114 protein-coding genes, 1 riboswitch and 2 other annotated features (2 of these 117 only partly in view) are annotated in these 115343 nt (G+C 45.9%); of the genes, 38 read left to right on the forward strand and 76 right to left on the reverse strand.

The window, feature by feature from the left end:
- Positions 1–768 carry the 3' portion of a metal ABC transporter solute-binding protein, Zn/Mn family gene (locus M1J35_RS20480; protein WP_254652169.1) on the forward strand. The gene continues 243 nt to the left of window position 1, outside the view, so 768 of the gene's 1011 nt are visible here — the last part of the coding sequence; the start codon falls outside the window, past its left edge; it ends in the stop codon at positions 766–768.
- Positions 769–849: 81 nt separating this feature from the next.
- On the opposite strand, the gene megL is transcribed toward M1J35_RS20480, so the two are convergent.
- The 3 genes from megL to M1J35_RS20495 all read right to left on the reverse strand — a co-directional run bounded on the left by megL (position 850) and on the right by M1J35_RS20495 (position 4670).
- Positions 850–2034, reverse strand: a complete 1185-nt coding sequence (gene megL / locus M1J35_RS20485; RefSeq protein ID WP_254652170.1) for a methionine gamma-lyase — start codon at positions 2032–2034, stop codon at positions 850–852.
- Positions 2035–2214: 180 nt separating this feature from the next.
- A complete protein-coding gene (locus M1J35_RS20490; protein WP_254652171.1) occupies positions 2215–4029 on the reverse strand; it encodes a sensor domain-containing diguanylate cyclase in 1815 nt (604 codons plus the stop codon).
- 41 nt (positions 4030–4070) lie between these two features.
- Entirely contained in the window at positions 4071–4670 is a 600-nt protein-coding gene (locus M1J35_RS20495; protein ID WP_254652172.1) for a hypothetical protein, read from the reverse strand.
- A 336-nt stretch (positions 4671–5006) separates the two neighbouring features.
- Between M1J35_RS20495 and rpsD the strand changes: the two genes are divergently transcribed.
- Positions 5007–5609 carry a 30S ribosomal protein S4 gene (rpsD, locus tag M1J35_RS20500; protein WP_034765742.1) on the forward strand — a complete coding sequence of 201 codons (603 nt, stop codon included), beginning with the start codon at positions 5007–5009 and terminating at the stop codon, positions 5607–5609.
- 138 nt (positions 5610–5747) lie between these two features.
- Here the strand turns inward: rpsD and tyrS are convergent, their stop codons facing one another.
- Complete coding sequence (gene tyrS, locus M1J35_RS20505) at positions 5748–7010, reverse strand: tyrosine--tRNA ligase (RefSeq protein ID WP_224522174.1); 1263 nt, start codon at positions 7008–7010, stop codon at positions 5748–5750.
- A 54-nt stretch (positions 7011–7064) separates the two neighbouring features.
- Positions 7065–7272: a binding site (T-box leader), on the reverse strand.
- A 177-nt stretch (positions 7273–7449) separates the two neighbouring features.
- On the opposite strand from tyrS, the gene M1J35_RS20510 reads away from it, so the two are divergent.
- Positions 7450–10410, forward strand: coding sequence for a transglycosylase domain-containing protein (locus M1J35_RS20510; RefSeq protein WP_254652173.1), 2961 nt, complete (start codon positions 7450–7452; stop codon positions 10408–10410).
- 276 nt (positions 10411–10686) lie between these two features.
- On the opposite strand, the gene acsA is transcribed toward M1J35_RS20510, so the two are convergent.
- On the reverse strand, positions 10687–12405 hold the full coding sequence (acsA, locus tag M1J35_RS20515) for an acetate--CoA ligase (RefSeq protein ID WP_224522172.1): 1719 nt from the start codon (positions 12403–12405) through the stop codon (positions 10687–10689).
- Positions 12406–12658: 253 nt separating this feature from the next.
- Between acsA and M1J35_RS20520 the strand changes: the two genes are divergently transcribed.
- The 4 genes from M1J35_RS20520 to M1J35_RS20535 all read left to right on the forward strand — a co-directional run bounded on the left by M1J35_RS20520 (position 12659) and on the right by M1J35_RS20535 (position 16437).
- The gene (locus M1J35_RS20520) at positions 12659–13291 is read left to right on the forward strand and encodes a GNAT family N-acetyltransferase (protein WP_254652174.1); all 633 of its coding nucleotides are present in this window, start codon (positions 12659–12661) and stop codon (positions 13289–13291) included.
- Positions 13292–13320: 29 nt separating this feature from the next.
- Positions 13321–13968: an acetoin utilization AcuB family protein gene (locus M1J35_RS20525; RefSeq protein WP_034765732.1), complete on the forward strand. Its 648-nt coding sequence runs from the start codon at positions 13321–13323 to the stop codon at positions 13966–13968.
- Entirely contained in the window at positions 13965–15140 is a 1176-nt protein-coding gene (locus tag M1J35_RS20530; RefSeq protein ID WP_254653818.1) for an acetoin utilization protein AcuC, read from the forward strand. Before M1J35_RS20525 ends, M1J35_RS20530 begins: the two co-directional genes overlap by 4 nt.
- A gap of 187 nt (positions 15141–15327) precedes the next feature.
- Complete coding sequence (locus tag M1J35_RS20535) at positions 15328–16437, forward strand: hypothetical protein (protein WP_224522169.1); 1110 nt, start codon at positions 15328–15330, stop codon at positions 16435–16437.
- 63 nt (positions 16438–16500) lie between these two features.
- On the opposite strand, the gene moaA is transcribed toward M1J35_RS20535, so the two are convergent.
- Genes moaA through mobB form a run of 3 tightly spaced genes read right to left on the reverse strand, consistent with a single transcriptional unit; the run spans position 16501 to position 18673 of the window.
- Positions 16501–17508, reverse strand: a complete 1008-nt coding sequence (gene moaA / locus M1J35_RS20540; RefSeq protein ID WP_224522168.1) for a GTP 3',8-cyclase MoaA — start codon at positions 17506–17508, stop codon at positions 16501–16503.
- A gap of 33 nt (positions 17509–17541) precedes the next feature.
- A complete protein-coding gene (locus M1J35_RS20545) occupies positions 17542–18132 on the reverse strand; it encodes a molybdenum cofactor guanylyltransferase (RefSeq protein WP_254652175.1) in 591 nt (196 codons plus the stop codon).
- On the reverse strand, positions 18125–18673 hold the full coding sequence (gene mobB / locus M1J35_RS20550) for a molybdopterin-guanine dinucleotide biosynthesis protein B (RefSeq protein ID WP_254652176.1): 549 nt from the start codon (positions 18671–18673) through the stop codon (positions 18125–18127). Before mobB ends, M1J35_RS20545 begins: the two co-directional genes overlap by 8 nt.
- Positions 18674–18765: 92 nt before the next feature.
- Between mobB and moaC the strand changes: the two genes are divergently transcribed.
- On the forward strand, positions 18766–19257 hold the full coding sequence (gene moaC, locus M1J35_RS20555) for a cyclic pyranopterin monophosphate synthase MoaC (RefSeq protein WP_224522165.1): 492 nt from the start codon (positions 18766–18768) through the stop codon (positions 19255–19257).
- 35 nt (positions 19258–19292) lie between these two features.
- Here the strand turns inward: moaC and modB are convergent, their stop codons facing one another.
- From modB to M1J35_RS20590, 7 genes are read right to left on the reverse strand one after another with little or no spacing between them, the layout of a single operon-like run.
- Positions 19293–19952 (reverse strand): molybdate ABC transporter permease subunit, encoded by a 660-nt coding sequence (modB, locus tag M1J35_RS20560; protein WP_061811124.1) that lies wholly within the window; start codon positions 19950–19952, stop codon positions 19293–19295.
- Between the two features lie 29 nt (positions 19953–19981).
- The gene (gene modA, locus M1J35_RS20565; RefSeq protein WP_224522164.1) at positions 19982–20740 is read right to left on the reverse strand and encodes a molybdate ABC transporter substrate-binding protein; all 759 of its coding nucleotides are present in this window, start codon (positions 20738–20740) and stop codon (positions 19982–19984) included.
- Positions 20741–20749: 9 nt separating this feature from the next.
- Positions 20750–21280, reverse strand: a complete 531-nt coding sequence (locus M1J35_RS20570; protein WP_224522163.1) for a MogA/MoaB family molybdenum cofactor biosynthesis protein — start codon at positions 21278–21280, stop codon at positions 20750–20752.
- Between the two features lie 21 nt (positions 21281–21301).
- Positions 21302–21532 carry a MoaD/ThiS family protein gene (locus M1J35_RS20575; protein WP_224522162.1) on the reverse strand — a complete coding sequence of 77 codons (231 nt, stop codon included), beginning with the start codon at positions 21530–21532 and terminating at the stop codon, positions 21302–21304.
- The gene (locus M1J35_RS20580; RefSeq protein WP_224522161.1) at positions 21525–22001 is read right to left on the reverse strand and encodes a molybdenum cofactor biosynthesis protein MoaE; all 477 of its coding nucleotides are present in this window, start codon (positions 21999–22001) and stop codon (positions 21525–21527) included. Before M1J35_RS20580 ends, M1J35_RS20575 begins: the two co-directional genes overlap by 8 nt.
- Positions 21994–23310, reverse strand: coding sequence for a molybdopterin molybdotransferase MoeA (gene glp / locus M1J35_RS20585; protein WP_254652177.1), 1317 nt, complete (start codon positions 23308–23310; stop codon positions 21994–21996). The genes M1J35_RS20580 and glp overlap by 8 nt, the downstream gene beginning before the upstream one ends.
- A gap of 10 nt (positions 23311–23320) precedes the next feature.
- A complete protein-coding gene (locus M1J35_RS20590; RefSeq protein ID WP_224522159.1) occupies positions 23321–24334 on the reverse strand; it encodes a MoeB/ThiF family adenylyltransferase in 1014 nt (337 codons plus the stop codon).
- A 312-nt stretch (positions 24335–24646) separates the two neighbouring features.
- Here M1J35_RS20590 and fdhD point away from each other — a divergent pair, with 312 nt between their 5' ends.
- The 3 genes from fdhD to M1J35_RS20605 are packed head-to-tail and all read left to right on the forward strand — an operon-like array spanning position 24647 to position 28915.
- Positions 24647–25450: a formate dehydrogenase accessory sulfurtransferase FdhD gene (gene fdhD / locus M1J35_RS20595; RefSeq protein WP_224522158.1), complete on the forward strand. Its 804-nt coding sequence runs from the start codon at positions 24647–24649 to the stop codon at positions 25448–25450.
- 38 nt (positions 25451–25488) lie between these two features.
- Positions 25489–28434 carry a formate dehydrogenase subunit alpha gene (fdhF, locus tag M1J35_RS20600; RefSeq protein ID WP_224522157.1) on the forward strand — a complete coding sequence of 982 codons (2946 nt, stop codon included), beginning with the start codon at positions 25489–25491 and terminating at the stop codon, positions 28432–28434.
- Positions 28427–28915: a helical membrane plugin domain-containing protein gene (locus M1J35_RS20605; RefSeq protein WP_034765705.1), complete on the forward strand. Its 489-nt coding sequence runs from the start codon at positions 28427–28429 to the stop codon at positions 28913–28915. The genes fdhF and M1J35_RS20605 overlap by 8 nt, the downstream gene beginning before the upstream one ends.
- Positions 28916–28981: 66 nt before the next feature.
- Here the strand turns inward: M1J35_RS20605 and motS are convergent, their stop codons facing one another.
- The 4 genes from motS to M1J35_RS20625 form a co-directional block, all read right to left on the reverse strand.
- Positions 28982–29704: a flagellar motor protein MotS gene (motS, locus tag M1J35_RS20610; RefSeq protein WP_224522156.1), complete on the reverse strand. Its 723-nt coding sequence runs from the start codon at positions 29702–29704 to the stop codon at positions 28982–28984.
- Positions 29694–30509 (reverse strand): flagellar motor protein MotP, encoded by an 816-nt coding sequence (motP, locus tag M1J35_RS20615; RefSeq protein ID WP_224522155.1) that lies wholly within the window; start codon positions 30507–30509, stop codon positions 29694–29696. Before motP ends, motS begins: the two co-directional genes overlap by 11 nt.
- A gap of 59 nt (positions 30510–30568) precedes the next feature.
- Positions 30569–31567 carry a catabolite control protein A gene (ccpA, locus tag M1J35_RS20620; RefSeq protein WP_224522154.1) on the reverse strand — a complete coding sequence of 333 codons (999 nt, stop codon included), beginning with the start codon at positions 31565–31567 and terminating at the stop codon, positions 30569–30571.
- 455 nt (positions 31568–32022) lie between these two features.
- Entirely contained in the window at positions 32023–33099 is a 1077-nt protein-coding gene (locus M1J35_RS20625; protein ID WP_034765697.1) for a bifunctional 3-deoxy-7-phosphoheptulonate synthase/chorismate mutase, read from the reverse strand.
- Between the two features lie 205 nt (positions 33100–33304).
- Between M1J35_RS20625 and M1J35_RS20630 the strand changes: the two genes are divergently transcribed.
- Positions 33305–35464 (forward strand): cell division FtsA domain-containing protein, encoded by a 2160-nt coding sequence (locus M1J35_RS20630; protein ID WP_224522153.1) that lies wholly within the window; start codon positions 33305–33307, stop codon positions 35462–35464.
- Positions 35465–35510: 46 nt separating this feature from the next.
- On the opposite strand, the gene M1J35_RS20635 is transcribed toward M1J35_RS20630, so the two are convergent.
- The 4 genes from M1J35_RS20635 to M1J35_RS20650 all read right to left on the reverse strand — a co-directional run bounded on the left by M1J35_RS20635 (position 35511) and on the right by M1J35_RS20650 (position 37982).
- Positions 35511–36065 carry a YtxH domain-containing protein gene (locus M1J35_RS20635; protein WP_079532882.1) on the reverse strand — a complete coding sequence of 185 codons (555 nt, stop codon included), beginning with the start codon at positions 36063–36065 and terminating at the stop codon, positions 35511–35513.
- A gap of 453 nt (positions 36066–36518) precedes the next feature.
- Positions 36519–36833, reverse strand: a complete 315-nt coding sequence (ytxJ, locus tag M1J35_RS20640; RefSeq protein ID WP_034765690.1) for a bacillithiol system redox-active protein YtxJ — start codon at positions 36831–36833, stop codon at positions 36519–36521.
- 122 nt (positions 36834–36955) lie between these two features.
- Positions 36956–37444, reverse strand: coding sequence for a YtxH domain-containing protein (locus M1J35_RS20645; RefSeq protein WP_224522152.1), 489 nt, complete (start codon positions 37442–37444; stop codon positions 36956–36958).
- A gap of 16 nt (positions 37445–37460) precedes the next feature.
- Positions 37461–37982, reverse strand: coding sequence for a DUF948 domain-containing protein (locus tag M1J35_RS20650; protein WP_034765684.1), 522 nt, complete (start codon positions 37980–37982; stop codon positions 37461–37463).
- A 200-nt stretch (positions 37983–38182) separates the two neighbouring features.
- On the opposite strand from M1J35_RS20650, the gene M1J35_RS20655 reads away from it, so the two are divergent.
- A complete protein-coding gene (locus M1J35_RS20655) occupies positions 38183–39298 on the forward strand; it encodes an aminopeptidase (protein ID WP_061811459.1) in 1116 nt (371 codons plus the stop codon).
- An 86-nt stretch (positions 39299–39384) separates the two neighbouring features.
- Here M1J35_RS20655 and murC read toward each other — a convergent pair whose 3' ends face one another.
- The 9 genes from murC to M1J35_RS20700 form a co-directional block, all read right to left on the reverse strand.
- Positions 39385–40704, reverse strand: coding sequence for a UDP-N-acetylmuramate--L-alanine ligase (murC, locus tag M1J35_RS20660; protein WP_224522150.1), 1320 nt, complete (start codon positions 40702–40704; stop codon positions 39385–39387).
- A 159-nt stretch (positions 40705–40863) separates the two neighbouring features.
- Positions 40864–41520: a hypothetical protein gene (locus tag M1J35_RS20665; protein WP_224522149.1), complete on the reverse strand. Its 657-nt coding sequence runs from the start codon at positions 41518–41520 to the stop codon at positions 40864–40866.
- 8 nt (positions 41521–41528) lie between these two features.
- Positions 41529–42632: a nicotinate phosphoribosyltransferase gene (locus M1J35_RS20670; RefSeq protein ID WP_079532871.1), complete on the reverse strand. Its 1104-nt coding sequence runs from the start codon at positions 42630–42632 to the stop codon at positions 41529–41531.
- A gap of 112 nt (positions 42633–42744) precedes the next feature.
- A complete protein-coding gene (locus M1J35_RS20675) occupies positions 42745–45558 on the reverse strand; it encodes a DNA translocase FtsK (protein WP_254653819.1) in 2814 nt (937 codons plus the stop codon).
- 426 nt (positions 45559–45984) lie between these two features.
- Entirely contained in the window at positions 45985–46590 is a 606-nt protein-coding gene (ytpR, locus tag M1J35_RS20680; RefSeq protein WP_224522328.1) for a YtpR family tRNA-binding protein, read from the reverse strand.
- Entirely contained in the window at positions 46590–47399 is an 810-nt protein-coding gene (locus tag M1J35_RS20685; protein WP_034765664.1) for a DUF1444 domain-containing protein, read from the reverse strand. The genes ytpR and M1J35_RS20685 overlap by 1 nt, the downstream gene beginning before the upstream one ends.
- Positions 47400–47572: 173 nt before the next feature.
- Positions 47573–47890 carry a thioredoxin family protein gene (locus M1J35_RS20690; RefSeq protein WP_034765661.1) on the reverse strand — a complete coding sequence of 106 codons (318 nt, stop codon included), beginning with the start codon at positions 47888–47890 and terminating at the stop codon, positions 47573–47575.
- 1 nt (position 47891) lies between these two features.
- A complete protein-coding gene (locus tag M1J35_RS20695) occupies positions 47892–48923 on the reverse strand; it encodes a PTS sugar transporter subunit IIC (protein WP_061811455.1) in 1032 nt (343 codons plus the stop codon).
- A 440-nt stretch (positions 48924–49363) separates the two neighbouring features.
- Entirely contained in the window at positions 49364–49867 is a 504-nt protein-coding gene (locus M1J35_RS20700) for a hypothetical protein (protein WP_224522146.1), read from the reverse strand.
- A 171-nt stretch (positions 49868–50038) separates the two neighbouring features.
- On the opposite strand from M1J35_RS20700, the gene M1J35_RS20705 reads away from it, so the two are divergent.
- Complete coding sequence (locus M1J35_RS20705; protein WP_224522145.1) at positions 50039–50485, forward strand: YtoQ family protein; 447 nt, start codon at positions 50039–50041, stop codon at positions 50483–50485.
- Positions 50486–50700: 215 nt separating this feature from the next.
- A complete protein-coding gene (locus tag M1J35_RS20710) occupies positions 50701–52194 on the forward strand; it encodes a peptide MFS transporter (RefSeq protein WP_159362620.1) in 1494 nt (497 codons plus the stop codon).
- A gap of 85 nt (positions 52195–52279) precedes the next feature.
- Here the strand turns inward: M1J35_RS20710 and M1J35_RS20715 are convergent, their stop codons facing one another.
- The 3 genes from M1J35_RS20715 to M1J35_RS20725 form a co-directional block, all read right to left on the reverse strand.
- Complete coding sequence (locus M1J35_RS20715; RefSeq protein WP_254652178.1) at positions 52280–52582, reverse strand: hypothetical protein; 303 nt, start codon at positions 52580–52582, stop codon at positions 52280–52282.
- Between the two features lie 115 nt (positions 52583–52697).
- Positions 52698–53228, reverse strand: coding sequence for a DUF84 family protein (locus tag M1J35_RS20720; protein WP_224522143.1), 531 nt, complete (start codon positions 53226–53228; stop codon positions 52698–52700).
- Between the two features lie 111 nt (positions 53229–53339).
- Positions 53340–54413, reverse strand: coding sequence for a M42 family metallopeptidase (locus M1J35_RS20725; protein ID WP_061811408.1), 1074 nt, complete (start codon positions 54411–54413; stop codon positions 53340–53342).
- 234 nt (positions 54414–54647) lie between these two features.
- Here M1J35_RS20725 and M1J35_RS20730 point away from each other — a divergent pair, with 234 nt between their 5' ends.
- Positions 54648–54962 carry a PepSY domain-containing protein gene (locus tag M1J35_RS20730; RefSeq protein WP_061811407.1) on the forward strand — a complete coding sequence of 105 codons (315 nt, stop codon included), beginning with the start codon at positions 54648–54650 and terminating at the stop codon, positions 54960–54962.
- Positions 54963–55004: 42 nt separating this feature from the next.
- On the opposite strand, the gene M1J35_RS20735 is transcribed toward M1J35_RS20730, so the two are convergent.
- Both M1J35_RS20735 and trmB read right to left on the reverse strand, forming a co-directional pair.
- Positions 55005–55847: a YtnP family quorum-quenching lactonase gene (locus M1J35_RS20735; protein ID WP_254652179.1), complete on the reverse strand. Its 843-nt coding sequence runs from the start codon at positions 55845–55847 to the stop codon at positions 55005–55007.
- A gap of 121 nt (positions 55848–55968) precedes the next feature.
- Positions 55969–56610, reverse strand: coding sequence for a tRNA (guanosine(46)-N7)-methyltransferase TrmB (gene trmB, locus M1J35_RS20740; RefSeq protein ID WP_254652180.1), 642 nt, complete (start codon positions 56608–56610; stop codon positions 55969–55971).
- Positions 56611–56844: 234 nt separating this feature from the next.
- Between trmB and M1J35_RS20745 the strand changes: the two genes are divergently transcribed.
- Complete coding sequence (locus M1J35_RS20745) at positions 56845–57123, forward strand: YtzH-like family protein (protein WP_034765629.1); 279 nt, start codon at positions 56845–56847, stop codon at positions 57121–57123.
- Between the two features lies 1 nt (position 57124).
- Here the strand turns inward: M1J35_RS20745 and M1J35_RS20750 are convergent, their stop codons facing one another.
- The 4 genes from M1J35_RS20750 to thpR all read right to left on the reverse strand — a co-directional run bounded on the left by M1J35_RS20750 (position 57125) and on the right by thpR (position 62021).
- Positions 57125–57898, reverse strand: a complete 774-nt coding sequence (locus M1J35_RS20750) for a phosphotransferase family protein (RefSeq protein ID WP_034765627.1) — start codon at positions 57896–57898, stop codon at positions 57125–57127.
- Positions 57899–58090: 192 nt separating this feature from the next.
- Complete coding sequence (gene pulA / locus M1J35_RS20755; RefSeq protein ID WP_254652181.1) at positions 58091–60238, reverse strand: type I pullulanase; 2148 nt, start codon at positions 60236–60238, stop codon at positions 58091–58093.
- 230 nt (positions 60239–60468) lie between these two features.
- On the reverse strand, positions 60469–61416 hold the full coding sequence (locus M1J35_RS20760; protein WP_224522138.1) for a nuclease-related domain-containing protein: 948 nt from the start codon (positions 61414–61416) through the stop codon (positions 60469–60471).
- Between the two features lie 23 nt (positions 61417–61439).
- Positions 61440–62021 (reverse strand): RNA 2',3'-cyclic phosphodiesterase, encoded by a 582-nt coding sequence (gene thpR / locus M1J35_RS20765; RefSeq protein ID WP_254652182.1) that lies wholly within the window; start codon positions 62019–62021, stop codon positions 61440–61442.
- 135 nt (positions 62022–62156) lie between these two features.
- Here thpR and cysK point away from each other — a divergent pair, with 135 nt between their 5' ends.
- Entirely contained in the window at positions 62157–63086 is a 930-nt protein-coding gene (gene cysK / locus M1J35_RS20770; RefSeq protein WP_224522136.1) for a cysteine synthase A, read from the forward strand.
- A 48-nt stretch (positions 63087–63134) separates the two neighbouring features.
- On the opposite strand, the gene M1J35_RS20775 is transcribed toward cysK, so the two are convergent.
- The 3 genes from M1J35_RS20775 to pepV are packed head-to-tail and all read right to left on the reverse strand — an operon-like array spanning position 63135 to position 65710.
- Entirely contained in the window at positions 63135–63410 is a 276-nt protein-coding gene (locus M1J35_RS20775; RefSeq protein ID WP_224522135.1) for a hypothetical protein, read from the reverse strand.
- A gap of 20 nt (positions 63411–63430) precedes the next feature.
- The gene (dat, locus tag M1J35_RS20780) at positions 63431–64279 is read right to left on the reverse strand and encodes a D-amino-acid transaminase (RefSeq protein WP_224522134.1); all 849 of its coding nucleotides are present in this window, start codon (positions 64277–64279) and stop codon (positions 63431–63433) included.
- Between the two features lie 24 nt (positions 64280–64303).
- Positions 64304–65710 (reverse strand): dipeptidase PepV, encoded by a 1407-nt coding sequence (gene pepV / locus M1J35_RS20785; protein WP_254652183.1) that lies wholly within the window; start codon positions 65708–65710, stop codon positions 64304–64306.
- 374 nt (positions 65711–66084) lie between these two features.
- Here pepV and M1J35_RS20790 point away from each other — a divergent pair, with 374 nt between their 5' ends.
- Positions 66085–66306, forward strand: a complete 222-nt coding sequence (locus M1J35_RS20790; protein ID WP_034765604.1) for a DeoR family transcriptional regulator — start codon at positions 66085–66087, stop codon at positions 66304–66306.
- Between the two features lie 103 nt (positions 66307–66409).
- Here the strand turns inward: M1J35_RS20790 and M1J35_RS20795 are convergent, their stop codons facing one another.
- Together M1J35_RS20795 and M1J35_RS20800 are read right to left on the reverse strand one after the other, a co-directional pair.
- Positions 66410–67135, reverse strand: a complete 726-nt coding sequence (locus M1J35_RS20795; RefSeq protein ID WP_305882346.1) for a pseudouridine synthase — start codon at positions 67133–67135, stop codon at positions 66410–66412.
- A gap of 142 nt (positions 67136–67277) precedes the next feature.
- Positions 67278–68897, reverse strand: coding sequence for a putative polysaccharide biosynthesis protein (locus M1J35_RS20800; RefSeq protein WP_224522131.1), 1620 nt, complete (start codon positions 68895–68897; stop codon positions 67278–67280).
- Between the two features lie 197 nt (positions 68898–69094).
- Here M1J35_RS20800 and M1J35_RS20805 point away from each other — a divergent pair, with 197 nt between their 5' ends.
- Positions 69095–70357 carry a BaiN/RdsA family NAD(P)/FAD-dependent oxidoreductase gene (locus M1J35_RS20805; protein ID WP_254652184.1) on the forward strand — a complete coding sequence of 421 codons (1263 nt, stop codon included), beginning with the start codon at positions 69095–69097 and terminating at the stop codon, positions 70355–70357.
- Between the two features lie 47 nt (positions 70358–70404).
- On the opposite strand, the gene M1J35_RS20810 is transcribed toward M1J35_RS20805, so the two are convergent.
- Entirely contained in the window at positions 70405–70587 is a 183-nt protein-coding gene (locus M1J35_RS20810) for a sporulation protein Cse60 (RefSeq protein WP_034765594.1), read from the reverse strand.
- 320 nt (positions 70588–70907) lie between these two features.
- Between M1J35_RS20810 and dacB the strand changes: the two genes are divergently transcribed.
- Positions 70908–72410 (forward strand): D-alanyl-D-alanine carboxypeptidase/D-alanyl-D-alanine endopeptidase, encoded by a 1503-nt coding sequence (gene dacB / locus M1J35_RS20815; RefSeq protein WP_254652185.1) that lies wholly within the window; start codon positions 70908–70910, stop codon positions 72408–72410.
- Between the two features lie 85 nt (positions 72411–72495).
- Here the strand turns inward: dacB and M1J35_RS20820 are convergent, their stop codons facing one another.
- The 5 genes from M1J35_RS20820 to M1J35_RS20840 all read right to left on the reverse strand — a co-directional run bounded on the left by M1J35_RS20820 (position 72496) and on the right by M1J35_RS20840 (position 79583).
- The gene (locus M1J35_RS20820; RefSeq protein ID WP_254652186.1) at positions 72496–72810 is read right to left on the reverse strand and encodes a rhodanese-like domain-containing protein; all 315 of its coding nucleotides are present in this window, start codon (positions 72808–72810) and stop codon (positions 72496–72498) included.
- Positions 72811–72992: 182 nt separating this feature from the next.
- The gene (leuS, locus tag M1J35_RS20825) at positions 72993–75407 is read right to left on the reverse strand and encodes a leucine--tRNA ligase (protein WP_061810761.1); all 2415 of its coding nucleotides are present in this window, start codon (positions 75405–75407) and stop codon (positions 72993–72995) included.
- 65 nt (positions 75408–75472) lie between these two features.
- Positions 75473–75695: a binding site (T-box leader), on the reverse strand.
- Between the two features lie 155 nt (positions 75696–75850).
- A complete protein-coding gene (locus M1J35_RS20830; RefSeq protein WP_254652187.1) occupies positions 75851–76627 on the reverse strand; it encodes a 3-hydroxybutyrate dehydrogenase in 777 nt (258 codons plus the stop codon).
- A 4-nt stretch (positions 76628–76631) separates the two neighbouring features.
- Complete coding sequence (locus tag M1J35_RS20835; RefSeq protein WP_224522126.1) at positions 76632–77954, reverse strand: GntP family permease; 1323 nt, start codon at positions 77952–77954, stop codon at positions 76632–76634.
- A gap of 270 nt (positions 77955–78224) precedes the next feature.
- Complete coding sequence (locus M1J35_RS20840; protein WP_254652188.1) at positions 78225–79583, reverse strand: sigma-54 interaction domain-containing protein; 1359 nt, start codon at positions 79581–79583, stop codon at positions 78225–78227.
- A 175-nt stretch (positions 79584–79758) separates the two neighbouring features.
- Here M1J35_RS20840 and M1J35_RS20845 point away from each other — a divergent pair, with 175 nt between their 5' ends.
- Positions 79759–80262 carry a cupin domain-containing protein gene (locus M1J35_RS20845; protein ID WP_254652189.1) on the forward strand — a complete coding sequence of 168 codons (504 nt, stop codon included), beginning with the start codon at positions 79759–79761 and terminating at the stop codon, positions 80260–80262.
- 324 nt (positions 80263–80586) lie between these two features.
- Here the strand turns inward: M1J35_RS20845 and M1J35_RS20850 are convergent, their stop codons facing one another.
- The 3 genes from M1J35_RS20850 to M1J35_RS20860 form a co-directional block, all read right to left on the reverse strand.
- Positions 80587–81774, reverse strand: a complete 1188-nt coding sequence (locus M1J35_RS20850; protein WP_224522123.1) for an MDR family MFS transporter — start codon at positions 81772–81774, stop codon at positions 80587–80589.
- Positions 81775–81910: 136 nt separating this feature from the next.
- Positions 81911–82075: a hypothetical protein gene (locus M1J35_RS20855; protein ID WP_060672924.1), complete on the reverse strand. Its 165-nt coding sequence runs from the start codon at positions 82073–82075 to the stop codon at positions 81911–81913.
- Positions 82072–82365, reverse strand: a complete 294-nt coding sequence (locus tag M1J35_RS20860; protein ID WP_034765559.1) for a YtzC family protein — start codon at positions 82363–82365, stop codon at positions 82072–82074. The genes M1J35_RS20855 and M1J35_RS20860 overlap by 4 nt, the downstream gene beginning before the upstream one ends.
- 200 nt (positions 82366–82565) lie before the next feature.
- Between M1J35_RS20860 and M1J35_RS20865 the strand changes: the two genes are divergently transcribed.
- Complete coding sequence (locus M1J35_RS20865; RefSeq protein WP_254652190.1) at positions 82566–83531, forward strand: tRNA modification radical SAM protein MnmL/YtqA; 966 nt, start codon at positions 82566–82568, stop codon at positions 83529–83531.
- Complete coding sequence (locus M1J35_RS20870) at positions 83528–84100, forward strand: tRNA 5-(aminomethyl)-2-thiouridylate-methyltransferase MnmM (RefSeq protein WP_254652191.1); 573 nt, start codon at positions 83528–83530, stop codon at positions 84098–84100. Before M1J35_RS20865 ends, M1J35_RS20870 begins: the two co-directional genes overlap by 4 nt.
- A 40-nt stretch (positions 84101–84140) precedes the next feature.
- Here the strand turns inward: M1J35_RS20870 and M1J35_RS20875 are convergent, their stop codons facing one another.
- The 4 genes from M1J35_RS20875 to M1J35_RS20890 form a co-directional block, all read right to left on the reverse strand.
- Positions 84141–85145, reverse strand: a complete 1005-nt coding sequence (locus tag M1J35_RS20875) for an LLM class flavin-dependent oxidoreductase (protein ID WP_224522120.1) — start codon at positions 85143–85145, stop codon at positions 84141–84143.
- A 102-nt stretch (positions 85146–85247) separates the two neighbouring features.
- Entirely contained in the window at positions 85248–87668 is a 2421-nt protein-coding gene (locus M1J35_RS20880; RefSeq protein ID WP_371928691.1) for an immune inhibitor A domain-containing protein, read from the reverse strand.
- 322 nt (positions 87669–87990) lie between these two features.
- Complete coding sequence (locus M1J35_RS20885) at positions 87991–89064, reverse strand: tetraprenyl-beta-curcumene synthase family protein (RefSeq protein ID WP_254652192.1); 1074 nt, start codon at positions 89062–89064, stop codon at positions 87991–87993.
- A 13-nt stretch (positions 89065–89077) separates the two neighbouring features.
- Positions 89078–89881 carry an alpha/beta hydrolase gene (locus M1J35_RS20890; RefSeq protein WP_224522118.1) on the reverse strand — a complete coding sequence of 268 codons (804 nt, stop codon included), beginning with the start codon at positions 89879–89881 and terminating at the stop codon, positions 89078–89080.
- An 84-nt stretch (positions 89882–89965) separates the two neighbouring features.
- Between M1J35_RS20890 and M1J35_RS20895 the strand changes: the two genes are divergently transcribed.
- Positions 89966–90481, forward strand: a complete 516-nt coding sequence (locus tag M1J35_RS20895; protein WP_254652193.1) for a gamma carbonic anhydrase — start codon at positions 89966–89968, stop codon at positions 90479–90481.
- 113 nt (positions 90482–90594) lie between these two features.
- Here M1J35_RS20895 and metK read toward each other — a convergent pair whose 3' ends face one another.
- A complete protein-coding gene (gene metK / locus M1J35_RS20900; protein ID WP_034765540.1) occupies positions 90595–91797 on the reverse strand; it encodes a methionine adenosyltransferase in 1203 nt (400 codons plus the stop codon).
- A 216-nt stretch (positions 91798–92013) separates the two neighbouring features.
- A riboswitch (SAM riboswitch) is annotated at positions 92014–92157 on the reverse strand.
- Between the two features lie 319 nt (positions 92158–92476).
- Here metK and pckA point away from each other — a divergent pair.
- Positions 92477–94066: a phosphoenolpyruvate carboxykinase (ATP) gene (gene pckA, locus M1J35_RS20905; RefSeq protein WP_224522116.1), complete on the forward strand. Its 1590-nt coding sequence runs from the start codon at positions 92477–92479 to the stop codon at positions 94064–94066.
- A gap of 61 nt (positions 94067–94127) precedes the next feature.
- Here pckA and M1J35_RS20910 read toward each other — a convergent pair whose 3' ends face one another.
- Positions 94128–94277 (reverse strand): lmo0937 family membrane protein, encoded by a 150-nt coding sequence (locus M1J35_RS20910; protein ID WP_106298475.1) that lies wholly within the window; start codon positions 94275–94277, stop codon positions 94128–94130.
- A gap of 182 nt (positions 94278–94459) precedes the next feature.
- On the opposite strand from M1J35_RS20910, the gene M1J35_RS20915 reads away from it, so the two are divergent.
- Positions 94460–95251: a GNAT family N-acetyltransferase gene (locus M1J35_RS20915; RefSeq protein WP_254652194.1), complete on the forward strand. Its 792-nt coding sequence runs from the start codon at positions 94460–94462 to the stop codon at positions 95249–95251.
- A gap of 38 nt (positions 95252–95289) precedes the next feature.
- Here M1J35_RS20915 and M1J35_RS20920 read toward each other — a convergent pair whose 3' ends face one another.
- Positions 95290–95850: a biotin transporter BioY gene (locus M1J35_RS20920; RefSeq protein WP_254652195.1), complete on the reverse strand. Its 561-nt coding sequence runs from the start codon at positions 95848–95850 to the stop codon at positions 95290–95292.
- 165 nt (positions 95851–96015) lie between these two features.
- Between M1J35_RS20920 and M1J35_RS20925 the strand changes: the two genes are divergently transcribed.
- Positions 96016–96348, forward strand: coding sequence for a hypothetical protein (locus M1J35_RS20925; RefSeq protein WP_224522113.1), 333 nt, complete (start codon positions 96016–96018; stop codon positions 96346–96348).
- 39 nt (positions 96349–96387) lie between these two features.
- Here the strand turns inward: M1J35_RS20925 and M1J35_RS20930 are convergent, their stop codons facing one another.
- Positions 96388–96630, reverse strand: a complete 243-nt coding sequence (locus M1J35_RS20930; protein ID WP_254653821.1) for a DUF2584 domain-containing protein — start codon at positions 96628–96630, stop codon at positions 96388–96390.
- A gap of 26 nt (positions 96631–96656) precedes the next feature.
- Positions 96657–97439 (reverse strand): alpha/beta hydrolase family protein, encoded by a 783-nt coding sequence (locus M1J35_RS20935; RefSeq protein ID WP_254652196.1) that lies wholly within the window; start codon positions 97437–97439, stop codon positions 96657–96659.
- Between the two features lie 231 nt (positions 97440–97670).
- On the opposite strand from M1J35_RS20935, the gene M1J35_RS20940 reads away from it, so the two are divergent.
- From M1J35_RS20940 to M1J35_RS20950, 3 genes are all read left to right on the forward strand, one after another.
- Positions 97671–98627 carry an ABC transporter substrate-binding protein gene (locus M1J35_RS20940; protein ID WP_229594649.1) on the forward strand — a complete coding sequence of 319 codons (957 nt, stop codon included), beginning with the start codon at positions 97671–97673 and terminating at the stop codon, positions 98625–98627.
- 69 nt (positions 98628–98696) lie between these two features.
- Positions 98697–99473, forward strand: a complete 777-nt coding sequence (locus M1J35_RS20945; protein ID WP_254652197.1) for an ABC transporter ATP-binding protein — start codon at positions 98697–98699, stop codon at positions 99471–99473.
- A complete protein-coding gene (locus tag M1J35_RS20950; RefSeq protein ID WP_371928692.1) occupies positions 99454–100254 on the forward strand; it encodes an ABC transporter permease in 801 nt (266 codons plus the stop codon). The genes M1J35_RS20945 and M1J35_RS20950 overlap by 20 nt, the downstream gene beginning before the upstream one ends.
- On the opposite strand, the gene ytkD is transcribed toward M1J35_RS20950, so the two are convergent.
- From ytkD to M1J35_RS20965, 3 genes are all read right to left on the reverse strand, one after another.
- Positions 100244–100717, reverse strand: a complete 474-nt coding sequence (ytkD, locus tag M1J35_RS20955) for an RNA deprotection pyrophosphohydrolase (protein WP_254652199.1) — start codon at positions 100715–100717, stop codon at positions 100244–100246. The genes M1J35_RS20950 and ytkD overlap by 11 nt on opposite strands.
- Positions 100718–100811: 94 nt before the next feature.
- Complete coding sequence (locus M1J35_RS20960) at positions 100812–101150, reverse strand: hypothetical protein (protein WP_034765509.1); 339 nt, start codon at positions 101148–101150, stop codon at positions 100812–100814.
- A gap of 56 nt (positions 101151–101206) precedes the next feature.
- Positions 101207–101596, reverse strand: a complete 390-nt coding sequence (locus tag M1J35_RS20965) for a phage holin family protein (RefSeq protein ID WP_079534064.1) — start codon at positions 101594–101596, stop codon at positions 101207–101209.
- A 205-nt stretch (positions 101597–101801) separates the two neighbouring features.
- Between M1J35_RS20965 and M1J35_RS20970 the strand changes: the two genes are divergently transcribed.
- Positions 101802–102047 (forward strand): DUF6154 family protein, encoded by a 246-nt coding sequence (locus tag M1J35_RS20970; RefSeq protein WP_060672906.1) that lies wholly within the window; start codon positions 101802–101804, stop codon positions 102045–102047.
- Between the two features lie 56 nt (positions 102048–102103).
- Here the strand turns inward: M1J35_RS20970 and M1J35_RS20975 are convergent, their stop codons facing one another.
- On the reverse strand, positions 102104–102271 hold the full coding sequence (locus M1J35_RS20975) for a hypothetical protein (RefSeq protein ID WP_254652200.1): 168 nt from the start codon (positions 102269–102271) through the stop codon (positions 102104–102106).
- A gap of 172 nt (positions 102272–102443) precedes the next feature.
- On the opposite strand from M1J35_RS20975, the gene ytzI reads away from it, so the two are divergent.
- Positions 102444–102617, forward strand: coding sequence for a YtzI protein (ytzI, locus tag M1J35_RS20980; protein ID WP_224522108.1), 174 nt, complete (start codon positions 102444–102446; stop codon positions 102615–102617).
- Between the two features lie 41 nt (positions 102618–102658).
- On the opposite strand, the gene M1J35_RS20985 is transcribed toward ytzI, so the two are convergent.
- A complete protein-coding gene (locus M1J35_RS20985) occupies positions 102659–103132 on the reverse strand; it encodes an S-ribosylhomocysteine lyase (RefSeq protein ID WP_034765503.1) in 474 nt (157 codons plus the stop codon).
- Between the two features lie 177 nt (positions 103133–103309).
- Between M1J35_RS20985 and yidD the strand changes: the two genes are divergently transcribed.
- The 5 genes from yidD to M1J35_RS21010 all read left to right on the forward strand — a co-directional run bounded on the left by yidD (position 103310) and on the right by M1J35_RS21010 (position 108000).
- Positions 103310–103546 carry a membrane protein insertion efficiency factor YidD gene (yidD, locus tag M1J35_RS20990; protein WP_061810775.1) on the forward strand — a complete coding sequence of 79 codons (237 nt, stop codon included), beginning with the start codon at positions 103310–103312 and terminating at the stop codon, positions 103544–103546.
- Positions 103547–103698: 152 nt separating this feature from the next.
- Entirely contained in the window at positions 103699–104625 is a 927-nt protein-coding gene (locus M1J35_RS20995) for a metal ABC transporter solute-binding protein, Zn/Mn family (RefSeq protein ID WP_347815195.1), read from the forward strand.
- A gap of 126 nt (positions 104626–104751) precedes the next feature.
- On the forward strand, positions 104752–106110 hold the full coding sequence (locus M1J35_RS21000; protein ID WP_224522107.1) for a cytochrome ubiquinol oxidase subunit I: 1359 nt from the start codon (positions 104752–104754) through the stop codon (positions 106108–106110).
- A gap of 18 nt (positions 106111–106128) precedes the next feature.
- Positions 106129–107160, forward strand: a complete 1032-nt coding sequence (locus M1J35_RS21005) for a cytochrome d ubiquinol oxidase subunit II (RefSeq protein WP_034765498.1) — start codon at positions 106129–106131, stop codon at positions 107158–107160.
- 117 nt (positions 107161–107277) lie between these two features.
- A complete protein-coding gene (locus tag M1J35_RS21010) occupies positions 107278–108000 on the forward strand; it encodes a 3-ketoacyl-ACP reductase (protein WP_254652201.1) in 723 nt (240 codons plus the stop codon).
- A gap of 37 nt (positions 108001–108037) precedes the next feature.
- On the opposite strand, the gene M1J35_RS21015 is transcribed toward M1J35_RS21010, so the two are convergent.
- From M1J35_RS21015 to M1J35_RS21045, 7 genes are all read right to left on the reverse strand, one after another.
- On the reverse strand, positions 108038–108409 hold the full coding sequence (locus M1J35_RS21015) for a VOC family protein (protein ID WP_254652202.1): 372 nt from the start codon (positions 108407–108409) through the stop codon (positions 108038–108040).
- Between the two features lie 80 nt (positions 108410–108489).
- Positions 108490–109599 (reverse strand): o-succinylbenzoate synthase, encoded by a 1110-nt coding sequence (gene menC, locus M1J35_RS21020; protein WP_254652203.1) that lies wholly within the window; start codon positions 109597–109599, stop codon positions 108490–108492.
- Positions 109589–111079 (reverse strand): o-succinylbenzoate--CoA ligase, encoded by a 1491-nt coding sequence (locus tag M1J35_RS21025; protein WP_254652204.1) that lies wholly within the window; start codon positions 111077–111079, stop codon positions 109589–109591. The genes menC and M1J35_RS21025 overlap by 11 nt, the downstream gene beginning before the upstream one ends.
- Before the next feature lie 89 nt (positions 111080–111168).
- Positions 111169–111987 carry a 1,4-dihydroxy-2-naphthoyl-CoA synthase gene (gene menB / locus M1J35_RS21030; protein WP_044340358.1) on the reverse strand — a complete coding sequence of 273 codons (819 nt, stop codon included), beginning with the start codon at positions 111985–111987 and terminating at the stop codon, positions 111169–111171.
- A gap of 15 nt (positions 111988–112002) precedes the next feature.
- A complete protein-coding gene (gene menH, locus M1J35_RS21035) occupies positions 112003–112821 on the reverse strand; it encodes a 2-succinyl-6-hydroxy-2,4-cyclohexadiene-1-carboxylate synthase (protein ID WP_371928693.1) in 819 nt (272 codons plus the stop codon).
- Complete coding sequence (gene menD, locus M1J35_RS21040) at positions 112793–114547, reverse strand: 2-succinyl-5-enolpyruvyl-6-hydroxy-3-cyclohexene-1-carboxylic-acid synthase (RefSeq protein WP_254652205.1); 1755 nt, start codon at positions 114545–114547, stop codon at positions 112793–112795. The genes menH and menD overlap by 29 nt, the downstream gene beginning before the upstream one ends.
- A protein-coding gene (locus tag M1J35_RS21045; RefSeq protein WP_254652206.1) for an isochorismate synthase crosses the window boundary here: on the reverse strand, positions 114540–115343 show its 3' portion. The gene runs 603 nt beyond the window's last position; only the last 804 of its 1407 coding nucleotides appear in the window; the start codon falls outside the window, past its right edge; the stop codon is at positions 114540–114542. The genes menD and M1J35_RS21045 overlap by 8 nt, the downstream gene beginning before the upstream one ends.

A 115343-nucleotide genomic window follows, 5' to 3' on the forward strand; every position in this document is an offset into this window, starting at 1 on the left:
AGCATTGCAGAATCAGATCTGTTTATTTATAACGGACTTGGGATGGAGTCTTATGCTGAAAAAATCACTAAATCCCTGGAAAACGAGGATACGATCATGGTTAAGGCTACAAAGGGAGTAGATGTCATCGCAAGCTCTCACGATCACTCTGAAGAAGGGCATCACGAAGAGGGAGAAGGTGCTCATGAAGAAGAACACCACGAAGAAAGTGATGCGGATCATGAAGAGGAGCACCATAACGGGGATTATGACCCTCACGTTTGGCTAGATCCAAACCGTGCCATTGGGTTGGCTGAAAATATCCGTGACTCTCTCATTGATCTTCAACCCCAACATAAAGATGCATTCAACCAGAACTTCGATGAATTGAAAAAAGATCTGGAAGAGATTGACGCTGCATTTACATCATTGGCTCAAGAAAGTGACCATCCAGAGATCCTTGTTTCCCATGCTGCCTATGGATATTGGGAGGATGCCTATGGAATTGAACAATTGGCTGTTGCGGGACTCTCTCCTACCGATGAGCCTTCCCAAAAAGAATTGAAGGAAATCATTGAAACGGCTAAAGAGCATTCTATTCATTATGTCATTTTCGAACAAAATGTTACGACCCGGATTGCTGAAATCATCCAGAAAGAAATCAATGCAAAGCCCTTGAAGGTTCATAACCTTTCTGTATTAACAGAATCAGACATTGAAAACAATGAAAACTATCTTACATTGATGAAGAAAAACATCAAGACTCTCGAACAAGCCATGAATGATTGATGAAGACAGCCTAACCAAACAAGCGCGTGCCACGATATATGGCACGCGCTTGTTTCCTTTTTTAAAAATATGAACTGGAGACTACTTTGCCTTATCCAGCGCCTGTGATAAATCACTCCAAATATCCTCCGGTGCCTCAAGTCCCACCGAAAGCCTCAGAAGCGAGTCATTGATTCCCATGCTCTTTCTCGACTCTTCCGGCACGACGGCATGAGTCATAGTAGCGGGATGCTGGATCAATGTTTCCGCATCCCCCAAGCTGACGGCAATCTTGATCATGTCTAGATCATCCATGAACTTCTGCGCTTCTTCCTTGAATCCTTTCAGCGTGAAGGAGATCATTCCGCCCGGTTTTTTCATTTGTTTCTTCATTACCCCGTGCTGAGGGTGATTCTCATGTCCGGGATAGATGACCGTTTCCACGGCAGGATGCCCGGCTAATAATTCGGCAATCTTTTCAGCACTGTCACAATGACGGTCCATCCGTACAGCCAGTGTCTTCAATCCCCTCAGTAATAACCATGCATCGAATGGGGAAATGATGCCGCCGATATCCTTTTGGGTCGTCATGCGGATCTCGGCCATTTTTTCCTGTGTACCGACAACAAGGCCGGCAACGACGTCTCCATGTCCGCCAATATATTTCGTTGCACTGTGGATGACAATGTCGCATCCTAGTTCAAGCGGACGCTGCAGATACGGTGAACAGAACGTATTATCCACCACGACCGGAATCCCCTTTTCCCTGGCAACCTTCACAACGAGTTCCAAGTCAATGAGCTGCATGGTCGGATTGATCGGGGTTTCTACATAAATACAGCTGGTGTTTTCCGTGATTTTCCCTCGGATTTCCTCTTCAGAGTCCATGGAAGAAAAATCATGTCCGATCGCAAATTTCTCCTGCAGGAGCTCGAGTAGTCCGAACGTACAGCCATACACCCCTTGGGAGCAAAGAATATGATCACCTGATTTTGTCAATGAAAACAGCACCGCGCTTACGGCTGCCATCCCTGAACCGAATGCAAGGGCCGCTTCCCCGCCTTCCAATGAAGCCATCCGTTCTTCCAATATGGATACCGTCGGATTTCCCAATCTTGAATATATATATCCTTCTTCTTCACCGGCAAATCGATTTTCACCTTGTTTCGCATTTGCGAAGGTATAAGTAGAAGTTTGGTATAAAGGGGGTGCTAAACTATCAAAATGCTGAGACGATTGATACCCCTCGTGAATCACCCTTGTTTCAAAACGCTTCTCATCTTTCATACAGTATTCCTCCCAGTATTCCCTTTAAGTCTAAGTAACTACTATTCTAGAATATGATACTCCGGGTGAAAAAGAAAGCGTTTACACTAAAGCGATAAAGGAAGTTGTGCCTATTTATGACGTTTTCCAACAAAAAACAGGAAGAACCACTATCGGCTCATCCTGTTGATTTTGTATTGTTTATTGACAATCTTTTACTACCTGGTTCTTTCCATTATTTTTGGCCAGGTAGAGTGCTTCGTCGGCTTTTTTGACTAGTTCTTTGACGGATTTAGGGCAGTGGTCATCATCTGCTCTCCAGATGGATAATCCGCATGATAGGGTGACGGATGGATCGGTTTTCAATGGGACGTCCTTGATGATGCGTTCCGCGATTTCCATTCCTTTTTCAAGGGAAAGGGAAGGCAGATAGGCTGCCAGTTCTTCCCCTCCCCACCTTGCGACGAATCCGTGGTGGTTGACGATTCCCTTGATGAGATTGGACACTTCTATGATGACTTCATCCCCGATTTGGTGACCATAGTTGTCGTTGATGGATTTGAAGTCATCGATATCGATCAAGAGCAGCGTTCCCAGTTCATCCTGATTCATGGAGGATTCCATTTCATCATCCAAATAATTCCGTGCGAACAATTTGGTCATGTGATCGGTGATGACCATATGCTCCAATTTTTCACGGAGGGTGGCATTGGTGATGGCCAGGGTGGAGTGATGGATGAACGACTGCAGCAGCTTGTACATATCAAACGAAAACATATACGGTTCCTTATGGAGCACCACACAGAATCCAATCAGTGCTTCATTTTGAACCATTGGAGCAGCCATGAGCGACGGAAAAGCAGTCGCTTCTTCAAATCGATCGCTGACATCCCCTAAGAAGATGGAGTCCCTCTCCTCTTCAATACGCTTCTTAACGTACGAAATATAACTCCTGCCGATCTCTTCAGAAAAGATCGGGGAGCTTTCGTCCAGAATGGTGTACTCCCCTTTTTGAAGGAGGACGAAGCCAATGGCGGATGCCTGGAAGGAACGCTTGATCTGCTTCTTCAAAAACAGGACCGTTTCAGATAAACGTAAATTCAAGTTTAGTTGATGGGACGTTTCATTGATAAGCTGAAGATCGGTGATAAGTCTCTTCGACTGTTCATAAAGCTTGGCGTTCTCCAGGGCACTCCCGGCTGTATAGGCTAGTAGGCGGATGAACTCGATCTTCTGATCTGTAAAATCACGGGAAACGGACTTCACCTCAAGGACCCCGTAGATCCCCTGCTTCCCTTTTAATGGGGCATAAAGGATATCTTCTTCACAGGACTCAATGCTTCCGTTGACAAATGCCTGCATGGCCGATTCATTGGCACGTTCAAAATCAAAATTCTTGATGGGCAGTTCGCCGAAGTCATACCGGTCATTGGACAATAACAAACGGAACTCATCAATCGGGAATACCTGTTTCAATGTCTCGATGACCTGTACGAGGAGGGTATGAACGTCCCTCGTTGAATGGAAGATCTCTGTCACTTTGAATAATTCCCTATATCTTCTCTCGTCTTCAAGGACGGTCTGGATGCTGCCTGTATGCTGTAAAAACTGATTGCTCGCCTTCCAAAAGGAATGAAGCCAGCTTTCATCGGCCCAGCCTTTCGAATCCTCCGTCTTCACTTGGAGGATCGCCAAAGGACTTCCATCACTCTTCGTAAAGTGAAACTTAATGGAAGAAAGATCTTCTTTTTCTATTAAGATCGGCCTGAGAATATACTCCTCTGTCGCTTCAGCAAGTGTGAGGGGAACACCACCATGATGATGGGGTTGATATAGGAAATAAGTAGAATCGGTATAAAAATATAAAAATGCCTGATCGATATCCAGGCAATCCTTCACAACCGTCAGCCATTTTTGCAATTGAACAGAATGATCTGCATCTGCTGACATTTCTTCATAGATTAAATCGAATAGCTTGGACTTGTATTCATGCAGAGCATGTTGAATAACGTACATTTTTCTCACCCACACCTGAAAGGTTTGTGAAACGAATTACATCACCGGCTCCTGGCCAGTACCATATCCTTTTGAAAGACAACCAGCCATACTGAATCGTCTCCTGATAAGGAATGGATTTCTTCCGGTTCCCCGCTTTTGTCTGTAAGATCCAGTCGGACATCACGGGATCCCCGGGGAATGCTGATCAATCCGGTGCCCTCCTGAATATGAAAGGGCTGCCGGCTTGAAGTGACGGAAGACGGTTCACTTTCCCGCTCCTGTAAAACCTCTAACGATTCGGAAAACAGTATCCACTTCTTCTCTTCCATTTGGACCCAGACCCCATTATGTTCCTTTGTAACACGAAGCGTTTTCACTGGATTGTGTAACGACACACTATGTAATACCTTAAAGTAATATTGGTTTTTTTGATCAATTTCATATATGACAAGGACCGGCTGCTCTTCTACCACCTTCGCCACTGCGATGACCGGGTTCCGACTTTCGTCCCCCCTGGACAATACTTGGGCATGTGTGGATGGTTTGATCTCCTCGACTTTATCGGATGAGGAGGAATAAAGGGAACCTCCCAATACGACCAGCAGACAGATACCGATCAATAGATATCGAAGAAATTTCTCTCTCTTTGATTCCTGCAAATCTGCTCACCTATTTAACATAATTTTCAACTTTTATTATATCACAACAAATGACTTATGAACTATATTGTTTGTGCAATCCAGATCGCTCTTTTCAGGAAACTATAAAATACTTCCTTGACTTCTAATCTCTCGCATCATATAATATTCTTTGTGTAAAATAATGCAGCTTCAGTGAAGTCCTTTATGCTCGTATTTTGTTCCTCTACGTTGAGGTGTATCTTGTAACCCTCTGCTGCTAGGGCGAAGGTACATGAAAACAAAATGCACATAATTGTTTATTCACAGGTGTTTTTATTTTACAACAAAATAAAAACAATAAAGGAGGAGTCTCTCATGGCTCGATATACTGGCCCAAGCTGGAAATTATCTCGTCGTCTTGGAATCTCTCTAAGCGGTACGGGTAAAGAATTAGAAAAGCGTCCTTACGCTCCAGGACAACACGGTCCTAACCAACGTAAAAAAATCTCTGAATACGGTTTACAACTTCAAGAGAAGCAAAAACTTCGTCACATGTACGGAGTAACTGAGCGTCAATTCCGTAACCTATTTGACCAAGCTGGCAAATTACAAGGTAAACACGGTGAAAACTTCATGGCGCTACTTGAGTGCCGCCTGGATAACGTTGTTTATCGTTTAGGTCTTGCTCGTACTCGTCGTCAAGCACGTCAACTTGTTAACCACGGTCACGTTACAGTGAACGGATCTCGCGTAGACATCCCTTCATTCCGCGTTCTTCCTGGTCAAACAATCTCAGTTCGTGAAAAATCACGTAACCTTGACATCATCAAAGAAGCGATGGAAGTGAACAGCTTTGTTCCTGAATTCCTAACTTTCGATGCTGACAAATTAGAAGGTACATTCACACGCGTTCCTGAACGTTCTGAATTACCAGCTGAAATTAACGAAGCTCTTATCGTTGAGTTCTACTCTCGTTAATCTTTGTGAAAGAGACACTGTCCATTCTATGGGCAGTGTTTTTTTTTGTGCTGAAAAACATGAAATTCCCATAATAAAAGCACGGTACCCGCTCCTAATGAGAGAAACGGATACCGCGCTGAAAGATTGTATTTTCTATTATACGTACTGAACTCTGAAATATTTCTTCTTTCCTCGGCGGATGATCGTAAATTGTCCTTCGATCTTGTCCCCTTCGCCCATCACATGCTGAAGATCCGTGATACGCTCACCGTTGATGTAAATCGCACCGTTTCCGACATCTTCTCGAGCCTGACGTTTGGATGGCGAGATTTTCGCATTAACGAGGAGATCGATCAATCCGATTTCTTCTCCTTTTGCCTGTTCGAAAGATGGGACATCTTTGAAGCCTTCCAGTATTTCAGAAGCTGATAATGATTTGATGTCACCACTGAATAACGCTTGAGTGATACGGATCGCCTGATCAAGGGCCTCTTCTCCGTGGATCAGCTTCGTCATTTCTTCCGCTAACGTCTTTTGTGCTTTGCGAAGATGAGGTTCTGTTTCAACGGAAGTAGCAAGTGCGTCGATTTCTTCATGAGAAAGGAAGGTAAAGTACTTCAAGTATTTCACCACATCCGCATCGGCTGCGTTGATCCAGAACTGGTAGAACTCGTAAGGAGACGTTTTCTTCGGATCGAGCCATACCGCCCCGCTTTCCGTTTTACCGAATTTCGTTCCGTCCGCTTTCGTTACAAGTGGAATCGTGAAGCCGAATGCCTTCGTTTCTTCTTCATGTGTGCGTCTGATCAGTTCAAGGCCCGTCGTAATGTTCCCCCACTGGTCACTTCCACCGATCTGCAGTTTACAATTGTAGTTGTCATATAAGTGATTGAAGTCCATCGCCTGAAGGATCGTATACGTAAATTCAGTGAATGAAATACCCGATTCCAGACGGGACGAGATCGTATCTTTAGCCAGCATGTAATTGACACCCACATGCTTTCCGAAATCACGAAGGAATGTGACGACATCCATCGCACCGATCCAGTCATAGTTATTCACCATCACGGCACCGTTTTCCCCTTCGAAGTCAAAAATGCTTTGGAGCTGTCCTTTAATGCTTGCTACATTTCCCTGGATCGCTTCAACCGTCTGGAGTTTACGCTCTTCGTTTTTACCGCTCGGGTCACCGATCAAACCTGTCGCCCCTCCAACCAGTACAAGTGGACGATGCCCTTGATTCTGGAAACGGCGAAGCGTCAAGAAAGGAAGCAGATGACCGATATGCATACTGTCCGCTGTCGGATCGATCCCGCAATAAATCGAAATGCTTTCTTTATTCAATAAGTCCTTCAAGCCTTCAGCATCCGTTTGCTGGTACGTGATCCCACGCCATTCCAAGTCTTTTAATAAATCCATCTCTCTTCCTCCTTTAATTTCAACGTGCAAACAACAAAAAAGTCCCTGCATATATGCAGGGACGCTGTCGCGCGGTACCACCCAAATTAAGGAATAACATCCTTCACTCATAGAGATAACGGCTCTCACCGTTTGCCGCTACTAAGGTTCACGACAAAAGCTCCAGGATGTAATTCATCGGCCATTTGTGTCAGTTCACAGCACCCACTGACTCTCTTCGTAACAGGGAAGGCAGACTACTTATTCCTCTCATTGCATGTATTATTTGTACAAAAATCCGATTGATGACGGATGATCATTACAATCACTATATTAGGTTTTTACCATATTCCAAAATAATAGTCAACTAAATGCATGATAAAAGACCATTTTATTTGACTTTTTACGACAGCCTTCCTGTAATTATGCTATAATGGGAATGTTCTGGGGGGAATGATATATGAAGGAAAAATGGAACATATTACGTGAAAAATTAGACCCTGCAATCAGGTTCTTTTCAAATACTAGACTACAAAAACGAGCAAGAATTACATACGGTGTATTCTGGAACCTGTCTTTGATCCTGATCGTCCTCTTTGTATTGGGATTCGCATTTGCAGGAGGAGTCGGAGCGGGTTATTTCGCTTCACTCGTCAAGGAAGAACCGATCCGTCCTTATGACCAAATGAAAAAGGACATCTACAACTACGAAGAAACCTCTCGACTTTACTTCTCGGACGATGTCTATCTCGGGAAACTTCGGACTGACCTGGAACGGGAAGAAGTGAAGCTTGAAGATATTTCGAAAGATCTGCAGCATGCCGTCATTGCAACAGAAGATGAGTACTTCAACGAACATAACGGTGTCGTGCCGAAAGCGATCATGCGCGCCGTCCTACAGGAATTCACGAATTCAGCCACCCAATCAGGCGGGAGTACACTCACTCAACAGCTGATCAAAAATCAGATCCTCACGAATGAAGTATCATTTGAAAGAAAAGCGAAAGAGATCCTTCTCGCTCTTCGCCTGGAAAGATTTTTTGATAAAGATGAAATACTGGAAGCGTATCTGAATGTAGCGACTCTTGGACGGAACTCATCCGGCCAAAATATCGCAGGTGTCCAATCGGCTGCCAAAGGGATTTTCGGAGTGGACGCCAAGGATTTGTCCCTGCCACAGTCAGCCTTCATTGCTGGACTTCCACAGGCTCCCTTCTCTTACACACCATTCAAGAATAATGGGGAGATCAAAGAGAATCTCGAAGCCGGGATGAGCCGGAAAAACACGGTCCTCTACCGGATGCACCGGGAAGGATACATCACGAAAAAGCAATATGACGATGCCGTTGCCTATGACATCTCAAATGATTTCGTGAAACCAAAGCCATCACCTCGAGAGCAATACCCATGGCTTACTGCCGAACTCGAAAGCAGGGCAGTGGAAATCATGAAAAATGTGCTTGCCAAGAAAGATGGATATTCTGAACAGGATCTTGAAAACAATGATGAACTTGAAGACAAATACCAGACGCTTGCTGACCGCAATGTCCGTCAAAGCGGGTATGAAATCCATTCAACCATCAACAAGAAGATCTATGACCAGATGCAAAAAACAAAGGATGCGTATGACATGTACGGTCCTACCAAAACCAGAACGGTAAAAGACCCTGACACAGGGAAAGAAGTAGAAATCGAGGAGCCGGTTCAGGTCGGCGCCGTGATGATCGAGAACAAAACGGGCCGCATCATCAGCTTCATCGGCGGCCGGGATTTTAAATTGGAACAAATCAACCATGCCACTCAATCACACAGATCAAACGGCTCTACCATGAAGCCTTTGCTCGCTTACGGACCAGCACTCGAATACGGCTACATCTCACCGGGATCACCGATTCCCGATGTGGGCGTCAACATCAATGGCTGGAAACCGGAAAACTATTCGTTCAGGGAGCGCGGACTCTTCCCTGCAAGATTCGCCCTGGCAGAATCATTGAATCTACCAGCGGTCAGAACATATGCGAATATTTACAACCGAAATCCATTTAAAGAGTTTCTATTGAAAATGGGCTTCGAATCCCTTTCAAGCAGATATGACAACAACCTGTCCCTTACTCTCGGGGCAACGACGACGGGTGTCACGGTCGAAGAAAACGTAAATGCCTACACCACCTTTGCCAATGGAGGAAAATTCATCGATGCCTTCATGATTGACAAGATCGTCGACAAGGACGGCAATGTCGTCTTTGAACACAAGACAGAACCTGTGGATGTCTTCAGTCCGCAAACCGCTTATTTAGCGATCGATATGATGAGGGATACCCTGGATCATAACCTTGGTACGGGACGTTATGCGAAAACCTTCCTGAACTTTAATTCAGACTGGGCCGGGAAATCCGGAACGAGTCAGGAATACAAAGATCACTGGTTTGTAGCAACGAATCCGAGCATCACATTTGGGACCTGGTTCGGCTACGACACACCTTCGTCACTGAACACTCCTGGATCCCGTGCCCGGTACGGACATTACGGCTTGCGTAACATCCGCTTATGGTCGTATCTACTGAATGATGTCAGGGACCTTGCGCCCGATCTGATCGATCCTGATGCATCGTTCCAACAGCCGGAAGGGGTCGTCAGAAGATCCTTCTGTTCCATCTCGGGACTGCTTCCATCTGAAGCATGCAGCCAGGCGGGACTTGTTAAAAGTGATTTATTCAATGCAAAATACGTTCCTACCAAAACGGATGACAGCTTACTTATGAGTCGTTACGTCATGGTGAACGGAAAGAAATACCTGGCATTGCCGAATACGCCGGCAGAATTTTCACAGCCGGGTGTCATCCTGAACCCTGACTTTGTGAAAAACATCTTCGGTGCAGTGCCTGGAAATCCGGACAAACTGATCCCGGATGGAGACGAACGATTTAAAAACGTCCTCATCGCGGAGAACAAGATTTCCGATGACGGGGCAGCTCCTGGAACCGTCAATGCGAGCGGAAACGGGAACAAAATCACATGGACACCATCCGCAAGCGGCGATGTGGTCGGATATAGAGTATACCGGACATCCGGCGGAAAAGTCGGAAGCGTCAAGTCCGGATCCAGTTTAGCAGTATCGGTTGGAAACGGTGATTTCTACGTAGTTGCCGTCGATGTCGCCGGTAAAGAATCGGCCCGTTCTAACACGGTCCAGATCGGACAACCGGCACCAAAACCGGATCCGAAACCTGAAAAACCAGGTACAGATCCGAAACCACCTGGTGATAAACCAGCCGATCCACCTCCAAAGCCCGATAAACCGGACAAGCCGGAGCCACCACCTCCTGCAGATGATGGCGGCAATGGAGGCGGAGACGGCGGTGGTGACGGTGGAGGAACCGAACCACCTACAGAACCGGATCCACCACCAGCGCAGAACTGATGATTGATTGAAAAGAGGGAAACGTCGATGTGACGTCTCCCTCTTTTTTTGTGTGATGATGGACAGATGTCTTGATTCGTGCCATTTTGAGAATATATCTGTCATTTTCGTCATTTGTCTGCCGGATTATATGGTTATCTGCCATTTTTTATTTTTATCTGCCTGTCTGCATAAAACGACAAATTTCGCCACACCTGATTACTTCGTCCCCCCAAAATACTCACCCCACAAAAAAACCCCCACTCACAAAGAGCAGGGGTCCATCCAACACATCTATCAGTCTTCCATCGTACTCAAATCACCTGTCGGCAGGTCTAACTCCCATGCCTTCAATACGCGGCGCATGATTTTTCCGCTTCGAGTTTTCGGAAGCTTGTCGCGGAATTCGATTTCCCTCGGTGCCGCGTGGGCAGCGAGTCCTTTTTTCACGAATTGGCGAATCTCTTCTTTCAACTCGTCCGTTACTTCGTATCCGTCACGAAGGGCGATGAATGCTTTGATGACTTCACCGCGGACAGGATCGGGCTTCCCGATGACACCAGCTTCTGCGACAGCCGGATGTTCAACGAGCTTGCTTTCCACCTCGAAAGGACCTACCCTTTCTCCAGATGTCATGATGACATCATCGATCCGGCCCTGGAACCAGAAGTATCCGTCTTCGTCCATGTAAGCGGAATCCCCTGATACATACCAATCGCCAGGCATGAAGTATGATTCATACTTCTGTGGGTTGTTCCAGATCTGATTCATCATCGATGGCCAGCCTTTTTTGATGGCCAGGTTCCCCATCCGGTAAGGTGGTACTTCATTTCCTTGGTCATCGACGATTGCGGCTTTGATGCCAGGGAATGGTTTCCCCATGGAGCCCGGTTTGATCTCCATGCTTGGATAATTACAGATCAGCTGTCCGCCCGTTTCCGTCATCCACCACGTATCATGGATGCGCAGGTTGAATACCTTCATCCCCCAACGGACGACCTCGGGATTTAAAGGTTCCCCAACGCTCAGGATATGACGCAGGGAGCTCAGGTCGAATTGCTTCACGACTTCATCCCCTGCACCCATCAGCATCCGGAAGGCAGTCGGTGCACTGTACCAGACCGTCACACCATAGTCTTCAATTGTTTTATACCAGTTCTCCGGCTTGAAACGTCCCCCGACAATGACATTGGAGGCGCCAGTCAGCCAAGGGCCGAAGATTCCATAAGAAGTACCTGTGACCCAGCCTGGATCCGCTGTGCACCAATACACGTCTTCTTCCTGTAGATCCAATACCCACTTAGACGTTTGGTAATGCTGGATCATCGCGTTATGGACGTGAAGGACCCCTTTAGGTTTTCCGGTGGAACCGGACGTATAGTGAAGGATGAGACCATCGTTCCGGTCCACCCATTCCACTTGGAGCTTATCGCTTGCTTCAGCAAATTTAGCCATAAAGTCCACATGAACATCATCCTCCTCCACCTCTTCCCCAACAAGGAAGACATGCTTCAGATTCGGCAGTTCACTTACAGGAACCCTCTTCAATAGCTCGGGAGTGGTGATGAGAACCTTTGCTTCGCTATCCTCCAGGCGATCCCGGACAGCTCCTTCCATGAATGCTTCAAATAGCGGTCCCACGATGGCTCCGAGTTTGATCGCACCCAGTACGGAGAAATATAACTCCGGTGATCTTGGCATGAAGATGAAGACACGGTCACCTTTTTCCACATCCCCAAACCGTTTCAATACATTTCCTGCTTTGTTCGACATCTTCTTCATATCAGAGTACGTATATTTTTCATCACGTTCTGCATCTCGGTAATAAAGAGCGACCTTATTCTTCCTGAAAGACACTGCATGCCGGTCAATCGCTTCGTGAGCAAGATTGACGCGACCTGTTTCCGCCCATGAAAATTCCTTCTCGACCTCTTTCCAATCGAATGAATCATACGTATTTTCATAGTTTTCAAGATTATAGTTTCCCTTTGTCACTGGTAGCGCTTCCACTTTCATATACCGTATCCCCCTTATGTAAGAAATTACAATCTTATTATAGTATAAAACGAATATTTTCTCAATTTTTTAAAAAATCTGCCATGGAGTATATCCACTGGATTCTGATTCAATAACCCCTCTAAACCTTGTCATTAATAGGTATTTCAGAATAACAATCCGAATCTAAACGTCTGAATTTTTTGTGAAAGCGCTCTCTCGTTTTTAATTTCATGTATAATGGAAGGGAGGAATATCTTTAGGTGGTGTCCAGATGAAATTGAAAAAAACCTATAATGCAACAGAGTTAAAGACAACAAAAGGAAATATCATTATTGAAGGTCCGATTTCTGCAGAAGAGTTATCACGCCTTGATTTCCATGAGGACCTGGTCGCTTTCAGACCCCCGGCCCAGCAGCACAAAGCCCTTGTCGAGATCGCCGGTTTACCGGAAGGGCGCATCTTGATTGCCAGGGACAATCATACAATCGTCGGGTACGTTACATATTTATACCCTGATCCCCTCGAACGGTGGTCACAGGGGAAGATGAAGAACCTGATCGAGCTTGGGGCCATCGAGGTCATCCCAAAATTCCGCGGGGCGGCCGTCGGGAAAAATCTATTGAAAGTATCCATGATGGATGATCATATGGAAGATTATATCGTCATTACGACAGAATACTATTGGCACTGGGACCTTAAAGGGACGGGCCTTAATGTATGGGAATACCGGAAAGTGATGGAGAAAATGATGAACGCCGGCGGATTGGAATACTACGCAACGGATGATCCTGAAATCAGTTCCCATCCGGCCAACTGCTTAATGGCGAGAATCGGCAAACGGGTGGATTCAGATTCCATTCAGCAATTTGACCAGCTTCGATTTATGAATCGTTTTATGTATTGACGTGACTGTTTCTAAAAGGGGTGGAGAGCGTGATTGTAGAAGAGATAATGAAAACGAAAATCGAAACATTGAAAGCCGACGATACGATCGAATCGGCCATCAATTTAATGAGGGAAAAGAAAATCAAACATATCCCGATCACGAATGACGAGATGGAAGTCGTCGGCATCGTAAGTGACCGGGACGTGAAGGATGGTACACCTTCCATCTTCCATGACGGATCCGTTACGTCCGAGCTGCAGAAGCCTCTTAAATACATCATGAAGACCGACGTGATTACGGGGCATCCACTGGATTTCGTGGAAGAAGTCGCTGCCCTCTTTTATGAGCATCATATCAGCTGCCTTCCCATACTGAAGGAAAAGAAGCTCGTCGGGATCATTACGGAAACCGATCTGCTGTATACCCTCATTCAATTGACCGGTGCACATCAGCCCGGATCCCAGATTGAAGTGAAGGTCCCTCATAAAGCAGGCATCCTCTATGAAGTGGCCGGCATCATCAGACGGCATAATTCCAATATCCAAAGTGTCCTCGTCTACCCGGACAAAAAAGACGAAGCCTTTAAAATCCTTGTATTCAGGGTACGGACGATGAACCCGATGAACGTGATCAGTGATCTTAAGAAAGAAGGATATGACGTGTTATGGCCAAACATGCCGGGAATCTCATCATGACAAAGGATGCTGTCTTCATTTATTCAGATGAACTGCTGGGGTACCGGTTCTCTGATGAGCATCCCTTCAATCAGACCCGGATCACCCTGACGATGGACCTCTTAAAGGAAGTGAAGGCTCTTCAACCGGATGACATCGTCCCTCCGCGGATGGCTACTGATGAAGAGTTGTTCCTTAATCATGATCCCAACTATGTAAACGCTGTCAGAAAAGCGAGTAATGGCCAGCTTTCTCAAGATCAGGCAGAAGGGTTCGGGATCGGTACAGAAGATACCCCTATGTTTCAAGGTATGCATGAAGCTAGTGCGTATTTAGTGGGCGGCACGCTGACGGCCGTCGACTGCGTCATGACCGGGAAAGCGAAGCATGCCCTTCACTTGGGGGGCGGATTGCATCACGGGTTCAAGGGGAAGGCTTCTGGATTCTGCATTTATAATGACAGTTCGGTGGCAATCCGTTATTTACAGGAAAAATACGGGGCAAGGGTATTGTACGTGGATACCGATGCCCATCATGGGGATGGGGTCCAGTGGTCATTTTACGATGATCCCGATGTTTGCACCCTGTCGATTCACGAAACAGGCCGGTATCTCTTCCCGGGAACGGGCAATATCAATGAGCGTGGTCACGGAAAAGGATATGGATATTCATTCAATATCCCCCTCGACGCCTTCACGGAGGATGAATCGTGGCTCGAGGCTTATGAGACGTCCTTCAGGGAAGTCATTGAATTTTTCAAACCGGACGTGATCCTCACCCAAAACGGGGCGGATGCCCATTACTATGATCCACTCACCCATCTTTCGGCAACCATGAACATCTACCGGGAAATCCCCCGCATCGCCCATGAGCTTGCCCACGAGTATTGCGATGGAAAATGGATTGCCGTCGGCGGAGGCGGCTATGACATTTGGAGGGTCGTCCCCCGTGCCTGGAGCATGATCTGGATGGAAATGACGGGGCAGGTGGACCTCGCTTCCGCTTTTCCGTCCAAATGGGTCGAACGATGGAAAGAAAAAGCAGGCGTCACCTTACCGACAGAATGGACAGATGCACCCAATATCTATAAGCCGATACCGCGAAAAGGAGAAATCACGGAAAAGAACAAACAAACCGTTGAAAAAGCCCTTTATTCCATTCGGCAGCAGCTGAAACACAAACCATCGATGTAATGCAAGACTAACAAATGTACAGTAGAGATGATAGAATGATAGAATAAGTGCCGAGCCCCGAAACATATGCCAGGGTTTGGCGCTTTTCTGATTAAATCTTTCTATCAATTTGTTTACATAGCTTTCTTGTAAAGGAAAATGTGTTAAACTCCTCCATAATCTTCTAAGAAAAAGGATGTGTGAGGCAATGAATAAATATTTGCCGATAATGTTAACCGCAACACTTGCACTGGGAGCCTGTTCCTCCCCCACTGCAACAAAAGAACATGAAAAGAAAGAAACCGCTTCGGAACAAGACAAGGCGGAAAAAAAACCGAAAGAAGACAAGATGGCAGAAAAGAAGGAAGAGAGTCAGCCTCCTTTCAAACCGTTGGAACCGGCTAAGGATGCAGTGTCCCTGAAGGAAAGCCTCGCTGAAGAAACACCGGCCGAAGAAACAGAGACCGATCAGGAGGGGCAAAAGGAAAAACCTCAGCGTACGGTACCTTTGGGTGAGACGCTTGCTAACGGTGTGGAAGACCCATCGGACGGACCATTAAAGAATCATCGTCTCGTAACCTACTACGGAACTCCGGCATCGAAACATATGGGGATTCTCGGAAAATACGAACCAGAAGAATACATAAAGAAACTGAAAGAACAAACCCAGGTCTATTCTGATCTCGATCCGGACCGTCCAGCGGTCCCGACGATTGAATTGATTACCACCATGGCCCAAAATGCGCCCGGTCCAGACGGTGACTATGTCCAGATGACGTCTGAGGAGAATATCGAAACGTATGTGAAGCTTGCCGAGAAGCATGATGCTCTCGTACTGCTCGATATCCAACTCGGAACGGATACGGTGATGAATCAGGTGAAGATGGTTGAAAAGTGGCTTAAGCGCCCGAATGTTCACCTCGCCATTGATACGGAATTCCACGTAGCGGAAGGGGAAAAACCAGGAGAGGATCTCGGTGAAGTCGATGGCCGCGACATCCAGGAGGCCATCGAGTATATAGGGGCGATGGCGGAAGAAAATAACCTCCCGGATAAACTGGTCCTCGTCCACCAATTCACCGGTCCCGTGCTGACGAACAAAGATGCAATCAAACCGACTGAAAACGTTGAAGTCGCCATCAACTTCGATGGCTGGGGAGCAGCCGCGGATAAGCAGGCATTGTATGGCAGATACGTCCGGGATGAACCGACCCAGTATGGTGCCTTCAAAGTCTTCTATGAGAAGGATTTCCCTGTCCTTACACCCGAAGAGGTGCTGAAAATGGATCCGAGTCCGGCAGTCGTCAACTATCAGTAATCACGTTGACCCGTATAAAAAAAGCAAGGATTTCTCTGGGATGAGAAATCCTTGCTTTTTCATTTATCCTCCAATATAGGACATCTCAATTTTCCGGGATGCCTGGCTTTCTTCCGTTCTTATTTCAGAATAACGATCATCCCGTTTTTCCCAAACGCCTCTGATCGCTTCTTTCAATTCATCATCTGAAGCATTACCCCGTATCATGGACTTCAAGTCGAATCCGCTTTGGGCAAATAGACAAGTGAACAGCTTTCCATCTGTGGATACCCGTGCCCGGTTGCAGCTCGTACAAAAACTTTCGGTCACGGAGGAAATGAATCCTACCTCCGTATCGGTCCCGCTATACCGATACCTTTTTGCCACCTCTCCGACGTAACCTGGCTCGACGGGTTCCAACGGATAGTGACTGTTTATGAGATCATGGATTTCCTTCTTGCTGATGACATCTTTATAATTCCAGCCATTTGTGGTTCCGACATCCATAAACTCGATGAACCTGAGAGTGATCCCTTCTCGTTTGAAATAGTGGACCATGGGCATGATCTCATTATCGCTAAGACCTTTTTTCACGACCATATTCACTTTCACTTCAAGACCTTCCCCTTGTGCAGCGCGAATTCCATCTAATACAGGCTTCACTCCCCTGCCCACATCATTGATCTTCATAAATACCTCATCATTCAAGGAATCCAGACTTACATTCACTCTTGTCAGGCCGGCTTGTTTCAATGCCTTTGCATGCTTCGGCAGGAATACCCCGTTTGTCGTCAAGGCGATATCCTTTATCCCTGACACGTTATATAAGCTTTCAATCAGTACCGGCAGATTTCGTCTAAGCAACGGTTCTCCTCCCGTGAGCCGGATTTTTTCCACACCAAACTCAGAAAAAATGCCGGCTAAACGAGTGATCTCCTCAAATGAAAGAATCTCTTCTCTTTCTAAAAAGGGATAATCTGCACCAAAAATTTCTTTCGGCATGCAATACCTGCACCGGAAATTACATCGATCCGTTACAGAAATCCTCAAATCACGAAGGGTTCGAGTTCTCTTGTCTTTGATATGTTCCATGCAGGGCTCACTCCAGTTACATATTTCATACTTTCATTTAATATGAGTGTCGTAATCTTGCTTCGTATTGATATTATGAAAGGCTTCGCTTTCTCCTATTTCCTCTTCTGTCAGATATAGGACAGAGAGTCCTTTAAGTATAGTACCCATTTTGTACTCTTCACTAACGAGCTGGTCATAGATTCTTTCCCTGACAGAATCCCGGTACAGGGCCAATAGAGGCTGAAGCTTACCACCGATGACCGGCACAATTGCATCGTACTTTCCATCTATTTTACTTACCAGGCAGTCCACTAAACTACTCGTCACAAGCGGTACATCGACAGGGAGGACGGCATACCATTCCGCTTGGTATTCATTCATGGCCGTGTAGATTCCAGCCAGGGGTCCACAGCCTTTGAATTCTTCCATATCCTCCACTACCTTTACCTTTGCCAAAGCATTGAATCGGGGAAATAACGTTCTGCTCGTTACAATGATCACCTCATCAGCAAATGAAGAAACGGCCTGAAGAGAGTGTTGAAAGAACGGCTTTCCTTTGTAGAGTGAGAAAGCTTTATCGCTTCCGAACCGCCTGGATTGTCCACCTGCCACAATGACTCCGGCTATTTTGACTTCACGCATCCTCCGCACCTCTTTCCTTTTTCAAAGATGACTGAACCCATGAAAGATACCACTCTTCAAATTCCTTCATCCCGTCAGGTGAAAAATAAGCGATCTTCTCCTTCTGCCCTTCAATCGGGAAAGGGGCGATCACCGCCATCACATTCTCGATTTCCTGAAAGAGTCGATGATCCCCCTGATGCCGGAGAAGAACAATCTTGGGATATCGTTCCCTTTTGTATCCTTCTACTATGATCAGTTCCGTTTTCATATAAGAATAGATTGAGAGAATATCATCAAGCTGCCAATCCGGTTTTGAAATGGACAGCTGAAGCATGCCATCTCCTTCTACACTTGATATCTTCGCTCCAGCCCTCTGGTGAAAAAAACTATCTGTGTCTTCAACCACATCGGGCGTACCGCCGTGACCATGATGCTTACACGAAGAGACCGAAATCCCTGATGAAGTCGCCCATTCGATCATGCGGCACACCAGGGAAGTCTTCCCGCTATTCTTATATCCAACCACCTGTATGACCGGGACACCCTTGAACACACGCATCACCTCTCTGTCATTTATTAAATCCCTGTTCCAGGAGTGGGCAATTTACTTTCCTATCCATTACGATTACACTAAAAACAGAGGTGAACACAATGTCTAACTTTACTCATTTTAATGAAGAGGGCAGAGCGAAGATGGTTGATATATCCGGTAAAGAGGAAACCGTCCGGAATGCCATTGCTCACTCTTCGATTCAAGTCAATCAGGAAATTCATCAAAAGATCGTCCATCATGATTTCAAAAAAGGCGATGTCCTTGGCGTGGCACAGGTTGCCGGTATCATGGCGGCAAAACAAACATCTGCCATTATCCCGATGTGCCATCCCATTCCCATTAGCAGTGTCAATATCTCTTTTAATTGGAAAGAGATGAATGATGCCGCTTATGAGTTACATATTACGGCAGAAGTCAAAACGAAAGGGAGCACCGGAGTGGAGATGGAAGCCTTGACTGCCGCTACGGCAACAGCCCTTTGTGTGTATGATATGTGTAAGTCTGTAGATAAAGGGATGATCATCGGACAAACCTACTTATTGCATAAATCGGGCGGGAAAAATGGTGATTTCAACCGGGATCATCTGTGACACGCCATCCCCATGAATCTTCCGGCCTTCGATTTTCAAGGCCGGTCGTTGATTCGGTTCACCAATAACAGGAAGAGAAAGGAAAGGGCAATGCTTATCCCGACATATTTCCACGCTACACCGTCTTCCCCGGATTCAATGGCAACGTAGATGGCCGTTGAGATGGTCTGGGTTTTTCCAGGGATGTTCCCTGCAAACAGTAAAGTGGCACCAAATTCCCCCAATGCCCTTGTGAAACTGAGTACCGACCCGGTCAGCAGGGATCTGCTTGCAAGCGGGATCGAAACGTACATGAGTGTCTTCCTCTCTGAAGCCCCATCCACCCGTGATGCATCCTCGATATCTTCATCTATGCCGAGAAATCCCGCTTTGGCTGATTGATACATCAAAGGGAACGCCACCACGACAGCGGCCACGATGGCGGCATATGGTGTAAACAAAATCGTTTCTCCCATTACTTTTTCTATAGCTCTCCCTATTGGACTATTGATCCCAAACACTATGAGAAGGATAAACCCAACGACCGACGGGGGTAATACCAGCGGCAGCATGAACAGGGTTTCCAAAACGGTCTTGCCCCGAAAATTGATCCGGGAGAACGTATGAGAAAGTGCTACAGAAACAATGAACGTAAAAATAGTTGCTGATGCTGCGACCAAAAGGGAAAGCTTGATAGGGAACCAAAATGATTCCATCTGAATGTCCACCTACTTTTATTCACAAATTACCCTTTCGAAAATCCAAATCTTTCAAACGTCGCTTTTCTTTTATCACTGATGACAAATTTATAGAAAGCGGCTGCTTCTTTAGGATGCTTGCTGCTTGTCAATACTCCGGCGTAGTAACCGATCTTTGAATGATAGGAAGGGTCGATCTCCTGAATGGATTTCACCTTTTCGCTTACGGTCAAATCACTGGCATAGACAATCCCGAACGAAACAGACTGATTCTCTACCAGTGTAAGCACCCCTCTAACATCTTTGGCCAATACCAGCTGATCCTTGACCATATTCCATTTATCCATTCCCATAAGTGCCTGTTTCGCATAGTTTCCCGCCGGTACGAATGCCGGGTTCCCTATGGCAAGCTTATCCTTTGAGCGGGAAAGGTCATCAAGACTCCGACCACTGCTGGAAACAGGTGCGATGATCACTAACCGGTTTGTTAAGAACGACCCTCCAAGACTTGGGTCAATCAATGCCCGGTCTACCAATCTCTCGTAATCCTTTTTTGATGCAGAAAGGAACACATCACTCGGTGCCCCCTGTTCCACCTGTTTTCTTAATGACCCGGTCCCTCCAAAGTTAAAGACGACCTGAATGGTGGGATGCTGCTTTTCAAAATCCTTTTTCACTTCCATCATACTATCCTTCAGACTGGCCGCTGCCGAAATGGTCAGGGTGACCTTGTCCCGGTCTTCAGGAGAACAGCCGGTTACGAAGAGTATTGTGGTGATGATGATCCATATCCCTTTTCTCATCATGTGTTCCTTCTACCTCGAATCCTTTGTCAATTCATTTGCTATATGACCTATTTCGGGAATGATCAATTGTTCCATCGCAAGTTTCACAGCCCCCGATGAACCCGGCATGGAAAAGATGACCGTGTCACCCGATACCCCTGCAATCGCCCTTGATAGGATGGCGGCAGACCCTATATCATCCCGGTAGCTCAGGAATCGGAACAGTTCACCAAAGCCTACCAATTCTTTATCCAATAAAGGTTTTACCGCTTCTATCGTTACATCCCTTTTGCTTATACCGGTTCCACCATTTAATAGAACCGCCTGTATATCTTGATTATGTATTGCTTTTTCCAGTTCGGCCGTGATGAGGCTGATATCATCTTTTACGATTTCATATTCAGCGACTGCATGTCCTGATTGGTGGAGAAGTTCCTTCAGCAGCTTTCCGCTTTTATCTGTATCTATTGTTCTTGTATCGCTTACTGTCAACACTTTACATGAGATTACTTTAGCTGATGACTTCCGATGTTCTGCTAGCAATGGATCGTCCCCTTTCATATCTTTATCTTTCGTTGTCCATTATCCCCCGCTGACTGGGGGAATGAGGGCAACAGCGTCTCCTGATGAAATTACTTCATCTTCCAGGGAGTATTGTTCATTGACGGCAATCATGACGCCATCCAGGGGAAGATGATACTCGTCCATCAGCCTTTCCTTTAACTCTTTCACGGTGAGTTCCCCCTTATCGATCGTCACCTCTTGTCGACCTGCCCGTTCCTGCAGATGGGCAAAAAGGAATACTTTAATCATTCCTTCCACTTCCTTTCATCGGTTTCCCGTCAGGATATTCCACCTGGCCGAGTTGATCTCCTATCCACTGTTCCCCATCTTCCCAGTGCTCTTTCTTCCAGATCGGGACGACTTTCTTTATCTGTTCAATCACGTATTCATTGGCTTCATATGCCGCTTTCCTGTGGGGGGATGATACGGCAATGACCACTGCGAGATCGGATATTTCGAGCCTTCCCACCCGGTGTGTGATCGCTACCTTGGCAGCCGGCCATTTGTCTTGGACCTGCCCCCCGATTTCTGCAAGTTTCTTTACAGCCATAGATTCATATGCCTGGTACTCCAAATAGAGGGTTCTTCTTCCTTTCGTCCATTCCCTGACGGTGCCGCAAAAAATGGTCACGGCTCCGGCGTCCCGGCTTTCCACTTTCGCAGAAACTTCTTCTGGATGAATAGGAGCGTCTGTTATCACAAATAAATCATCATTCACGGAGCTGCATCCTTTCTTCACTTGATTCCTTTTTCTGAAAAGGATTCCCGAACTGATCACTGCCCTGCTGATCGTCCAGCAGCAGGACCTGAACCCGCATCCCCTGCTTATATCCCCTTGTTCCACCCGGAAGGACAATAAGGACATTGGCAGATGCCAGGGAGGAAACGACCCCTGATTTATCCAGACCTGTAGGTGCGGCAAACACGTTTCCGCCTGAATACGTCATTTCACCCCTGACAAACCGGGTAAAGGGATTCGGCTTGGGAAAATCTTTACCGAGAACGGCTTCTTCACTTCTGACAAAAAGGTGGGGGCACTGTAAATAAAATCGAATGACCGGTCGGACGAATAATTCAAAACCTACATAACAGGCAGATGGATTGCCGGATAACCCGAATAGGAGCTTTCCATCCTTCTCTGCTACCGTTGTGACACTTCCAGGACGCATTCCCACTTTATTGAACAGCACATTGGCTTCAAGCTTACGATAAATATCCGGAAGGTAATCATAATCGCCTACGGATACACCGCCTGTCGTGATCAGGAAATCCACCTGTTGAAGGGCTTTTTCCACGTGTCGGAAGCACAAGTCAAAGTCATCGCTCAATTGCCCCAGGAAGATCCCTTCGCCTCCTGCCCGTTCAATCTGGGAGAGAACCATATAGGAATTACTGTTCCGGATCTTGCCGGGTACGAGTGATTCATCTATTTCAAGCAATTCACTCCCAGTCGCCAGGACCCCTACTTTCGGTTTCCTGCTGACAGGTACTTCCTTATAGCCGAATGTGGCCAGGAGCGCCACGATCCCGGGATTGATGAACGTTCCTTTTTCAGCAAGGATCGTCCCCTTTTTCGTATCCTCCCCGCGGAAGGAAATATTGTCCCCTTCCTTATACGGCCGGTTTATAGTCATGTATGCTCTTCCGTTTTCGTCCAAGTTCTTCACCAATTCAAGCATGACCACTGCGGTCGCTCCTTCGGGAATCGGTGCACCTGTCATGATCCTGACAGCCTGGTTTTCTTTTAGTTGTTGATCGTATACACTTCCTGCCCCTATTTCAGAAACCACTTCCAACTTAACAGGATTTTCCCTCGACGCATCCACCGTATCTTCGGCTCTTATGGCAAATCCATCATATGGGGAGCGGTCAAATAGAGGGACATCATGATCGGCAAATAGATTTTCCCCAAGGATTCTTCCGGATGCCTTTTCGATTTCAACGGTTTCGATTGTGCCTCTCTTTTTATACTTCAGGAGACATTCTATGGCTTCTTCTACCTTCATGGGCGTTCGACGTTCCAACATCTGCTCCCTCCTATCCGATTAAGCGATGATAAATCTTTTTAGCTTCGTTCATATCATTGGTTCCGTGGATGAATGTCCGGCCATCATGGAAGAACACGATCCTGTACGGCTCATAATGAAATGAAAGTAAATAGGGATTCCGCTTCATTTCCCCTAACCCCTCTAAGTTTCGTTCCAGTTCATGTAAAGAGTGTGGGTGATGGGGCGACCTGATCTGCACTGTATCCCTTCCACAAAGAACCGTTGTCTTTATCCGGTTGTCGAACTGTAAATATGGATAAACAGGATTTTCACCACAGGAAGGGCACTCCTCTCTTTTCGCCTTTGATACATTCATCGTAAAGGATTGATTGCCCCACAGATCGAAGGTGACCAGCCCGCTTCTCAATGAGTCGTAATCGTCCACTAAAAGCTTCAGTGCTTCCGTCGTTTGATAGGCCGCTACCATTTGCACCGCAGGAGCGATGATGCCGGAAGAATCACACGTCCCCCCCGACATCGGAACGGATCCCGTGAGACAATTCAAGCATGGCGTCTTTCCCGGAAGGATCGTATAGCTCATCCCTGTGCTCCCGACACAGGATCCATATATCCACGGAACGTGATATTTAAGAGAGATGTCATTTATGATCAATCGAATATCAAAGTTATCCGTACAATCCAACAACAGATCCGCATCCCTGGCGATTTCCGACAACCACTCTGCGTCAGCTTCTGCCACGCAGGCGGCGATATGTACTCCTGAATGAATCTTTTCTAATCGGCTTTTGGCGGCGATCGCTTTAGGTAACCCCTCCATGGCATCGCTCTCTGTATATAACTGTTGACGGTGAAGGTTGCTCATCTCCACATAATCGCGGTCAATGATTGTCAATCTACCTACACCCGCCCTGACAAGGGATTCTGCATTGGCAGATCCCAACGCCCCCGCCCCAATCACGACGACATGCTTTTCAGCTATTTTTCCCTGCCCGGATTCTCCTATCGGTTTGAACAACATTTGTCGGGAATATCTGTCACTCATCCTGCTTCCGCCCCTTTTAAACTCTGTTCGTTTCAAGTGAAGGATTGGCATCCCTTCCCCGAACTCTATTTTTCAGAGCATTCTTAAAAATTATAGAAACATTATCTTTTACCCTAAAGTGACCATTTATATTCCTATATATAATTATAAGTTTCTATCAATCTCTCTTTTTACCGACATCACACCGTTTATACGGTTTATATCAAATGAAGGAACTATTTTTTCATTTTTTTAAACATTTCATGTTTTCCTTTCTTACTTAATAGGGAAAACACGATATGATGATAGTTTCATAAAGGGGAGGATATGCTGTTGGAGGATAAAAGTATTCTAACCCGTACTGTCCGCAAATATGGAAATGGAGCCTTTTTTGATGAAGAGGATGAGGTGGCGGCTGAATTCCCGCTTACCGTTCATTTGAATGGGGAAGAATGGGCGACGATGGTCTGTTCTCCTTCCAACCTGGAGGAATTGGTGGTTGGCTTTCTGGCTTCAGAGGGGATCATTCGGCGCTTCAACGAAATCACCCGTTTCTCCATCGATCAGGATAAAGGGTTCGCCTATGTACAAATCGATAAGCTGCCGGAAGACAGGGCCAGGAATACCTCGAAACGATTTATCGGTTCCTGCTGCGGGAAAAGCAGACAATTTTATTTCACGAACGATATGCTCACGGCTAAAACGGTTACGGCCAATACGGAACTTACCGCTGTCATGGCCATTCACCACATGCAAGAGCTGCAGGAGCATTCCCGCGATTTTCACAGGACAGGGGGAATGCACAATGCAGCGATTTGCAGCACAACAGGCATCATCCAATGCTATCAGGATATCGGAAGACATAACGCACTGGATAAGCTCTATGGGTATTGCCTCATAAATCACATTCCCGTCAAGGATAAGGTCATTGCGTTCAGCGGGAGGATCTCTTCTGAGGTACTGCTGAAGATTTCCAAGATGGGAATCGCCATCCTGCTGTCCAAGTCGGCACCGACCAATCTTGCATTGGAACTCGCAGATGACCTGGGGATCACGGCCGTCGGATTTATCAGGGGTGACAGGATGAATATCTATACACACCCTGAAAGGATCACCGGTACAGAGCTACATATGTAGGAAAACACGTAAATCGATCAAGAGGGGGAGTTTTTTTAATGGAAGGAAAGGTAACCGTATTCATCAATGGCATTCAATATGAGGCAGAACCAGGTATGTCTGTCCTTGAATTTCTTAATCTGAATAAGGTGGAAATTCCACAGGTTTGTTATCAGGAAAGTCTCGGTGCCATCGAAACCTGTGATACATGCATTGTCTCCATTAATGGGGAATTAAGGAGAGCCTGTGGGACACCGCTTCAGGAAGCAATGGATATTCAGACGGAGCTTTCCCATGTGAAAGAGGCCAGATTCAAAGCGATGGACACCATTCTCGAAAACCACGAGCTATACTGTACGGTCTGTGAGAAAAACAATGGGGACTGCACCCTTCATAATACAGTGGCTATGATGGGGCTCGAACATCAAATGAAACCGTTTGAACCGAAGCCTTATGAGAAAGATTTCTCCGGTCAGTTCTATCGGTATGATCCGGATCAATGCATCCTATGCGGTAAATGCGTGGAAGCTTGCCAGGATATCCAGGTCAACGAAACACTGTCCATTGACTGGGAACGTAAAAATCCCCGTGTCATTTGGGATCAGGATGTTCCGATCGATCAGTCCTCCTGTGTCAGCTGCGGCCAATGCGTGACGGTATGTCCATGTAATGCCCTCATGGAAAACGATATGCTCGGAAAAGCGGGTTATATGACGGGCTATAATACGAGCCTCTTGAGATCGATGATAGATATCACGAAAAATGTGGAAACAGGCTACGGCCCCCTTTTCGCCGTTTCTGATTCAGAAGCCCAGATGAGGGATGATCAAATCAAGAAAACCAAAACCGTATGTACGTATTGCGGCGTAGGCTGCAGCTTCAATGTGTGGACAAAAGGAAGGGATATTTTAAAGATGTCGCCTACAGAAGAAGCGCCGGCTAATGGGATCGCCTCCTGTGTGAAAGGAAAATTTGGGTACGGCCATGTGAACAGCGACAAACGTCTCACCCGTCCGTTGATCCGCGAGGGTGATCATTTCAAAGAAGTCGAATGGGAAGAAGCCCTCCAGTATGTGGCAGAGAAATTCAAGGAAATCAAAGAAAAGAATGGACCGGACGCACTCGGATTCATCGCTTCATCCAAGGCCACCAATGAAGAGTCCTATCTCCTGCAGAAGTTAGCCAGGCAGGTCATAGGAACGAATAACGTGGATAATTGTTCACGCTATTGTCAGTCTCCCGCAACCAAAGGGTTATTCAGGACCGTCGGATACGGAGGAGATGCAGGTTCTATGAAGGATATCGAGCATGCCGACCTGGTCATGCTTGTCGGGACAAACACAGCAGATGCCCATCCTGTGCTCGCTTCCAAAATCAAACGTTCCCACAAACTCTTTGGACAAAAATTGATTGTGGCTGACTTACGAAAGCATGAAATGGCCCAGAGAGCCGATCTTTTCCTACATCCAAATCCAGGGACCGATCTCGTATGGCTATCTGCCCTATCCAAATTCATCATTGATCAAGGTTGGCATGATAAAGAGTTCATCGATGAAAAGGTGAATGATTTCGATGAGTTTTATCAAAGTCTTGCTCCTTTCACAATGGAATATGCCGAGGAAAAAACGGGTATTTCCCAGGAACATCTCAAAGCCGTCGCAGAGAATATCCACCGGGCAGGTTCAACGGTCATTTGCTGGGCAATGGGTGTTACCCAGCATCAAATCGGGTCCGATACATCCACTGCCATCTCCAACCTCCTGCTGGTGACAGGAAACTATGGAAAACCCGGGGCAGGCGCTTACCCTCTCCGTGGTCATAACAACGTCCAGGGAGCCAGCGACTTCGGTAGCATGCCCAATACCTTCCCCGGCTACCAGAGTGTTGAAGATGAAGAAATCCGTGCAAAATTCGAAAAGGCCTGGAATGCAGAGCTTCCTAAAGATATCGGTATGAACAACCATGAAATGGTGGAGGAAATCCATGAAGGAAACCTGAAAGGATTGTATGTCACCGGTGAGGATATGGGAATCGTCGACTCTAACATCAATTACGTGACAGACGCATTTGAGAAGCTTGAGTTCTTCGTCGTCCAGGATCTGTTCCTTACAAAGACCGCCGAATATGCCGACGTGGTGCTTCCTGCCGTACCAAGTGTCGAAAAGGAAGGAACCTTCACGAATACAGAACGACGCATTCAGCGTATTTACCAAGCACTCGAGCCATTGGGGGAAGCAAGACCCGACTGGGAGATTTATTCAGGTATAGCTGAAAAACTCGGATTTAGCTGGGGTTATCAATCTCCGGCAGACATCATGGATGAAGCCGCTTCACTCACTCCATTGATTGCAGGGGTTTCCTACGACAGATTGGAAGGATTCAACAGTCTGCAATGGCCTGTGCAGGAGGATGGGACGGATACACCTCTCCTTTACACGGACGGATTCCATTTCGATGACGGAAAAGCCCGATTCTATCCGCTCCAATATGAATACAATTATCCTGCACAAAAAGGATACGATTATCATGTGAATAACGGTCGGGTTCTTGAACATTTCCATGAAGGAAATATGACCTCCCATACGAGAGGCATCCGAAACAAAGTTCCCGAACCATTCTTTGAAGTATCTGAGAAAATGGCTAAGGAACTTGACATCGAAGAAGGGGCCCTCATCAAGCTTTCCAATGATAATGGTGAGAGCACCGGCAGGGTCCATGTAACGAAGGAAGTGTTCGAGAAGGAATTGTTTATCACCTTAAACAGTGACGGTAAAAATGCGGTGAACTATTTGACGAGCAGCAATGTGGATAAAGACACGGATACACCTGCTTATAAAGAGGTTCCTGCCAAAGTAGAAGTCCTCGAGAAAAAAGGGAAATCGCCCATTCCCCATAATAATCATCGCTGGGCAACACGCAATCCGCAAATGGGACCTGAAGTAGAAAGAAAATGGGATCGAAAAGATTACGTCTTCCCGGGAAGTGAGGTTGATACGAATGGCTAAATCCATTGATAAGATTATTCCTCTCGAGATTCCGAAAGAAAAAATTCAGGAGCAGAACTTAAATGAATTGATAGAAGCACTGGCTGACAATAAAGATTCCCTTTTAAAGGTCATCGGAATCATTAAGCACATGGATGAAAATCGAAACCTGGATACAATCAGCGCCATGGTAAACCATCAGGAGGACATCCTGTATAACTTCTCAAAAGAAGCCAATAAAGATCAGAACGCGGCGATCCTTAATAACCTGGCCCGTATGACTGAATTACTGGGGAGTTTGAATCTGGAAGGGATTGAAACATTGAGTGTCCGGAATACGCGAAATCTGAATATAGGAAAAGAAAGGCCGCCGACCAAGAGAACCGGGATTTTCGGACTGTTCCGCGCCTTAGGGGACCCGGCCGTTCAGCGTACGATTACAATCATCATCTATATTTTAAGAGGAATCGGTAAAAACCGGGTGAAAAACGACAAGAAATAATCTATACAAAAAAACAGGCTTCCGACCTTTAAAGGTGGAAGCCTGTTTTCTTTTTTTCCTGTACGTCTATTGTTCCTCATACGCTGGATCTGTGATGATCACTTCGACCCGCCTGTTTTTCTGAAGGTTCTCCACTTTATCATTAGGTGCGACCGGACGCGTATCCCCGTATCCGACGGCGATGAATCGCTTCGGATCGAGATCTTCGGTTGTGATCAAGTAACGCACCACACTGCTCGCCCTTGCCGACGAGAGCTCCCAGTTTGACGGGAAACGATATGTATTGATCGGGCGGTTATCTGTATGCCCCTCCACCTTTACAAAGTTCGGGATTTCGGATAACAGCACGCCGACCTTGTCCAAAAACGGATAGGCATCCGGAAGGACTGTCGCTTCACCTGAAGCAAACAGTGCTTGTTCCTGAAGGACCAGCACGACTCCCCGCTCAGACCTGGTCGCCACCACGACATCAGTCAATTTGTTTTCGCTCAAATAGCTCTGAATATCGGCCAGTAACGAATTCAGGTCCTGTTCCGCTTCTCTGCCTTCACCAGATTTCACTTCTGGTTCTGCCGACGGTTGATCAAAAGGGATGACAGAAGGATAGAATTCGAGAATCTGCCGCTGCTGAAAGGAATCCGCGATGGTCCTGAATTTCACAATATCGATCTGTGACATCGAGAATAATAGAATAAAGAATACAAGAATAAGAGTAATGAGATCAGAAAACGTAACCATCCATTTTGGAGCCCCCGGAGGCTGAGATGCCGGTCTTCGCCTACGCTTCATCTGATGCTGCCCCTTCTTGTTTCCTGTCTGTATACATCTGTAATTCCTCGTTGGATAAGAACACTCTTAATTTTTCTTCCAATATTTTCGGATTTTGACCAGATTGTACCCCGATGACACCTTCGATCACGATTTGTTTCATAAACACTTCTTTCTCTGTTTTCATCGCAAGCTTGGAGGCCATTGGCAGGAAAACGAGATTCGCAAGCAGGGATCCATACAGGGTCGTAAGTAAAGCGATCGCCATATTGGGACCAAGTGAAGCAGGATCGTTTAAATTCTTTAACATCAGGACGAGACCGATCAGCGTACCGATCATCCCCCATGCAGGGGCATATTCCCCTGCCTTATCCAATAAACTCTTATTTTTACGGTGCCGCTCTTCTAACGCAATGATTTCAGCATTCATGATATCTACGATCACATCCTGCTCGATTCCATCGACTGCGAGCAGGACCCCTTTTCGGATAAAGGGATCCTCGACCGCTTCCACTTCTGCCTCAAGTGAGAGGAGACCTTCCCGCCTCGCCTTTTCTGACAGGATCACAAACGTCCGGATCAAGTCATGAAGATCATATTCTACATCCCTGAAGGATTCTCTCATCACTTTCCCCAGCTGTTTCAATTCCCTGATCGAAAAGCTGACCAGCATGGCTGCGATCAATCCGCCGATCACCACGAAGATGGATGGAAGGTCGATGAAGGAACTGAATCCGGTCACTCCCGCATTCGAAATGATCGCGAATGCAACGAATAGAAACCCTACTACAACCCCGATTGGTGTAAGAACATCAAGCTTTTTCATTTTGACTCTCCCTACAAAATAAGTTCTGTTTGTCTTTATCCTTTATATCGACAAACTCCTTACTTTGTTGAGTTACGGTGTTCAAGTCGATGAGGAAGAACAACCGTTGATTCTTCAACCGTTTCCTTGTTCATGTATTTCGTCAATAAACGCATCGCCACTGCACCGATATCGTATAAAGGTTGAACGACGGACGTCAGCTGAGGTCTGACCATCAGGGCAAGTCGTGTGTTATCAAAGCTGATGACTTCCACTTCTTCCGGGATGGACACGTTCTGATCCTGAGCACCATGGACGACACCAAGGGCCGTTTCATCATTCCCGACGAAGATGGCTGTCGGCTTGTCCGATAGCTCAGAGAACTTCTGCCATGCTTCAAGTCCCGAATCATACGTGTATTCACCTTCTACAACCAGGTCATCACTGTATTCGACGCCTGCCTTGGCAAGTGCTTCCCTGTATCCTTCAAGTTTGAACTTCATGTTGATCGTATCGTGGAAAGGACCGCTTACAAAGCCGATGCGCTTGTGGCCCTTCTCAAGGAGGTCAGAAACCGCGTCAAAGGACGCCGCCTTATAATCAATGTTCACGGACGGAACCTTGTTCGTTTCTTCAACGGCACCAGCCAATACGATTGGAACCGGAGAACGTTCGAATTCCTGCACATGCTCTTCTGAAATATGGCCGCCTAGGAACAGGATGCCATCCACTTGCTTCCCAAGCATCGTATTCAATAAATGAAGTTCCTTCTCAGTATTCTGATCCGAGTTACTTAAGATGATATTGTATTTATACATTGTGGCGATATCTTCTATCCCACGTGCGAGTTCTGCATAGAAAATATTTGAGATATCAGGGATGATGACCCCTACCGTCGTCGTTTTCTTGCTCGCAAGCCCTCTTGCTACAGCATTCGGACGGTAGCCGAGTCGATCGATGACCTCTAATACCTTCTTCCTTGTTGCGGGTTTGACATTCGGATTTCCGTTAACCACTCGTGAAACCGTCGCCATACTTACATTTGCTTCTCTTGCTACATCATATATTGTCACGTTCATAGCTTACACTCCTTTACTCTTCTACTCATTTACCTTATTCTACACCAAATAAACCTAAAGAAAAAAGCGATTACAATAGTTTGTTAAAAAATGCACATATTTATGTTCACATTAGTGTTATATAGGTTATTTATCTGCAATTATGTAGATAATCATACGATAGTCTTGATATTACTGCAATGACCACCTTTTCATTTGTGCAAAAAGATTATTATAGCATATTGAGGAGGAGTACGGTCGGTTTATTTTTGATGTGGTGAAATAGGTAAAAATGGGATTTCGCTGATATATTTTTGATTTCGCTGATAAAACGGGATTTTCGCTGATATATCTAAAATATCGCTGATAAAATACGAATTCCGCTGATATCCTTATCGTCCTTCCATACAATGCTCTGCTTTCCAAAACTAAAAAAGGGCTGAATCCCCGTTGAAAAGGATTCAGCCCTTCATTTATTATACTTCTATCGTTCTGCCCTTCAATACTTCCTTGTAGAAATGATCGAATTGGTCAAGGTCCATTTGCTGAGCGGAGTCAGATAAGGCAACGGCAGGATCGGGATGAACCTCAGCCATGACGCCATCTGCGCCGATGGCAAGTGCCGCTTTCGCTGTTGGAAGCAACAGATCTCTGCGTCCGGTTGAGTGCGTTACATCCACGAATACCGGTAGATGCGTCTCCTGCTTAAGAATTGGTACAGCTGAAATGTCGAGTGTGTTTCTAGTTGCTTTCTCGTACGTACGGATTCCACGCTCACAAAGGATGATGTCACCGTTCCCTTGAGAGATGATGTATTCAGCAGCATTGATGAATTCATCGATCGTTGCGGCTAAACCACGTTTAAGCAATACCGGCTTTTTAACGGCACCGGCTGCTTTTAATAATTCGAAGTTTTGCATATTTCTTGCACCGATTTGAATCACATCAATGTATTCCACCGCATGTTCGATATCAGCAGGATTCACGATTTCACTGACGACAGCCAAATCATATTCATCCGCCACTTTTTTAAGGATTTTCAAGCCTTCAATCCCCAGACCCTGGAAGTCATAAGGCGACGTTCTTGGTTTGAACGCACCGCCACGGAGCATTTTCAATCCTTTTGCTTTGACGGCTTTGGCGACTTCTGCCACTTGCTCGTATGATTCAACGGCACATGGACCGAAGACGAAATGAGGCTTTCCATCTCCAATGGCTTCTCCATTGATATTGACGATCGTGTCTTCCGGTTTCTTTTTACGGGAAACCAGCAGGGCTTTCCGGTGATCGTCCTTCTGTAGTTCCAGACCGGCTTTGAAGATTTCTTTAAAAATATGTTCAATGGTCGAATGTTCGAATGGACCATCATTATTTTCTTTAATCAGATCAAGCATTCCTCGTTCACGAACAGGATCATAGCGGTATACTCCTTGAGTCTCCTTGACACGACCGATTTCTTGAACTAGTTTAGCACGTTCATTAATGGTGTCTAATAGTTTTAAGTTCATCTCGTCTACTTGTTTACGTAATTGATCGAGCTCTTGATTACTCACAATACAGCACCCTTTCTTTTTTTATCCTGTTCATACGTAAAAACTGTTATAGTTTTAAGAAAGTATGATACATTTTTGATATTGAAACTTATTATAATAGAACACATCGAAAATGTCACGATAAAATTCTTTATTAATTAGACGCTTTTAAGCGCTAAAGTATTTTAGTATTGTATGAGACTAGGCTAAAGCGGGTGAATACGAATTGAAAAAAAAGCAAAAAATCTTTGCATTGGACATCGGAACACGATCGGTTGTCGGGATCATTTTAGAAGAAATAAACGGAATATTTCAAGTTTCCGATATATTAATAGAAGAACATAAGAAACGGGCCATGCTCGATGGACAGATTCATGATGTCCCAGCTGTTTCTGAGGTCATCTCCTCCATCAAGGGACAATTGGAAAAGAAACACGGTCCCCTTTACAAAGTATGTGTGGCAGCTGCAGGGCGTGCCCTGAAAACCGAAACGGCCCTATCAACGTCAACGATCAAGGGAAAACCCCTCCTTCAGAAAAACGATGTCCTTCATCTGGAATTGAGCGCCGTTCAGCAGGCACAGGCAGCAGCTGCAGAAAACGAGAACGATTCGAAGGGCTATCATTATTATTGCGTTGGGTACTCCGTCCTTTTTTACCGGTTGGATGGCGAGGAGATCGGCAGCCTGATTGACCAGCAGGGGGATGAAGCAAGCGTCGAAATCATCGCAACCTTCCTCCCCCGTGTCGTCGTGGACTCCCTGATTGCGGCACTGACACGATCCGGGCTCGAGATGGAAGCCCTGACGCTTGAGCCCATCGCTGCCATCAACGTGCTTATTCCTGAATCAATGCGCCGGCTGAACGTTGCCTTGGTTGATATCGGGGCGGGAACATCGGATATCGCCATCACCAATATGGGCACGGTCATCGCCTATGGGATGGTGCCGACAGCTGGGGATGAAATAACTGAAGCGATCAGTAATGAATTATTGCTCGATTTCCCATTGGCCGAGCAGGCGAAAAGGGATCTGCAGTCTTCAGAAGAGATCACGGTGACCGATATCCTCGGGTTCGAAACGAGTTTCACGTCCCATGAAGTGGTAGAGAAGATCTCCCCTTCTGTGAACCGGCTGGCAGGCGAGATTTCAAGTGAAATCCTGCGCCTGAATAACGGAAAGCCTCCACAGGCCGTCATGCTCGTAGGGGGAGGAAGCCTGACACCCGGACTTCCGGTACAACTGGCTTCATCCCTGGAGCTGCCTGCCAACCGGGTGGCCGTAAGAGGCGTGGACGCGATTCAGAGCGTGACTGTATCAGATGAAGTGACAAAGGGACCTGAACTTGTCACGCCTATTGGGATTGCCATTGCAGCGAAGCTGGCCCCGGTCCAATATGTCACGGCGTATGTAAACGACCAGCCTGTCCGCTTATTCGAAGTCAAGGATCTGACAATAGGCGACTGCCTCCTTGCAGCGGGATTAAAATTAACCAAGTGGCATGGTACACCAGGGAATGGTTTCTTTGTCAATGTGAACGGACAGGATATCAAGTTACCCGGTGGTCACGGAGAGCCTCCCCTCATCGAAAAAAATGGCCTCCAGTGTGCACTGGATGAAAAAATTCAGAATCATGACCGGATTTCGGTTCAGAAAGGGGAAGACGGATCATCCCCTCAGGTGACGATCGGAGAACTTGTGGATTCCTCTTCGTCAAAACAGATTGTCATAGACGGGAACCCGCATCTTCTCTCCCCTCTCGTCTTCAGGAATAATCAAGTTGCACGAATGGAAGACAGGATTTGTGATCGTGATGCCATTAGGATTGAATTAATTGATACCCTCCAGGATCTGTTGACCCATTTTGGCTACAACGAATGGATGGAGGGTACCAAGCCTTATCGAATCACTATCAACGGGGTGGATACCTTCTTCCCGGCCTATTCCGGAAAATTATTGATCAATGGGATCGAGGCTAAACACTCATCTAAAGTCAAGAATGGGGATGTCATCTCATACAAACCCGGTGTCACTCCAACGGTGAATGAACTGCTTGCCAAGAAACAGTTTACCGTAGCAAAAGCCATCACGATCATGTTTAACGGACAGGAATTGCATCTTCGGAAAGAAAGCAGCATCATCACCCGGAATGACATCAAGCTCGCCATGGAAGATCGTTTATTCTCCGGTGATAGCATCCTGATTGAAGAACAACACGCGGGTTCATTTATCTTTCAGGACTTATTTAATGCAGTGGAAATCAACATGCCCCCTCATTCGAACGGAAGCTTTGTCCTTTTGAAAAATGGAGTCGAAACCACTTTTTACGAAGAAATCGAGCAGGGTGACGAACTGGAAATCATCTGGCCCCAAGCCTCCCGCAGATAAATCTCAGACAACAAAAAAACTGGCGATTACGCCAGTTTTTTTATTATTATGATCCAACTTGTCCCGGAATGCTGCTTGTACGGTTCGTTGGATGAATCGACTGATCTTCCGATGTGGAAGTAGAGCTTGTCGCAGGCTGAGATGGTGTGGATTCACCTGTCACTTCTTCTCCCGCTTCCTTCACTTTGCTGCCGATATCCTTTAATTCTTCTGCGGCTTCTTTCGTCGTGGCAATCATTTCAGTAGAATCATCTTTGATTTGACTGACTTGATCCACCACATCGTCATTCACCTTTTCGTACAGGTTCTGCGCGTCGTTGATGGCTTCTTTTAACACATTGGACGCTGTTTTCAAGCGATCCTGCCAGTCATTCACCACTCCTGAAGGATTCTCTCTCACTTTGGCAACCATCCCCATTGTAGAGTCCTTCATGTCAGATGTTCTTGATGTCACATTTTTCCTCGTTGTTTTATCCAGCATGGCAAGGGCTCCACCTACGACGGCTCCCATCACCATTCCTTTTACTAATTTGCCGCTCCTTTTTCCGTTCACTTTCGCATTATTTCTTGTCCCAGTTTCATAAGGTACAGGCTGTGTCATAAATCGTTCCTCCATTTATTTGTTTTTTAGTCTTATAAGTTACCTTCCCTGTGAGCGGATAAATAAACGTTAAGGAGGGATTTACCAAATATTATCAACTTTTGACCTTTGTTGCTTATGAAGGAGCGAGTAGTGGTTGATTTCCGCTGCAGGTGCTCGCTTTCCGCGGGGCTGGCGGTGAGCCTCCTCGGCTGCGCCTGCGGGGTCTCACCTGTCCAGCGTTTCCCGCAGGAGTCGAGCACCTTCCGCTTCAATCAACTTACTAGGCATGTGTTTAACTGTATAGATAAATGAAAATCCTCCCCCCCTACTATTGTCTGCAATGGGGGAAGGAAATTAATAAATACTTTTTCCCTGATTGATATAATCCACCCTGGTTGACGGTTGGTTGAGTAGATCATTATCACGAATATCACGAAAAAAAGGACCCTGATTGAGTCAGGGTCCTTTCTCTTATAGTTTGTCCAGTTCGCTTTCGGTGATTTTCCAGTGGGAGGCATTCCAGCCTGGTTTGCCTTCTATGAAGAGGAAGGCTTGGGGTGATTCGTGGCGGATGCCGTATTTTTCAGCGATATGCTGGGACAGTTCCCTTGATTCCTGGACGGCCAGATAGTAGCCATCTTCTTCTTCATGCTTGTTCAAAAATGCCTGGTATTCAGTAAAGGCATTCGAGCTTACAGGGCAAGTGAGACTGTGTTTCATAAAGAAGAAACGCGGATTTGTCTCGGAAAGTTGTTCAAACTCCTGAACGGTATCGATCTTTTTCATCTGTTCCATACTTCCTTTCACAATTGTAATGGTTCCTTAGCCAAAGCGATTTATAAACCTTTTCATTTCAACAAAAAAACGGTGAAGTCATCATATCACTTCACCGCCCTTTGAATCAATGATTATTGATTGTATGTTTTTTCAGTTTCGTCAAAAGCTTTCTTTGTTTCTTCAAGCTTCTGATTCACATCTTCCGTTTCATCAGCAGGTGTCGTTCCCACTGCCGAAACAGCTTGAAGCTCATCATTGGTTTCTTGCAGTTCGTTATTATTGGAGCGGTATGTTTTCAGCTTCCCAACCACATTGTTGGACTGTTCTTGTACGGATTTTGTAAGGGCAGAAGATTTTTCTTTTGCCACTGCTGCAAGCTCATTGCTCTTCTCTACAGCCGTGTCTTTCCATTGTCCTGTCTTTTCCTTAAGGACAACGGTTTTCTCATTGATATCATTTCGAAGGTCTTTACCTGATTTCGGGGCCATTAGAAGGGCTGCTGCCGCTCCCACGATTCCCCCGATCAGTGTCCCGATCATGAAATCCTTTGAGTTGATGTTGTTGCTGTCATTTGTCTGGTTTTGGTTCTGGTTTTGATTTTGATTGTACTGTTGAGTCATGTAAAAATTCCCCTCTCTAATTGTTATAAGATCTTGCTCTTTTAACTAATTTTTCTCGAGATCGAACTTCCTTGGATGCTTGGTTTGGAACAGCTACATCAGCAACATCAGGTTGTGTTGGCTGTTTTTCCTGTTTTTGTTTCCATTTGTCCTTTAACTCAATAAATGCATTACCCCATTGAACCACCTGTGAGATCTTGCCCTGGTTGCGCTCCAGTTCAGTTGAAATGGATGTACTTACCTTCTTCACCGAGTTATTAAGGTTCTGGATGGAATGCCCTACATCTCTTACCGCATAAACAACCGTGTTCAGATCCTCAGACTTCTTCTGGATATCCTCAGCCAATAAATTTGTTTTATGTAGTAATTCTGTAGACTCTCTTGTTACTCCTTGAAGCTGGCTCTCAAGTCCGGTCATTGTCGTTGAGACACTGTCCAATGTAGAGCCCAGGGACTTCAAAGTCTTCATCAAACTCATAACCAAAATGAAAAATGCAACTGCTATGACAGCTACGCTTAGATAAAGAATGATTTCCATATGCCACACCTCCATGTATAGAAACTCTTTACCCTTATGATGAACAAATAAACATTATACTAGTATTTCTTCATCCCAAACCAATTTCCTGCATGAAAAATAAATATTTTTTCTTGTGTTAGCATTTCACATTTTGGTCGAGTCATGCCAACGCATTTTAGGGTACAATAAAAAAGACTACATATAAGGGGGAAAAAGAAATGAAAGATCCACGCATTGAAAAGCTGGCAAAAAATTTAATTCAATATTCTGTGCAATTACAGCCTGGAGAAAAAGTGCTGATCGAAAACTTCGGATTACAGCGTGAACTGGTGACGGCTCTCGTGAAAGAAGCATATGCAGCCGGAGGACATCCTTTCGTATCCATCAAAGATCACGCAGTCGACCGCGCATTATTAATGGGAGCACAGGAAGAGCAATATGATATGATCGCAAGCTTTGAAGCGAATGTCATGGAGCAGATGGATGCGTATATCGGTTTACGTGCAGGCGATAACATCAGCGAACAGTCCGATGTGCCTGACGAAAAAATGAAGATCCACGGCAATACAATCGGGAAGAAAGTACATAGAGAAATCCGAGTCCCTAAGAAGAAGTGGGTCGTGCTCCGCTACCCGACGGCATCGATGGCACAGCTCGCCAATATGAGTACAGAAGGCTTCGAAGACTTCTACTTCGACGTCTGCAACCTGGACTACAGCAAAATGGACAAAGCGATGGATAACCTCGTTGAACTCATGAACAACACAGATAAAGTCCGCCTTGTTGGTGAAGGGACGGACCTTTCTTTCTCCATCAAGGACATTCCTGCTGTGAAATGTGCGGGACGCCTGAATATTCCGGATGGCGAGGTGTACAGTGCACCTGTGAAGGATTCCGTGAACGGCGTGATTTCCTACAATACGCCATCTCCTTATAATGGATTTACGTTTGAAAACGTCAAATTGACATTCAAAGAAGGAAAGATTGTCGAAGCCACTGCGAATGATACAGACCGTATCAACAAAATCTTTGATACGGATGAAGGGGCACGATATGTCGGGGAATTCGCCATCGGCGTGAACCCATTCATCCAACATCCGATGCAGGACATCCTCTTTGACGAGAAGATCGACGGCAGCTTCCACTTCACACCAGGGGAATGCTACGAAGAGGCATATAACGGAAACCACTCGAACATCCACTGGGATATGGTGATGATCCAGCGTCCTGAATATGGCGGCGGCGAAATCTATTTCGATGATGTATTGATTCGAAAAGATGGTAGGTTTGTCATCGAAGAGCTTGAAGTGTTGAATCCGGAGAATTTGAAGTAAGAAGTTTGAAGCCGCCGTCATTACTGACGGTGACTTTTTTATCAAACCACAAAAAAACCGGCTCCCATAAGAGCCGGTTTTATCTATTATTTCTCTTCTTTCAATTGTTCCCCAAGCTTCTGTTCATACGCCTGCTGGAACTTTTGTACGTCTCCCGCCCCCATGAAAATCAGTACGGCGTTTTCATGTTTGAGTAGTGCGGTCGTATCTTGTTCGTCTATGATTTCGCATCCTTCGATCTTACTTTCAAGATCGTGGATGGAAAGTTTTCCGTGGTTTTCCCGTGCGGAACCGAAGATTTCACATAAGTACACTTTGTCCGCAAGACTCAAGGTTTCGGCAAACTCGGTCAGGAAAGTCTGCGTACGTGTAAATGTGTGAGGCTGGAAGACAGCGATGATCTCTTTTTCAGGATATTTCTGTCTTGCCGAATCAACGGTTGCCTTGATTTCAGTCGGATGATGAGCATAGTCATCGATCAGGATCTGTGAGCCCACTTCTTTTTCAGAGAAACGGCGCTTGACTCCTTTAAATGTGCTTAATCGTTCTTGAACGATGGCCGTATCAAGCTCTTCATAATGACAAATGGCAATGACGGATAAGGCGTTCATGATGTTATGGTCACCGAATGTCGGGATTTTGAATGCAGCATAAAATTCATTACGCACAAACACATCGAATGATGTACCCGTTCTGTCCCGTGTTACGTTTCTCGCCTGGAAGTCGTTTTCCTCGGCGAAACCGTAAAACACCACCGGTACCTGTGCCTGGATTTTTTGTAACTGCTCGTCATCCCCGCATGCAATGATTCCTTTTTTCACCTGCATGGCCATCTCCTGGAAAGCAGAGAAGACGTCATCCACATTGGCAAAGTAGTCGGGATGATCGAAATCAATGTTCGTCATGATGGCATAGTCAGGGAAATAAGACAGGAAGTGTCGTCTGTACTCACATGCTTCGAATACAAAGTAATTCGCATCCACTTCGCCTTTACCGGTTCCATCCCCGATCAGGAAGGAAGTCGGCTTTGCGCCACTGATGACATGGGCCAGTAAACCGGTTGTCGACGTTTTCCCATGAGCGCCCGTTACTGCAACACTTGTGAATTCCTGCATGAAATCGCCAAGGAATTTATGATATCTGGTGACAGGCAGTCCTTGTTCAACGGCCGCTTGTATTTCTTCATGGGTGTCAGGGAAAGCATTCCCTGCGATCACATGCATATCCCCTCCAATGTTTTCTTTTTGGAAAGGTAGTATTTTTATATTTGATTCATCCAGAGCCTTCTGAGTAAAGAAATACTTATCTACGTCAGATCCTTGGACCTCGTAGTCCATATCATGGAGTATTTGGGCTAATGCACTCATGCCCGACCCCTTTATTCCTACGAAATGATATATCGTCATAATAGAACCTCCAACAATCGTCTATCTAAAAGCATTATATGAAATCTATATTTATTTTGCCATCGGTCTTTAGCTTTCGATATGTGAGTTTAGAAAAAAGCGTACTTTCTTCAACTTGAAATATTATATCATTTTTTGAAATCCCTGACCATGCAGAAGCTACGAAAGACTGGGCAGAATGAAATTTGGCGCTTCTTCCTTTAAGAACGTCCTCCATAATACCCCAGTTTTTTGATTCATTTGACTATAGTGTGTTTGCAGATTTGCTATTACGTCCATTGATTTCACGGGAAAAACAGGACCTAAGATCCACTGATGAACGACCAGCGGGACTTTCCTCACGAAATAGACCTGTCCTTCAGATATTTCCTTTTCTATCCAATCAGGGTTCATTTTAACAATCACTTCTTCTCCCTGAATGATCGTTTGGCAGCGTACGGTCCGTCCTTCTGTCCCTTTGACTATGACGGGTTCCCAGGCAGCCGTCAATACAACGGCTCCAAGGAGTTTGGTTGATTCCTGAAGGGGATGTGACTGCAGAAACTGAAAGAATAAGGTTTGCCCCTTGATCGTTTTATAATCAAATAGAAACCATTCTTGAAACAATTTCTCGGCTCGAGCCTCTATCCGGGCCTCATCGTGTTGAAGGAACCGTTTAGAGAAAATCATTTTAGCCCGTACTTTTTCCCTTATATTCGTTTCCTTCAAAGCGTACTCATACGCTCTCCGGTAGAGGTCCTCAATATGATCCTCGGCGATTTGCTGTTTTTTCTGCCTGAACCGCTCAAGATCTAGCGTGCTTTCCTGCTCTTGCATGTTCTCACCTATTCGAATTCTACTTTTTCCAGACGGGGGTTCGGGCGAAGCTTCCTTCCTGCCTTCGCTTCCGGGGAACCGTCGATGACGACGTTGTCCCCAGTGAATCCTACATGGATCTTCAGAAGACTGCTTCCGACTCCGTACATATCGACTGGAACTTGATTTTCCTCAAACTGGCGTATGCGGTCTTCGTTAAAACCGCCCGACACAACAATCTTGACATGGTGGTACCCTTCTTCGTCCAAAGCATCTCTCAATGCATTGATGAGCTGCATATTGACCCCGCGGGGATCAAAGGTTCCAAGCACATGCTGATTACGAAGAAAGTATTTATCGATCATCATTCTTGATGTATCTACCCTTACCCCTTTTAATTCCTGGCCAAACTCTCTCGCGACCTTCAATGAGTCCGTAATGACATCATTATTGTAATCGACCAGGGTGATGAGCTCATCTTCGGGGAATGTTTCCTTGTACGCTTTCGTTGCCTCTACGATATCCCCATTGAATAATTGAATGAGGGCATGAGGCATGGTTCCCATCCCTTTTTTTCCCCACCATTCATTCATGGCGTGGGTCGCCTGGGCGGTAGACCCTCCTATGAAGGCTGCATAACCGTCTCCCGCCTGTTGGGTAAAATGATCGTCACGGTCTCCCATAAAGATCACGGGCTTCTGTTTCCCCGATAAGGAAGCAGCTTTCATCACATTGTAAACGCTCGTCGCAACGGACGTCCTTCTCGCAAGAATGCCGTCGATGATGCCTTCTAAATATCCAAAGTCCTGATAGCGGCCCTTGATGGTCAGTACGGTTTCAAACGGAGAGATCTGGTCTCCATCCTTTAAGGAGTGGATCTCAAGATTCTGCGGGTTATCAGCGAATGTATGGAGAAGGGCGATGACTTCGTCCGTTCCGCAAATCACGGCATGTGTCTTTTGAAAGAATTGCATGGTGATGACTGCATCCGGTTTATGTTTCTTCGCAATTTCCTTCGTCTTTAAAAAATACACAGCTGAAAACCAGCCATCCTTGATTCTTTCATCAAACTTGAATGTATGATTGGTCAACCTGTTGAGTTTTCCTTGAAGTTTCAATTCTATTTCTTTCATCACTAGTGCTCCTTATGGCTCTTCCTACACAAAAAGAATAGGTATTCTGTTTACATTCGTCCTTGTTGGACAGATATAAACAGAATACCATGTATTAAATATTTGTACTAGTCTATGCGAGTGTCTCCAATTCACTTTCGGAAATGAGGACATCCCTTGGTTTACTGCCTCTGGACTCGGAAATGATTCCATTACTCTCCATCATTTCCATCAATCTTGCGGCACGGTTATAACCGATTCTGAATCGGCGCTGCAGACTTGAGGCCGATGCTCCGCCCTGATCGACGACAAACTCACATGCCTCTAAAAACAAGTCGTCCTCTTCCTCGGTGACCTGCGCTTTCTTAATCAATTCATCCTGCTGGAAGAGATAATCCGGTTCCCGTTGTTCCCTGACATGGCGGATGATGTCATCGATTTCGTCATCGGATACGAACGTACCCTGCAAACGCACCGGTTTGGATGAGCCATTCTCAAGAAACAGCATATCCCCTTTACCGAGCAGGCGCTCTGCCCCGCTCCCATCGATGATCGTCCTTGAGTCGACGCTTGAAGAAACGGAAAATGCGACCCTTGTCGGTACATTCGCCTTTATCAAGCCTGTGATGACGTCAACTGAAGGACGCTGAGTGGCAATGATCAAGTGAATTCCGCAGGCACGTGCCTTTTGGGCGATACGGCAAATGGCTTCTTCCACATCTGCCGGCGACATCATCATCAAATCCGCGAGCTCATCGATGACAATGACGAGGTAAGGAAGCATATCGCTGTATTGTTTATTCCGCTTGGCGAGTTCGTTGAAACGCTTGATATCCCTTACCCCTGTGTGGGCAAATAATTCGTATCGTCTTTCCATCTCCTCCACGGCCCATTTAAGGGCGGCGGTCGCTGCTTTCACATCCGTGATCACCGGGCTCACCAAGTGAGGGATCCGGTTATACGGTGCAAGCTCGACCATCTTAGGGTCAATGAGAAGCATCTTCAATTCATCCGGAGATGACTTATACAAAAGACTGACGAGAATCGAATTGATACATACACTTTTTCCCGAACCGGTCGCACCGGCGATGAGACCATGGGGCATCTTGCTCAGATCCGTCACGATGGGCTGACCGGAAATATCCAGTCCGAGGGCCGCGGTCAATGGTGAAGACGGCTCCTGGAAGGCAGGACTCGCAATGACTTCACTGATGCATACCGGGCGGCTCTCCCTGTTCGGCACCTCGATCCCGATGGTGTGTTTACCCGGAATCGGCGCTTCCATCCGGATATCCTTAGCTGCCAGGCTCAGCTTTATGTCGTCTGTCAGATTCGTAATCTTATTGACCTTCACCCCTGGTTCAGGCTGCACTTCAAAACGTGTGACCGACGGCCCCTGGGTGACATTCACCACTTTTGCCCTGACGTTGAAATTATGCAGGGTCTCATCAAGTAAAAGTCTTTGAGAATCCAGCCACTCTTCGCTCATTTCCTTTGATACGGGCGGCGTCAAATAATCCACTTTCGGGAAGACGTAGTCTCTTGTCCGTTTCGATGAAGAGCTCAATTCACTGTAGCTCTTTACCGCTTCTTCTCCTTGGACCTGAGTCTGTTGAGGCGCTTTTTCCTGATGAGGCGGCTTTTCTTCACGTCGCACGTCTTCAGCGGATTCTTCAACACGAGCCTCTTGAACGGGAGGTGCCGTTTGTTCAGTGATCCTCTGTCTGTCCACGGAAGGGGAACCTTCCGTACGTGCGGACGATCTGCGAGTATCCATCTGGCGCTTATCTTGTTTAAGCATCAGCACGTTAAAAGGAAGATGCGATCTCTTCCGCCTTTCCGGTTCCTTCTTGATCGGTTCTGAAGATACGGCCGCTTCTGGTTCTTCGTCGACGGGACTTTCTTCAACAAGAGACTCTTCTTCCATGACAGGCTTTTCATCAATAGCCGGTCCTTCTTCTTCTGCCGTTTCAACGACTGCTGTTTCTTGGTGCATTTGAGGTGTCTCGCCGGCAGCTTCCTGTACAGGTTCGACTGTTTCCGCTGCTTCGAATCGGAGGGACGGACCTGACTCTTGAACCGTATCACGTTGTCCTGCCATATCGGTTTCTTCTTTAACCGGCTCAGGTTCATTTATTAGTGAAATACGCTCATGTGATGACGTGGGAATGACTGTTACTCCGTCGTCTTCTTGTTCAGTTTCAATTATTCGATCCGGTTGTTTCTCTTCTGACTTTATCTTCTCAGCGTGAGCAGGATGTTCTACAGGTTGGAAGGTTTCTTTTATTTCTTCCGTATGTGACTGAACACGGGCTTCAGCCTCTGGCTCCTTGGCAATGGCAGATTCTTTTTCTCCGGAAGGAAGGGATTCCTCTACGATCGATAGAGCTTTTGGATTGATGACTGCTTCTTTTCTCTCTTCTTCATTATGTAAAAACTTATTCAGCTCATATTCGACACTTTCTTCTTTCTTAACCGGTCTCCCTCTAAAACCATAGATGGGTGACGGAATCTCGGTTGGCGTAAACGGCCGGCTGTTTCCTTTTTCCACCTTTGTCGCTTTCTTTGTCTTGATGGGAGTGGACTGGTTCTCTTCTTTCCATTTCCGGTTGCCCGAAGATTGGTTTCGGCTTTTCGTCTGCCTATGCTCCTGCTCTTTAGGTTTTTCCCTTTCTCTATCTCTTTCTTGATTCCTTTGTGTTCTCCGTGGACGCTCTCTGTTTTCACCGTCTGATATCAGGGGAAATCGGAAATTCCCTTTTGGATATTGATAGGTCATCCTTGCTTCTACATCACGTGAATGATTCGGCCCTGCTATATGTTTACGTTCAGCCTTTGTCGGTTCGAGCTGCTGAACATCGTCGTGGTTTTCATCATGGTACTCTTCAAATTGTTCATCGTTATCTGATAATTTACCAAATATTTTTTTTATCCAGCTCACAAACATCACTCTTTCTTTCATACTTACTATTTATTTTATCAGGTAAAGAGAAAAATTCGAGTCATTTCGATAGAATAAGAGAATTGTTAAAGGATTGTGTCGAAATAAACATAGGTGTAAAGAGAATGTAATACGTAGATTCGTCATATGAGTGAGTGCTGGTTGATTTCCGCTGCAGGTGCTCGCTTTCCGCGGGGCGTGAGTTGAGCCTCCTCGTGCTTCGCACTGCGGGGTCTCAACTTTCCCGCTTTTCCCGCAGGAGTCGAGCACCTTCCGCTTCAATCAACTTATGAATGATCGGTTAAAACTTTAGAAATCTGTAAAATAACCGATCGTAACTCACCCGAAAATTTTCATTTTTGTTTTTTATAAAAAAAATAAAAATGAAACAAAAAATACCTGAGCCCACACTCAGGACCCAGGTATTTGTTTTTATGCTGTGAATGGTTGACCTATTTGGTATGTGTCTTCAAGAACAAGGATGCCTTTTTCTTGGGGTGCATCGGGAAGGGCAAGTTCTTTGGCAGAGCAGATCATGCCTGATGATGCGACTCCGCGGAGTTCAGCATCTTTGATGACCATTCCGCTCGGCATGACGGCGCCAACTTTTGCGACAACGACTTTTTGGCCTTTGTCTACGTTAGGTGCACCGCACACGATTTGCAGGGTTTCATCTCCAACATCGACGGTACAGATGTTCAGTTTGTCTGCATTTGGATGCTTTTCTTTTTCAGATACATAGCCGACAACAAATTTCGGTGAAAAGTCTGCTTCCAATACCTCATCAAAGCCGTTCTTCTTGATGGCTTGGTTGATCAATTGGAGCTTCTCGTCATTCATTTCGACAGGTCCCACTTCACTTACACTTATATACTTGGATGCATGGAATAGGTTATAGCCGAGTGTTTTCCCTGTTTTCTCATCGAATAAACGTGCTGCGTCTTCTTTTCTTTCGTGTTGTACGTCTCCTTCAAAGCCCGGATCCAGTGTAACGATCAGGGTATCACCAATGCCTTCCAAGTTATAAAATACATTCATCATTTTTTCTCCCTTTCCTTTTTGCGATTTTTTGCCAAAATGAAGATCGGTTCCAATTCCCCTTCTTCATATACAAATGATAATGCTGTAATCGGAACATTTCCTGTCGTAAAGAAACTCATCGTCATCTGCGCAAGGACGTCATAGCCCGTTTCATTACGGATATCCCCGATGACCAATACATCCTGATGGGGGACCGATACCGTCATCTCACCTTGAATATCCTTGCTAACCTGTTTTAAGAAACTATCATTCAAAATACGGCTGGCATCGTATCCGTCATTGTTATTGAGAAAATAGAATAGGTTTCCTGCTACTTCATCCTTTTTCATGTCTGTTGGCAGGCTTCTGACGTTGAAAAGGGCAGTCTCCTTCATTTGCTCATGGGTCCAGCCTTCAGCCTTCAGCATGTTTTCATCCAGCAGACGGTAGGTTTTCCCTAAATCAACGGCATAGTAGATACGCGTTTCAGCTGTATGCTCGTCGGTCACGAGTGCCACACCTTCATTGGATTCAGTTGCAAAAGAGGTGGAACGGATGACAGGAAAGACCTTCTTCTGTTTACTGGCAAGATCCGCTTCTGTTCCCATCACATTTAAGGCTTCTTCTACGTAATAGACGACTTCATCGATGATGGATTTATTGTTTTCCTTCCATTTCGATACGATCGGCGGCAGGGCGACGGTGATCCCTTTTTTCGTAGTGGTGTTCTCGATTCTCAGTGAATCTTTATCCCGATCATATGTAAACGTACGATTTGGTTTCTCTAATCGTTCCTGGAGTATGCTTTTTAGCTTTTTTATGTCCAAATCTGATCCTCCTTTGGTGATACATTTATATAGAAAGTACTGATCCTAAACCTTCGTTTTTCATTCTCACTTATAACATTTTACATGAAAATGGCGAGATTACAAAAGGAACCTTTTGATTTAGGGAAAAAGAAAAGGGATCCCGTTTTTTAGGAGATCCCCTTTGCCTTCATTTATGAAGCTAACGAGTTCATGAAGTCCTCGATTTGTTCTTTTGATTTCCGGTCTTTGCTTACGAAGCGTCCAAGTTCACGACCGTTTCCGTATGCGAGGAAGCTCGGGATTCCGAAGATATCAAGCTCGATGCAGAGGTCGATGAATTGATCTCTGTCTACATATAAGAATGTATAGTCACTGTACTCACTTTCGATTTCCGGAAGGATCGGTTCGATGATTCGGCAATCCGGACACCAGTCAGCTGAGAACATGAATACATGCTTCCCGCTTTCTTTCAATTGGTGGAATTCTTCCACTGATTCAAGTTTACGCATTTTATTTGCCCCCTGTTTCAATCGTCATTTGGTTTGGTTTGATCCAACCTAGTTTACGCATATATTCAGATATTAACAGGCTTATGAATGCAGGTCCAACAAAATGCAACAGCAGGATTTTCATTGTGACATCCCAGCTGAATCCCATCGTTTTGAACGTCATGATCTGTCCGACAAATCCGCTCGTTCCCATCCCGGCACCGGCTGCATTGTTTTCCATCAGCCAAACGGTCGTACCTATGGGAGCGAGAATCATACCAGCCAGAGTCGGAGGAATGAGGATAAGAGGATTTCGAACGATATTCGGGACCTGTAACATGGAAGTCCCGATTCCCTGGGCGAATAATCCGCCCACCCGGTTCTCCCGATAACTAATGACGGCAAATCCAACCATTTGAGCGGCACAGCCAATCGTGGCGGCACCGGCAGCGACCCCATTCAAATCAAGCATCAATGCAATGGCCGCACTTGAAATCGGAGCAGTCAGGGCAAGACCCATAAGGGCCGCAACGAGGATCCCCATGATGATCGGTCTCTGTTCCGTCGCCCAGCTGATCCAGCTTCCAAACATACTCATAAAGTCGGCGATTCCCGGCCCGATGAAGTAAGCGACCGTGAATCCTGCAAAAATCGTGACAAATGGCGTCACAATAATATCTATTTTCGTTGTCTTACTGACGAGCTTTCCAATTTCCGTAGACAGGACAGCCGCTACATACGCTCCTGCCGGTCCTCCAAGAGTCGCTCCGGCAGCCCCTGTCACCACGGCAGCGAATATGACCAACGGCGGCGCCCCAAGTCCAAAGGCAATCGCCACACCGATCGCCGGCCCCATCAAGCTGATGGCAAGTGTCCCCATCTCGATGAAGAATTCACTCAACCCTGCCGGAAGGGGAAGCTGCTCCCCGATCGTCTTAATGATCAATCCAATGATCAACGAACTGAACAACCCCAGTGCCATATAACTTAAAGCATCTATAAAATACGTCTTCGCCGAAAACGTAACACCTTTTCTCTCCAAATACCCTTTCAAGCCCCTCACTCCTTCGTTTACCATTCCTTTTACTAGTGTAAAGACACATGTTTGATTTGTCTATTATTTTCCTCAAACCTAAGCCTATTTTCTCCTACTCTAAGCAAAAGGAAATGGCCAACTGAATTAACACAACTACAAGGAATATTGAGTTTAAGCTTAAAGTTTACTGTGGGAAGATGGTTTTTTTTAATATAGAAAAAGTGTCGTACCACAGAGTGGATTGGAGCGGAAGGCACTTGACTCCTGCGGGAAATAGAGGAAAGGTTGAGACCCCACAGGGCAAAGCCCGAGGAGGCTCAACTTCCTCCCCGCGCGAGTCTTGTGCCTGCAGCGGAAAGGAACGGTCATTATTTTAACTTAGAAAAATCTCGCGAAGGCTTAAAATAAAAAAAACGGCTCCTCCCTGCTCCCGCAGAAAAAAACCGGTCTGTATCTATCTAGTTGTGTTTGACTGATGCTGCGATTTTCATCATCATTTCAGCGTTATCCGCCAAGTCTTTCATTTCTGACTGAGTTGTCACTTTCGTTCCGCCCACTCCTACAGTAAGTTCGTATTCTTCAGTATCCGGCAATTCCTTAATGACATAATATCCTAAGCGGTTGTCTTCTTTAAAAGTCCCATGCTTCACGAGGCTCTCTTTGTCATTAATGGCCATTTTATATAGAAGTTCACTATCCTTATCTTCTTGAGGGTTCGTGAAAAGTATAAACGTATCAGAATCTTTTGAAATAATGATATTATAAGGAGATTCTTTTTCTATCTTGGCACCAAACGGGAGATAAAAGCTGATGTTCCCAGCGTCTTCACCGGCTTTCTCATTGGAGTCCAAAGCTCCCTCCACCACGCTTGCCGTCTCCTCTTTTTCCTGGTCGATCGATGTATTGCATCCTGCTAAAATAAGCAATAGTATAAAGAAAATGATCGATGCTGTGGTTTTCATCCTCGATTTCCCTCCCTTTCATACCTAGGACCTACGCTTATGATACCCTCATAAAGTCCCAGCTGACAACCCTTCCAAAAAGAAATTCTGCCTTTTTCATGGGAAAAGTGGTTGAAATACCTTCGAAAGGGTATTTATGATAAGATGACTAAAAACAGGAAGGTGATCAATATGGAATTAACCGTATATTTAGCCGGAGAGATACATAGCTCCTGGAGAGACGAATTAAAAGAGAAAGCAAAAGCGCTCAGACTCCCCCTTCAGTTCGTCGGTCCCATGGAAAATCACGACCGTTCCGATTCGATCGGGGAAGAAATCCTCGGTGAGCAGCCGAACAAGATATTCCGGGATGAAGCTGCTTCTGCCATCAATAATTTCCGGACCGAACTGCTTATGAAGAAATCCGATGTGGTGATTGCTTTATTCGGTGAAGAATATAAGCAATGGAACACGGCGATGGACGCGAGCACAGCCATTACCCTACAAAAGCCCCTGATCCTCATTCGCCCGGAAAAACTTCACCATCCATTGAAAGAGCTTACAAATAAGGCGAATGTCACAGTAACGTCCATTGAACAAGCACTAAAGACCCTTTCTTACATATTTGAATCCGAATGACCCAAATATGTCAAAAAGCCTGCAGGATCAATCCTGCAGGCTTTTTTCTGCGCAATCCCAAGACAACCTAAAGACCTAATTATTTTTACTTTTTAAAAATAATTAAATATTAGCAATCTATAGAAATTTTATGTTATAATTAACCATTTGCAAACTTTTTTTGACTTTAAGAAAATATTAAAATATTATAGTAAAAGAATAAGGGAGGTAGTAACATGTCATCAATGAATAAACAGAAAATTGTGGATAGTGTCCCTCAAAAAGGTTTCTTTGGACATCCGAAGGGATTATTCACTTTATTCTTCACGGAATTTTGGGAGCGCTTTTCCTATTATGGAATGCGTGCCATCCTCGTATTCTACATGTACTATGAGGTATCAAAAGGTGGACTGGGTCTAGAGGAAGGCACAGCCTTAGCCATCATGTCCATATACGGTTCACTCGTGTATATGTCCGGGGTCATCGGAGGCTGGTTGGCTGATAGGATATTCGGAACTTCGAAAGCCGTCTTCTACGGTGGAATATTCATCATGTTTGGTCACATCGCTTTATCATTTCCAGGGAGCTTATCTCTGTTCTTTGTTTCAATGGTATTGATTGTTGTCGGAACAGGTTTATTAAAACCGAATGTTTCTACAGTTGTAGGTGAAATGTACAGTGAAAATGATACCCGCCGTGATGCGGCATTCAGTATTTTCTACATGGGGATCAACTTAGGTGCATTCATCGCTCCACTGATCGTAGGTAGCCTGATGGAATCGAAAGGTTTCCACTGGGGATTCGCGGCAGCCGCAATCGGTATGTTCTTAGGTCTTGTTGTATTTATGTTAACGAAGAAAAAGAATCTTGGTCTTGCAGGTACGTATGTACCAAATCCGCTTAATGCGCGTGAAAAGAAGAAATACGGATTAATCGTAGGTGCAGTCGTCGTTGCTTTGGCGATCATCTTAGGTACTACAATTCCAGCAGGTTTATTTACACTGGACGTATTCATCAATATTGTCGGAATCTTTGGTATCGTCGTTCCAACCATCTACTTTATTGTGATGTACTATAGTCCGAAAACAACGGCAACGGAGCGTTCAAGAGTACTAGCATATATTCCATTATTTATTTCAGCCGTGATGTTCTGGTCGATCCAGGAACAAGGATCCACTATCCTTGCTGCCTATGCAGACAAGCGTACACAGCTTGATTTCATGGGGATTTCGATTTCTCCTGCATGGTTCCAGTCATTGAATCCATTATTTATTATCCTGCTGGCTCCAGTATTTGCATGGATGTGGGTGAAATTGGGTGACCGTCAGCCATCCATCCCGAAGAAATTCTCATTCGGTCTATTGTTTGCCGGTTTATCTTTCTTAGTGATCCTGTTACCTGCACAAATGGGTGGAGAAGGTTCACTTGTTAATCCATTATGGCTTGTGCTAAGTTACTTCATCGTTGTTCTTGGTGAATTATGCTTATCACCAGTCGGTCTGTCAGCTACAACAAAGCTTGCTCCTGAGGCGTTCTCTGCTCAAACGATGAGTCTTTGGTTCCTGGCTTCTGCCGGTGCACAGGCTCTGAATGCACAGCTTGTCCGCTTCTATTCACCTGAAAATGAAACCATTTATTTTGGTTCAATCGGTGGAATGGCCATCGCGTTAGGTGTCATTTTATTCCTGATTTCACCTATGATCCAACGAGCGATGAAAGGTGTAAAATAATCATTTTAATCCCCCTGGACTTGTTTCAGGGGGATTTTTTTGCATAAAAAAAGAGAACCCCATTCACCATGGGGTTCCACTGTTCTTACCAGAAAAGTCCGCAGCCACAACCACAGCGCTTGCGTCTCTTGCATCCGCATCTTCCACGATTGTCATCATCGCCTCTTCTGCCTCTGCATCCTCTGTTACGGTCTTCTGCTCCTCTTACGTTGTCTCTATCGCATCCGCATTTTCCACGATCATCATTCGCCCCAAACAAGTTGCATCTTCTTCTGTCCCCAAACAGGAATTTATCCCAGTCGCAACAGAAACGGTCGTCACAGCGATCATCACGACGATCATCATCCCGGCGTCCACCGACACGGTCGTTACAATAATTGCATCCCATAAATTCTAACCTCCTTAGAAAGAATTTATCAGATAAAATAAAGTCTGATATACTCCATCCTATGAAGGACTGGATGATTTGGTATGGGCCAAGTAACCCCTAAATGTACCGGGATTTACTTGTTTTGGACGTTTGTTTTATATTGCCACTGCCCAAGCAGGAGCTGAACGACGTGCAGGAACATCGTTTCCCTTGTAATGAGTCCATTGGTGAATACCCCCACGGCCCCTTCTTTCTTCCTGATTCCCGTACGTTGGGTATACTCGTCCATCAAGGGCCCGAGCTCATTCCCTGCTTTTAACTCCCGGCTGATCTCGTTTGGCAGGGAAATCCTGGCCCCGCCGCCGATGATTTCGTTCCCCTGCCGGTCGACAAGCGCCCCCCAGTTACAGACAAACATTCCGTAGAGGGATTCTGATACTCCCCCTTCAAGGCCGATCCCTACGTCACTATCTGTTGCCTGGAGAACATTTTTTGCGCGGTTCAATGCCCCTTCGATCGTCTCCTGATCGGTCATGGGCTGCTCACTTACTTGGGACTCGGTTTTCAGGCACTGGAACTGAACCTCCTTGTATTGCTCTTCGAACGCTTTCTGTATGGCTTGCACCTTCGCTGGATTCGTTGTTCCGATTGCTATCTTTAACAAATTCAACCCTCATTTCTAAAAGGTCTGATAAACGCCTTTTTTCTCTCTATAAAAAAGCTGTCCCAACTCGTATATGAATGAGACAGCCCTTTGCTATTTTTCTAGTCGTGATCAACCATTGGATTTAATGGTTTCGATGGTCGAGCGGTCGCACTCTTTCACTAACTTGACGATCAGCTCTTTGGCTGCCGCATAATCATCTACATGGATCATGGACGCATGAGTGTGAATATATCTTGAACAGATGCCCACTACCGCACTCGGTACGCCTTCATTTGACATGTGTACTCTTCCGGCGTCTGTCCCGCCTTGAGAGACAAAGTACTGATACGGAATGTCGTTGGACTCTGCTGTATCCAAAACAAATTCCCTGATTCCCCTGTGCGTCACCATGGATCGGTCGAGGATGCGGAGAAGGGCCCCTTTTCCAAGTTGACCAAATTCATTCTTATCCCCTGACATATCATTTGCCGGACTCGCATCGAGAGCAAAGAAAATATCCGGATTGATCATATTGGCTGCCGTCTGGGCGCCGCGCAGTCCAACTTCCTCCTGGACCGTCGCACCGGAGTAAAGGGTGTTGGGCAGGTTCACGCCCTGAAGCTCTTTTAATAATTCAATGGATAATCCGCATCCATAACGGTTATCCCAGGCTTTGGCAAGGATCTTCTTCTCATTGGCCATCGGGGTGAACGGACAGATCGGTACAATCTGCTGACCTGGTTTGATTCCGATTTCACGGGCATTTTCCCGATCATCCGCACCGATATCGATGAGCATATTCTTGATGTCCATCGGCTTGCGGCGCTGTTCTTCCCCTAACAGGTGAGGCGGTATGCTTCCGATCACACCTGTCACCGGCCCGTTATCCGTCATGATCTGGACCCGCTGAGCAAGCAGCACCTGGCTCCACCAGCCACCGAGGGTTTGAAAACGGATCATTCCATTGTCTGTGATCGATGTAACCATGAAGCCCACTTCATCCATGTGCCCGGCAACCATGACGACGGGATCCTGATCGCTGCCTTTTCTTACACCGAATACTCCGCCTAATCGATCTTGTACGATTTCATCAGAGTATCTGGAGAGATGTTCTTTCATAAATGCCCGGACCGCATGCTCATTACCGGGAGCTCCCTGTAATTCAGTCAATGTCTTAAATAACTCTAACGTATCTTGTTTCATGTCTTATGCCCCTTTTATATAAAATCTGCAGTATGTATAATCTTATTTTACAGAACTTTCGCACCTCTTACCACCTATTGAGAACAAAAGCAGTTCTCTTTTTTCTGTTTTCTTTGATAGAATGTACCTAAGGATGACAAATTATCGATCATTGCCGGGCAAGGCTTGCAGGGACTAAAGGTTTTCGGTCCGAAGCTTCCGGCACGTGAAATTAGCCTGTGGAGGGAATAAAGGATGAACTGGAAATCTTTCGTATTTGGACTGGGAATCGGAGCAGCGGGCGGATATCTGCTTAAAGAAAAGCTTGATGATTCCCGCCTTATTTCTGCTGAAAAAGTATTAAAAGACGTCAAACTTTCTTTCAAAAAAGAGGGCAGTATCGATGGTTCATGGATCGGGATGAAGCCTGAAGACTATCAGAAGCACCACGTCAGCACCAAGGTGTATAAAGGCGGTATATCAAGACGAAAAGACGGCGAACTAGAGCAGTATGAGTTCGTAGCCGACGCTTATACCGGTACAGTGGTGGATGTATATCCTTTAACGTAAAAAAATGGGATGACCCCGGTTGATTCCGGGATCATCCTTTTCTTATTTTTCCCTTAAAACTTTATCAATGATTTCCCCGTCCCTATTCCACTTGATGCCTCTGTATACCGCATCATGATAGAAAAGGAACCAGTACTCTTCTTCCAACGCTTTCCCTATCCATTTTTCTTTGGCCCCGATGGACATCATTGGATAGTCATCATACGCGAGTACCCATAATGGATTTTTGTGTGCGTGAGTCGGCATGATATCTGCCATATGAATGAATGTCTCTCCGCCATGCTCCAAAAGGATGATCGAGTGGCCGTCACTGTGACCGCCGGTGTGGACCATCTTGATTCCCGGAAGGACCTCCATCTCTCCTTTGAACGTTTCCACTTGCGATTGAATGCTTTCCCAATTTTCTTTCCAATATGTATTGCGGGAGCGCACATTGGGATTCCTCATTTCATCCCATTCCACCTGAGAGGTGTAGATGACGGCCTTCGGGAAGGCAGGAACCAGTTCCTCTCCCTCAACCTTCGTCAATCCGCATGCATGGTCAAAGTGCATGTGTGTCATCAAGACCACATCAATATCGTTTGGCGTAAGGTCAAGGGAGGCGAGGGATGCTTCAATATCCGATTCTTCATGCACACCGTAATTGCGCTTTTGTTTTTCATTCAGCTTCCCTTTGCCGATACCCGATTCGATCAAGACATTTTTTCCTTCCCACTGAAAGAAAAGTGGGTCGGTTCGCAATTCGATCTGGTTGTATTCATTAACCTCATACTTCTTGGACCACAGGGGCTTTGGAACCACTCCAAACATGGCTCCCCCATCCATGTGAGTCACGCCGCCGTTCAACCAGTGTATCGTAAGATCTCCAACCTTCAACGTTTCCATCCTGATTCCTCCTTTGTTCATACCCCTTCATTTTATCAGAATACACGGACAACTTGTAGGTGGATGCCTCGGCATACAAAAAACAGCCCTGCATATTCACTGGGCTGTCTTCCTCTTATGATCAATTTTGAAACTGGGCTTCGACACGGTAGATTCTTTGCCCTTTGGCGGAGAATTTTTCTTCATACTCTGTCATGATATTGCCTACGAATTCACTGTTATGAAGGTCGAGGCTTAAGAAATTCAGATGAAGTCCGTACCATGAGAAACTCTTTAAAGAGTACTCGAATAATCCTTGATTATCTGTCTTGAAGTGGATTTCCCCACCTTTGACCAGGATCTGTTCATACATGGACAAGAAATCCTTATATGTCAGGCGGCGTTTTTCATGGCGGTTTTTCGGCCATGGATCAGAGAAGTTCAGATAGACCCTGTCCACTTCCCCTGCTTCGAAGTATTCCGTTAGATTCCTTGCATCGACATTCAACAACTTGACGTTCGGAAGTTCCGCTTCGATCAGGCGATCAAGAGCTGTCACGATGACACTCTCATATAACTCGATTCCAATATAATTAACGTCCGGATTGGCCCTTGCCATTTCCGTGACGAATTGACCTTTTCCTGTCCCTACCTCGATATGGATCGGGTTATCATTACCAAACTCTTTGTTCCATTGACCTTTTTTCTCCTGGGGTTCTGCCACAACATACTGTGGATGATCACTGATTTTCTCAGAAGCCCATGGTTTATGACGTAAACGCATGTAGACACCTCATTTTTTATTATCGAAAAAACCATACCATGACTCCCTGTCCTATGCAAGAGCCAAAAATGGAATGGAGCGCCTGAGTAGAGGTCCGTCCCTCAAAAAAGGGCGCATAATTGAAAAAGGAATTCACACACTAGTAGTGAATTCCTTTTTGGGTCTGGTCATTTGAAGGGACCTTGGGATGTACGTGTTTCATTCAACCATACGAAAAATGAAAGGGTGTACCCGATGCCTTTAAATTCACAGAATCAAATGCAGTTGTTATCAGATATATTAAGCAATCATTCGACGGATTGCTGCGGTTCGGTTTCGGAATGTGAGCAGGTTGAACGGCTGGTCAAGTCATTGATGGTCAATGCCGATATTCATGAAAACGTCAAACCCGTTCTGCAGGAAATTTACCAGTACAGTCAAAGCGGGATTTCATCATCTGACTTAACGAACCATATTACGACGAATAAACAAAACCTGTCCCAATGGGTCACGGATATGAACAGCTACTCCTGATTCATATCACCTTGTGTAAATATTGAATCCAATGATTCATTTCGTGGAAACGAGCTTTCCCTTTATGCCACTGGATGGATAGGATCGTCTGAGCCACCACATACCATTTCATGCGCAGCTTCAAGTTATCGGTCAGCTCGGCACCATACTGGGTCAGCCAGCTTTCCCACTGATCCTCAGGGATATACCAGTATAACAGTAAGCCTACATCAAAGGCCGGATCGGCGATCATCGCTCCGTCCCAGTCGATTAAATACAACTGGTTGTAATCAGACAGCAGCCAGTTGTTATGGTTGACGTCTCCGTGACAGACCACATATTCATCCTGCTGTACTTCCATAAGCTCCTTTTGAAGAAAGGAAAGCGCCTCTCTGATGACAGGCAATGAAAGAAGATCGAACTCGAGACCCGTCTCCACTTCCGTCAGCATATGCTCCGGTTGAAACGGTTCTTTCCCAAGCCGCTCGAGCATGGTTGAAAGGGGCTTTGAGGAGTGGATCTTGTTCAACAGCCTCGCCACCCGTTCATCCTTCATCTCTTCAGGCTTTAACTCTCTCCCATTTAACCAGTGTTGTGCCGTGATGACGTCCCCGTTTTCCATTCGTTTCGTCCAAACAAGCTTGGGCACGATTCCTTCTGCTGATAAAACAGCCACAAAAGGGGAAGAATTACGCTTCAAAAATAACCTCTGCTCCTGATACTGAGCAAAGAACGCTTCTCCCGTCGCACCGCCTGCGGGGACTATTTCCCAATCTTGGTCAAATAAGTGTTCCAATATATTCACCTTCTATTGGTCCTTTGTCATGTTTATATGTTTACGTTTATAGGGTCTTTTTTATCATGTTGGTGCCTTATTAAAAAGGTCTAATAAAATAAAAAAGACAGCTATTGGGCAATACAAATCAATAGCCATCTGTTTACGATTTTATCGTCATCTTGCGTTTTCGTCAAGCACTGGAATGAATGGTCACCTTACAAATACATAGGAAGACACCGGTCGGAGGGTGATGGAAGACTCCTTCACATCATACAGGCCGCTTACGCTTGCCTGATTGCCATCGGATAAACAGCTCCATTGTTTTCCTTCAGCGAGGGAGTACTCACAGGATTTTGTATCCGAGTGAAAAACCATGAGGATCTCATCCCACGGACCATACGGATGGACATTCTGATAGGTGACATCCACGAGATTCGCCTTGCTGTGTGATACTTTTACATGCTCCCGGATCAAATCACTTTGTTGAAAACGGAAGGCCCCGTGACTTTTCCGTATCTGAATCAGGGCCTTCACATACCGGACCACTTCGTCGTACTCTTCTCTTCTGACCCAGTCCAGCTGATTGATTTCTATGGGGGAGTTATAGCTGTTTTCGATTCCCTTTTTTGTTCTGAAGAATTCCTGCCCTGCATGGAGAAACGGAATCCCTTGAGACAGGAGCACCATCGTGGTCGCTAATCTGTGCCTTGCCTTAAGGGTTTCTTCATCTTCATTCATGCACGCCTTCATTTTATCCCAAAGAGTATGATTATCATGGGACTCTACATAGTTGACGGATTGAGAGGGCTCTTTAAAGAGGCCCCGTTCACCGCTCTTCATTCCGATGCTGCCGGTGAGGACCAGCTCCACCTTCTGTTCGAGGTGTCCGTGACCGAGGGCAAAGCCTTTATCATACAGATTGAATGTACTTCCTTTAATGGTGTCCCTGAACCAATCATTGAATTGCCCGATTCCATGAAGATGATGGGCATTCCGGAGATTGGCTTTTTGGTGCGGAGGGAGTGGCGTATTCAGATCCCATCCTTCTCCTATTAAAATCGCCCCCGGCAACACTTTATCCACTTCTTCACGGATCACGGTCATCGTCTTGACGTCCAGGATCCCCATCAGATCAAAACGGAAACCGTCGACACCGTATTCTTTCATCCAATAAAGAATCGAATCGACAATGAACTTTCTTGCCATGAGACGTTCTGAGGCAAAGTCATTCCCAACCCCCGTCCCGTTTGACGGTAAGCCGTTTTCATCATGTCGGAAAAAATAACCGGGCACAAGTTTTTCAAAAGGTGAATTTTCACGGATGAACACGTGGTTGTAGACCACGTCCTGAATGACCCTGATATTCTCATCGTGAAGGCTTTGGATCACAGCTTTTAATTCCTTTATCCGCTCATATGGATCTTCAGGCTTTAAGCTGTAGCTCCCTTCAGGTGCATTGAAAAATAAAGGATTGTATCCCCAATTATAGGTGGTGTCCGAAGGATTATCCGTCACACCGTCGAAGTCGTTAACGGGAAGCAGCTCCACATGTGTGACACCGAGTTCCTTTAAGTACTGGATCCCACTTGAGAATCCTTTCGGTGTCTTCGTACCTTTTTCCGTGAAGGCGCTGTACTTCCCCCGAAATTTCATCCCGCTCTCTTTCTGGGCAGAAAAATCCCTGATATTCAATTCGTAAATCACGCTATCCGTCGGAGAGGCTAATGGAGCGAGGGGAGCAACCTTTTCCCCGGGATTGATGACGCAGCCCCACTCGCTATTCAATGAGACTGCTTTCGCATAAGGGTCGAGCAGCTCATCCCAAACAAGATTGATGCACGGAAGGATCGAATAAAAATAGCCTTCTATATCGTGATCGACCCGGCATTCCCATACACCGTTTTCCATTCTGGAATACGGGTATTGGATTTCTTCATCATCCGGGGATTTGAGCTTCAACCGAACCTCTGTCGCTGTAGGGGCCCATACCTTGAATACGGTGCATCCATCCTGATACGTAACACCGAGGTCATTTCCATCATAATAGTACCTTTGATCAAATTCTTCGGTCCGTATGACCGCCCCGATCTGAAGGTCCGTCTTTGTACCATGCTCGTCGACGATTTCATACGTCTCGCCTAAGATGATCTTTTCACTCTGAATGGTCGTCACATATTTCATAGCATCATTCAGGGGGATCTTCTCTTCGATATGAAGAGCGATCTTTTCATCATCCTTGATCAGGGTGAAGTGATTGGAATTCCCTTCATGATAATCGTATGGAAGGATCATGGTAATTACATTGAATGTATCTAAAAACGCGTCATACTGCCTGCTAATGACTAACACTTCTGCCACCCACTTTTGTTTAACATTTTCCGACTCTCTGCCATCTTTTGAACTGTATTCGTTAAAATGACCGCTACCTTATAGTATTCACTGCATTCCTATTTGCTCCGCTGTTCACGGTTTCATATCCCATCTCTATCTTGACTCTCTATTAAGGTATATGCCTGCTTTTTATGAAGTAGTCAAACAAGCGCTATTTGAAAGAATATACCCTATACCCGTCCTCGCAAAACCGACGGCTACTCATCTGACGCCGCTTCTTCCCACTGCAGCCTCTTGAAGGATGTTGTTTGACAATACTCCATAATGGCCTGAGCCGCTTTCAGCTGGACACTCTTGATCGGTGAAGAGCTTGAACGCTGCTGCTGGAACCATTCTTGGTGGATCCGTTTATCCAAAAACTGAATCCCGACTGGGGATAGAGGATAATCTATGTAACCATTCCTGCTTATGACAGCTTGGTAAATGGGCAGTTCCACCCCGGCATAACGGATGATCTGATGGACGATTCTCTCCATCCTTTTCAACCCGATTAGGGGATTTAACACCTTTTCTTCCCTATCCCCCCATTTTTTCACCCAGAACCGCTCTCCTGAACCGATATAGGCTGTTCCCTCTTCAAACTCGAGAAAGGTCAAACACCATATGCCTGTAGGCGTGATCAAGACCGTTTCCAGTTCGACGGGTGCATTTTTAATTTTCAGGACGGGGTTGTACATGACAAAAATATTATCCGGGAAACGCTGAAGGAGATACCGTAATCGTTCGTCATAATGGTAGCTGTTATCCACATAGGATTTCTCCGTGATGGTGGAACTCGCCCACCTCAGCTGAAAATCAAATACAAGGTTCAAGAAGGAAGCCTTCAATTCCTCTTCCGAATGGATATCCTGACCTGCATCCATGTCCAAATGAAGGTCTTCATCACTCGGCTGGGGAATCGTTTCTTCTTCATTTTCATCCTCTTTTTTCTTAAATAGGGAAAAGAGCTTGTCTTTCATGGAGTTCTTCTCCTCGTCAGCCAATTCCTGTACGGGTGGTGATGGCTCTGGCAAATCTCCATTCTCCCAATGTTGTTTCATTTTTTCCCATTGCTGCTTTTTTAATCGGACAAATTGGGAAGGATATCTATATAAATCCGTTTCGTAACGTGAAACGTAATCTTGAAGTTTAATCAGCTGTGCCATAGGAATCGGTCCTTTCGTGTCGGTCAATTTGCCTGTAAAGGTATGGTATGGATGGCTTCATACTTAGGCAGCCGGTTCGGGTGGGTTTGATATAATACCACTTCTGTTGCTGTAAACGTATGACGTTCAGGAGGCTGGAATCCATTCAGCCACTGTTGGGTAAATTGGGTTTCCCCATTCCATTTCCGCCCCACTGTGATATGCGGTGAAAAGGGTCTCTGATCCAATTGAAAGCCCGCTTCTTCACATGCACCAAACACAATGCCCCTGAGACGGTGAAGCATGTCGGAAGGCTCGACCCCCATCCACAGGATCCTCGGGGAATCACTCTTCCCAAACGTACCAAATCCGCTCAAGGTCAACGGAAAAGAAGGATGCGTCAACCGCCCCACTTTGTCCATGACCGGCCCGAGTTCATCCGCGCTCCCCAAAAAGGCCAGAGTCAGGTGATAATCCTCCGGGTGGACCCATTTCTTAAACGAGCCCTCAAGCCTCATCGGCTCCATGCTATTATTCAAATACCGCTTCGTTTCCTCAGGCAGGGAAAGTGCAAAGAAATAGTGGGGGTTCAACATATCACTCGTCCTTTCAGTTAGTACTTTCATTTTAGCAAAATGTGTCATGAGAGAGAATGACTAGAAGGAAATGCAACAAAAATGAAATACAAAGCTCATTTATTTGATAAGATTTATCTGAATTAGTACGATAGAAGAAGAAAGTTTTCTGAAAGGAAGATGAACATGAAAGTTGTACAAAATATCGCAGATTTGATCGGGGACACCCCCCTTGTAAAATTAAATCGCTTAAACCCTGCTGACGGTGCGGATGTATATGTGAAATTGGAATTCTACAATCCGAGTAAAAGCGTCAAGGACAGAGCCGCCTATCAAATGATCGTGGAAGCGGAAAAGGAAGGCTTCCTGAAAGAAGGTTCGACCATCATCGAGCCTACGAGTGGAAACACGGGGATCGGCCTCGCCATGAATGCAGCAGCACGGGGGTACCGTGCGATCCTTGTCATGCCGGATACGATGACTCAAGAACGGATCAACCTCTTGAAGGCCTATGGAGCTGAAGTGGTATTGACACCAGGGGATGACAAAATGCCCGGTGCCATCGAAAAAGCCAAAGAACTGACAGAGCAGATCCCTAACAGCTTCATGCCCATGCAGTTTGAAAACGATGCAAATCCCGAGGCCCACCGGAAAACAACGGCCCTTGAAATCGTCGAAGCCATGAAGGAAATCGGCAAGCCCCTATCGGCATTCGTCGCTACGGCGGGTACAGGAGGAACGATTACCGGAACAGGTGAGGTGCTCAAGGAGCATTATCCCGAGCTTGCTGTCCATGTAGTGGAACCGGCGGGATCACCGGTCCTATCCGGAGGGAAACCAGGCAGGCATAAATTGGTCGGTACAAGTCCAGGCTTCGTTCCTGACATCCTGAATACGGATGTGTATGATGAAATTCATAAAATCGAAGACGAACAGGCCTATGACATCGCCCGCCGAATGGCAAGGGAAGAAGGAATCTTAGTCGGACCATCATCAGGAGCCGCCTGTTACGCTGCGATCGAAGTCGCGAAGAAATTATCGCCTGAAGATGTCGTCGTATGCATCGCCTGCGATACAGGAGAACGTTATCTATCAAGTGATTTATTCAGATTTTAATAAAATGACAAGAGGCTGCCCGTTTATGGGGCAGCCTCTTTCGTATGTTCATTTAACGCTATGATAAAGGGAGATGAATTGTTCTGGAGAAGATTTGACGACGAACGTCCAGACCCCTTCAATGGTGTGAAGGTACAGGAACGTATAGTAAGCGGACAGGGGCTTACTTGTCACATCCATCACATCACTGATGGTGAAGCTTTTGGTAGGCGTGACGATCCGGTCACTGTACAAATAAAGATGCTCCTCCGTCTCTACGGTGAATTGCTGGTTGTCTTCTATTCTTCGTTCGGTCTTCATAAATGGTTGTGAACAAATCAACATGTATTGCCTCCAAAACTGATTTAACGGGCTTCCATCCCTTTTCTTTCATTGAACAGCGACTGAAGCCTTTTCGTGACAGCACCTGGTGTTCCTTCTCCGATTTCCTGTCCATCGATCTTGACCACAGGCATCACTTCTGAAGTGGTGCTGGCAATGAATACTTCATCTGCTGTCATCAATTCAGAAACGGAAAACGTTTCTTCTTGAAAAGAGACCCCATTTTTTCTGCATAGATCTTCAATGACTCTTCTTGTGATTCCATTCAGGATCAGGTTTGTTACGGGATGCGTATAAATGACCCCATTTTTCACCATAAACGCATTGGAAGACGAGCCTTCGGTTACCGTGTCGCCCCGATGCAGAATCGCTTCGAAATGCCCCTCTGACGCCGCCTCCTGCTTTGCCAGAAGGTTTCCAAGGAGATTAAGGCTCTTTATGTCACAGCGCAGCCATCTGATATCTTCCACCAGCTTGGCTGTTACCCCTTGTTGCATCTGGTGAGCAGGAACAGGGAAATCCTTCGTATACGCGACGACACTTCCCACTACATCTTCTGAAGGAAAATGATGCTGACGTGCCGATACACCGCGTGTCACCTGCAAATAGACGATTCCGTCCTTGACGCCATTGACGTCAATCAAATGAAGGAGCTTAGATGTGAAATCCTCTTCTTCATACGGAATGGAAAGCTTCATTTTTTCAGCGCTTTGATACAGTCTTTCCATATGCTCCTTCATGGTGAATGTGATTCCGTCGTACACCCGGATCACTTCATAAATGCCGTCCCCGAATTGATAACCACGGTCCTCGATATCGACCTTCGCCTTGTCACGGTCGATCAGTTCCCCGTTTACAAATACAGTGTTCATCCTACCCTCTCCCCCTTTTCTCTCTTATGATTCACACGCTAATTCATAAATCGCCTGGGCGTAAATGGCCGTCGCTTTAAGGAGATCCTCGATATACATATACTCATCCTTCTGATGGGCAATATCTTCACGTCCCGGGAATAATGCTCCAAAGGCTACGCCGGCTTCGAGACTTCTCGCATATGTCCCTCCACCGATACTCAGCAACTCTCCTCTTTCACCCGTTTGATCTTCATATACTTTTTTCAGGGTCTGGACAAGTTCATCATCCTTGGAAACATGATGAGGCTTGCTATCAGTGAAATTCTCGATGGAATACCCCTCGATGTTCTCGATGATGCCCTTCCCTTTATCCATATCAAAGGTCACCGGATACCGCATGTTCAACCCCAATCGACCGCCTTCAGCTTCCGAATAACGGAGCTTCCCGACGTTGATGGTCAGATCCCCCGTAATGTCGTCCGTGTAGCTGACACCAAGCTGGATCCCCCTTGAATCCTTGAAGAAATGCTTCGTCGTGAATTCAAAGAACTGTTTTCCCTGCGAGGAAAGTGGCAGTTTTGATAAGAACGCGGCTAAATAAAGCCCTGCATTTTTCCCATTGTCCGGCTCCATACCGTGTGAAGATACACCTTCCACCTGAAACACGAGTTCTCCATTTTCGATATAATAGCTTCCTTTGACCCCTTCATCCTTTGTGAAGATTTCAAAGTTCTGTACCCATTTCGTATGATCCTCATCAACAACCAGGATGGCCTTTGCATAATCAGGTACCATATTGTACCGGCGGCCGGATTCGAAGGAAAGGACTTTGATCCCTGAATCAGCAACCTGCTCTGCCTTCACCTGGACCAGATCATAATCCGCGATCCCTTTTTCAGCATGGATGATCGGAAAATCTGCATCTGGAGCAAACCCCATTGTAGGCATTTCCTCGTTTTTGAAATAATGCTCTACGCATCTCCAATCGCTCTCTTCATCCGTACCGATGATCATGCGGATCCTCTTATTGAAGGTTGGGTCCAGATCCTTGACGATTTTCATGGCATAATAAGCAGCCATGGTCGGTCCCTTATCATCGATCGCTCCACGGGCAAAAATCTTCCCGTCCTTGATTTCACCGCCATAAGGATCGACACTCCATCCGTCCCCTTCAGGAACCACATCCACGTGACAAAGAATGCCGAGAAGATCCTTCCCTTCACCGAATTCCAAATGCCCGGCAAGGTGATCAACGTTTTTAGGAGTGAAACCGTCTTTTTCACCCAGCGTCAACAGGTAAGACAGAGCTTCCTTCACACCTTTTCCAAGAGGAGCTTCTTCTGTTGCATCCTCTTCATCCAGCACACTTTTGATCTGAAGGAATTTCTGCAAGTCCTTAAGCAAATCATCTTTCCGTTTCTCCACTTCATTCGTCCAATTGATACTCAACCCTACCACCTGCTTTATATGTATTGTCTTCCCCTCCCATTTTATACTGTTTGACGGGGAAATCCAAACGGGGAGGCGGCGGAAATCACCCACTCCCATCTCAATTCATAAACAAAATACATATTTTTAGCATTTTCTTCATATTCTAGGAATACACCCAACAAGTTACTAGGTAAATTGTTTGTAAATTTGGACAATATTCTAGAAATTTTGTCGGATTAGGAGTACAATGTAATTGTCTGACATCTTATGAGTAAACTCTATTTGTAGAAAAGGGGTTGTCTAAAGCGCATAGTACATATGGTAGCACGTGAGGTGCACACATGACGCATGTAGTCTTTGCCTTTTTGGAAAAATGATGAGGGAGTGGTTTTTTGAAACCTTCAACCAATCGTATGCTCACTAGAATCAAAGCTGTATACATGTACATCAAACAGAAGGGTACTGTAACAACTCAAGATCTTGTAGACGAATTTGGCATTACTCCTCGAACCATACAAAGAGATCTCAACGTGTTAGCCTATAACGACCTTGTCCAAAGCCCGAGCCGGGGTCAGTGGACAACTACAGAGAAAAAGGTGAAGTTGACTTCTTAAACAGACGTTGACGGTTACCGCCTAAATTAAAACTGACTAACTAAAATCATTAATAACAAAAAAACGGGACAGCACCTTTAGCGAAGGGTGCTGCCCCGTTTTTTTATTGTGGTTTATATTCTTTCAGGAGCGTTACTTCCTCTTCCGTCAGTTCACGGTACTCACCAAGCTCCAGGTCTTCATCAAGCTCTAGAGGTCCCATGGTCAAACGCTTCAGATAAACTACGCGCTTCCCGACACTTTCAAACATCCTTTTCACCTGATGGAACTTCCCTTCCGTAATCGTCAATTCGATATCCGAAGTCAGACCCGATTTTAAAATCGTTAAATCCCCAGGCTTCGTTTCATATCCATCGTCCAATGTAACACCATTTTTGAATGCTTCCACATCGGCTTCGGTCACTTCTCCGTCGATCACGGCAAAATACGTCTTCGGCACATGTCGCTTTGGTGAAAGAAGCTGGTGGGATAATTGACCGTCGTTCGTGATCAGAAGGAAGCCTTCCGTATCCTTGTCCAGTCTTCCCACTGGAAACGGATTGAAGATTTGATCTTCCAGCTGAAGTAAATCAATGACCGTTTCATCCTGTCCGTCTTCAGTGGCGGAAATGACTCCCGGCGGCTTATTCATCAGCAGGTAGATGAATTCCTTATACTCGACGTGTTCACCGTACAGCATGACGGTATCCTTTTCTGTATCAATATGGACCTTTCCATCCTTGATGACTTCCCCATTCACCTGAAGGCCGCCATCCTTCAATAGTTTCTTTACTTCCTTCCGGCTGCCATAGCCCATGTTCGCAAGCATTTTATCTATTCTCAAGTCGATCACACTCCATTCATTATTCCTTTTAAGGTCGTACTTCAACGGGCATTCGCCCTTCCTTCTATTATTCTTCACACAGGCTGCTGAAGGTAAGCAGCTTTACTCAAAATAAAAAAGGGATGATCACGCATCATCCCTTTTTCTTTTACCCGATACGCAGCTTACTGCGGATCTTCGAAATCTTGTCACCGAACAATTTGTCTGCGAGTTTGCTTCTTAAGCTCAGGTAGAAGTATACGAGTGCTCCCACTCCGCCGCAGATGGCTACAAGGATGATCGATTGGAATCCTGTCTCCGGACTAAGGAATTTAACCAGTACAGCATACAGCACCAATACGACCCCGGCCATGACGGCATTCAATGCGCCGATGAACATGGTCCTTCTCAAAATCAACCTGAATTGATATCGAGCATACTTTTTGATCACATAGAGATTGATCAAGATTGCCACTGCATATCCGATCGTTGTCGCAAGCACGGCACCCTGTGTTTCAAACAGGCGAATGAGCGGGATGTTCAGCACCAGCTTCAGAAGCAGTCCTACAAGCAGGCTGAAAATCGTGAACTTCTGCTCATCGATCCCTTGAAGGATCGCTGCTGTCACGGCAAATAGTGCAAAGAGGATCGCTACAGGTGCATATGATCGTAAAATCGACGTCCCAAGAGCGTCACTGTGATAGAACAACGTATACATCGGTTCAGCCAAAAGGGCCAGTCCGAGTGCTGCCGGCACGGTCAGAAACAACAGAATCTGAAAGGTCTGATCAATGTTCCTGCGCATCGTCTTCCGGTCACCGCTCGTATACGATGTCGTAATCAGCGGGATCAGCGTCATGGAAAAAGCTGTCGCCAGTGACACCGGAATGATGACGAGTTTGTGCGTATAGAAGTTCAATACGGCAAAAGCGTGGTCCGAAACTTTCGCGTTCCCGATATCAGCCATGGCAGTGTTGAATGTGATCTGATCCACCAGTTGAAACAATGGATTGGCGAGTCCCACAAAAATGAAGGGAATCGAATAGGCAATGATTTCTTTGTACATCGCTTTTAACGAAATCTCTTCGTTCCCCCGGTCCTCTTCAAGTAGTTCATCCAAATGAGGTTTTCGCTTGAACCAATACCAGATCAATGCTCCGAGACTTGCAAGTCCCCCAACGAACGCTGCAAATGTCGCAACGGAAATGGCCGTTGTCACGGTCCCATCCAGTATGTTCAATACAACATAAATCCCCCCAAGGAGGAAGACGATCCGGACGATCTGTTCGATCACCTGGGAAACTGCTGTTGGCCCCATGGATTGATGACCCTGGAAGAATCCCCGGATCAAACTCATGAACGGAATGATGATCAGGGCAAAGCTCACGGCCCGGATGACGGTGGTCACCTGGGCAACGGAAATGACCTGCTCATCGCTTTTGATCGTCATTTCTGCAAAGATTGGTGCGAATGCATACATGATGAGGAATGATACGACACCAGTCAGCGTCATGAGCAAGAGCCCGGATTTAAATAATTTACGCCCTACGGCATATTCCCCGATGGCATTATATTTTGAAACGAATTTTGAAACGGCCAGTGGCACTCCTGCAGTCGCTACTGTCAGAAAGATCGTATAAGGTACATATCCATATTGATAAAGGGATGCCCCTTCTTCATGACCTTTTAACAAATCATCAAACGGTATAACATAAAAAAGACCCAAAAACTTCGAAATAAAGGTCCCTAACGTTAAGATAAACGTTCCTCTTATTAATTTAGATGACATAGTATCCCTCTCTATATATCTTGTTGCCCGTTACACAAACAAAATAAAATCCAACTCGAAATTTACACACTATCAGTAGTTTACTACTGTACGAATCGAATGACAATTTTTTTCGAATGTTGTATTTAAAACCCATCCCCTTTAAAATAAGGTGAAACTTCTTTTCTAGAAGCGAATATTAAAAGTTGGTGGAAAAAATGGTAAAAACATACGATGTCATCATCATAGGTGGAGGACCATCGGGCTTGATGGCCAGTATCGCAGCCGGGGAAAACGGCGCGAAAGTCCTCCTTGTAGATAAAGGGACAAAGCTTGGAAGAAAGCTTGCAATATCAGGTGGGGGCCGCTGCAATGTGACCAACCGTCTTCCTGTAGAGGAAATCATCAAACATATCCCCGGAAACGGGCGTTTTCTATACAGTGCATTTTCAGAGTTTAATAATGAAGATATCATTTCCTTCTTTGAAAACTTGGGAATTCAGCTGAAAGAAGAAGATCACGGACGGATGTTCCCTGTTTCGAACAGGGCCATGGATGTAGTCGAAGCTTTACTCGGACGCATGAAGGAATTGAAGGTCGACACCCGGACAAGCACCAGTGTCGAAGAGGTTCTGTACGAAAATGGCAAAACGGCGGGCATCCTCTTGAAAGACGGGGAAACAATTGCTGCCAATGCTGTCGTGATTGCGGTCGGAGGAAAGTCCGTCCCTCACACCGGATCGACAGGTGACGGGTACCCATGGGCGACCAAAGCCGGTCATACGATCACGGATCTGTTTCCGACAGAGGTTCCCCTAACGTCGGATGAGCCATTTGTGAAAAAGAAAGAGCTTCAGGGCCTTTCTTTGCGAAGCGTCGAATTAAGCGTGCTGAATCCGAAAGGGAAAAAGATTGTCACTCATAAGATGGACATGATCTTCACCCACCTCGGCATTTCCGGCCCGGCTGTTCTCCGCTGCAGCCAGTACGTCGTCAAGGCCATGAAGAAATGGAACCTGACACATGTGGCCATGCAGATCGACTCCATGCCCGATCAAAATGAAGAGCAGCTTTTCCAGTCCCTGCATAAACAGGTGAAGGAAGATGGAAAGAAAGCGGCGAAAAATATCTTTAAAGGCCTGGTTCCTGAGCGATACCTGCTATTTCTACTTGACCGTGCAGAAATCGATCAGGACGAAAAAGGGGATCACATCTCCTCAGAAAAGATCCGTCATTTTGCCAAGCTCTTAAAGCAGTTCACCTTCAATGTGAACGGAACACTATCCATTGATAAAGCCTTCGTAACAGGAGGGGGAGTGTCCATCAAAGAAATCGAACCGAAAACGATGGCTTCAAAAAAGATGGACGGCCTCTTCTTCTGTGGGGAAGTGCTTGATATCCATGGATACACAGGCGGTTACAACATCACCTCTGCCCTAGTGACCGGCCGGCTTGCCGGGTTGAATGCAGCAAAGGTTTAATAGTCAAAAAGAAAGGTTGATCCTCACACCATGAGCGATCAACCTTTTTATTTTCTATACACGACCATGGCAGAGAAGCAATAGATCTGGTCCTCCACTTCCTCCGACATCGCAGCCACATGATATTTAATATCCACAATCTTCTTATCATCCATTTTACTGAGAAAATGGTTCATATCTTTCTCTAAATCTTTTTCATGCTCGTAATCGAATACCTTCACCTGGATCATGGGATCCCCTCCCGGATGGTTTTTGGTATCAGTATTGTCAGAATCGTTTATTTTCAAACAATTGAAAGGGGGATTTTTTATTTTGGATGGGGTGCGATTGTGGTGGCGTGGTGTTTTTTTAGTTCACTGATAAACTACTCTTGATCATCTAAACATACTCCAATATGGCTAATATAAGGAAAAAGGATTCAGACGCACCCTCTTTTCCAACCTTAAATTTATGACAATATATTCATTTTTTGTATAAAAACTGCAATATTATAATAATTTTCTAAATTTTCATTTAATATAAGGACGTAAGCCAATTAGGAGGGATATTCATGAAGCACTTAAAATCCACCAAGAACCGCATGCTGGCCATTCTATTTCTTTTCACACTTATCTTAAGCCCCTTACACTCCACAGAGAATCCTTCAACAGCAAATGCATCAATGGACTATGCAAATTTGGATCAGAAAATCCATGACATACTGGCAGATGAACGATTAGATGGGGCGATTGGTTCTGTCAGTGTGCGTGATGCAGAAAGTGGAGAGATCATTCTTGACCGCTTGGGTGATATCCGGTTAAAAACAGCCTCTAATATGAAGCTACTTACTGCAGCCGCTGCGCTTCATACACTTGGGCCGGATTTCAGATTCCAGACAGAAATCCTGACAGATGGAGAGATTGTCGGAAAGGTCTTGAAAGGAAACCTATACCTAAAAGGAAAAGGTGACCCGACACTGCTGAAAGAAGATTTTGACAAGATGGCTGCCTTCCTTAAGTCGAAGCATATTCAATCCATTCAAGGGAATATCATGGCGGATGACACTTGGTATAATTCGGTCAGACTTTCTGAAGATATGATTTGGAATGATGAATCTTATTATTACGGTGCCCAAATCTCAGCTCTTACCGCTTCACCAAATACTGATTACGATGCTGGTACGGTCATTGTTGAAACGTCTCCTACACATGTCGGACAGCCGGCAGATATCACACTTTCCCCTGGTACAAGCTATCCGACCATCATTAACAAAACGAAGACCGTGGAAAGCGGTACACGTTCGATCAGCGTCACAAGGGAACACGGATCCAACAATATTATTGTAGAAGGCACTATTCCGGTAGACAGTTCCACCTCCCGCTCTTGGGTTACCCTTTGGGAGCCGACGGGTTATGCGTTGGATCTATTCAAGAAATCCCTTGTACAAGCAGGAATCCAAGTCAAACAGCAACAGGGTGATATCGGAAAAGCCCCGGCAGAAGCTGAAGTCCTGTACACCAAAGAGTCCATGCCTCTTTCCGAATTAATGATTCCTTTCATGAAGCTAAGTAACAATACCATCGCTGAAACGTTAGTGAAAGAAATGGGACGGGCAGTTCATAACGATGGCAGTTGGGATAGAGGATTGGAGGTCATTGAAGATTACCTTTCAACCCAAGGTTTGAACATAGATACCATGCGCCTCCGGGATGGCTCCGGTATATCACACGTAACGAACGTCCCGGCAAATGAATTGTCGAAGTTACTATATTCTGTTCAGCAGGAAGACTGGTTTCCTGTTTATTTAAACTCCCTACCCATTGCAGGTGCCAGTAACAGACTAGAGGGAGGAACCCTCAGAAACCGCATGAAAGGAACCCTTGCTGAAGGGAACGTAAAAGCCAAGACCGGAACCATCACAGGGGTTACCGCACTTTCAGGATATGTGACGACGAAAGATGGTAAGGACCTTGTGTTTTCCATCCTATTAAATAACTTTATGGGCGGTAACCTTAGAGATATTGAAGATAAGATTGCTGTTACATTATCGGAGTATGAAGTAAATCAAGATTGAGATAGAGTGGGTTCTCTATACAAAAACCTTGATTCAAAAGAAGCACATCCCATTCAAAAATGGGATGTGCTTCTTTACTATCTCATTATTTCTTCGCAGCCGTATCCCCGGCCCAGTTCATCATGCCGCCTTCCATGTTCACCACTTTATAGCCTTGTTCCTGCATATAGTGAGCAACATTTCCACTGCGGTTTCCGGAACGGCAGATAAAGATATACTCCTTATCCTTATCGAATTGATCAAGTGACTCAGGGATTTCCCCCATCTTGATATGCTTCGCTCCCGGGATCATACCCTCTTCCACTTCTTCATCCTCACGAACATCCACAAGTAACAGATCTTCACCATTCTTCAACTTCTTCTCAAGCTCATCCGTTGTAATCGTCTTAATACTATCCATTTTCAACTTCCTTTCAGCATGCATTTAATCATTCACCAAGATTATACCAAAGCCTGTTCCCAGAACAAAAACATCAGATCCAAAAGAAAAACCTAAAAGAGGGACGGACCTCATCGAAACGCCGATTTAAAGCGATTCCCGCTTAAAATCAGGCCCATTTCGAGGTCCGTCCCTCCCATTTATCAGTTGGCTACGATGTTGACTAGTTTGCCAGGTACGGCGATGACTTTGCGGATGGTTTTGCCTTCGATCTGTGTTTTGATTTCATCGTTTTCCATCGCTGTTTTTTCCAGGTCATCTTTGGTCATGTCACGTGGGATCATGACCTTGGCTTTCACTTTTCCGTTCACTTGAAGAACGATTTCGACTTCGTTGTCGACTAGCTTCGATTCATCGAATGTCGGCCATGCTTCGTAAGAGATCGTTCCTTCGTGACCAAGCTTGCTCCAAAGTTCCTCTGTCATATGAGGCGCGATTGGAGACAGAAGCTTGATGAAGCCTTCAACGTAATCCTTCGGTAGGGTTTCCGCTTTGTAGGCATCATTGATGAATACCATCAGCTGTGAAATCCCTGTGTTGAAACGAAGTCCCTCATAGTCTTCCGTCACTTTCTTAACGGTTTGGTTATACGTTTTATCAAGGTCACTATTCGGTGCATCTTTCACTTTAGAGGATAATGAACCGTCCTCTTCGACAAGAAGGCGCCATACACGGTCAAGGAAGCGGCGAGCTCCGTCAAGTCCGTTCGTGCTCCAGGCAATGGATGCTTCAAGTGGTCCCATGAACATTTCATATAGACGAAGGGTATCGGCACCGTGAGATTCCACAACTTCATCCGGATTCACGACATTCCCTTTTGATTTACTCATTTTTTCGTTGTTTTCCCCAAGGATCATTCCTTGGTTGAATAGCTTTTGGAATGGCTCCTTCGTCGGAACTACGCCGATATCATAAAGGAACTTGTGCCAGAAACGTGCATACAGCAAGTGAAGCACCGCATGCTCGGCTCCTCCGATATACGTATCCACCGGCAGCCATTCCTGCATTTTCTTCGCATCGGCAAGGGCATCTTCGTTATGTGGATCGATATAGCGGATGTAGTACCAGCAGCTTCCCGCCCACTGTGGCATCGTGTTCGTTTCACGACGGCCTTTTTTGCCTGTTTCAGGATCCTCGACGTTCACCCATTCACTGATGTTCGCAAGTGGAGATTCACCTGTACCGGACGGCTTGATTTCAGTCGTCTTCGGAAGGACAAGCGGAAGCTCACTTTCTGGTACAGTCGTTGTCGTACCATCTTCCCAGTGGATGACTGGAATTGGTTCACCCCAGTACCGCTGGCGGCTGAATAACCAGTCGCGTAGACGGTACGTGATTTTCTTCGTTCCGATATTCTTCTCCTCTAACCAGGAAATGGCTTTGGCGATTGCTTCTTCCTTTCCAAGTCCATCAAGGAAACCGGAATTCACATGATCTCCGTCACCTGTGTACGCTTCTTTTTCAACGTTCCCGCCAGCGACGACTTCCACGATTGGAAGATCGAATTCTTTCGCAAACTCATAATCCCGTTCGTCATGGGCAGGAACCGCCATGATGGCGCCGGAACCGTAGCTCATCAGAACGTAGTCGGCGATCCAAATCGGCATTTTCTCACCGTTAGCCGGGTTGATCGCATAAGCTCCTGTGAAAACACCCGTTTTTTCTTTTGCAAGATCTGTACGTTCAAGATCACTTTTCGACTTGATCTTGTCGATGTACTCATCCACTTTCGAGCGCTGTTCGTCCGTTGTGATTTCTGCGACGAACGGATGCTCAGGAGCAAGAACCGCATAGGTCGCACCAAAGATCGTATCCGGACGTGTCGTGAACACATCGAATGATTTGTCATGACCCTCGATGGCAAAATTCACTTCTGCCCCTTCAGAGCGCCCGATCCAGTTACGCTGCATATCTTTAATGCTTTCCGGCCAGTCAACCTCTTCAAGGTCTTCAACAAGACGATCGGCATAAGCCGTGATCTTCAGCATCCACTGCTTCATCGGACGGCGCTCTACAGGATGACCACCGCGTTCGCTTTTCCCATCGATGACTTCTTCATTGGCAAGGACCGTTCCAAGTGCCGGACACCAGTTCACGGCAACCTCATCCACATAGGCCAATCCTTTTTCATAAAGCTTAGTGAAGATCCATTGCGTCCACTTGTAGTAGCCGGGATCCGTCGTATTGACTTCACGGTCCCAGTCATATGAGAAACCAAGTGATTTGATTTGTCGGCGGAATGTATCAATATTTTTTTGAGTGAATTCTGCCGGATCATTCCCTGTATCAAGGGCATATTGCTCAGCCGGTAAACCGAATGCATCCCAGCCCATTGGATGAAGGACGTTGTACCCCTGCATACGCTTCATGCGGGAAAGGATGTCCGTCGCCGTAAAGCCTTCCGGATGCCCCACGTGAAGACCGGCACCTGATGGATACGGGAACATATCCAGTGCATAGAAATTGGACTTCCCTTCGTCTTCCGTTGCCTTGAAGGTTTTATTCTCTTCCCAATACTGCTGCCATTTCGTCTCAACACTTTTATGATTAAAACTCATATTGAGATCCTCCTTTAGTTTTCATGTTCTTTAAAAAAATAAAAAAACCCTCATCCCAAATAAATATTTGGGACGAGAGTTTGTATGTACATTCTCCCGCGGTACCACCCACATTAGTGTACGCGCACTCAGCTTCATTCATCCTTAACGCGGAAAACGGCAAGTCTTACTGTTACTTCACACTTGCAACTCAGCAGGCGAGTTCATGATGCTTCTGGTTGACTTTCACCACCCGTCAACTCTCTACGACAGAAAACCGTCACTACTACTCCCGATCAACGTTTCAATATAAGTAAACACTATATGTATTCACTATTTTAGTGAAAAATATACAAAAGCGCAAGCCTATTATTGGTTTGTGGATAAGAATTTTGTCATTTGTTTAAGAGTATGTTCGAAAATAAAAGAAACGGTCCCTAAAGAACCGTCTCTCCTCCATCATTCTATTGAACCGTATAGCCGCCGTCCAATACGACTGCCTGCCCGGTAATCCCTTTTGCGGCATCACTGCACAGGAACATCGTATAGTCGGCAATTTCTTTTACGTCCAGGAGCCTTTTCTGAGGCACCAATGGATAGATGACTTCTTCGATCACTGTCTCGAAAGGGACGTTGCGAGTCTTAGCGAGATCTGCCAGTTGATTCCGGACCAATGGCGTATCCACGTAGCCCGGACAAACCGCATTCACGGTGATCCCGTGCTCTGCCGTTTCCAGTGCAGCGACTTTGGTCAAACCGATGACTCCGTGTTTCGCAGAATTATAGGCTGCTTTGCCTGAAAAACCGACCAATCCGTTAATGGATGCCATGTTGATGATCCGTCCCGATCCCTGCTTTTTCATGTGGGGAAGAGCATGCTTGATCGCGATAAATGGAGCCGTCAGCATGACTTTTAATAGCAGCTCGAACTTTTCAGTAGGGAACTCTTCGATATGTGATACATGCTGAAGCCCTGCATTGTTGATCAGGACATCGAGCTTCCCGAAATGATCCACCGTTTTTTCGATCGCTTCTTTTAATTCTGATTCAGAGGTTACGTCACAGCCCAGTCCGAGAACCTCATATCCTTCTGCTTTAAGAGATTCTGAAGCTTCCCCCACAGCATCTTCCTTCAGATCCGTGAGGACGACTTTCGCTCCAGCTGCGGCGAATTCTCTGCCGATTTGGTAGCCGATCCCCTGGGCTGCCCCTGTTATGAATACCACTTTATTTTCTACCATTTTCTTAAATCCCCACTCCCAAGCTGAATAATATGATCGCAAGTGCCAATCCGATAAGAGGGACGATGACCGTCAATGCTCCGACAGCGCCATACGCTTCTCCATGGGATTCATTACAGATCGAGCGGATCGTCGTCACGACGTATCCATTATGCGGCAGTGAGTCCAGTGCTCCTGAAGATATCGCCACTACCCGGTGCAGGGCCTCTGGGTTTACACCCATATCGACATAGTGCGGTGCAAGGATCGGAAGGGCAATCGCCTGACCGCCCGAAGCAGAACCTGTCATACCGGCAATCACACTGACGGCGATGGCTCCACCGATCAATGGTGAACCAGGAATATTCGTCATGACGTCGACTGCAGTAGTGAAGGCAGGAACGGCTTTGGCCACCCCACCGAAACCGACAACGGCCGCCGTGTTCCCGATGGCGATCAACGCTCCGACCGTCCCCTCGGAAACCGCTCCCCAGAAGCCTTTGAAATACTTACGATTCAACGCATAAGCGGAAATGACCCCGCCGAGCAATGCGATGATCAGAGCCGATTGTTTTAAAGAATCATGGAATGAAAAAGCCAGGATGAGGACGACCAATAATGGAATCAATCCCATGAACGGGTTTGGTAACGGTCTGCCTTCATCAATGACCGGATCTTCTTCACGGGCGTGGAATTTCTCTCCTTTTCTCACAGCCTTTGTGATCATGCGCTTTAACCACCAGTACCCAAACACCGCCATGAATACGGCAACGATCAAGCTGACTTCCCAGCCTGCATAAGGTGTCGTGCCTAAATATTCAATGGGGATCCAGTTCTGGATCTCCGGTGAACCGGCTGAGGTCATCGTGAACGTGACCGACCCGAACGCTAGTGCCGCCGGAATGAAACGGCGTGGCAGGTCCGCTTGCTTAAACAGACTCACCGCCATAGGATAAACCGAGAATGCGACAACGAACAGGCTGACTCCCCCGTACGTCAAAACCGCACAGGCAAGTACGATGGCGAATACAGCGTATTTCATCCCCAATTTTTCTACTACAAAACGGGAGACGCTGTCTGCTGCACCGCTATCCTCCATTACTTTCCCGAACACGGCTCCCAGTAAGAACATCAAGTACCAGGCAGCGACAAAGCTTGTGAAACCTGACATATAGTTCGTGACGAGATCCGCTTCACCTTCTCCCGCCAGTTGCGGAAAAAGCGGCATTCCGCTTAGCACGGCTACAAATAATGCCGAGATGGGTCCAACGATCAGGATGTTCATGCCCCTCATCGTTAAAAAGATTAATAAAATGAGTCCTCCAATCAGACCGATCATGCTTAACATGATATTTCCCCCTTTGATCTCTAAAGATGATGACGCTTACATTTTTATCTTGATGCGTACGCTCCCCTTTCCCAAAAATATGTTCACTTAGTAAACATGCAATAATTGTGCCAACTTTCAGATTACTATTGAAACCCTTTTAGAACTTTTCCGATTCCGAAATCCTGGACAAATTCATCCTTCAGTCACGAAATGTTCACCATTCCCCTAAAAAATAAGATAGTCCGGAAAAGCGGACTGTTTTCCACGTTTCCGGACTATCTCATGAGTTTATAATAGACCATATTTATTTAATTTTTCATACATACTGGATTTACTGATTCCGAGTGACTTTGCAGCCTTTCGCTTATCAGGCTGGGCTTGCAGACTCTGGGTGAGAACGGACTTTTCCGTTTCTTCCAGGATTTCTTTCAGCGTTTTAGTTCCCACTCCGTATACATTACCCGTCTTCATATAAGTCGGTAATGACTGAAGGGAAATCGTGCTTCCATTCGTCAGATAGGTGGAAGCGTGAATGACATTTTCCAATTCACGGAGATTCCCCGGCCAGCTGTAGGAAAGAAAAATCCGCATCACCTCCTGATCGAAATCCTTGATGCGCTTTCCCGAGGATTTTGTGGATTTTTCCAAGAAAAAGGATGCGAGGGTTTCAATATCGTCTTTCCGCTCACGCAGAGGAGGGATCTGAAACGGGATGACATTGATCCGGTAATACAGGTCACTCCGGAATCTCTTTTCTTCCATCATTTTCTCCAGTGGACGGTTCGTGGCGGCAATGATCCTCACGTCCACATTCTGTACCCGGTTTGAACCGACCGCCTCGACTTCCCCTTCCTGTAACACCCTGAGAAGCTTCGCCTGCATATTAAGAGGCATATCACCGATTTCATCAAGGAACAATGTCCCTTTATGGGCAAGCTGGAATTTCCCTTTCTTCCCGCCCTTTTTGGCCCCGGTGAATGCTCCTTCTTCGTAACCAAAGAGCTCCGACTCCAAGAGCTGTTCGGGGATCGCTGCACAGTTCACTTTAATGAAAGGCTGTCCGCTCCTTTCACTCAGCTGGTGGATGCTGTGTGCGAACAGCTCTTTACCCGTTCCGCTCTCCCCCCTGATCAGGATGGAAATATCACTCGGCGCGATCATTTGGGCTTTGTCCTTCAATTCATTCAAACCGGGTGATTCCCCAATGATGTCATTGAGCGAGTATTTCACCCCGGTATTGATATCCTGTATGTAACTTTGGATCTTTGACATCATATTTTTCACATGTGAACTCATTTGCATCCATTCACTCGTGTCACGGAAAATGACGGACCCGAATGCCCCGATCACCCTCCCGTCCACCAGAATCGGGATTCGGTTGGCGATCATGTAATTTCCTTTAATATATTGAAGATCTGCCACCTCTTCTTTCCCGCTCTCCGCCACTATGTGCATCCTCGTGTTTTCAATCACGTTTGTTACATGTGATCCTATCGCTTTATCCCGTTCAACCTCAAGAAAGCGACAGTAATTGTCGTTTATGTAGATGATGATCCCTTCGTCATCGACGACGACCAACCACTCGAAAGCGTTTTCAAGAATGATTTCAATCATGTCGACGGACACCTTTTTCAATAAACTGCTCATTTCCCATCGCCTCCGCTGTTTTGCAAGAGAATATATACTTCTATAGTAGCACATCCTATCATGTGTTTTTTGAAAACCATTCAGATTTGTCAATAATTTCAATTACCAGTCGTGATTCGGTTTAATGCCTGCCGTATTAGGGAATCTTCATAACAATGAATGGAGGAATGAAAGGATGAAAATCGCAGAACTGAAAATATTTTATTTCGAAGACGATGGAATCATCCCGAATAACCCGGACCTGCCCGTACTCATTTATCGGAACGCACTCGATCAGGCAAATGAAGCCGAAGAGGTATTCAATCGAAATCACTGGCTGAACAGCTGGACAAACGGCATTTACGATTATCACCATTATCACAGCAACGCCCACGAAGTATTGGGTGTCATGCAGGGTGAGGCCAGAGTTCAATTAGGCGGTGAAATGGGCGAAGAAGTGACGGTTCATCAAGGGGATGTGATGGTCCTGCCAGCCGGGACCGGTCATAAGAGATTGTCAGCAAGTCCCGACTTTAAAGTCGCCGGCGCTTATCCGGATGGAGACAGTTATAATTTAAAAAAGGGTTCATTACGTGAACGTCCCAGTGTGTTAATTGAGATCAAAAACGTTCCCCTTCCAGCATCAGACCCAGTATTTGGCGATAAGGGTCCTCTGATAAAATATTGGCTCAAGAAATGAGTTAGAAACCATTCTGCACTGTATTCATTCCTATTTCTCTATAGTAATGCTTCTTAGAAACGGCTATCATTACTTATAAAATCGCAATGTAATCTTCGGATAAAGATTATATTTATAAAATAGTCTTGTTTTCTTTCAAGTCCTATGCTATTCTATTATAGCGATGAGCTGAATTGTGTAAGTCGGTGATCACGTCCTAGTGACAACAAACGATGTGGCGTTTGCTGATCATCCGCCTCAATTTTTTGCAAGTGGGCTTCCATAGGAAATGGGAGCCCTTTTTATATGAAGAAAACCCCCAATGATTCCTCATTGGGGGTTTCTTTATTGTTGAACGGATACTGTCACGGCGCTCTTCTTTTTCAATGGACGGTCATATTGACTGGTAATCAATAATGATACGGCGAAAAATGCAATCAGGGTCATGAAGAGCACCTGCATGCTGAATACATCCACGAGCACCCCTCCGATAAACGGACCGATCATTCTACCACCCGTTGCCGTACTGTTGACGATCCCCTGGTAGAATCCTTCCCTGCCCTTTGGAGCAAGTGAGTTGGCGATCGTCGGTACCGCCGGCCAAATGAGCATCTCACCGATCGTTAAGATGATCATGGCAATGGCAAACCACTGAAATTGATCGGCAATCGAAGCTACACCAAACGAAATCATGAAAATGATGGTCCCGATCATGATTTGGAGCTTTAAATTGTTCTCAAAACGCTTGATCGCTTTGGATAAAAGCGGCTGAGCCAGAACGATCAACGCTCCATTGATCGTCCACAATAAACTGTACTGTTTCAGCGATATATTGATTTCCTGCGTATAGGTGGCGATGGTGGACTGCCATTGCACGTACCCCATCCAGCATAAAAGATAAGCAACACATATGAAGAGCAACGCCTTCAGCTTCGATTTGTCCCTTATCACCTTCGATTCATTCAATACCGATGTTTGATGACCCGCAACCGAAATGTTCCGGTATCCGAAGAAGGCGATGAAGAAAAAGACGATATACATACTCAGGTTAGCCATAAATATATAGTTAAAAGAGAATGAGGCGACGAACCCGCCCAATGCGGCTCCGACGGCCACCCCAATGTTCTGGGCGACATAGACGGAATTGAATGCTTTCCGTCCCCCTTCCGGCCACACCGAACCTGCCATGGCGTACATGGAAGGAAATACGATACCTGAACCGAATCCGACAACGGTCAGGAAGACGACATAGTATGAAAAGCCGTGCCATATATTCATTCCGATCAGGGCGGATAATGTGATTGAAATTCCCAACAGGATGGAACGATAACCGCCAAAACGATCGAATAACGTCCCTCCGATCAGATTCCCGATCACACTAGCGCCTGCATTCATCATCAGCACAATTCCCGCTACAGACAATGACTTTCCTAAATTTTCATGAAGGTAAATTGTATTAAGCGGCCATAAAAAAGAGGCTCCCGTCACATTCACCATCATTCCAATGACAAGTAACCATAATGATTTGGGCATCATTCTGCCCCCTTTCCACTCTTTTATTTCGAGTCCCAAAAGGATTTTACTCCTTTTCCGGAAAGGGGGCAAGAATTATTTTTTCATATCAAAAAAAAGACCAGGCACTCCTTATGAGCACCTGGCCGGGGACGTTTTATTTCCCGTTATGATGATTGGATTTAACGGGCTGACCCTGTTTCTCGTAGCGCTTTTTGGCTTCTTTGACAGGATTGTTTTCAGCACCGAATTCTGTATCCAATTTTCGGAAATCACTGCGGGTCTTTTGTTCAGGGTTGTTTTGATCAGAGCGTGTACTCAATGTAATTTACCTCCCACTACATTCGGATCATGATCCAGCAAAATCATTTCATTCTGCAAGGTTTGAAGTTGAAGTCTCATGCGATGCAGTTGTTCACGCTGCTGGGAGTTTGCACTGTTCGCCATGTGCGCCACGTCGTTGACGGCTTCTTCAAGCTGCTGCATGGCCTGTGTGTATTCCACATCATGATAGTGCTCCTGCTGTGACCCTGCTTTATATTGTTGCTGAGCGTAACGAATGGCATCTTCGCATTTCTGAATGCATTCATCCATCGAATTCCTTGTTGCCATTTCGACTACCTCCTTGATGATTGGAATCAAGAAGAGGAAGGTCCTATCCTTACTCCCCTCCATCTTAGTTTGAACTTGTTTGCCCGTTTCAGAAGTGGTAATCTTCGCCTATTTCAATGGTCAGGATACATTTGTCCCCGTGTTCATGATAAAATCTCTTTAGCGTCATACATACCGCTATATCACTTGAAATTTAGGAGGTGTTTGTCATCGGGACAAACCCATTTCCATATGCTACAGATTCAAAACGATATCACACATGGAATTATCACCTCCGAAATCATTTCGGACATAAGGTGTTTAAAGTCGCCCTCGACGGCGGGTTCGATTGCCCGAACAGGGATGGCACGGTTGCACATGGCGGCTGTACCTTTTGCAGTGCAGCAGGGTCCGGGGACTTTGCCGGAAGCAGGGTCGACTCCTTAGAGAAACAATTCAATGACATCAAGGGAAGAATGCATCAAAAGTGGAAAGACGGAAAGTACATGGCCTATTTCCAAGCGTTCACGAATACCCATGCACCCGTTGACGTCCTGAGGGAAAAATACGAATCCGTTTTGAAGCAGGATGGAGTCGTAGGCCTTTCCATCGCCACACGTCCTGATTGCCTTCCTGACGACGTCGTCGAATATTTGGCTGAATTGAATGAGAGAACGTATTTATGGGTTGAGCTCGGGCTTCAAACCGTCCATGAAAAAACGGCGGGCTTGATCAACCGGGCCCATGATTACCAGTGTTATATGGAAGGCGTTCAAAAATTGCGAAAGCACGGGATCCGTGTGTGCTCTCATATTATTAACGGACTTCCCCAGGAAAATGAGGAAATGATGATGGAAACAGCACGTGAAGTCGCAAAGCTTGACGTCCAGGGAATCAAGATCCATCTTCTTCACTTACTGAAGGGAACACCCATGGTCAAGCAATACGAAAAAGGACTGTTGGAATTCATGGATTTTGATCATTACGTCAAACTCGTTTGTGACCAATTAGAAGTTCTCCCTCCTGAGATGATCGTTCATCGCATCACCGGGGACGGACCTATCGACTTGATGATCGGACCGATGTGGAGCGTGAATAAATGGAGCGTACTGAACGCCATTGATGATGAATTGAAACGCCGGGACAGCTGGCAGGGAAAATTTTATAAAATGGATGTGAAAGCATGAAATTAGATCGAATACTACCTTTCGCGAGAGAGCTTCTGGAACGGGCGGTCAAGCCCGGAGATATTACGATAGACGCAACGCTTGGAAATGGGCATGACACCCTGTTCCTCTCCCGCCTGGTCGGGGAAAATGGCCGGGTATACGGTTTCGATATCCAGGAAGAAGCCATCCACAACACGAGGGAACAACTTATCACTCATGATCTCGCCGACCGGGTGACCCTCTTCCACCAGGGACATGAGACCGTCATGAACGTCATCCCCCCATTGCATTACGGGAAAGTGACGGGGGCGGTCTTCAATCTTGGGTATTTACCCGGCGGTGACAAGGATATCGTCACCCGTCCGAAGACGACGATACTCGCCTTGAATCAGATCCTTGAAATGATGGCTCCTGAAGGGATCCTTGTCCTTGTCATTTATCACGGGCATCCTGAAGGAGCCGTCGAACGGGACTACATCCTCCGCTATGTAGAGCGGCTGGATCAAAACTACGTTCATGTCCTGAGATACCAGTTCATGAACCAACTGAATAATCCGCCGTTTATCGTGGCATTAGAGAAGAGATAAAAATAGGGACGGACCTCCGCGGAGGTCCGTCCCTATCTATTTATAATAATTCGTTTGCGATCAGTTCGAATGATTTGAGTTTATCTTTGAAGTCATAGGTGATGCTGACAAGCATGATTTCATCGGTTTGGTATTGCTCGCTTAGTGCGAGTAGCTTTTCTTTTACTTTTTTCGGACCACCGACGACCATGCGTTTGCGGTTTTCCCGCACTCTCATTGCTTCGAATGGGGTGTACTGATACGCTGCCGCCTTCTCAGGGCTCGGAGTTCCGTTCGAGCGCATGCCCTGTTCGATCATCAGGATGGATAGGTCGATGCTTGATGCGACCCTTTCCGCTTCTTCATCCGTTTCGGCACAAATGGCAAAAACGGCTACGATGTTCTTCGGTTCCTTCAAGTACTCGGAAGGAACAAAGTTATTCCGGTAGGCTTGTGTATATTGCGGTCCGCCTTCCCCATTGATGAACTGGGCAAATGTGTATGGCAGTCCTTTTTGCGCGGCAAGCATGGCACTGGATGGACTTGATCCGAGCATCCAGACTTCCGGCATGGTTTTGATCATCGGAGCTGCCGTCAGTCCCTGGTACGGATGGGCATCAGGCAGGGAATCCGTCAGATAACCGAGTAAGTCATCGATTTGTTCTGGGTAACGATTTACATCCCGCGGTTTCCCGTCATGCAGGGCCATCGTGGCCATCGGCATTCCACCGGGAGCCCTTCCCAACCCTAAATCGATCCGATTCGGATTCAAACCTTCAAGCAAACGGAAATTTTCCGCTACTTTATAAGATGAGTAATGGGGAAGCATGACCCCTCCGGACCCGACACGGATTCTTGACGTATTTTGGGCAAGATGGGCAATCAGCACTTCCGGTGATGAACCGGCAAGGCTCGTTGAATCGTGATGCTCGGATACCCAGAACCGTTCAAATCCTAATTTCTCTGTATGTTTGGCTAACTCTACTGTATTATTCAAAGCCTCCTGTGGGCTCATTCCTTCTGCAATCGGTGACTGATCTAGTACACTTAGCTTCAAAATGGACATCTCCTTTGATTGATGTGTGTATTATTATCAATTCTGATGAAAAAAATGTCCACTAACATGCTTAAAGGGTGATAGCCGAGATGGCCATCACCCTTTGCTTGATTATTTCTTGTAGATTAACACTTTACCGACTGAACCATCATGACTTTGGCCAGTAACGCGGAATTTTAATCCGTAGTTCGGTACGTTACGTCCAGCGTCTACCATACCTTTGTTGCTGTAATCTTTACTATCGTCGAATAGTGGATTACGTTTAGTATGGTTGTCTTTCATCGTCAGCCCAAGTAATTCAGTGTAATCCAGGAACATTTTTTCTGATTTATCCAGGCTGAATGCTGCATCGTGAACCTGGTAGCGTGTAGATCCTACAGATCCGTCGCTCCAGTAGTTGGTTTTCTGGTCAGCATCGACAACTCCAACGAAACCGTCTCCAGGATGAGTACCTGTCCAGTTATCGCTATAAGATTTATCTACATACCATACGACCAATCCGTCATCGAATTGCATTAAGCTTGCGCCGCGGCGGATGTTGGCAAGACCTTCATCTACACCGTTATGACTGCGCCATTCAAGCAGGTAGTAGTGCTCCTTCAGGGAAATTCCGTTTGATACTTCGAAGCCTTCTGTTTTGAATTGAGGCTCACCTTCTGCACCATCTTCAAATACGACATTTCCATCGACAGTTAAAGTGGCGTTATCCAAAGCGAAACCATCAAGGGCAAGACCGCCATCTGTAACGTAATTGAATGTAAGTGTTACCTTTTGACCGGCAAATTGGCTTAAATCGTAAGACTTATCAACCCACTGACCTTTTGTAGATTCAGCACGGCCGTCTTCATCAGTATCGTCGTCACCGATTGTGTCAATTTCTACTTCCTCGCCATTGGCTGTCTTAGCAACAACGTGAAGGAAATCGTAATCGTACTCAACATCATATAAGGTTTTGAAGCTGAATGTAGCGTTTGTTGCGTTTGTTAGATCAAATTCAGGAGAAACGAGTGATGTATTAAGGTCATCTCCTTTTGTACTGTAGTAGTACTTTTCACCAAACTCAGGCAGGATACCCTGTACCTCTTTGTCTGGAAGGTTCACTTTCACGACATCATTGTTGGTACCCTTTGTCGCTGCTTCATCCAACAGATATTCTTTACCTTTGCGGGTAACGTCTGCTGCATTGATTTCATCACCAGATTGCCAATTTCCTTGTGTTCCTTCATTGTCCACAACAGCAGAAGCCTGCAGCATTTCTTTCATATAAGGACTGAATCCAGAAGGCATTGAACCCGGAATATCCCCTGCCCAGCTTCCGCTTGCCATGATGGACCAATAGCTCACCGGTTCACCTGTTCCAGTGTACTGGGTATCGTATTCATCCGGAAGGCCTAAATCATGTCCGAATTCATGGGCCATAACACCGACCGCACCGTCTTCAGGTTCGATTGTGTAGTCGTATGCATACATTGTTCCTGCACCCCAGTAATCAACTTCAGGAGTAGGAGATCCCGCAATCGGGAAGATTCCACCAAGATTCCAACGGTGTGACCAGATCGCGTCAGATCCTAGTGATCCACCGCCTGCTTCTTCACCCACACCAGAGTGAATGACCATCAAGTGGTCGACAAGTCCATCAGGCTCCAGGTAGTTCCCGTCACCGTCAAGATCGTAACGATCCCACTTGTCATAGTCTGCAAGGTTAACGTTCGGGTCAGCTGCTGCTTGAGCAAGAGCTTCCTTGATCAGGCCGCGTGCATTGACGTCGCTTCCGTCAGGCTGAGGATCATTTCCGCCATATTCCGCTGCCGGTTTACTTGCTGTGTACCAGCCTGCAACGTTTCCATCCACTGAATAACTTCCACCAGATTGCTGCTCATAGTACTGCTTCATGGAAACGTATGTCTTTCCATCTGGACCTTTCCATCCTCCAGTACCAAATAGCATATCTTGATAGTGTTCTCGGGAGTAAGCATCCTCCCCTTCATAGTACATATCCGTCTCATCAGCCGTCATGGAATTATGAGGCTTGTCCGGATAGTCTACAAGAAGTACCAATACTTCATCGGTACGTTTTTCACCATCATATGCTTCTTCCTTTACCGGGTCAGGAGAGTTCTTCTTTGCATGTCCAAGTTTATTTCCTTTACCGTTCTTTACACCATTGTCTTTCATGGATTTTTGAAGCTTTGCTTTCGCTTCTGCTTCTTCGTTATGAAGTTCTCCTTCACCTTCATCTGCTTGCTTCTCAGCTGATTCTGCTTTGGCTTCCAGGAATTTTTGCAGTCCCTTTTGTGCCTCTGCAGCAGAAGCATTTTTCTTGATCTTGCCTTCTTCCTTCAGCATTTCGATCAGTCGATCATCATTCGCAATCCCTAAATCAAACGCTCCTCCATGCTTATGATCATATTTCACCGTTGGCTTCGCTAATACATTCTGAGGTCCTACGGTTGCAGCTGATGCAGGTACAGCAAATGCCCCTACACTAAGCGCGGCAGCCATGGCCATGGATAATACTTTACGTGATTTCAAGCACGATTCCCCCTTAGTTATGTACTAAATTTTTACACTAACTACAATATACTCCACTATTCTGAAAAGTAAATATATTCAGATAGTATTTGGTTATTTAGTATTACGAAATAAAAAGGATATAGTCAAAAGGATCCATGTACACTCGACATAAATAAAGGACTATTGTCACAAAAATAGAAAAATCAACAAAAAATTTATGTATAAATATGGTATTTTTAGTCGTATATTGGATAACCGTGTCCAACTTTGGTTGGGCAAAACAGACAGAAAAAGGGACGGACCTCCGAAGTATTTTGGAGGTCCGTCCCTCGATCGTCTATTAAGATGTTTTTTTGCGGTTTCTCCATTTGCGGTAGATTTTCCCGTTCAGGTAGAAGAATTTGGTGATCCAGCCGGCTTCTCCGATGAATTGTTTGGAGAAGGATTGGACGCTTGCCTGTTTACTGGCTTTCTCGTCAGACAAATAGACTCCGATGAGTCCTTTATTGATCAAACGGTGAAAGTGAGCATGGGGAAGCTCATGGGTATGTTCATCGGCCTTCTGCAGAAAATGGATGAGTCGCTCTTTTAAATGCTCATCATTTTCATAATAGAAGCAGAAGTTTAAATCTCCCCCTTCCCGGTCCTCATCCTGATCGATGAAGTAATCGAGAAGAATATGTAATCCCTGTATATACGGGAAATAGCCCCGCTTGATTTTCTCCGTATACGAAGGCTTGAAATCACTTCGATTGGCATAAGAGACCAAGCAGAAGATGCCAAGGGTCGAACCTGAACAAGCGGAAAACTCATACCAGTCCATTTCAGGCAGGTTCGGGCGGTGGGTTTCAAACCATCCTTGAAGCCTGGCCACCCTCTCTTCTTTCTTCACGTGTTTATGTATCTGCAGATCACAATAATACTCACACAGTTCAAGGAGATCATCCTTGATGCTTTCGTAATGGCGTAAGTTGCGCAAAACGGATTGACATGTCAGGACCAGATCCCTCAGGTATCCTCCATCATCCTGGTCCCTTCTTAAAGCATAATAATTGACAGCTTCTGCCCCCACCGTCAAGGAATCCTTCATGGACTGATGCAGGAGGGCAAAGTCATCGGGATCAAGGGACACACTGCGATCGCACAGATTATCCAGGTAATCGCTGATCGTCTGATACGCGACGATGAACCGGATCGTATCTGCTTTATGCTCCAATGCCAGAAGGGAAAGGATCGATCCTCCCTCGCAATGGAATGTTTTATGCTGGATGCTCGCAAGTGCCTGATTCCTCAGTTCCTGATTCGGTATTTTTTCCGCCCGCTTTTTCCAGCCGTCCAATTCTTCGTGCACGATGGGAAAAACGGTGCGGTACACTCTTGTCATTAATGAAAAGGGATCACTTGGTATCGACATTTCATCACCTCTTTTACAAAATGTATCCCAGCGCTTTCAATCTGCTTTCAATGAAGATCTTAGAATACTCATAGATCTCTTCTCTTTCAGGTTCATTATAAATTTCATGATAGCACTTTGGCCATTCTTTGTAATGCATTTCAGATAATGACAGCTCATTAAACCATTTTTTCACTGTCTTTTTTTCGACGATTTTATCATCCCCTGCCTGCATCACAAGCAATGGGACGTCTGGCATTTTTTCCAGGTTGGCAAATGCTTGCTTCATCGCCTGTACAAGCTCCCTGTACCAGCGGACAGATACTTTCGTGATATAAAGCGTATCATTGCTGTCGATTTCCCGGACATCTGCGTTTCGGGTCGCCATATCGATGGTTAATCCTGAGGGGAACTTCACCATCGGAGCGATTTTATTTAAACCGAGGGATAATAGCTCGACCGGTTTAGCCGGGGTCGTAACCAATCCTAAACACGGCGAGGATAAAATGACACCTGCTACGTTCACATGGGATTCCTGCAGGAGTCGTATGGCGATTAGCCCGCCCATACTATGGCCGATCACAAAGACGGGCAGTTCAAATTGATAGGCTGCCTGGACCCAGTCCTTCACTTCCACAATGTATTCATCAAAGGAATCGATATGTCCCCTTTGGCTTCTTGACGTCATTCCCTGACCGGGTAAGTCACCCATGACGACGTGAAAGCCTGATGCACGCCACATTTCAATGAGCCAACCATATCTTCCGTGATGTTCCATCGCTCCATGAATGATGACGATGACTGCCTTTGCCTCTTGATCTGATTCCCATTTCCACATGGCAATTCCTCCTTTGTAGTTCTCTCCATGAATGAATTCTGCTACCATTATTATAATAAATATTATTGAAAGGGGTAGTAAAAAATGCTCTATCCGTATTATGATAAGAAACCCATCATCGCCCGTTCGGCATTCATCGCCGATTATGTCACCATCTCAGGGGACGTGGAGATCGGTGAAGAATCAAGTATCTGGTTCAATACCGTCATCAGGGGGGATGTCGCTCCCACAAAAATCGGGGATAAAGTAAATATACAGGATAACTCCATTCTCCATCAGAGTCCAAATAACCCTCTTATCCTTGAAGATGAAGTGACCGTCGGCCATGGGGTGATCCTACATAGCTGTAAAATCAGGAAAAAGGCATTGATCGGCATGGGCTCCATCATCCTTGATAATGCCGAAATCGGCGAAGAGGCGTTCATCGGAGCCGGAAGCCTTGTCCCACAAGGGAAAGTCATCCCGCCAAATACCCTTGCCTTCGGACGGCCGGCAAAAGTCGTGAGGGAGCTCAATGAGCACGATATCAGTGAAATGAAGCGCATTTCAAGAGAATACGCAGAAAAAGGACAATATTATAAGAACATCAAACCGTTTTAACTTCCTATACTTGGGATACCCCATCCTCCTTGAGAATACTCATGGAAGATTTTCTTTTGATCATCAACAAAAAGACCAACACCCCAAAAAGTGTTGGTCTCTTCTATCTTTCCTTATTCAGCTAATGCTTCTGCTTTCAACGCATCTGCTTTGTTCGTGCGTTCCCAAGGAAGATCAAGATCGTTACGGCCGAAGTGTCCGTAAGCAGCTGTCTGCTTGTAGATCGGACGACGAAGGTCAAGCATCTTGATGATTCCTGCAGGACGAAGGTCAAAGTTATTGCTCACAACGTCAATTAATACATCTTCTGACACTTTCCCTGTTCCAAATGTATCAACGGAGATGGATACGGGCTTCGCCACACCGATTGCATACGCTAATTGAACTTCACATTTCTCAGCAAGTCCCGCTGCCACGATGTTCTTCGCTACATAGCGCGCTGCATAAGCCGCTGAACGGTCCACTTTCGTTGCATCCTTACCAGAGAAGGCACCGCCACCGTGACGTGCGTATCCACCATAAGTGTCAACGATGATTTTACGTCCTGTCAGACCTGCATCACCTTGTGGTCCACCGATTACGAAGCGGCCAGTCGGGTTGATGAAATATTTCGTTTCTTCATCGATCAGTTCTTTCGGTACAACCGGGTCGATGACATATTCTTTCAGGTTGCGTTGGATTTGCTCAAGCGTCACTTCAGGGTGATGCTGAGTAGAGATAACGATCGTGTCGATACGGACCGGCTTATCGTTTTCATCGTATTCAACGGTTACTTGTGTTTTTCCATCCGGACGAAGGTAAGGAAGGATCTCTTCTTTACGTACTTCTGTTAAACGACGGGAGATTTTGTGGGCAAGGGAAATCGGAAGAGGCATAAGCTCTTTCGTTTCATTACAAGCGAATCCAAACATCAATCCTTGGTCACCTGCACCGATTGCATCGATTTCTTCATCCGTCATTTGACCTTCACGGGCTTCAAGGGCCTGATCGACACCTTGAGCGATATCGGCAGACTGCTCATCAATGGAAGTCAGAACTGCACATGTTTCAGCATCAAAGCCGTATTTCGCACGTGTATAGCCAATTTCACGGATCGTTTCACGAACGATTTTCGGAATATCAACATACGTATTCGTAGTGATTTCACCGGCAACAAGCACAAGACCCGTTGTGACAGACGTTTCACACGCTACACGTGCATTCGGATCATTGGTCAGAATTGCATCAAGAATTGAATCAGAAATTTGGTCACAAATTTTATCTGGATGTCCTTCGGTTACGGACTCAGATGTAAACAGACGACGTTTAGTTGACATCAAGGTTCCTCCTTAAGCATATTTGTCAGAACGATTCTTCTGACAAAACAGTAAACAGATACGGTACTCATTTCCCTAAGTAGTATGAAGTAAACATGATTCTTTTATAAATAAATCATGATTTATGTGCATGTGGTCCACTATAAACAGAAAAAACCCTTCCTCGGGGAAAAAAGTTTCAGAGGAAAGGTTTCAGATCATAGCCGCGCCTTTTCTCTCTTATCGTTCAAGGTTTTAGAGACCTTGCCTCAGTTTAGCACCTTCGCTTAATCGGATTCATTAAAGAAATGGATCCATTCACTATTTAGCAGGTTGCTGGGTTTCATAGGGTCTGCTCCCTCCACCAGCTCAGGATAAGAGTATCCGTTCAAGGAACAATGATAACGGTTAGGACAAGTGGTGTCAACTTTTTTTGAATGACAGGTTTAACCATTCATTTCGTGGTTTCAGCCTGTTTTTTATCATCTACATAACCTAATGGGGTAATGAGGCTAAACATTGCGAGGTGCATTTCATATAAATAAGAAGAAACATGCTTTATTCGGTCAAGAAATGTGACAAAATGAAGACACATTATAAAATTAAATAAATAGTATAGACTAATAGCTTGATTGTGTTATACTATTTTTGTAAAGTAAACGATACCATTTAAATAAATTTATATAAAGGAAGGGTTCGAATGAATTCAGTGAGCATGTCTAATGAATTAACGGAATTACTTAATGGTCAAAACATCCAGGAACAATTATCTGTTTCTCAACTAGTCGAAAAGGTCCTTCAACGAAATGAAGGCGTTTTAACTTCATCAGGTGCAATCAGAGCAGAAACTGGTAAATACACAGGACGCTCTCCTAAAGATAAATTTATTGTTGAAGAACCAACGACGAAAGATAAAATCGAATGGGGTTCTGTCAATCAGCCGATCTCATCGGAATCGTTCGATAAATTATATACGAAAGTCATCGAATACTTAAAAGAAAAAGAAGAAGTATTTTCATTTAAAGGATTCGCAGGTGCCGACCCGAAACATAGACTACCGATCCAGGTGATCAATGAGTTTGCCTGGCATAATCTGTTTGCCCACCAATTATTCATCCGCCCGGAAACAGAGGAGTTAAAAGATCATCAATCTGAATTCACCGTCATTTCAGCACCGAACTTCAAGGCTGATCCAGAAGTGGATGGCACTCACTCTGAAACGTTCATCATCGTTTCATTTGAAAAAAGGATCGTGTTGATCGGCGGTACCGAATATGCCGGTGAAATGAAAAAATCCATCTTCTCGGTCATGAACTATGTACTTCCTGAATCCGACATCCTTTCCATGCACTGCTCTTCGAACGTAGGTCGTGAAGGCGATGTAGCATTGTTCTTCGGATTGTCCGGTACAGGGAAAACGACTTTATCCGCTGATCCAAACCGCCGCTTGATCGGTGATGATGAGCACGGCTGGTCCCCGAACGGCGTATTCAATATCGAAGGCGGATGCTATGCTAAGTGCATCGGGCTGACACGTGAAAAAGAACCTCAGATCTTTGATGCGATCCGTTTCGGTTCGGTCCTTGAAAATGTCGTTCTTGATGATATGTCCCGCATCGCGGATTATGATGATAACACTTTAACAGAAAACACGCGTGCTGCCTACCCCCTTCAAGCGATGGAAAACATCGTGGAACCAAGTATCGCAGGACACCCAAATACGATAGTTTTCTTAACAGCTGATGCTTTCGGCGTATTACCTCCGATCAGCAAGCTGACAAAAGAACAGGCAATGTATCATTTCTTAAGTGGATATACATCGAAGCTTGCAGGTACGGAGCGTGGAATCACTTCACCACAGGCAACTTTCTCAACTTGCTTTGGATCTCCATTCCTTCCGCTTCCTGCCACTCGTTACGCAGAAATGCTCGGTAAGAAGATCGATGAGCACAATGCACAGGTATTCCTCGTGAATACGGGTTGGACCGGCGGAGAATACGGAGTTGGGAATCGCATGAAGCTTTCCTACACCCGCGCCATGATACAGGCGGCACTTGAGGGTGAACTTACGAATGTGGAAACGGCAACAGACGAGATTTTCGGTCTGAACATCCCGGTTCACGTTCCTGGTGTTCCAGACGAAGTACTTCAACCTAAGAAGACATGGTCCAATGAAGCGGCTTATGAAGTCAAAGCAAAAGAACTTGCTCACAAATTCAACGAGAACTTCAAGAAATTCTCGAACGTCCCTTCTGACATCGAACAAAAAGGCGGCCCGTCCGTTAAATAAATCACTTAACTAACATACAAAGGTCCGTCCCTCAAATCTGAGGGACGGACCTTTGTTATCGTTATAGCCCTTTTTTCCGGCCGGTGATTCTGTTGAATAAGAATACGACAACGGCGATGATCAGTAGAACATGGATGACGGCTCCACCGATTTTAAAGATCAATCCTAGTAACCAAAGAACTAATAAGATTCCGATGATGGTCCAAAGCATGTGTGCTCCTCCTTAGAACTGTTATAGAAAAACGAGTATTGCTCATAAGTTTCCCTAAAAGATGAAATTTAAAACCACTACCATTTCCCTATTCTTTTTTTCGATTCCAAAGTAAAATAACACTTTACTAAATATTACTAATTTTGGTATGATTATGATTAAATTTTACAGGGGGAATTGAGATGATCAGACAGCTTACAGAGAAAGATCATGTTATTTGTCAGCGACTCATTCAGCAGCAGCCTGCTGAGAACTTGTTCATCATCGGGGACATCGAAGCCTTTGGGTTTGAACAGGATTTCCAGAAGATTTGGGGAGATTTTGATGAGGAAGGAAATCTCCGGGGGATCCTCCTCAAATACAGGGAAAATTTCATCCCTTATTCCATGGGGGATTTTGACGCAGAAGGCTTTGCCGCCATTATCAACGGAACAGAAGACTACAGCATCGTTTCAGGATTGAAACGGATTGTCACTGAAGTTGAACCCTTCTTATCCAGGGAAATCAATTCGAAAAGACATATGTATTACGCCAAATGTGACAGTGCATCCTCTATGGAAGACCGGGAGCTTCCTCATGTGAAAGCAGCTTCTTTCACCAATCTGCCGCAACTCGTGGAACTGTTGAACGCTATCCCGGAATTCAGCGGAGGAGACTTTACCGTAGAGAAAAGAAAGCATGGGATGGAAAAGGGCGTAGCCCGCAGTTACTATGTAGAAGAGGACGGAAAGTTCGTTTCTTCCGCTTCCACAACAGCTGAAAACAGCATGTCCGCCATGATCGTCGCCGTATGCACACATCCCCAATACAAGAAAAAGGGCTACGCAACAGAGTGCATGACAAAGCTTTGCCGTGACGTGTTGAACGAAGGAAAAGAACTATGCCTCTTTTATGACAATCCTGAAGCAGGAAAAATTTATAAGCGTATCGGCTTTAAAGACATTGGTTATTGGTCAATGTATAAATTCAACTAAAAAAAGTGGATTCCTAAAAATAGGAGTCCACTTTTTTATTATGCTGCCACGTTCCGGTTCTGGATCAATTTCGCCTGTACCAAGCGTTTTCTCACTGTGATTCCAATCCAGCTTGCCAGGAATGCTTTAATGAGTCCCACGACGATAAACGGATAAACCCCCGCTGCCATCGCCTGACTCCAGCCAAGATCCGCCACAAATTTCAGTTGGATGGTCCCAAGAATTAACGTGATGATCATGCCGACGGTGTTGGCGATTATCGCCATCGGAATCGTAAATCTCGTTTTTTCAAGAATGAGTCCTGTAAAGTAAGCCGCAATGATAAACCCGAAGATATAGCCTCCGGTCGGACCGACCAGGACTTGTGCCCCTCCACTGAAACCGGCAAACACCGGGACCCCTACCGCGCCGAGTGCCGCATAGCATATCAGGGCCAGCGCCCCGTATCTGCTTCCAAGTATCGTAGCCGTGATCCCGACAGCCAGGGTTTGGCCGCTGATGGGGACGAGTGGCAGTGGTATTTCAATCTGTGCGAGTATTCCTGTCATGGCAGCAAAGATGGCACAGTGAATAATCATCCTCAGTTTTTCTCCATTCATTTGTAAATCCCCCTTATGTATGTAAACTTCTTATACCATTAAGTTTACACAAATCCAAGGAATTAAGGAAGCACCATTTTCATAAAAAAAGCGGAAAAAATATCATGTTAGCGTACAAGCTTGAATATCTTTTGAGTATGTGCGGAATGGAAAAGGAGGAGACATATGAAGCGTCTGGCCGTATTAGTGTTATGTGTATTCCTATTGAGTGCCTGCGGGGAGAAGAAACCTGCATCGTATGAATTATGCGGGTATGGGGATATGATGGTCGTGAACGACAAAGAGTATGTAAAGGTATCTGCCGAGAAGAAACTCACCCTTCAGAAAAAGGTAGGATCCATTAAAGAAAAGATCGAAACCAAGTATCACCCCGTCAATAATTTCACCGCCAATACGCTGGCGGAAGGTACCCCCATTTATAGCGTAAAAGACCACAAGAACTATCTAATCGCACAAACGAAGGATAACCGCTATCTGCTATATGAGGAGATCAAATAAAACGGAAGGCTGTAAGCATTTGTTTACAGCCTTCCGTTTTCAATTGGTGGAATTGAGGGAAATGAGCCGGTAGACGATCGTCGTCTTCTCATCCTTCCACTCCATCTTTTCAATTCTCCCGAAACCACTCGGATCACTGTGCTTCGTTTTTTTCACATCTATGGGAAGATGCATCGGATAGAGGCGATATCCATCCTTTTGAAGCTGAAACAAATTCTCTTCTTTCCTCATTTCTTTTCCTTTTGTCACAATCATCGTATTCAACTCAAGACCCATGCCCATCTTATATGACCTCAATCCTTATTAGTTTATTGATTTTTCATCCATGATGCCAGCAGGGAAACGATCTCTTGATTCTTCCGTGGCGGAAAGTAGTGCGTAAACTCTTTGAAATAATGGGACGAAACCCGTTTCCCGAGCTCCTTCAATCGTTTTTCTAATCTATATGCATGCTCGACGGAAACGTTCTGATCTTTTTCCCCGTGAATGATCAAGACCGGCGCTTCAAGGTTTTCAAGTGAATACAGGGGAGTCCTCCATTCGTATCGTTCGGGCACTTTATTCGGACTTCCCCCGATCACCCTCTTCATCATTCTCCGCATGTCCTTTCGTTCGTCATACGTCAAGAACATATCAGACACACCTCCCCATGTGACGATGGATGTCACGTCCTTCGACTCGATCCCTGCCATCAGGGCCATGACACCGCCCCTCGAGAAGCCGAAAACATGGATACGATTCTTTGCGACCCGGGAGTGATTTTTCAACAGTTCTACGCCTGCAACAGCATCTTCACGGTCATCCCCGGCGAAATCTTCATTCCCTTCTCCCCCCAGGTTCCCCCTGTAATATGGCGCAAACACGATGAATCCGTGTGATGCAAACTGAGCGATCCTGGCGGGCCTGACCATGCCGACACCTTTGATCCCTCCCCTTAAATAAAGGAAACCGTCGTATGTACCCTTTAACACAGGCTCAGCCAGTAAGCCCTTCACCCTCAGTCCCGAGGATAGATAGGTAATTTCATATAATTCGACATGTGGGTTCGGAGAGGGAAACAACGTTTTCTTCACGATCATTCCGTTCTTCATATTCTCTTCCTTTCAAAACGTGCTATGGGTATTCACACATTTTTTATACTCTACATAGACTATTTTAGCAAATTGAATTCACGTTGCTTTATGACCATCCTACCCTACTGCCAATGAAATAAACAATGCAGGGCTGCACTCATCCCGACTACTGATTACGTGGAAAAGTAAAGGAGGAAGATTAAATTGAAAAAATGGCTTCGAAGCGGTTTAGGTGTATTCCTCATTCTTATGCTGACCATTGGATTGACTGCATGTGGAGAAAAAGAGGAGGCTGTCCAGAAGGTTCGTGTAGCGGAAGTGACCCGCTCTATTTTTTACGCACCTGAATATGTAGCGATTGAAAAAGGATTCTTTAAGGAAGAAGGACTCGACATCGAACTGACCACCACATGGGGAGGGGATAAAACAATGACCACCCTATTATCAAACGGTGCGGATGTCGCATTGGTCGGCTCTGAAACGTCCATCTATGTCCATGCACAAGGATCGGATGATCCCGTCATCAACTTCGCTCAATTAACCCAAACCGACGGTACGTTTCTCGTCTCCAGGGAAAAGGTGGAGAACTTCGAATGGGATCAGTTGAAGGGTTCGACCTTCCTTGGCCAGCGTAAAGGCGGCATGCCGCAAATGGTCGGGGAATTCGTGTTAAAGAATCACGGCATCGATCCTCAGAACGATTTGAACCTGATTCAGAATATTGATTTCGCCAATATTGCCAATGCCTTTGCATCCGGTACTGGCGACTACGTCCAATTATTCGAACCGACCGCCTCCATCTTCGAACAAGAAGGCAAAGGCCATATCGTTGCTTCCTTTGGGACCGAATCAGGGCATGTGCCGTATACAACCTTCATGGCGAAAGACAGTTATATGAAAGAAAACAAAGAAACGGTGGAGAAATTCACGAAAGCCCTTTACAAAGCCCAGCAATGGGTGGAAGAACATTCAGCGGCCGACATCGCCAAAGTGATTGAGCCATATTTTGAAGATACGGAAGTGGACCTGATTGAAACGGTTGTCGACCGGTATAAATCACAAGGATCCTTCGCAACAGACCCGATCCTGGATGAAGAAGAGTGGAACAATCTTCAGGCCATCATGGATGAAGCAGGTGAACTCCCTCAATCCATCGATCACAAAACGCTCGTAAACACTTCCATCGCTGAAAAAGCAGCAAAGTAGCAATACCCGGGGGCTGACACATGTCAGCCCTTCCGTTATAAAAAAATTCGAAAATGGAGGCTTAAAACAGTGAACTTTCTATCGATCGATTCCGTCCACCACACCTACTTCTCACCGAAAACGGCCACCCATGCCCTCACAGACATTTCGTTGCAGGTGGAAGAAGGGGAATTCGTCTCATTCATCGGTCCATCGGGATGCGGAAAGACGACGCTGCTTTCCATCATTGCCGGTCTCATTCAACCGACAGAAGGAACCGTCATCTTACACAATAAGCCCATCAGGAAGATGAAGAAGAAATTGGGATATATGCTTCAGCAGGACTATCTGTTTCCGTGGAAGACGATTGAAGAGAATATTTTCCTCGGTTTGGCCATTATGGGGAACCTGACAGAGGATAAAAGAAAAGAAGCACATGCTTTATTGAAGGAAATGGGCCTTGAGGGTGTAGAGTCATCCTACCCACGGGAATTGTCAGGGGGAATGCGGCAACGGGTCGCACTGATCCGAACACTCATCACCGAGCCTCAACTGCTTCTCCTGGATGAACCTTTCTCTGCACTTGATTATCAAACGAAATTGAAGTTAGAGGATCTGGTATTTTCTACTTTGAAGTCCTTCGGGAAAACCGCCATCCTCGTCACACATGATATCGGGGAAGCAATCTCCATGAGTGACCGCATCATTTTATTCGGTTCGAAACCGGGGCGTGTTCATATCATATTCGAAGTGCCCCAACCGTTAAAGGGATTGATGCCTTTCGAGGTCAGAAATCATGAAGCATATCCGGAATTTTTCCAGACGATTTGGAAGGAGCTTGAGAAACTTGAATCAAGAATCGATTAAACAAAAACACCGGGAATACATTCAATCATTGAAAAGGGAGCAGCGATGGGTTTGGTTTTATCAAGCCCTTATTTTCACCGTCTTCTTCTCACTGTGGGAGATCGCCAGCCGAAACAGCTGGGTGGACCCACTCATCTTCAGTTCGCCTTCGAAGATATGGAAGCTGTTTATCGTGAAGTTGGGGGACGGGAGCCTTTTAGCCAATCTGTCTGTGACCCTTGGTGAAACCGTCATCGGATTCATCCTCGGCACCCTGCTTGGGACCCTGCTTGCCGCTTTACTTTGGTGGTCTCCGTTTCTTTCGAAAGTATTGGACCCTTATCTTGTCATTCTGAACGCCATGCCTAAGGTCGCCCTGGGACCGATCCTGATTGTGGGGCTTGGGCCCGGCTTCACCTCCATCATTGCCATGGGGACCGTCATCTCTGTCATCATCACCACCATCGTCGTCTATACATCCTTTCGGGAAGTCGACCCGAACTACTTGAAGGTGATGCAGACATTCGGTGCGAAACGGGGACAGATGTTTAAAGAAGTCATCCTTCCCGCTTCCTTCCCTACGATCATTTCGACCTTGAAAGTCAATGTAGGGCTATCCTGGGTCGGTGTCATCGTCGGTGAATTCCTTGTGTCCGCCAAAGGTCTCGGATACATGATCATCTACGGATTCCAGGTCTTCAATTTCACCCTTGTCCTTCTCTCCCTACTCGTCATAGCCGTATTCGCAACCATTATGTATAAGCTCGTGGAGCAGCTCGAGAAGAAATGGATCAAGTCATAAGATCGAGTTCTCTCACTCTTTTCAGGGCCGATTCCACCACCCGATCCTTCATGATGAAACTAAAGGAAGGGTCTTCGTGAATCTGTGTAAAATCACCGTCCCAAAGCACGGATCCTTCTGTTTCCAGGTAATCATCTTTTTGGATCATCTCTTCTGCTTCCGCAAAGAAAATCGTTTTGACAAATGGAGTATGGTCAAACACCTTATATTCCCCAATGAAAAGAGGCTCTTTGATCACTCCCCCCGTCTCTTCAAACGTTTCGCGAATTGCAGCTTCCTCAAGGGTCTCCCCCTTTTCCCTCTTACCCCCTGGGAACTCGAGACCCCTTTTTTTATGGCGGGTCAATAACCATTGGCCTTCATAGCGGCAGATCACAAGGACATGATTGGATTCCTGTTGAAACTGCCCCTTATGAAACGATAATTCCACTCTCTTGCCATTTTCATCTATAAACCGTTCCATCTACGTCACCTCATCCGTACACGCTTTCTTTCATCTAACCACAAATAAAAAGCATTGGTCCACAGATATCACTTCTGAACCAACACTTTTATCATTACTCGTGATCTTCATGGGGCTTGGAGTCGAGGATGCCTATGCTTTCGATGAAAGTCTTGACGTCTTCATCTCCCAGGCGGTGAAGCATTTCATACACTTGATGCAGGTTTTCATCATAGGCATCATTTTCCCGGTCAAAATGGTATTGAACATATGGAACGTGAGCCCTGTAGAAATTTTGCCAGTCGACCGAATGATTGGAATCGAACACTTCCCGGAGCTGGGTGATTTCTTCATCGGTCGCAGATATTTTAAAGTTCCATTCGGAATCCGTCGAGCTTCTTGAAATTTCACCGGTGGCCACTTCAATATAATAATCATGTCGTTCTTCGCTCATCTTCCCACTCCTTCACTGTACTTACCCTTCATTTTCCTCAATTGACGGAATTCTATTCACTTGGATTTTTTCTTCAACACTTCAACCGCTTTTCGTAAAAATTCCGGTACGGGCACTCCGGCTCTCCCGACATTCTCAATGATTGAAATCATCTCATTGCATAAATAAAAAATAATCGTCGCATTACGAATAAAGTGTTGATTTGTTAGTATAGTATCAATAAGGTGAGCAACGGTGACAAGCGAGAAAATCAACACTTTCCGGCCGATCCCCTTTATACCGAATTTGCTTGAAAGCTTTCCTTCGATCCCGCTTGCGATCATCCCTGTAAAATAATCGAGGGTCACGGCGATCAACAGAAATGTAATCAACATGTCCCACTCTCCGAATAAATTAAGAATAAGGGCACTGAGACCCGACCCAACGAACAGCAAGCTTTTCTCCAATTAAAGCATCTCCTTTTTCTAGTGGCTGGTTTATCGCAGACAACTTTTTCATCACCAGTGAAACGACGGCGCAGGCGGCAGAACGCCTTTACACGGTTAAAAAGTCCGATAAAAGGGTAAAGACAAATAAGAGTTGTCCTAGCATAATATGTAGAGTAATTCATAAACGTTCATGTTAAAATGGAACAAAAGGGAGGTGAAGTGCATGAAGTTGATCGAAGAGATTTATGAAATGTACCGTGGAAGAATCAAAGGTACCGACGAAGACTTAGACCTCATTGCCCTTACAATCTTAGAAGATACATCCAGGAACGAATTATTGGAAATGATCCAGGAAATGGAAACAGAAGAATTGCAATACTTCTTCCGCTTATACATATTTGAAACATTGAAAGAAAAATGGTCCAACAGTGAAGAACGGGTGAGACTGGAGAAGAAAAGCCTTCATTAAGCCGAAATCTTTTCGCAAAAAAAGCGTTGCCCCGATTAACCGGAGCAACGCTTTTTTCATCCTTTTATATCCACTGCATGTCCTTTACTTGGATGAGGAGCAGGTTGACTGGCCTGCATATCCCTCATCATCACCGTGACCTGAGCCGTTTGAGTCGCCATCTGGCTCTTAAGCAGGTTCATGCTGAGCGTCCTCTGAAGCTCAGCCACCTGTTTTCCCATCATAGAAGACATTTCCATGGTATCTTCCCCCTCGCCTCGTCTTTCAAGGATTGTGCATACTATATTCAGAATACCAAACATCCAATGGAAAACATAGGAAACGTCATAAAAATGTTGTTTTTTTCTCCTATATGGCTGATCCTTATATGGTAAAATAGTGAAAAAAGGGGGTTTCATGATGTCAATGACTCTTGTTCTGATTATTGCGGTTGTCATATGTATCCTGGTGATTTTCGTCAGTGCCCTTACCACGTCCAAAGCCTATACAACCGTTAAACATACAGTCGATCCACTCGAAAACAATCCTCACCTCGAACAGATGAAACAGGATGAGGAAAAAAAAGAATAAATTCAAAAAAACCACCGCTCATGATGAACGGTGGTTTTTCATTATGCAAATACTTGCTTCAATTCTTCATTGCTCTGACTCAACCAGAAACGCATCAGTTTCTTGGCCCCTTCCAGGTCATGAAGCTTCGCCTGCCCGCATTGCTTCTCATTGGCTGCAGGAATTTCTTCGATTTCTACCGCTTCTTTCATGGTAGCATTCAACAGGTCGATGATCTCTTCCACTTTCGGCTCACCGCTAACGACTAAATAATAGCCTGTTTGGCAACCCATCGGGGAAATATCAATAATATCAAAATGAGCATACGGCTCAGCATATTTACGGATCGTGAAGGCTAATAAATGCTCAAGAGTATGAATGGAATCAGGCTTCATCGCCTGCTTGTTCGGCTGACAGAAACGGATATCAAACTTATTCACAAGTCCGTCGCTTCCCACTTTATGGACACCGCAATGTCTCACATATGGTGCTTTCACTGCATCATGATCTAATTCAAAGCTTTCTACTGAAGGCATTAAAATCACTCCCATTTAGTTTCTACTTCATAGTATAACGTAAATTCATAGTTATTTCATCAACTTAATCTGAATTAGACGAAAATCCTATTTTCCCACCCGGGCTGACAGGCCAAAACCTTTCAATCCCCCTCCAGATTCTGATATAGTAAAAGAAAATCAACAGGGAGACGGATCATGAAACGAGTATTGTTAGTATTGTTCAAGTTTTACCAGCGCGTCATTTCTCCTCTTAAACCCCCTACTTGCCGCTTTTATCCTACCTGCTCCCATTACGGTGTCGAAGCCGTGAGCCGGTTTGGTGCACTAAAGGGCGGCTGGCTGACGATCAAGCGGATCGTGAAATGTCACCCATTTCATCCTGGAGGGATCGACCACGTGCCGGAAGAATGGCCAAGGCAAAAAGATAAATGATTCAGGCTGGCTCCAAATCGGGAGGCAGTCTTTTTTAATAAAAAAAATCCATTTATCTTGCTTATTCCCCTTATCGGTAGTAAAATAACCTTTGTGCTAAATCGTAATCATTACAGTTAAGGAACGAACACCACTAAAAAGGAGGATTCCTCTTGAACTATATTCGCATGAGTTTGCTATTATTATTGATTTTCGTATTGTCTGCCTGCGGAGCCGACTCAGGTCAGGACGGCAAAAAGAAAGATAGGTTAGAGATTTACACAACCGTCTATCCACTGGAGGATTTCACCAAAAAAATCGGCGGGGACTATGTGGATGTTGAAAGCATCTACCCTCCTGGGGCCGATGAACACACCTTCGAACCATCTCAGAAAGATATGATGAAGATGGCCGACGGGGACGTTTTCTTCTATGTTGGAATGGGTCTTGAAGGATTCGTTGAAAACTCCAAATCTCTATTAGAAAATGAAGGCGTTACTGTGGTACCGGCAAGTAAAGGAATCGAATTGCCTCATGAAGAAGAGGCTGATGAACACGACCATGACGACCATCACCATGATGTGGACCCTCACATATGGCTGGATCCCGTATATTCGAAGGAAATGGCCAAGAACATCGCCGACACCCTCTCGAAGGAAATGCCCGAGCATAAGGATGAGTTCCAGGCTAATCTTAAAACGTTGTCGAGTGACCTGGACGAGTTGGACACGGAGTTCAAAAAGATGGCTGACAATGCGCCAAAGAAGACATTTTACGTGTCCCACGCCGCCTACAGCTATTGGGAAGAACGCTATGGACTTCACCAGGAAGCCATCGCCGGCTTGAACACAGCCAATGAACCGTCCCAGCAGGAGCTGAAGGAAATCATCGAAAAAGGAAAAAAAGACGATGTTCAATACATCCTCTTTGAACAAAACGTCTCTTCACGACTGACAGAAGTCGTCCAAAATGAACTCGGTGCGAAGTCACTGACACTTCATAATTTATCTGTCCTTACAGCAGATGATCGAAAAAAGGATGAGGATTACTTTTCACTGATGAAAAGGAACATTGATACGTTGAAAAAAGCATTGCAATAGAATAAGTGAAAAGAGCAGCCACGGTGGCTGCTCTTTTTTAAACCCTCCCTCCTAAAAAACATGAATATTATTTTCCATTAAGTGGACAATAAGGAAATGTTAAAGACTAGTAAGGGAGATTTGAAAATGGATGAATTAGTAATCGCTCGGTCCATGTTTGGGATCACAATGGGGTTTCATATCATTTTTGCCACACTTGGAGTGGGTATTCCGTTAATGATCCTCGTGGCCGAAATCATGTTTCAACGGACCAATGACCTGGATTATTCCGTGATGGCGAAGCGCTGGACGAAGGCGTTTGCCGTCCTGTTAGGGGTGGGAATCCCTACAGGGACGATCGCCGGCGTTCAACTGTCACTCCTTTGGCCGGGGTTCATGGAGGTCATCGGGCGCGTCATGGCCCTGCCGTTTCAAATTGAAATCTATGCTTTCTTTGTGGAAGCATTGTTTATGTCCATTTATGTGTATGCAGCAAGTCGAATTGCACCGTGGATGAGGATTGTGAGTCTGGTCCTTGTCGCCATCGGCGGTCTTGCTTCAGCCGTACTGATCACCAATGTACATGCGTTTGAAGGAACGCCTGCCGGATTTGAAATCATAAACGGGCAAATCACCAACGTAGATCCGTGGAAAGCATTCTTTAATCCGAGTTTCTTCGTGACGGCCGGACACGTGGCGTTATCGGCCTATGTAGTCGGGTCGTTCACGATTGCGACGGTATCCGCATTTAAAATGCTCCGTTCTTCTTTCGGATCAAGGATTTATGCCTTTCACCGCAAATCGCTCATGATTTGCTTATTAGTCGGGGGTGTCTTCGCATTCTTGACCGCCATCAATGGACATGAATCAGCCCAGAAGCTCCATGAGTATCAACCTGAGAAACTGGCTGCAGCGGAAGGCTTGTTCGAAACCCAGACTCATGCCCCGCTTTCAGTTGGAGGATTCACCGACCCAGTCACTCAAGAAGTGAAGTGGGGAATTGAAATTCCGTGGGCCCTCAGTTTCCTTGCCGGTAACAGTTTCGATACGGAAGTGATCGGATTGAACGATTTCCCCGAGGAATATTGGCCGCCTCTATTCGTCCATACACTCTTCAACGCGATGGTCGGGATTGGCTCACTGCTTATCTTACTGTCACTGGTCGCATATGTATGGAACAAGTTACTTAAGAAAGACCGATTCCCGAAATGGCTGATGTGGGCATTCGTCGCTGGTGGGCCGCTGTCGATCCTGGCCATCGAATTCGGGTGGATCTTCGCCTGTACAGGCCGACAGCCTTGGACGATCTACCGTATTCTCAGTACAGAAGACTCTGTGACCACTTCAGGGAACTTAGGAACCCTATTCATCCTATTCGTTTCGGTTTATGCGATTTTGGCTGTTTCCGTCGTTCTGGTTCTTCTCTATTATTTCAAACGGAATCCACCTGAAAAGGATATTAACAAAGCGGAAGCGAGTCAGAAGGATATACCTTTATCAACTTAAACAGCAGGAGGTGAAGATATGACACAATCATTGATTGCCATCACGATCCTATGGGGATTCGTTTTTATCTATGCCGTCATGGCAACGATGGATTTCGGTGCAGGATTCTGGTCGATGATCTACATCAATCATGACAAAACGAAAGCGACGAATATCGCCAATCGCTATCTGTCCCCGACCTGGGAGGTCACCAATACATTCATCGTCGCCCTGGTCGTCGCCGTGTACAGTATGTTCCCTGGAGCCGCCTATTCGTTAGGTACCGTATTACTCGTTCCAGGAAGCCTGATTCTTTTACTTCTGGCCCTGAGGAGTGCCTTCCTTGTATTCTCTCATGTAGCAGATGACTACAGAAAGCCGCTGACCTACGTCACAGGGATCACCGGGTTATTGATTCCGGGACTCCTCATCAGTGTACTGCCCATTTCCCACGGCCCTTATATTGACTTCAGCGACGGACAGACCCTTCACCTGGGGAAATTGTTCAGCAGTCCACATGAATATGCCTTCTTCGGTTTCGCCGTCGCGAGCACGCTTTTTTTGTCATCTCTGCTTCTCGCTGACTACTCCAAGGCTTCAAAGGAATTTGAAGCCTTCAAGGTATATCGCCGGGACGCTCTGATCATCGGTCCCATATCGGTGGTCATGGCCTTTCTTATCATGTTCACCATGAAAAATGAGGCAAGATGGATCTACGATCGTATGATGGATGACCTGCCGATTCTACTTGTCTCCCTTCTCGGGTTCCTCGTCGCCGGAGGTGCTTTGTTCCTGCCGACGAATAAGGAAGGGATGAAAGGGATGCCCCGGGTGGCCGTCATTGCCGTTACCTTTCAATATGTACTGGCAAGCTATGTGTACGGGAAAGCACATTTACCTTATATCATCTATCCTGAGGTTACGATCCAATCGGGTTTTACCGACCCCAACTCCTTTAAGGCTGTATTCATCACCTATATCGTCGGGTTTATCATCCTGTTCCCTGGTTTTGTCTACTTCTGGAGTTTATTCATGAATGATAAACGGTACTTGCGGCAAAAAAGTGAATAAGTGCGCTCCGGGACTCCCGGGGCTTTTTTCATTCCTATCCGGCAGGTAGATTAGTTGCCTATCTGCACTCCTACACTTTACACTTACGATAGAACTTAATGGAAAGGATGATGGAAGATGGCACAAACGATTAAAGGCAAAACGGCATATATTACGGGAGCTGCCCGGGGAATCGGAAAGGCGACTGCATTAGAGCTTGCCCGTGAAGGCGTACATGTCGGGTTGATCGCGCGCACAGAACGCACGCTGGCACAAGTGGCGGAGGAAGCACGATCCCTTGGAGTGAAAGCTAGTGTCGCTGTAGCTGATATTTCCGATATGGAACAAGTGGATATGGCCGTTTCAAAACTTACAAATGAATTGGGACCGGCAGACATCTTAATCAATAATGCCGGTATTGGAACGTACGGCCCGTTCCTGGACATCGATCCCGAAGAGTGGAAACGGACCTTTGAGGTCAATGTATTCGGAACCTATTATGTAACCCGTGCCGTCCTGCCCCAACTGATCGAAAAGAATCGGGGGGACATCATCAATATCTCATCCAGCAGCGGTTTGAAGGGTACTGAAGGAAGCACGGCATACAGTGGATCCAAGTTTGCCGTTCAAGGGATGACAGAGGCACTGATGCAGGAAGTCCGAAAACATAACATCCGTGTCATGACCCTGAATCCGAGCCTGGTGGCGACGGACCTGACCTTTGGAGATAAGTTTGACGAAGCAGACAAAGAAAAGTATATGCAGCCCGAAGATTTGGCGGAGCATATGGTATCACAGCTGAAATTACACCAGAGGATCTTCATCAAACAATCCCTTCAGTGGGCGACAAATCCGTTTTAAATGAAAGAAAGCCAGGGAGCATGTGCCCCCTGGCTTATTATCGATGTTGATCGACAAGAATGGTATTACCGTCTGGATCTTCAATCGTGAAACTGGCTGGTCCTTCGCTTGTTTCATCCGCTTCAGACAGCATCGTTATCCCTTTTGCTTTCAGATTCTTTTGAAGGTCTCGAACGTCCGTAAAAGATTCTAGATTTTCCGCATTTTGATCCCACCCTGGATTAAAGGTCAGGATGTTCTTTTCAAACATTCCCTGGAACAGACCGATGATACAACTTTCATTCTTCATGATCAGCCAATTTTGATCGATATTCCCGCCCATGACTTCAAATCCAAGGTTTTCGTAAAATGATTTTGATAAGTGGATGTCTTTTACACTTAAACTGACAGAAAATGCACCTAGTTTCATGGTTCCTCCTCTAATGATTTTCTTTAAGTATAAAGGGACATGTTTGAAAATACAATATTTCCCGTTTTATATTCAGGTGATCAGTGGGAGGACAATGTCTCTTTATAAAATGTGACTTCTTTCAGGCGTGCCCGATTTAACTCCACTCCAATCCCAGCTCCATCCAGACGATCCGCGACACCATTTTTCACAATAATCGGAGAAGAGATGATATCCTCCTCCCAATACTTCGAGGACGAAGAGATATCACCGGGAATCCGGAATCCTTCAAGGGTGGAAAGCGCCAGATTATGAGCCCGGGACACCCCGAATTCGATCATCCCGCCGCACCATACCTTGATCCCGTTTTCCAGGCACAACCGGTAGATTTCAAGTGCACTCGTATAGCCCCCGACCCTGCCAAGCTTGATGTTGACCACTCCACAGCTATTCAAATGAATGGCACTCTTCATGTCGTGGGGGGTCACGATGCTTTCATCGAGGCAGATCGGCGTGGTTATCTCCTTTTGTAATAAAGAATGTTCAATTAGATCATCGACCCCAAGCGGCTGTTCGATCATCTCTAAATCAAATTCATCCAAAGCCTGAAGCTGTGATTTGTCTTCCAGCTTATACGCTGAATTTGCATCGGCTAAAAGAGAAAGAGCAGGAAAATGGGTACGTAATTCCTTTACGACTTCCCTATCGGCTCCCGGGGAAATTTTCAGCTTGATCCGCTGGTACCCTTCCTCCACCAAATCTTCTGTCTGTTCGACCATCTCTTTCAAAGTACCCGATCCAACCACAGCTCCGGCAAGGATTTTTTTCCGCGTCCCGCCGATCATGTTCCATAGTGGCTCCCCTTGCTGCCTTGCATAAAGATCCCATAAGGCCATTTCAAGGGCAGCCTTCGCCATGGCATTTCCCCGTACCGCTTCGAACCGCTTACCGATTTCCTCAGGATGGCGAAATGGTTTACTGTTCATGAGGGGGATCAACACATCCTTCAGCATATGAAAGGATGTTTTCACCGTCTCCTCTGTATACCACGGTGTGGAAAAGGCGACACCTTCCCCCAGTCCACACATTCCATCACTGTCCCTGACTTCGACGATGATGCCTTCGCGGTCTTTAACCGTCTGAAGATGTGTGACAAATGGCTTTTTTAAAGGCATGGAAATAATGTGAAGGGTGATGGATTCAATCTTCATCGGCAACCATCCCTTCTTCCCACTGCTCTCTTAAAACTCTCCTCAGCAGTTTGTTTGACGCATTCCGTGGAAGTTCATCCACAAACACGAATTTTTTCGGACGTTTATAAGACGCCAGGTTCTTCTTGCAGTGTGTTACGATATCCTCTTTTGTCAGATGATCTTTCTTTACAACGAACGCACACGGCATCTGTCCCCATTCGTCACTTGTAATCCCTGCCACACCTGCATCCTCCACACCGTCACAGCTGAGGAGGACACTTTCGATTTCAGCCGGATACACATTTTCCCCTCCGGAAATGATCAGGTCCGAACGCCGGTCCAGGACAAATAAGAACCCTTCATCATCCACATATCCGATATCCCCCGTATGAAACCAGCCGTCTACAAAGCTTTTGGCGTTGGCTTCCTCCCTCCGGTAATATCCACCCGTCACATTCGGGCCTTTCACAAGGATTTCGCCTTCCTGGTTCGCCTTGGAGGTTCCTTCTTCACTCTTGATTTTTAATTCAGAAGGGAAGAGGGGCTTTCCGGCCGATCCGAGCTTTGTCATACTGTACTCCGGCGACAATGTCACAATCTGAGAGGCCGTCTCTGTCATACCATAGGTTTGGAAGACCGGCACCCCTCTTTCTTTACACTTCTGCAGTAATGGAAGTGGCGCGGGACCACCGCCCAACAGCATGCAGCGGAAACTGGGATGATAGGTTTCATCCCCCATGTCGTTCAACAAACGGGAAAGCATATTGCTGACAACCGACATGATGGTGACATTCCCTGACATCAATTCACGGTTGATCCCTTCCACATCGAAGGTTTCAAACAGACGCACGTTCATTCCGTAAATCACACTTCGCATCAGGATGGAGTAACCACTGATATGAAAAAGGGGTACGGAACAAAGCCAAGTATCATTTTCATTTATACCAAGATTCAGTGAAGAACCGATGGCGCTCCACCAATGGTTGCCGTACGATTGGAGGACACCCTTCGGCGCTCCCGTCGTACCCGATGTGTACATGACCGAGCATGTTTGGTCCAATTGAAAATGATCCTTCACCTCAAAGTGTGTCGGGGCAGTGTCGAATAATCGAGAGAAAGAGACTCCCACCACTTCTTCCCCTAAAAAAGAAAGCTTCCCTACAAATTCATCATCATAAATGACCGTCCCTAATCCCATATCTTGAATCTGGAAAGAAAGTTCATTTTCACTTAATTTATTGTTTAACAGTACAGTCGTGAAACCGAGCTGTTGAATGGCATGAACAAGGAAGACAGACTCCACTTTGTTTTTAATCATGAGTCCCACAAAAGGATGAGACGAATGTTTTACGATGGTATGCAGTTGTTCACCGATCAAAATGGCTTTCTCCCAAAGTTCACTAAATGTATACTCCACATCCCCATTGCTTAACGCCTTCCGGTCAGGGGTTAAAAACGCTCTTTGTTTCAGCCAGTTAGGTAATTCCTGTGTAGTCATCCTGTCATTCTCCATTCCTTTCGTATTGATTCATTTTCATTTAAAAAAGCCCGATGAATCCATGTCAGATTCATCAGGCCACCCTCAAATCAAGGGAAACGAGGGAATTGTCCGAAGTCCGGCTTACGCTTTTCCTTGAATGCGTCGCGTCCTTCTTTTGCTTCTTCCGTTGTGTAGTAGAGAAGGGTAGCGTCACCTGCAAGCTGCTGCAGACCTGCCAGTCCATCTGTATCTGCGTTGAATGAAGCTTTTAAGAAACGAAGGGCAGTCGGACTTTTCTCAAGCATCTCTGAAGCCCATTGAACGGTTTCCGCTTCCAGCTGCTCATATGGCACCACTGTATTGACAAGACCCATTTCAAGTGCTTCCTGGGCATTGTACTGACGGCATAGGTACCAGATTTCTTTCGCTTTCTTGTGACCGACGATGCGTGCAAGATATCCTGCACCGTATCCAGCGTCAAAGCTTCCCACTTTAGGACCCGTTTGTCCGAAGATTGCATTGTCAGCAGCAATCGTAATATCACATACGACATGAAGGACGTGTCCTCCACCGATCGCATAACCGGCTACCATTGCGATGACAGGTTTAGGGATCACACGGATCAGACGCTGTAGGTCCAATACATTCAAGCGAGGAATTTCATCTTCCCCTACATATCCGCCATGACCGCGTACACGTTGGTCTCCGCCTGAACAGAATGCTTTCTCACCTGCACCTGTTAAAACGATGACACCAACCTTGGAATCGTCACGTGCATAAGCAAATGCATCGATTAGTTCCATGACGGTTTTAGGACGGAATGCGTTACGAACTTCTGGTCGATTGATCGTAATCTTAGCGATTCCATTGTATGTTTCGTATAAAATATCTTCGTAATTTCTTTCTGAAACCCATTCAAAAGCCATTGGTTTGTTCCTCCTTTATGTAGTTAACAGTAGTTCCTCTATTATTGTACCAAACTTTCGCGATTCTTCCACATGAATTGCATGACCGGTGTTGGAAAATGTCAGGATTTGAAAACTGGGATTGAGCTTTTTCATTTCTTCTGCAATCTGAACGAACTTATGATCCAGCTCTCCCACGAGTAACCGGACTGGGAATGTCAGTTCACCAAGCCGTTCCCATAAAGAATCCTGAGCCCCGGTCCCCATCCCTTTCAAGCTATGGGATAAACCTGTGGCCGATTGGCTCAGGCGCTGTTGCCTGATATCGGAACGTTCTCTATCCGATAGCCTTTTCTGAGACGCGAACAAGGGAATCTCCTGCCAGAAATCGACAAAGTCTTCGATGCCTTCCCTTTCTATTCTGTCCGCCAGTGCATGATCCTTCTTCCGGCGATCTGCTCTTTCTTCACTCGTCCTCAAACCAGGAGAGGCGCTTTCCAATATCAATGCCTTCACTTTTTCAGGATAAGTCAAGCTGAAGTGAAGGGCCATACGCCCACCCATTGAATACCCGACCAACACGGCGTTGTTGATGTCGAGCTCATTCAGCAGAGTGTTTATATCTGTTGCAACCCGCTCCATGGTGTATCTTGTGACGTCTCTCGGGGACTCCGTACGGCCATGACCGATCAAATCAATGCTGACACACCGATAGTTCACAGACAATTGATCGGTGACCCTGGACCACGTTGTTGTGTCGCCTGTGAAACCGTGAAGGAAAACCAAAGGGTCTCCCTCCCCTTTCACTTCTACAAAATAACGGATATCATTCACTTGAAGAATCAAGATCTTCACCCTTAAGGTTATTAGTCATTTCCCGGGAAACAAAATTCCACAATTTACGATGATTTGCTACATTTTCTTCTCTATTGGTCACAACCTCAATGATCTTTATCCCCTTGCTTTGCTCTGCTTCCTGAAGAGCCGGGATGAATTCTTCCTCGTTTCCAACATGGAAATAATGTGCTCCGTATAGTTTGGCTGCATGAGCAAACTCCAAGTCCATCGGGGTTCCGAACAGGTCTTCGAAGTGAGTCTGGTCACCCGCTTGAGGGAGGTAGGAAAAGATCCCGCCCCCATTATTGTTCATCACCACAATCGTCACGTCCAATTGATATTTCCTTGCTGTCAGTAACCCATTAAGATCATGGAAAAAGGCTAGATCCCCAATCAGGAGATACATCGGCTGAGATACCGTACTCATACCAAGAGCCGTGGATACCACGCCGTCAATCCCGTTGGCTCCGCGGTTGGCAAAAATCCGCTGGGACCGGTCATTCGTGAAAAAGTATGTATCCAAATCACGGATCGGCATGCTGTTACTGGAAAACAGGGTGGATCCTTCAGGCAAATGCTGGACCAACTGATGGACCGCCATCCCTTCATCCCAGGATTGGTGACCCTTGACGAGTAACCCCTTCGTTTCCTTATTGACACGCTTCCACTTTTCCAGCCAGTCCATATTCCTTCGCCCACTTTGGTCCAAAAAGCTTTGACAAAACAAGTTTTCCCCGCAGTGGATGAAATCGGTGCCTCGTGCCGTCGGATCCTGCCACTCTTCCCCTTTACTCACAACCCACGCCGGGATTTCCGGCAGGCCTTTCAGGAACAGCATGAGAGCCTTCGAGACCGGCATGGCACCGAAACGGATAATAAGATCTGGCTGAAGTGATTCTTTCAGTTCATCTATTCTTAAGAACGTGTCGTAGCAATCCATGATATTGTCTTTGGAATGGTTCCCGCTCCGGACGAAGGACAGTGGGTCCGCTACGATCGGCAGCGCATATTCCTCAGCAAATCGGACAATGGACGGAACAGCCCCTTCACTTAGCCCCGGTCCGCACACAATGAGGCCGCGCTTCGAATTCATTAAAGTTTCCTGAAGTTCATTCTTGAAGTCAGAAGATAGCTGCCGGTCCCCTTGAAGGACCCTCTTGGCCGGTCTTCCACTTGAGAATTCTACTTTTTGTAAATCCGGGATCAACGGTTCCCTAAATGGGAAATTATAGTGAACCGGACCTTCCGGATACGCAGTTGAAAGAGCCACACCCCTGACAGCAGATGATCGTGCATACTGCAGCATCGACGGAATGCTTTCAGGCAACGCCATATCGATGGACCATTTCACATGCTTCCCATAAAGATCGATCTGATCAATGGCTTGAGGGGCACCCACTTCCCTAAGTTCATGGGGCCGGTCGGCCGTCAGCACGATGAGGGGTACCTTAGCATAACGAGCTTCAATGACAGCAGGATAGTAATTGGCCCCGGCCGTCCCGGAACTGCATAGGATGGCGACGGGCTTTTTCTTAGCCTTGGCGATCCCCAACGCAAAAAAAGCCGCAGAGCGTTCATCCACATTGATGTACGTCTTCACCCCGGGATGATGCGCAAATAACAACGCTAAAGGAGTAGAACGAGAGCCGGGACTGATGACGACTTCGTCTACTCCATTTCCAACCAATTCTTCCATGAAGGCCGCTAAATAATCGGTCAGTTTCTTTTGATGTTCATCATTCATGTACGGTCCCTCCTAATGCCCGGAGCATCGGCCGAAATTTCATCTGTGTTTCCTTAAACTCACTTTCAGGTTCAGAGTCGGCTACGATCCCGCACCCTGCATACAAGTAGGCCTTGTCTCCCTGAAGGAGGCCTGAGCGAAGGGCCACGGCATATTCACCATTTCCATAGGCATCGATCCAGCCGATGGGAGCGGCATATAGACCACGGTCCATATCTTCCTCCTGCCTGATCACATGCATCGCCTTGTCCCTCGGGACACCACCCAGTGCGGGAGTGGGATGCAATTTTTCAACAAGGCTCAAAAGTGACGTATTCTCGGATGCCTGTCCGATGACCGGTGTATAGAGATGCTGGATATCCTTGAGCTTCATAAGCTGTGGCGTAGAAGGAATCGAAAGTGTGTCACAAAATGGATTGAGTGCCTGTTGGATGCTCTCCACAACAAGCTGATGTTCGTATCGGTTCTTTTCATCCTCAAGGAGCTCTTCCCCAAGTCTCTCATCACGTTCCAGGGTATCCCCCCTGGCGATTGAACCCGCAAGGCAGGTGGAGAGGATTTCTTCCCCTGTTTTCTTTACGAGTCGTTCAGGAGTTGCACCGATAAAGCAGCTTCCTTCCCATTCAAAACTGAATACGAAACTGTCGGGCTGCTGCTTCCACAGATTATCCAAGACGAAATCAGATGATACCTGTTGGTCGAATGACACTTCACATTTTCTCGCAAGGACGACTTTATCCATCTCACCCTTTTGTAGCCGATTCACCACACTCTGGACGGATCCCTTCCATTCTTC

The sequence above is a fragment of the Rossellomorea sp. KS-H15a genome (assembly GCF_024195245.1).
Classification (GTDB): domain Bacteria; phylum Bacillota; class Bacilli; order Bacillales; family Bacillaceae_B; genus Rossellomorea; species Rossellomorea vietnamensis.

Excerpts from the sequence above, each read along its gene's own strand:
- megL (WP_254652170.1), bottom strand. The coding sequence starts at position 2,034 with ATGAAAGATGAGAAGCGTTTTGAAACAAGGGTGATTCACGAGGGGTAT.
- M1J35_RS20490 (WP_254652171.1), bottom strand. The coding sequence starts at position 4,029 with ATGTACGTTATTCAACATGCTCTGCATGAATACAAGTCCAAGCTATTC.
- rpsD (WP_034765742.1), top strand. The coding sequence starts at position 5,007 with ATGGCTCGATATACTGGCCCAAGCTGGAAATTATCTCGTCGTCTTGGA.
- tyrS (WP_224522174.1), bottom strand. The coding sequence starts at position 7,010 with ATGGATTTATTAAAAGACTTGGAATGGCGTGGGATCACGTACCAGCAA.
- M1J35_RS20510 (WP_254652173.1), top strand. The coding sequence starts at position 7,450 with ATGAAGGAAAAATGGAACATATTACGTGAAAAATTAGACCCTGCAATC.
- acsA (WP_224522172.1), bottom strand. The coding sequence starts at position 12,405 with ATGAAAGTGGAAGCGCTACCAGTGACAAAGGGAAACTATAATCTTGAA.
- M1J35_RS20520 (WP_254652174.1), top strand. The coding sequence starts at position 12,659 with ATGAAATTGAAAAAAACCTATAATGCAACAGAGTTAAAGACAACAAAA.
- M1J35_RS20530 (WP_254653818.1), top strand. The coding sequence starts at position 13,965 with ATGACAAAGGATGCTGTCTTCATTTATTCAGATGAACTGCTGGGGTAC.
- M1J35_RS20535 (WP_224522169.1), top strand. The coding sequence starts at position 15,328 with ATGAATAAATATTTGCCGATAATGTTAACCGCAACACTTGCACTGGGA.
- moaA (WP_224522168.1), bottom strand. The coding sequence starts at position 17,508 with ATGGAACATATCAAAGACAAGAGAACTCGAACCCTTCGTGATTTGAGG.
- M1J35_RS20545 (WP_254652175.1), bottom strand. The coding sequence starts at position 18,132 with ATGCGTGAAGTCAAAATAGCCGGAGTCATTGTGGCAGGTGGACAATCC.
- mobB (WP_254652176.1), bottom strand. The coding sequence starts at position 18,673 with ATGCGTGTGTTCAAGGGTGTCCCGGTCATACAGGTGGTTGGATATAAG.
- moaC (WP_224522165.1), top strand. The coding sequence starts at position 18,766 with ATGTCTAACTTTACTCATTTTAATGAAGAGGGCAGAGCGAAGATGGTT.
- modB (WP_061811124.1), bottom strand. The coding sequence starts at position 19,952 with ATGGAATCATTTTGGTTCCCTATCAAGCTTTCCCTTTTGGTCGCAGCA.
- modA (WP_224522164.1), bottom strand. The coding sequence starts at position 20,740 with ATGATGAGAAAAGGGATATGGATCATCATCACCACAATACTCTTCGTA.
- M1J35_RS20570 (WP_224522163.1), bottom strand. The coding sequence starts at position 21,280 with ATGAAAGGGGACGATCCATTGCTAGCAGAACATCGGAAGTCATCAGCT.
- M1J35_RS20575 (WP_224522162.1), bottom strand. The coding sequence starts at position 21,532 with ATGATTAAAGTATTCCTTTTTGCCCATCTGCAGGAACGGGCAGGTCGA.
- glp (WP_254652177.1), bottom strand. The coding sequence starts at position 23,310 with ATGTTGGAACGTCGAACGCCCATGAAGGTAGAAGAAGCCATAGAATGT.
- M1J35_RS20590 (WP_224522159.1), bottom strand. The coding sequence starts at position 24,334 with ATGAGTGACAGATATTCCCGACAAATGTTGTTCAAACCGATAGGAGAA.
- fdhF (WP_224522157.1), top strand. The coding sequence starts at position 25,489 with ATGGAAGGAAAGGTAACCGTATTCATCAATGGCATTCAATATGAGGCA.
- M1J35_RS20605 (WP_034765705.1), top strand. The coding sequence starts at position 28,427 with ATGGCTAAATCCATTGATAAGATTATTCCTCTCGAGATTCCGAAAGAA.
- motS (WP_224522156.1), bottom strand. The coding sequence starts at position 29,704 with ATGAAGCGTAGGCGAAGACCGGCATCTCAGCCTCCGGGGGCTCCAAAA.
- motP (WP_224522155.1), bottom strand. The coding sequence starts at position 30,509 with ATGAAAAAGCTTGATGTTCTTACACCAATCGGGGTTGTAGTAGGGTTT.
- ccpA (WP_224522154.1), bottom strand. The coding sequence starts at position 31,567 with ATGAACGTGACAATATATGATGTAGCAAGAGAAGCAAATGTAAGTATG.
- M1J35_RS20635 (WP_079532882.1), bottom strand. The coding sequence starts at position 36,065 with ATGACACAGCCTGTACCTTATGAAACTGGGACAAGAAATAATGCGAAA.
- ytxJ (WP_034765690.1), bottom strand. The coding sequence starts at position 36,833 with ATGAAAAAGATCGATACCGTTCAGGAGTTTGAACAACTTTCCGAGACA.
- M1J35_RS20645 (WP_224522152.1), bottom strand. The coding sequence starts at position 37,444 with ATGACTCAACAGTACAATCAAAATCAAAACCAGAACCAAAACCAGACA.
- M1J35_RS20650 (WP_034765684.1), bottom strand. The coding sequence starts at position 37,982 with ATGGAAATCATTCTTTATCTAAGCGTAGCTGTCATAGCAGTTGCATTT.
- M1J35_RS20655 (WP_061811459.1), top strand. The coding sequence starts at position 38,183 with ATGAAAGATCCACGCATTGAAAAGCTGGCAAAAAATTTAATTCAATAT.
- murC (WP_224522150.1), bottom strand. The coding sequence starts at position 40,704 with ATGACGATATATCATTTCGTAGGAATAAAGGGGTCGGGCATGAGTGCA.
- M1J35_RS20665 (WP_224522149.1), bottom strand. The coding sequence starts at position 41,520 with ATGCAAGAGCAGGAAAGCACGCTAGATCTTGAGCGGTTCAGGCAGAAA.
- M1J35_RS20670 (WP_079532871.1), bottom strand. The coding sequence starts at position 42,632 with ATGAAAGAAATAGAATTGAAACTTCAAGGAAAACTCAACAGGTTGACC.
- M1J35_RS20675 (WP_254653819.1), bottom strand. The coding sequence starts at position 45,558 with ATGTTTGTGAGCTGGATAAAAAAAATATTTGGTAAATTATCAGATAAC.
- ytpR (WP_224522328.1), bottom strand. The coding sequence starts at position 46,590 with ATGAATGTATTTTATAACTTGGAAGGCATTGGTGATACCCTGATCGTT.
- M1J35_RS20690 (WP_034765661.1), bottom strand. The coding sequence starts at position 47,890 with ATGCGTAAACTTGAATCAGTGGAAGAATTCCACCAATTGAAAGAAAGC.
- M1J35_RS20700 (WP_224522146.1), bottom strand. The coding sequence starts at position 49,867 with ATGAAAACCACAGCATCGATCATTTTCTTTATACTATTGCTTATTTTA.
- M1J35_RS20705 (WP_224522145.1), top strand. The coding sequence starts at position 50,039 with ATGGAATTAACCGTATATTTAGCCGGAGAGATACATAGCTCCTGGAGA.
- M1J35_RS20710 (WP_159362620.1), top strand. The coding sequence starts at position 50,701 with ATGTCATCAATGAATAAACAGAAAATTGTGGATAGTGTCCCTCAAAAA.
- M1J35_RS20715 (WP_254652178.1), bottom strand. The coding sequence starts at position 52,582 with ATGGGATGCAATTATTGTAACGACCGTGTCGGTGGACGCCGGGATGAT.
- M1J35_RS20725 (WP_061811408.1), bottom strand. The coding sequence starts at position 54,413 with ATGAAACAAGATACGTTAGAGTTATTTAAGACATTGACTGAATTACAG.
- M1J35_RS20730 (WP_061811407.1), top strand. The coding sequence starts at position 54,648 with ATGAACTGGAAATCTTTCGTATTTGGACTGGGAATCGGAGCAGCGGGC.
- M1J35_RS20735 (WP_254652179.1), bottom strand. The coding sequence starts at position 55,847 with ATGGAAACGTTGAAGGTTGGAGATCTTACGATACACTGGTTGAACGGC.
- trmB (WP_254652180.1), bottom strand. The coding sequence starts at position 56,610 with ATGCGTTTACGTCATAAACCATGGGCTTCTGAGAAAATCAGTGATCAT.
- M1J35_RS20745 (WP_034765629.1), top strand. The coding sequence starts at position 56,845 with ATGCCTTTAAATTCACAGAATCAAATGCAGTTGTTATCAGATATATTA.
- M1J35_RS20760 (WP_224522138.1), bottom strand. The coding sequence starts at position 61,416 with ATGGCACAGCTGATTAAACTTCAAGATTACGTTTCACGTTACGAAACG.
- thpR (WP_254652182.1), bottom strand. The coding sequence starts at position 62,021 with ATGAAAGTACTAACTGAAAGGACGAGTGATATGTTGAACCCCCACTAT.
- cysK (WP_224522136.1), top strand. The coding sequence starts at position 62,157 with ATGAAAGTTGTACAAAATATCGCAGATTTGATCGGGGACACCCCCCTT.
- M1J35_RS20775 (WP_224522135.1), bottom strand. The coding sequence starts at position 63,410 with ATGTTGATTTGTTCACAACCATTTATGAAGACCGAACGAAGAATAGAA.
- dat (WP_224522134.1), bottom strand. The coding sequence starts at position 64,279 with ATGAACACTGTATTTGTAAACGGGGAACTGATCGACCGTGACAAGGCG.
- M1J35_RS20800 (WP_224522131.1), bottom strand. The coding sequence starts at position 68,897 with ATGTCATCTAAATTAATAAGAGGAACGTTTATCTTAACGTTAGGGACC.
- M1J35_RS20805 (WP_254652184.1), top strand. The coding sequence starts at position 69,095 with ATGGTAAAAACATACGATGTCATCATCATAGGTGGAGGACCATCGGGC.
- M1J35_RS20810 (WP_034765594.1), bottom strand. The coding sequence starts at position 70,587 with ATGATCCAGGTGAAGGTATTCGATTACGAGCATGAAAAAGATTTAGAG.
- dacB (WP_254652185.1), top strand. The coding sequence starts at position 70,908 with ATGAAGCACTTAAAATCCACCAAGAACCGCATGCTGGCCATTCTATTT.
- M1J35_RS20820 (WP_254652186.1), bottom strand. The coding sequence starts at position 72,810 with ATGGATAGTATTAAGACGATTACAACGGATGAGCTTGAGAAGAAGTTG.
- leuS (WP_061810761.1), bottom strand. The coding sequence starts at position 75,407 with ATGAGTTTTAATCATAAAAGTGTTGAGACGAAATGGCAGCAGTATTGG.
- M1J35_RS20830 (WP_254652187.1), bottom strand. The coding sequence starts at position 76,627 with ATGGTAGAAAATAAAGTGGTATTCATAACAGGGGCAGCCCAGGGGATC.
- M1J35_RS20835 (WP_224522126.1), bottom strand. The coding sequence starts at position 77,954 with ATGTTAAGCATGATCGGTCTGATTGGAGGACTCATTTTATTAATCTTT.
- M1J35_RS20840 (WP_254652188.1), bottom strand. The coding sequence starts at position 79,583 with ATGAGCAGTTTATTGAAAAAGGTGTCCGTCGACATGATTGAAATCATT.
- M1J35_RS20845 (WP_254652189.1), top strand. The coding sequence starts at position 79,759 with ATGAAAATCGCAGAACTGAAAATATTTTATTTCGAAGACGATGGAATC.
- M1J35_RS20850 (WP_224522123.1), bottom strand. The coding sequence starts at position 81,774 with ATGCCCAAATCATTATGGTTACTTGTCATTGGAATGATGGTGAATGTG.
- M1J35_RS20860 (WP_034765559.1), bottom strand. The coding sequence starts at position 82,365 with ATGGCAACAAGGAATTCGATGGATGAATGCATTCAGAAATGCGAAGAT.
- M1J35_RS20870 (WP_254652191.1), top strand. The coding sequence starts at position 83,528 with ATGAAATTAGATCGAATACTACCTTTCGCGAGAGAGCTTCTGGAACGG.
- M1J35_RS20875 (WP_224522120.1), bottom strand. The coding sequence starts at position 85,145 with ATGTCCATTTTGAAGCTAAGTGTACTAGATCAGTCACCGATTGCAGAA.
- M1J35_RS20885 (WP_254652192.1), bottom strand. The coding sequence starts at position 89,064 with ATGTCGATACCAAGTGATCCCTTTTCATTAATGACAAGAGTGTACCGC.
- M1J35_RS20890 (WP_224522118.1), bottom strand. The coding sequence starts at position 89,881 with ATGTGGAAATGGGAATCAGATCAAGAGGCAAAGGCAGTCATCGTCATC.
- M1J35_RS20895 (WP_254652193.1), top strand. The coding sequence starts at position 89,966 with ATGCTCTATCCGTATTATGATAAGAAACCCATCATCGCCCGTTCGGCA.
- metK (WP_034765540.1), bottom strand. The coding sequence starts at position 91,797 with ATGTCAACTAAACGTCGTCTGTTTACATCTGAGTCCGTAACCGAAGGA.
- pckA (WP_224522116.1), top strand. The coding sequence starts at position 92,477 with ATGAATTCAGTGAGCATGTCTAATGAATTAACGGAATTACTTAATGGT.
- M1J35_RS20910 (WP_106298475.1), bottom strand. The coding sequence starts at position 94,277 with ATGCTTTGGACCATCATCGGAATCTTATTAGTTCTTTGGTTACTAGGA.
- M1J35_RS20915 (WP_254652194.1), top strand. The coding sequence starts at position 94,460 with ATGATCAGACAGCTTACAGAGAAAGATCATGTTATTTGTCAGCGACTC.
- M1J35_RS20920 (WP_254652195.1), bottom strand. The coding sequence starts at position 95,850 with ATGAATGGAGAAAAACTGAGGATGATTATTCACTGTGCCATCTTTGCT.
- M1J35_RS20925 (WP_224522113.1), top strand. The coding sequence starts at position 96,016 with ATGAAGCGTCTGGCCGTATTAGTGTTATGTGTATTCCTATTGAGTGCC.
- M1J35_RS20930 (WP_254653821.1), bottom strand. The coding sequence starts at position 96,630 with ATGGGCATGGGTCTTGAGTTGAATACGATGATTGTGACAAAAGGAAAA.
- M1J35_RS20935 (WP_254652196.1), bottom strand. The coding sequence starts at position 97,439 with ATGAAGAACGGAATGATCGTGAAGAAAACGTTGTTTCCCTCTCCGAAC.
- M1J35_RS20940 (WP_229594649.1), top strand. The coding sequence starts at position 97,671 with ATGCTGACCATTGGATTGACTGCATGTGGAGAAAAAGAGGAGGCTGTC.
- ytkD (WP_254652199.1), bottom strand. The coding sequence starts at position 100,717 with ATGGAACGGTTTATAGATGAAAATGGCAAGAGAGTGGAATTATCGTTT.
- M1J35_RS20960 (WP_034765509.1), bottom strand. The coding sequence starts at position 101,150 with ATGAGCGAAGAACGACATGATTATTATATTGAAGTGGCCACCGGTGAA.
- M1J35_RS20970 (WP_060672906.1), top strand. The coding sequence starts at position 101,802 with ATGAAGTTGATCGAAGAGATTTATGAAATGTACCGTGGAAGAATCAAA.
- M1J35_RS20975 (WP_254652200.1), bottom strand. The coding sequence starts at position 102,271 with ATGATGGGAAAACAGGTGGCTGAGCTTCAGAGGACGCTCAGCATGAAC.
- ytzI (WP_224522108.1), top strand. The coding sequence starts at position 102,444 with ATGATGTCAATGACTCTTGTTCTGATTATTGCGGTTGTCATATGTATC.
- M1J35_RS20985 (WP_034765503.1), bottom strand. The coding sequence starts at position 103,132 with ATGCCTTCAGTAGAAAGCTTTGAATTAGATCATGATGCAGTGAAAGCA.
- yidD (WP_061810775.1), top strand. The coding sequence starts at position 103,310 with ATGAAACGAGTATTGTTAGTATTGTTCAAGTTTTACCAGCGCGTCATT.
- M1J35_RS21000 (WP_224522107.1), top strand. The coding sequence starts at position 104,752 with ATGGATGAATTAGTAATCGCTCGGTCCATGTTTGGGATCACAATGGGG.
- M1J35_RS21005 (WP_034765498.1), top strand. The coding sequence starts at position 106,129 with ATGACACAATCATTGATTGCCATCACGATCCTATGGGGATTCGTTTTT.
- M1J35_RS21010 (WP_254652201.1), top strand. The coding sequence starts at position 107,278 with ATGGCACAAACGATTAAAGGCAAAACGGCATATATTACGGGAGCTGCC.
- M1J35_RS21015 (WP_254652202.1), bottom strand. The coding sequence starts at position 108,409 with ATGAAACTAGGTGCATTTTCTGTCAGTTTAAGTGTAAAAGACATCCAC.
- menC (WP_254652203.1), bottom strand. The coding sequence starts at position 109,599 with ATGAAGATTGAATCCATCACCCTTCACATTATTTCCATGCCTTTAAAA.
- M1J35_RS21025 (WP_254652204.1), bottom strand. The coding sequence starts at position 111,079 with ATGACTACACAGGAATTACCTAACTGGCTGAAACAAAGAGCGTTTTTA.
- menB (WP_044340358.1), bottom strand. The coding sequence starts at position 111,987 with ATGGCTTTTGAATGGGTTTCAGAAAGAAATTACGAAGATATTTTATAC.
- menD (WP_254652205.1), bottom strand. The coding sequence starts at position 114,547 with ATGAATGATGAACATCAAAAGAAACTGACCGATTATTTAGCGGCCTTC.